Annotated in this window: 95 protein-coding genes (2 of these 95 running past the window's edge); 47 read left to right on the top strand and 48 right to left on the bottom strand. The window is 47.5% G+C overall.

Going from position 1 to position 115,343, the window contains the following annotated elements; all coding sequences use genetic code 11:
* The 4 genes in view from DXN05_RS02415 to DXN05_RS02430 are tightly spaced (at most 43 nt apart) and all read right to left on the bottom strand, a layout consistent with a single transcriptional unit that may run on beyond the window.
* A protein-coding gene (locus DXN05_RS02415; RefSeq protein WP_116845604.1) for an amidohydrolase family protein crosses the window boundary here: on the bottom strand, positions 1 to 1,111 show its 5' portion. It extends 167 nt beyond the left edge of the window; only the first 1,111 of its 1,278 coding nucleotides appear in the window; the start codon lies at positions 1,109 to 1,111; the stop codon falls past the left edge of the window.
* Positions 1,112 to 1,154: 43 nt separating this feature from the next.
* The gene (locus DXN05_RS02420; protein ID WP_116845605.1) at positions 1,155 to 1,370 is read right to left on the bottom strand and encodes a hypothetical protein; all 216 of its coding nucleotides are present in this window, start codon (positions 1,368 to 1,370) and stop codon (positions 1,155 to 1,157) included.
* A 35-nt stretch (positions 1,371 to 1,405) separates the two neighbouring features.
* Positions 1,406 to 1,714 (bottom strand): hypothetical protein, encoded by a 309-nt coding sequence (locus DXN05_RS02425; RefSeq protein ID WP_116845606.1) that lies wholly within the window; start codon positions 1,712 to 1,714, stop codon positions 1,406 to 1,408.
* Between the two features lie 11 nt (positions 1,715 to 1,725).
* Positions 1,726 to 2,307, bottom strand: coding sequence for an RNA polymerase sigma factor (locus tag DXN05_RS02430; RefSeq protein ID WP_116845607.1), 582 nt, complete (start codon positions 2,305 to 2,307; stop codon positions 1,726 to 1,728).
* Between the two features lie 290 nt (positions 2,308 to 2,597).
* Here DXN05_RS02430 and DXN05_RS02440 point away from each other — a divergent pair, with 290 nt between their 5' ends.
* Positions 2,598 to 5,030 (top strand): bifunctional YncE family protein/alkaline phosphatase family protein, encoded by a 2,433-nt coding sequence (locus tag DXN05_RS02440; protein ID WP_116845609.1) that lies wholly within the window; start codon positions 2,598 to 2,600, stop codon positions 5,028 to 5,030.
* A gap of 73 nt (positions 5,031 to 5,103) precedes the next feature.
* On the opposite strand, the gene DXN05_RS02445 is transcribed toward DXN05_RS02440, so the two are convergent.
* Together DXN05_RS02445 and DXN05_RS02450 are read right to left on the bottom strand one after the other, a co-directional pair.
* A complete protein-coding gene (locus DXN05_RS02445; protein WP_116845610.1) occupies positions 5,104 to 5,805 on the bottom strand; it encodes a hypothetical protein in 702 nt (233 codons plus the stop codon).
* Between the two features lie 108 nt (positions 5,806 to 5,913).
* Positions 5,914 to 7,227, bottom strand: a complete 1,314-nt coding sequence (locus tag DXN05_RS02450; protein WP_116845611.1) for a Y-family DNA polymerase — start codon at positions 7,225 to 7,227, stop codon at positions 5,914 to 5,916.
* Between the two features lie 114 nt (positions 7,228 to 7,341).
* Between DXN05_RS02450 and DXN05_RS02455 the strand changes: the two genes are divergently transcribed.
* Complete coding sequence (locus DXN05_RS02455; protein ID WP_116845612.1) at positions 7,342 to 8,079, top strand: DNA-formamidopyrimidine glycosylase family protein; 738 nt, start codon at positions 7,342 to 7,344, stop codon at positions 8,077 to 8,079.
* 26 nt (positions 8,080 to 8,105) lie between these two features.
* Here DXN05_RS02455 and DXN05_RS02460 read toward each other — a convergent pair whose 3' ends face one another.
* Positions 8,106 to 11,483, bottom strand: coding sequence for a methylmalonyl-CoA mutase family protein (locus DXN05_RS02460; RefSeq protein WP_116845613.1), 3,378 nt, complete (start codon positions 11,481 to 11,483; stop codon positions 8,106 to 8,108).
* 142 nt (positions 11,484 to 11,625) lie between these two features.
* On the opposite strand from DXN05_RS02460, the gene DXN05_RS02465 reads away from it, so the two are divergent.
* Entirely contained in the window at positions 11,626 to 12,564 is a 939-nt protein-coding gene (locus DXN05_RS02465; protein WP_116845614.1) for an aldose 1-epimerase, read from the top strand.
* A gap of 48 nt (positions 12,565 to 12,612) precedes the next feature.
* On the opposite strand, the gene DXN05_RS02470 is transcribed toward DXN05_RS02465, so the two are convergent.
* Positions 12,613 to 12,999, bottom strand: coding sequence for a RidA family protein (locus DXN05_RS02470; protein WP_116845615.1), 387 nt, complete (start codon positions 12,997 to 12,999; stop codon positions 12,613 to 12,615).
* Between the two features lie 77 nt (positions 13,000 to 13,076).
* On the opposite strand from DXN05_RS02470, the gene DXN05_RS02475 reads away from it, so the two are divergent.
* The 4 genes from DXN05_RS02475 to DXN05_RS02490 all read left to right on the top strand — a co-directional run bounded on the left by DXN05_RS02475 (position 13,077) and on the right by DXN05_RS02490 (position 16,368).
* Entirely contained in the window at positions 13,077 to 13,700 is a 624-nt protein-coding gene (locus tag DXN05_RS02475) for a 3-hydroxyacyl-CoA dehydrogenase family protein (RefSeq protein ID WP_116845616.1), read from the top strand.
* Between the two features lie 3 nt (positions 13,701 to 13,703).
* Entirely contained in the window at positions 13,704 to 14,399 is a 696-nt protein-coding gene (gene tsaB, locus DXN05_RS02480; RefSeq protein WP_116845617.1) for a tRNA (adenosine(37)-N6)-threonylcarbamoyltransferase complex dimerization subunit type 1 TsaB, read from the top strand.
* 111 nt (positions 14,400 to 14,510) lie between these two features.
* Positions 14,511 to 14,852, top strand: a complete 342-nt coding sequence (locus tag DXN05_RS25120; RefSeq protein WP_116845618.1) for an ArsR/SmtB family transcription factor — start codon at positions 14,511 to 14,513, stop codon at positions 14,850 to 14,852.
* A 94-nt stretch (positions 14,853 to 14,946) separates the two neighbouring features.
* Complete coding sequence (locus DXN05_RS02490) at positions 14,947 to 16,368, top strand: MBL fold metallo-hydrolase (protein WP_116846367.1); 1,422 nt, start codon at positions 14,947 to 14,949, stop codon at positions 16,366 to 16,368.
* 150 nt (positions 16,369 to 16,518) lie between these two features.
* Here DXN05_RS02490 and DXN05_RS02495 read toward each other — a convergent pair whose 3' ends face one another.
* The 6 genes from DXN05_RS02495 to DXN05_RS02520 all read right to left on the bottom strand — a co-directional run bounded on the left by DXN05_RS02495 (position 16,519) and on the right by DXN05_RS02520 (position 23,715).
* Complete coding sequence (locus DXN05_RS02495) at positions 16,519 to 17,406, bottom strand: lysophospholipid acyltransferase family protein (protein WP_116845619.1); 888 nt, start codon at positions 17,404 to 17,406, stop codon at positions 16,519 to 16,521.
* Positions 17,407 to 17,417: 11 nt separating this feature from the next.
* A complete protein-coding gene (gene nadB, locus DXN05_RS02500) occupies positions 17,418 to 19,013 on the bottom strand; it encodes an L-aspartate oxidase (RefSeq protein ID WP_116845620.1) in 1,596 nt (531 codons plus the stop codon).
* A gap of 12 nt (positions 19,014 to 19,025) precedes the next feature.
* Positions 19,026 to 21,050, bottom strand: a complete 2,025-nt coding sequence (ispG, locus tag DXN05_RS02505; protein ID WP_116845621.1) for a (E)-4-hydroxy-3-methylbut-2-enyl-diphosphate synthase — start codon at positions 21,048 to 21,050, stop codon at positions 19,026 to 19,028.
* Between the two features lie 46 nt (positions 21,051 to 21,096).
* The gene (locus DXN05_RS02510; protein ID WP_116845622.1) at positions 21,097 to 21,768 is read right to left on the bottom strand and encodes a tetratricopeptide repeat protein; all 672 of its coding nucleotides are present in this window, start codon (positions 21,766 to 21,768) and stop codon (positions 21,097 to 21,099) included.
* A complete protein-coding gene (locus tag DXN05_RS02515; RefSeq protein WP_116845623.1) occupies positions 21,765 to 22,763 on the bottom strand; it encodes a VWA domain-containing protein in 999 nt (332 codons plus the stop codon). Before DXN05_RS02515 ends, DXN05_RS02510 begins: the two co-directional genes overlap by 4 nt.
* 106 nt (positions 22,764 to 22,869) lie before the next feature.
* Positions 22,870 to 23,715, bottom strand: a complete 846-nt coding sequence (locus DXN05_RS02520; RefSeq protein WP_116845624.1) for a penicillin-binding transpeptidase domain-containing protein — start codon at positions 23,713 to 23,715, stop codon at positions 22,870 to 22,872.
* Between the two features lie 118 nt (positions 23,716 to 23,833).
* Here DXN05_RS02520 and DXN05_RS02525 point away from each other — a divergent pair, with 118 nt between their 5' ends.
* Both DXN05_RS02525 and DXN05_RS02530 read left to right on the top strand, forming a co-directional pair.
* Entirely contained in the window at positions 23,834 to 24,751 is a 918-nt protein-coding gene (locus tag DXN05_RS02525) for a helix-turn-helix domain-containing protein (RefSeq protein ID WP_116845625.1), read from the top strand.
* A gap of 79 nt (positions 24,752 to 24,830) precedes the next feature.
* Positions 24,831 to 25,814: an aldo/keto reductase gene (locus DXN05_RS02530; protein WP_116845626.1), complete on the top strand. Its 984-nt coding sequence runs from the start codon at positions 24,831 to 24,833 to the stop codon at positions 25,812 to 25,814.
* A 40-nt stretch (positions 25,815 to 25,854) separates the two neighbouring features.
* Here the strand turns inward: DXN05_RS02530 and kbl are convergent, their stop codons facing one another.
* Positions 25,855 to 27,042 carry a glycine C-acetyltransferase gene (gene kbl, locus DXN05_RS02535; protein WP_116845627.1) on the bottom strand — a complete coding sequence of 396 codons (1,188 nt, stop codon included), beginning with the start codon at positions 27,040 to 27,042 and terminating at the stop codon, positions 25,855 to 25,857.
* 203 nt (positions 27,043 to 27,245) lie between these two features.
* On the opposite strand from kbl, the gene DXN05_RS02540 reads away from it, so the two are divergent.
* The 5 genes from DXN05_RS02540 (at position 27,246) to DXN05_RS02560 (ending at position 30,846) form a co-directional block, all read left to right on the top strand.
* Positions 27,246 to 27,461, top strand: coding sequence for a hypothetical protein (locus tag DXN05_RS02540; RefSeq protein ID WP_116845628.1), 216 nt, complete (start codon positions 27,246 to 27,248; stop codon positions 27,459 to 27,461).
* A gap of 110 nt (positions 27,462 to 27,571) precedes the next feature.
* On the top strand, positions 27,572 to 28,057 hold the full coding sequence (locus DXN05_RS02545; RefSeq protein WP_116845629.1) for an RNA polymerase sigma factor: 486 nt from the start codon (positions 27,572 to 27,574) through the stop codon (positions 28,055 to 28,057).
* 1 nt (position 28,058) lies between these two features.
* Positions 28,059 to 29,165 (top strand): anti-sigma factor, encoded by a 1,107-nt coding sequence (locus tag DXN05_RS02550; protein WP_116845630.1) that lies wholly within the window; start codon positions 28,059 to 28,061, stop codon positions 29,163 to 29,165.
* 21 nt (positions 29,166 to 29,186) lie between these two features.
* On the top strand, positions 29,187 to 30,110 hold the full coding sequence (locus DXN05_RS02555; RefSeq protein ID WP_116845631.1) for an outer membrane beta-barrel protein: 924 nt from the start codon (positions 29,187 to 29,189) through the stop codon (positions 30,108 to 30,110).
* A 187-nt stretch (positions 30,111 to 30,297) separates the two neighbouring features.
* Positions 30,298 to 30,846: a L,D-transpeptidase family protein gene (locus DXN05_RS02560; RefSeq protein WP_116846368.1), complete on the top strand. Its 549-nt coding sequence runs from the start codon at positions 30,298 to 30,300 to the stop codon at positions 30,844 to 30,846.
* A 38-nt stretch (positions 30,847 to 30,884) separates the two neighbouring features.
* Here DXN05_RS02560 and DXN05_RS02565 read toward each other — a convergent pair whose 3' ends face one another.
* Positions 30,885 to 31,835, bottom strand: a complete 951-nt coding sequence (locus DXN05_RS02565) for an alpha/beta hydrolase (RefSeq protein ID WP_116845632.1) — start codon at positions 31,833 to 31,835, stop codon at positions 30,885 to 30,887.
* Positions 31,836 to 31,974: 139 nt separating this feature from the next.
* A complete protein-coding gene (serS, locus tag DXN05_RS02570; RefSeq protein WP_116845633.1) occupies positions 31,975 to 33,246 on the bottom strand; it encodes a serine--tRNA ligase in 1,272 nt (423 codons plus the stop codon).
* A 106-nt stretch (positions 33,247 to 33,352) separates the two neighbouring features.
* Here serS and DXN05_RS02575 point away from each other — a divergent pair, with 106 nt between their 5' ends.
* From DXN05_RS02575 to DXN05_RS02605, 7 genes are all read left to right on the top strand, one after another.
* Positions 33,353 to 33,700: a hypothetical protein gene (locus DXN05_RS02575; protein WP_116845634.1), complete on the top strand. Its 348-nt coding sequence runs from the start codon at positions 33,353 to 33,355 to the stop codon at positions 33,698 to 33,700.
* Positions 33,701 to 33,722: 22 nt separating this feature from the next.
* Entirely contained in the window at positions 33,723 to 34,445 is a 723-nt protein-coding gene (locus tag DXN05_RS02580; protein WP_116845635.1) for a peptidylprolyl isomerase, read from the top strand.
* Between the two features lie 130 nt (positions 34,446 to 34,575).
* A complete protein-coding gene (gene gcvH / locus DXN05_RS02585) occupies positions 34,576 to 34,956 on the top strand; it encodes a glycine cleavage system protein GcvH (protein WP_116845636.1) in 381 nt (126 codons plus the stop codon).
* Between the two features lie 56 nt (positions 34,957 to 35,012).
* The gene (locus DXN05_RS02590) at positions 35,013 to 35,555 is read left to right on the top strand and encodes an RNA polymerase sigma factor (protein ID WP_116845637.1); all 543 of its coding nucleotides are present in this window, start codon (positions 35,013 to 35,015) and stop codon (positions 35,553 to 35,555) included.
* Positions 35,556 to 36,383 carry an anti-sigma factor gene (locus DXN05_RS02595; RefSeq protein ID WP_116845638.1) on the top strand — a complete coding sequence of 276 codons (828 nt, stop codon included), beginning with the start codon at positions 35,556 to 35,558 and terminating at the stop codon, positions 36,381 to 36,383.
* Positions 36,384 to 36,566: 183 nt separating this feature from the next.
* A complete protein-coding gene (locus DXN05_RS02600) occupies positions 36,567 to 36,980 on the top strand; it encodes a VanZ family protein (protein ID WP_116845639.1) in 414 nt (137 codons plus the stop codon).
* 724 nt (positions 36,981 to 37,704) lie between these two features.
* Positions 37,705 to 38,715 (top strand): outer membrane beta-barrel protein, encoded by a 1,011-nt coding sequence (locus DXN05_RS02605; protein ID WP_116845640.1) that lies wholly within the window; start codon positions 37,705 to 37,707, stop codon positions 38,713 to 38,715.
* A gap of 69 nt (positions 38,716 to 38,784) precedes the next feature.
* Here DXN05_RS02605 and DXN05_RS02610 read toward each other — a convergent pair whose 3' ends face one another.
* Together DXN05_RS02610 and DXN05_RS02615 are read right to left on the bottom strand one after the other, a co-directional pair.
* The gene (locus DXN05_RS02610; RefSeq protein ID WP_116845641.1) at positions 38,785 to 39,333 is read right to left on the bottom strand and encodes a DUF937 domain-containing protein; all 549 of its coding nucleotides are present in this window, start codon (positions 39,331 to 39,333) and stop codon (positions 38,785 to 38,787) included.
* Positions 39,334 to 39,467: 134 nt separating this feature from the next.
* Positions 39,468 to 40,439: a M23 family metallopeptidase gene (locus DXN05_RS02615; protein ID WP_116845642.1), complete on the bottom strand. Its 972-nt coding sequence runs from the start codon at positions 40,437 to 40,439 to the stop codon at positions 39,468 to 39,470.
* Between the two features lie 119 nt (positions 40,440 to 40,558).
* Between DXN05_RS02615 and alaS the strand changes: the two genes are divergently transcribed.
* Complete coding sequence (alaS, locus tag DXN05_RS02620) at positions 40,559 to 43,192, top strand: alanine--tRNA ligase (protein ID WP_116846369.1); 2,634 nt, start codon at positions 40,559 to 40,561, stop codon at positions 43,190 to 43,192.
* A 57-nt stretch (positions 43,193 to 43,249) separates the two neighbouring features.
* Here alaS and DXN05_RS02625 read toward each other — a convergent pair whose 3' ends face one another.
* Positions 43,250 to 43,966: a LytR/AlgR family response regulator transcription factor gene (locus DXN05_RS02625; RefSeq protein ID WP_116845643.1), complete on the bottom strand. Its 717-nt coding sequence runs from the start codon at positions 43,964 to 43,966 to the stop codon at positions 43,250 to 43,252.
* Complete coding sequence (locus DXN05_RS02630) at positions 43,966 to 44,973, bottom strand: sensor histidine kinase (protein WP_116845644.1); 1,008 nt, start codon at positions 44,971 to 44,973, stop codon at positions 43,966 to 43,968. Before DXN05_RS02630 ends, DXN05_RS02625 begins: the two co-directional genes overlap by 1 nt.
* Before the next feature lie 245 nt (positions 44,974 to 45,218).
* Between DXN05_RS02630 and DXN05_RS25195 the strand changes: the two genes are divergently transcribed.
* The 3 genes from DXN05_RS25195 to DXN05_RS02645 all read left to right on the top strand — a co-directional run bounded on the left by DXN05_RS25195 (position 45,219) and on the right by DXN05_RS02645 (position 48,986).
* Complete coding sequence (locus tag DXN05_RS25195) at positions 45,219 to 46,172, top strand: PDZ domain-containing protein (protein WP_116845645.1); 954 nt, start codon at positions 45,219 to 45,221, stop codon at positions 46,170 to 46,172.
* 205 nt (positions 46,173 to 46,377) lie between these two features.
* Entirely contained in the window at positions 46,378 to 47,826 is a 1,449-nt protein-coding gene (gene gatB / locus DXN05_RS02640) for an Asp-tRNA(Asn)/Glu-tRNA(Gln) amidotransferase subunit GatB (protein ID WP_116845646.1), read from the top strand.
* A 14-nt stretch (positions 47,827 to 47,840) separates the two neighbouring features.
* A complete protein-coding gene (locus tag DXN05_RS02645; RefSeq protein WP_116845647.1) occupies positions 47,841 to 48,986 on the top strand; it encodes a TlpA disulfide reductase family protein in 1,146 nt (381 codons plus the stop codon).
* Between the two features lie 252 nt (positions 48,987 to 49,238).
* On the opposite strand, the gene DXN05_RS02650 is transcribed toward DXN05_RS02645, so the two are convergent.
* The 5 genes from DXN05_RS02650 to DXN05_RS02670 all read right to left on the bottom strand — a co-directional run bounded on the left by DXN05_RS02650 (position 49,239) and on the right by DXN05_RS02670 (position 61,585).
* Complete coding sequence (locus DXN05_RS02650) at positions 49,239 to 50,663, bottom strand: RagB/SusD family nutrient uptake outer membrane protein (RefSeq protein WP_158559105.1); 1,425 nt, start codon at positions 50,661 to 50,663, stop codon at positions 49,239 to 49,241.
* A 46-nt stretch (positions 50,664 to 50,709) separates the two neighbouring features.
* Positions 50,710 to 53,895: a SusC/RagA family TonB-linked outer membrane protein gene (locus DXN05_RS02655; RefSeq protein ID WP_116845649.1), complete on the bottom strand. Its 3,186-nt coding sequence runs from the start codon at positions 53,893 to 53,895 to the stop codon at positions 50,710 to 50,712.
* A 465-nt stretch (positions 53,896 to 54,360) separates the two neighbouring features.
* Positions 54,361 to 55,824 (bottom strand): RagB/SusD family nutrient uptake outer membrane protein, encoded by a 1,464-nt coding sequence (locus DXN05_RS02660; protein WP_116845650.1) that lies wholly within the window; start codon positions 55,822 to 55,824, stop codon positions 54,361 to 54,363.
* Between the two features lie 19 nt (positions 55,825 to 55,843).
* Positions 55,844 to 59,017, bottom strand: coding sequence for a SusC/RagA family TonB-linked outer membrane protein (locus DXN05_RS02665; RefSeq protein WP_116845651.1), 3,174 nt, complete (start codon positions 59,015 to 59,017; stop codon positions 55,844 to 55,846).
* Positions 59,018 to 59,254: 237 nt separating this feature from the next.
* The gene (locus DXN05_RS02670) at positions 59,255 to 61,585 is read right to left on the bottom strand and encodes an efflux RND transporter permease subunit (RefSeq protein WP_116845652.1); all 2,331 of its coding nucleotides are present in this window, start codon (positions 61,583 to 61,585) and stop codon (positions 59,255 to 59,257) included.
* A gap of 172 nt (positions 61,586 to 61,757) precedes the next feature.
* On the opposite strand from DXN05_RS02670, the gene DXN05_RS02675 reads away from it, so the two are divergent.
* From DXN05_RS02675 to DXN05_RS02695, 5 genes are all read left to right on the top strand, one after another.
* Positions 61,758 to 62,378 (top strand): hypothetical protein, encoded by a 621-nt coding sequence (locus DXN05_RS02675; protein ID WP_116845653.1) that lies wholly within the window; start codon positions 61,758 to 61,760, stop codon positions 62,376 to 62,378.
* Positions 62,375 to 62,674 (top strand): winged helix-turn-helix domain-containing protein, encoded by a 300-nt coding sequence (locus tag DXN05_RS02680; RefSeq protein ID WP_116845654.1) that lies wholly within the window; start codon positions 62,375 to 62,377, stop codon positions 62,672 to 62,674. The genes DXN05_RS02675 and DXN05_RS02680 overlap by 4 nt, the downstream gene beginning before the upstream one ends.
* A gap of 95 nt (positions 62,675 to 62,769) precedes the next feature.
* Positions 62,770 to 64,104 carry a cell envelope integrity protein CreD gene (gene creD, locus DXN05_RS02685; RefSeq protein WP_116845655.1) on the top strand — a complete coding sequence of 445 codons (1,335 nt, stop codon included), beginning with the start codon at positions 62,770 to 62,772 and terminating at the stop codon, positions 64,102 to 64,104.
* 141 nt (positions 64,105 to 64,245) lie between these two features.
* Positions 64,246 to 64,611 carry a diacylglycerol kinase family protein gene (locus tag DXN05_RS02690; RefSeq protein WP_245975101.1) on the top strand — a complete coding sequence of 122 codons (366 nt, stop codon included), beginning with the start codon at positions 64,246 to 64,248 and terminating at the stop codon, positions 64,609 to 64,611.
* A 2-nt stretch (positions 64,612 to 64,613) separates the two neighbouring features.
* Complete coding sequence (locus DXN05_RS02695) at positions 64,614 to 65,252, top strand: DUF1361 domain-containing protein (protein ID WP_116845656.1); 639 nt, start codon at positions 64,614 to 64,616, stop codon at positions 65,250 to 65,252.
* A 34-nt stretch (positions 65,253 to 65,286) separates the two neighbouring features.
* On the opposite strand, the gene DXN05_RS02700 is transcribed toward DXN05_RS02695, so the two are convergent.
* Positions 65,287 to 68,727, bottom strand: a complete 3,441-nt coding sequence (locus DXN05_RS02700; RefSeq protein ID WP_245975102.1) for an outer membrane protein assembly factor — start codon at positions 68,725 to 68,727, stop codon at positions 65,287 to 65,289.
* Positions 68,728 to 68,793: 66 nt separating this feature from the next.
* Between DXN05_RS02700 and DXN05_RS02705 the strand changes: the two genes are divergently transcribed.
* Positions 68,794 to 69,432 (top strand): MBL fold metallo-hydrolase, encoded by a 639-nt coding sequence (locus DXN05_RS02705; protein WP_116845658.1) that lies wholly within the window; start codon positions 68,794 to 68,796, stop codon positions 69,430 to 69,432.
* Between the two features lie 79 nt (positions 69,433 to 69,511).
* Positions 69,512 to 69,802 (top strand): hypothetical protein, encoded by a 291-nt coding sequence (locus tag DXN05_RS02710; RefSeq protein ID WP_116845659.1) that lies wholly within the window; start codon positions 69,512 to 69,514, stop codon positions 69,800 to 69,802.
* A gap of 75 nt (positions 69,803 to 69,877) precedes the next feature.
* Here the strand turns inward: DXN05_RS02710 and DXN05_RS02715 are convergent, their stop codons facing one another.
* Positions 69,878 to 72,037, bottom strand: coding sequence for a hypothetical protein (locus tag DXN05_RS02715; protein ID WP_116845660.1), 2,160 nt, complete (start codon positions 72,035 to 72,037; stop codon positions 69,878 to 69,880).
* A 159-nt stretch (positions 72,038 to 72,196) separates the two neighbouring features.
* On the opposite strand from DXN05_RS02715, the gene DXN05_RS02720 reads away from it, so the two are divergent.
* Together DXN05_RS02720 and DXN05_RS02725 are read left to right on the top strand one after the other, a co-directional pair.
* Positions 72,197 to 72,874, top strand: coding sequence for a response regulator transcription factor (locus DXN05_RS02720; RefSeq protein ID WP_116845661.1), 678 nt, complete (start codon positions 72,197 to 72,199; stop codon positions 72,872 to 72,874).
* Between the two features lie 5 nt (positions 72,875 to 72,879).
* Positions 72,880 to 73,929 carry a sensor histidine kinase gene (locus tag DXN05_RS02725; RefSeq protein WP_116845662.1) on the top strand — a complete coding sequence of 350 codons (1,050 nt, stop codon included), beginning with the start codon at positions 72,880 to 72,882 and terminating at the stop codon, positions 73,927 to 73,929.
* Positions 73,930 to 74,192: 263 nt separating this feature from the next.
* Here the strand turns inward: DXN05_RS02725 and DXN05_RS24545 are convergent, their stop codons facing one another.
* Positions 74,193 to 74,339, bottom strand: a complete 147-nt coding sequence (locus DXN05_RS24545) for a hypothetical protein (RefSeq protein WP_158559106.1) — start codon at positions 74,337 to 74,339, stop codon at positions 74,193 to 74,195.
* Between the two features lie 272 nt (positions 74,340 to 74,611).
* Entirely contained in the window at positions 74,612 to 77,896 is a 3,285-nt protein-coding gene (locus DXN05_RS02730) for a TonB-dependent receptor (RefSeq protein WP_116845663.1), read from the bottom strand.
* A 542-nt stretch (positions 77,897 to 78,438) separates the two neighbouring features.
* Between DXN05_RS02730 and DXN05_RS02735 the strand changes: the two genes are divergently transcribed.
* The 7 genes from DXN05_RS02735 to DXN05_RS02765 all read left to right on the top strand — a co-directional run bounded on the left by DXN05_RS02735 (position 78,439) and on the right by DXN05_RS02765 (position 84,348).
* Positions 78,439 to 79,056: a DUF47 domain-containing protein gene (locus tag DXN05_RS02735; protein ID WP_245975103.1), complete on the top strand. Its 618-nt coding sequence runs from the start codon at positions 78,439 to 78,441 to the stop codon at positions 79,054 to 79,056.
* A 60-nt stretch (positions 79,057 to 79,116) separates the two neighbouring features.
* Entirely contained in the window at positions 79,117 to 80,160 is a 1,044-nt protein-coding gene (locus tag DXN05_RS02740) for an inorganic phosphate transporter (protein ID WP_116845665.1), read from the top strand.
* A gap of 142 nt (positions 80,161 to 80,302) precedes the next feature.
* Entirely contained in the window at positions 80,303 to 81,358 is a 1,056-nt protein-coding gene (gene galE / locus DXN05_RS02745) for a UDP-glucose 4-epimerase GalE (RefSeq protein ID WP_116845666.1), read from the top strand.
* 105 nt (positions 81,359 to 81,463) lie between these two features.
* Positions 81,464 to 82,432 (top strand): transketolase family protein, encoded by a 969-nt coding sequence (locus DXN05_RS02750; protein ID WP_116845667.1) that lies wholly within the window; start codon positions 81,464 to 81,466, stop codon positions 82,430 to 82,432.
* Positions 82,433 to 82,656: 224 nt separating this feature from the next.
* The gene (locus DXN05_RS02755; RefSeq protein ID WP_116845668.1) at positions 82,657 to 83,205 is read left to right on the top strand and encodes an RNA polymerase sigma factor; all 549 of its coding nucleotides are present in this window, start codon (positions 82,657 to 82,659) and stop codon (positions 83,203 to 83,205) included.
* 39 nt (positions 83,206 to 83,244) lie between these two features.
* Positions 83,245 to 83,946 (top strand): hypothetical protein, encoded by a 702-nt coding sequence (locus tag DXN05_RS02760; RefSeq protein WP_116845669.1) that lies wholly within the window; start codon positions 83,245 to 83,247, stop codon positions 83,944 to 83,946.
* Between the two features lie 12 nt (positions 83,947 to 83,958).
* Positions 83,959 to 84,348, top strand: a complete 390-nt coding sequence (locus DXN05_RS02765; RefSeq protein ID WP_116845670.1) for a hypothetical protein — start codon at positions 83,959 to 83,961, stop codon at positions 84,346 to 84,348.
* A gap of 243 nt (positions 84,349 to 84,591) precedes the next feature.
* Here DXN05_RS02765 and DXN05_RS02770 read toward each other — a convergent pair whose 3' ends face one another.
* From DXN05_RS02770 to purD, 9 genes are all read right to left on the bottom strand, one after another.
* Positions 84,592 to 85,329 carry an MBL fold metallo-hydrolase gene (locus DXN05_RS02770; protein ID WP_116845671.1) on the bottom strand — a complete coding sequence of 246 codons (738 nt, stop codon included), beginning with the start codon at positions 85,327 to 85,329 and terminating at the stop codon, positions 84,592 to 84,594.
* Between the two features lie 94 nt (positions 85,330 to 85,423).
* Entirely contained in the window at positions 85,424 to 86,770 is a 1,347-nt protein-coding gene (gene rodA, locus DXN05_RS02775) for a rod shape-determining protein RodA (protein ID WP_116845672.1), read from the bottom strand.
* Positions 86,767 to 88,842 carry a penicillin-binding protein 2 gene (gene mrdA, locus DXN05_RS02780; protein ID WP_116845673.1) on the bottom strand — a complete coding sequence of 692 codons (2,076 nt, stop codon included), beginning with the start codon at positions 88,840 to 88,842 and terminating at the stop codon, positions 86,767 to 86,769. Before mrdA (DXN05_RS02780) ends, rodA begins: the two co-directional genes overlap by 4 nt.
* Before the next feature lie 136 nt (positions 88,843 to 88,978).
* Entirely contained in the window at positions 88,979 to 91,111 is a 2,133-nt protein-coding gene (gene mrdA, locus DXN05_RS02785; protein ID WP_147313815.1) for a penicillin-binding protein 2, read from the bottom strand.
* 350 nt (positions 91,112 to 91,461) lie between these two features.
* Positions 91,462 to 91,998 carry a rod shape-determining protein MreD gene (locus tag DXN05_RS02790; protein WP_116845675.1) on the bottom strand — a complete coding sequence of 179 codons (537 nt, stop codon included), beginning with the start codon at positions 91,996 to 91,998 and terminating at the stop codon, positions 91,462 to 91,464.
* Positions 91,995 to 92,846: a rod shape-determining protein MreC gene (gene mreC / locus DXN05_RS02795; RefSeq protein WP_116845676.1), complete on the bottom strand. Its 852-nt coding sequence runs from the start codon at positions 92,844 to 92,846 to the stop codon at positions 91,995 to 91,997. The genes DXN05_RS02790 and mreC overlap by 4 nt, the downstream gene beginning before the upstream one ends.
* Positions 92,847 to 92,950: 104 nt before the next feature.
* On the bottom strand, positions 92,951 to 93,976 hold the full coding sequence (locus DXN05_RS02800) for a rod shape-determining protein (RefSeq protein WP_116845677.1): 1,026 nt from the start codon (positions 93,974 to 93,976) through the stop codon (positions 92,951 to 92,953).
* A gap of 156 nt (positions 93,977 to 94,132) precedes the next feature.
* Positions 94,133 to 95,398, bottom strand: coding sequence for a hypothetical protein (locus DXN05_RS02805; protein WP_147313816.1), 1,266 nt, complete (start codon positions 95,396 to 95,398; stop codon positions 94,133 to 94,135).
* A 221-nt stretch (positions 95,399 to 95,619) separates the two neighbouring features.
* Positions 95,620 to 96,906, bottom strand: coding sequence for a phosphoribosylamine--glycine ligase (purD, locus tag DXN05_RS02810; RefSeq protein WP_116845679.1), 1,287 nt, complete (start codon positions 96,904 to 96,906; stop codon positions 95,620 to 95,622).
* A gap of 344 nt (positions 96,907 to 97,250) precedes the next feature.
* On the opposite strand from purD, the gene DXN05_RS02815 reads away from it, so the two are divergent.
* Both DXN05_RS02815 and DXN05_RS02820 read left to right on the top strand, forming a co-directional pair.
* Complete coding sequence (locus DXN05_RS02815; RefSeq protein WP_116845680.1) at positions 97,251 to 98,798, top strand: peptide MFS transporter; 1,548 nt, start codon at positions 97,251 to 97,253, stop codon at positions 98,796 to 98,798.
* 20 nt (positions 98,799 to 98,818) lie between these two features.
* Complete coding sequence (locus DXN05_RS02820) at positions 98,819 to 100,882, top strand: OPT family oligopeptide transporter (protein ID WP_116845681.1); 2,064 nt, start codon at positions 98,819 to 98,821, stop codon at positions 100,880 to 100,882.
* Positions 100,883 to 101,062: 180 nt separating this feature from the next.
* Here the strand turns inward: DXN05_RS02820 and DXN05_RS02825 are convergent, their stop codons facing one another.
* The 4 genes from DXN05_RS02825 to acs form a co-directional block, all read right to left on the bottom strand.
* Positions 101,063 to 102,265, bottom strand: a complete 1,203-nt coding sequence (locus DXN05_RS02825) for a DUF1501 domain-containing protein (protein ID WP_116845682.1) — start codon at positions 102,263 to 102,265, stop codon at positions 101,063 to 101,065.
* A gap of 27 nt (positions 102,266 to 102,292) precedes the next feature.
* Positions 102,293 to 103,786, bottom strand: a complete 1,494-nt coding sequence (locus DXN05_RS02830) for a DUF1800 domain-containing protein (protein WP_170148861.1) — start codon at positions 103,784 to 103,786, stop codon at positions 102,293 to 102,295.
* A 105-nt stretch (positions 103,787 to 103,891) separates the two neighbouring features.
* On the bottom strand, positions 103,892 to 104,545 hold the full coding sequence (locus DXN05_RS02835) for an outer membrane protein (protein ID WP_116845684.1): 654 nt from the start codon (positions 104,543 to 104,545) through the stop codon (positions 103,892 to 103,894).
* Positions 104,546 to 104,888: 343 nt separating this feature from the next.
* On the bottom strand, positions 104,889 to 106,805 hold the full coding sequence (gene acs / locus DXN05_RS02840; RefSeq protein WP_116845685.1) for an acetate--CoA ligase: 1,917 nt from the start codon (positions 106,803 to 106,805) through the stop codon (positions 104,889 to 104,891).
* A 211-nt stretch (positions 106,806 to 107,016) separates the two neighbouring features.
* Between acs and gldA the strand changes: the two genes are divergently transcribed.
* Entirely contained in the window at positions 107,017 to 107,943 is a 927-nt protein-coding gene (gldA, locus tag DXN05_RS02845; protein ID WP_116845686.1) for a gliding motility-associated ABC transporter ATP-binding subunit GldA, read from the top strand.
* Between the two features lie 5 nt (positions 107,944 to 107,948).
* Complete coding sequence (locus DXN05_RS02850) at positions 107,949 to 108,617, top strand: DUF2461 domain-containing protein (protein WP_116845687.1); 669 nt, start codon at positions 107,949 to 107,951, stop codon at positions 108,615 to 108,617.
* A gap of 14 nt (positions 108,618 to 108,631) precedes the next feature.
* Here the strand turns inward: DXN05_RS02850 and DXN05_RS02855 are convergent, their stop codons facing one another.
* The 4 genes from DXN05_RS02855 to DXN05_RS02870 form a co-directional block, all read right to left on the bottom strand.
* Positions 108,632 to 108,988 (bottom strand): MmcQ/YjbR family DNA-binding protein, encoded by a 357-nt coding sequence (locus DXN05_RS02855; RefSeq protein ID WP_116845688.1) that lies wholly within the window; start codon positions 108,986 to 108,988, stop codon positions 108,632 to 108,634.
* 98 nt (positions 108,989 to 109,086) lie between these two features.
* Entirely contained in the window at positions 109,087 to 110,076 is a 990-nt protein-coding gene (locus DXN05_RS02860; protein ID WP_116845689.1) for an aspartate-semialdehyde dehydrogenase, read from the bottom strand.
* A gap of 209 nt (positions 110,077 to 110,285) precedes the next feature.
* Positions 110,286 to 112,325, bottom strand: a complete 2,040-nt coding sequence (locus DXN05_RS02865) for a M13 family metallopeptidase (RefSeq protein WP_211329964.1) — start codon at positions 112,323 to 112,325, stop codon at positions 110,286 to 110,288.
* Between the two features lie 111 nt (positions 112,326 to 112,436).
* Positions 112,437 to 113,360 carry a PfkB family carbohydrate kinase gene (locus DXN05_RS02870; protein WP_116846371.1) on the bottom strand — a complete coding sequence of 308 codons (924 nt, stop codon included), beginning with the start codon at positions 113,358 to 113,360 and terminating at the stop codon, positions 112,437 to 112,439.
* Between the two features lie 179 nt (positions 113,361 to 113,539).
* Here DXN05_RS02870 and DXN05_RS02875 point away from each other — a divergent pair, with 179 nt between their 5' ends.
* Positions 113,540 to 114,130, top strand: a complete 591-nt coding sequence (locus DXN05_RS02875) for a TetR/AcrR family transcriptional regulator (protein ID WP_116845691.1) — start codon at positions 113,540 to 113,542, stop codon at positions 114,128 to 114,130.
* A gap of 27 nt (positions 114,131 to 114,157) precedes the next feature.
* On the top strand, positions 114,158 to 115,237 hold the full coding sequence (paaE, locus tag DXN05_RS02880; RefSeq protein ID WP_116845692.1) for a 1,2-phenylacetyl-CoA epoxidase subunit PaaE: 1,080 nt from the start codon (positions 114,158 to 114,160) through the stop codon (positions 115,235 to 115,237).
* Between the two features lie 53 nt (positions 115,238 to 115,290).
* Here the strand turns inward: paaE and DXN05_RS02885 are convergent, their stop codons facing one another.
* Positions 115,291 to 115,343: the final stretch of a hypothetical protein gene (locus DXN05_RS02885; protein WP_116845693.1), read on the bottom strand. Its footprint extends 673 nt past the window's final position; the window shows 53 of its 726 coding nt (coding positions 674-726); its start codon lies off the right edge, out of view — the gene reads right to left on this strand; the stop codon is at positions 115,291 to 115,293.

Genomic DNA, 115,343 nt, shown 5'->3' on the forward strand with positions numbered 1-115,343 from the left:
CTGTTTGAATAGCCTTTACCGGGCTCATACCCCATTGCACCATGTATTCAAAATCTTTGGCCTGCGGTGCATCCCAGCTGTAGCCGCCGATATCGGTACCATATGCAATGGTAACACCTGCTGCCATTGCTTTTTTAAACAGGGCAGGAAAGGTTTCCATAAAATATTTATTGATGGGCTGGCCTTCTTTTGCGCGGCCATCTGCCACATAATCGCAGATATAAATGGTGGGGCACCAATACACGTGTTGTTTGGCCATGAGCTGCAAACACTCATCGTCCATACCGAAGCCATGTTCAATGCTAACGGCACCTGCACGAATGGCATCGAGTACGCCATCGCGGGTTACGGCGTGGGCTGCGAGCTTTTTGTGTGAGCGGGCGGTTTCATCTCCCACGGCAGTGATTTCTTCTTTGGTGAAATTAGGCAGGCTATGGTACACGCCGTCGGGCTGGCGGTAATAACCGCGATCTGCATAAATCTTAATCCAGTCTGCCCCATGTGCTACCTGCTCACGCACGGCACGCCTGGCTTCATCGGCACCGTTTATTTCCTGGATGCCTTTGGGTAAATCAAGCTCCCAGTTATATTCCTTCGGACTTAATGCATAATGCCCCACCGTATTGATGGCGCGGGTGGCCACCTGCATACGCGGGCCTGCAATGACATGGTTGTTGATTGCCTTTTTGATGTCGACATCTGCATACATGGCGCCTTCTGTTTCAAGGTCGCGTATGGTGGTAAAACCATTGCCGAGCGCGATGGCAGCGCTGCGACTGGCGCGCAGCGTGCGGTAGGGAATGGATTCTTTGAGCAGCTGTACGGCATAATCATCACTGGTAACATCGCCCTGCAGCAGCACATGCGTATGGCAGTCAATTAAACCGGGCAATACAAAGTAACCGGATAAATCAATCAGCGTATCGGCCTGCACAGGCTTATCAGTCACCTGTTCAATTCTGCCGTTTTTTATGAGTATGGTTTGTTGGGTAAGCACCTGCCCTGTTCTGGTATCGAGCAGGCTGCCGCATTTAAGAGCAGTTGTTTTTTGGGCGAAGCTGGTTACCGGCGAAAAGAGGGAGGCCAGTACAGCGAAGCATAACATGCGCATAGTTGGTTGGTTTATTAGCGCAGTTAATTTACAACTGTTCGTGCTAATCTTCCAATTCGCGGCAATAGTAACCTGCCTGCTGCAGGTGCTGCTCAACCAAACGGGGTGAAAGGCTGGGTGTTACAATGCGCAGGATATAATCTTCATCGTGCAGGTCAACATTCCAGCGCACGATGCCTGCGAGCTGTTTTAGAAAAGATCCCGCTTGTTTAACCTGTTGCCTGTTTTCAAGGCTGGTTTTAAATACCAGGATATTCATACATTAGGTTTTACTGAGTAGAAAAACGCTGTTGGTTAGCGGCACTTGTTGCGAAAACGTGCCTGGAATTTCTCCCGATCTTCGGGTGTCATCTCCTGCCATTTTTCAAACATGCGGTAACGCCATCTTGCATTGCCGCCGCCCCAGCCTTTGAAACCGCCGAACAGTATACGGCATAGCACCAGCAGCCCAAGCGCCTGCCAGAAATTCATGGTTTGCACATGCAGTACGGGGGTAAGAATGTTGTTCCACAACTGCATTACCACTTCGCCCAATACAAACACGGCAACGACTACCATCAGCAATATTTTGGCGAACTTTATCTCGTTAAAACGCCCTCTCATAGTTATGGGTATTAATAGTTTAATAATTCGTTTCGAACCACCTCCAGCTTTTGGCGGAGGTACAGTACTGCATAGCGCTTGCGGGATATGAGCGTATTGACCAGTTCTCCTGTTTGTGCCGCGATTTCCTTAAACGACAGTCCTTCCATTTCGTGCAGCACGAACACCTGTTTCTGCTCTTCGGGCAGTTCGTCGAGGCTTTGGTAAAGAATATCCCAGAACACGCCGCGGAGATAGGAAGTTTCGGGGTTATCGGCTTCGTCGAAAAGCAATTCCGTCCAGTCCAGCTGATCGTTTTCGGCTCCTTCTGTTCCAAATACATCGTCGAGAAGGCTGGGTTTGTGCTTGCGTTTGCCGTCGGTTATTTTATTGCGGGCCACGGTAAACAACCAGTTGGCCACCTGGTCAACATCGTCTACCCGGTCGGCAAACTGGTAAAACACATCCTGCAAAATATCTTCCGCATCGGCCTGCGTGGCTACCCTGCGACGGATAAAGCCGAACAGCCGTTTGCTGTAGGCCTCGATCACCTGGGTTATATTTCGCTTGGATTGTTCAGCCACCTGGTCAGATATGGAAATAGCGTTATGCATTTTGTTACTAGAGCAGACGAATAACGGGCAAGGATATTTTAAAGATGCGAAGATTTTTTTGAGAAACCCCGGCCAGGGGCATTTTCCTGGCGGCAGGGAGACCCGGGCAGCTGGGCGGGAGCAGAGATCGGAGCAGCTTTTTCACGCAAGGCTCGCAAAGGTGCAAGGCCGCAAAGGCGCATAAGAACACCCGGTTAAACGACCTTGACGGTGGCACCTGATATTATTTCATTGTTACTCAATACCTGCAAGTGTAGCTTCTGTTATCTTAGCAGTACCAAAGTATTCGCATGAAAAAATCAGTTCTGTTGCTGGCCCTTGGCCTGAGTTGCTATGGCGGTTTCTCGCAAACGCTGGAGCAACTGGAAAGCGGGCGTGTTCATTTACCCAATGGCTGGAACCTTACGCCGGCAGGCACCAGTTTACCGTTGGGCGATTTGCCCCTGAACCTGGCCCTCTCCCCGTCTAAAAAGTATATGGCGGTTACCAATAACGGGCAAAGTGTGCAGTCGTTGCAGTTGATTGACGTTAAAAACGAAAGCATACTGGATAATGTGGTGATCCCCAAATCGTGGCTTGGACTAAAGTTCAGCAGTGATGAAAAATTCCTGTACGCATCCGGCGGGAACGACAACCGGGTGCTGAAATACGCACTGAACAACAAGAAGCTGCAACTGGTTGACAGCTTTGCACTTGGCCCCAAATGGCCGGTGAAGATTTCGCCTTCAGGGCTGGATATTGACGATAAACGTGAGCTGTTGTATATCACTACCAAGGAAAACCACTCCCTGTACATTGTTGAGCTGGCTACCAAGAAAGTACAGCAGGTACAGCTGGAAGCTGAGGCGTATACCTGTTTGCTTTCGCCCGATAAAAAAGAACTGTATATCAGCTGCTGGGGCTGCGACAAGGTGCTGGTATTTGATACTGACAAACGCCAGCTGACTGCGGAGATTGCAGTGGGTGATAACCCCAACGATTTGTGCCTGACGCGTAAAGGCCAGTACCTGTATGTGGCCAATGCCAACGACAATTCCGTATCGGTGATTACTGTACGGGACAGGAAGGTGATAGAAACGCTGAATGCGGCATTGTATCCTGCGGCGCCGAATGGCTCAACCTCCAACGCCCTGGCTTTAAGTGCGGATGAAAAAACGCTGTACATCGCGAATGCAGATAACAATTGCCTGGCCGTGTTTAATGTAAGCGACCACGGGCACAGCCAGTCCAAAGGTTTTATACCTACCGGCTGGTACCCTACTGCCATTAAAGTGGTAGATAAAAAGCTGTTTGTGGCCAATGGTAAAGGATTTTCTTCGATGGCCAACCCATACGGCCCCAACCCGGTGGGCAAAAAACAGCAGGTGAACTACCAGGGTGGCGATGCGGCGCGGCCAAAAGAAGTACAATATATAGGTGGCTTATTTAAAGGCACGCTGAGCATTTTGCCGGAGCCGGATGAGAAGCAGCTGGCTATTTTTTCCCAGGCTGTGTACCACAACACACCTTATCACAAAGAAGGCGAACTGGCAGTAACGGGCATTGAAGAAGGCAACCCGATTCCGCATAAGATAGGACAGGCATCGCCCATTAAACACGTGTTTTACATTATCAAGGAAAACAGGACGTACGACCAGGTGCTGGGCGATATGCCGCAGGGCAATGGCGATACGAGCCTTGTATTGTTTGGCAGGCATGTAACACCTAACCTGCATGCCATTGCCGGCGAGTTTGTGCTGCTGGATAATTTTTACTGCGATGGCGAGGTAAGCGCAGACGGGCATAACTGGAGCATGGGCGCCTATGCAACAGATTACCTGGAAAAGAACTGGCCCACCAGTTATGGAGGCCGCGGCGGTACTTATCCAGCAGAGGGCAATATGACTGTAGCGAATAACAAAGGCGGTTTTATATGGGATCATTGCCAGCGTGCAGGTATCAGCTACCGTTCGTATGGCGAGTTTGCAGACAATTACAAACCGAACATCCCGGTGTTGAAAAATCATATCTGCCCGTTTTATACCGGCTGGGATTTAGGTGTACAGGATACCGTTCGTTTCGGGCAATGGAGAAGAGATTTTGATTCATTACTTGCTGCAGGTGCTGTACCGCAGTTTAATACAGTTCGATTTGGCAACGACCATACGGAGGGATTGAAAAAAGGCAAGCATACACCTTACGCGCACGTGGCAGATAACGACCTGGCGGTAGGGATGTTTATTGAATACCTGAGCAAAAGCCCCTTGTGGAAAGAAAGCGCTGTGTTTATTATTGAAGACGATGCGCAGAACGGGCCCGACCATGTAGACGCGCACCGCACTACGGCTTATGTAGCCGGCGGGTTTGTGAAGCGTGGGTATGTTGATCATACCATGTACTCTACTTCGTCTATGCTGCGCACCATGGAACTGATACTCGGCATTCCGCCCATGAGCCAGTACGATGCAGCTGCAACACCCATGTGGCGCAGCTTTTCGGCTACGCCAGATCTTAGTCCGTTTGTAGCGCGCCCGCTGGAAGTAGATATTACCGAACGCAATGAGGTAGTAAATGCCTGGCAGCGGAAGAGTGAAACATTCGATTTTTCGCAGGAAGACAAGATACCTGATGAAGCATTTACAGAAGTAATATGGAAAGCCGTGAAAGGCGCCAATGCCATAGTACCTGCGCCGAAGAGAGCCGCATTTGTGAAGGTAACCAAACAGAAAGATGATGACGATTAGTTGCCTGGTAAAGCTTATTGAAAACAACTTGCTATAAAAGAAAAAGCCACCTGATGGGTGGCTTTTTCAGTATTTAAAAGATCACTTTAATAACATCGGGGGTTTCTTCGGCATTCGGCTCATCGAGCGATTTGCTGAACAACACCTTTTTCTTATCCTGCGAAAGCTGGGCATTTTCGCCGACTACAGACTTGGCAGCTCTTGGCAATATAAACTCTGATTTATACTGCAACAGGGCTTCGAGGCCGATCATTACTTTTACCAGTCCCATGGCCTGCTGTGTTTCGGCAGCGTGTTCTGCAGCACCGGGATGACTGTTGTCGAGGGTAATCACCAGTGTATCTTTCCCATGCCAGGTAAGGTTTTGTCTTTTCAAGCCGCCCACCGGTACTTTCTCATCCATATCGTTGGGCAGGTTCAGTGTGTTGGCAGCAAAGTCGTTGTATCCTTCCAGCGTAGGCATTTTAAAGTTCAGGGTGCCGGTGCGTGTTGCTTTGTTCCAGGGGGTAGATTCGGCTGTAGCGCCGGGTATCTGCAAAGCTGTTTTTTTGATATTGGCTGCGAGACTGTCCCATGCGTAAGAAATGGAATCCATGCCACCTGCGGGCTGTCCCTGTTGTTGTGCGATGGCTATAAATTTAGCGGCAGCCCCACTATCCAGGTTAAATTCCATTGTTCTGTTCACGCTATTATTGGCATTCAGCTGTACCCGTTCCTTTACCGAACAGGCAGTAATACCAAGCAGCAGACTGCTGATGATTGCAAAGTTTCTCATGGCTTAAAAGTAAGGGAAATTGTGGTGCTGCATCATCGAAACTTGGCATGTGCCATAGTTTTCCATGTTAACGCCAACTTAAAAACCGCGAACCCGGATACGGCGTTTTCAGGATATCAGGCGCAATTCATCCCAACGCGTAGTAAAGCGATCGCTTCGATGCTCCTGCCGCATTTTCCAGTCACGGCTGGTACCTGATGAGGCGAATTTCAGTGCATCATCGCGCATACTGAAATTGATATTATCCATCATATTCATCAGTACCTGGTTTTTGTTTTCGCGTTTCTCTACAAACAGGTTGCCTTGTATGGTGTCATCAGGCACCAGTCCGCTTAAGATAATACCTGCTTTTTTGTACCGGTAACCGGTTTTGTACAATTTCTCCGTAATGCGGATAGCCGGTTTGATTAATTCATGCGTGGCAGCAGTGGCATGCGGCAATATTTCGTACAGGCTATGACTTGCGCCATGACTGTAATGCCAGCTGTTTTTCCGTTCCTGTTCTTTTTGCAGCGCTTCTGCTGATTTTTCCTTGCTTACCACAAAAACACTGATGATGCTGGCAGCGCTGTGCTGGCGGCGTAATTTCTCCGCCGCCCTTGATACATAGGTTGCAACGGCTTCTTTGATGTCTAATAAATTGGTCACAGCGCTTCCAAACATCCTGGTAGTAGCGATCATCTTTTTCTCTACCAGTTCATCGTCCATTTCAAGGGAGGGAATGCCATTTAATTCACGCAGCAAACGCTGCCCTATCACACCACCCAGGTTTTTACGTACCCATTCTTCATTCATGCGGCTGAGCTGCCAGGCATCTTCAATGCCCAGTGTACGCAGTTTTTCCGCATGCCTGTAACCCACGCCCCATATATCTCCCACGCGTGTGGCAATCAATGCCTGCTCAATGGCTTCAGGTGAATCGAGTACCATTATACAGGCAGTTTCTTTTTTATGTTGTTTGGCTATTTTATTGGCCAGTTTGGCCAGCACCTTGGTAGGTGCTACGCCAATGGACACCGCGATGCCTGTCCACTGCTCTACCGTGCGCCGCACTGCTGCTGCAAAATTTTGCAGCTGCCCGGGCTCTATATGCGATAAGTCCAGGAAAGCTTCATCTACCGAATACACTTCCACGTAACCCTCCGGCAACAGGGAGCGCAGGGTTTCCATTACACGCCAGCTCATATCGCCATACAGGTTGTAATTGGATGAGAAAGTGCTTACCTGGTGTTGGGCAAACAGCTCTTTCTGCTGGAAAAACGGAACAGCCATACCCACCCCTATCTTTTTGGCTTCATCACTGCGCGATACAATACAGCCATCATTGTTACTCAGCACTACTACCGGACTGTGCCACAGATCAGGCCGGAATACCCGCTCACACGAACAGTAAAAACTATTACAATCCACAATGGCCTTCATCTGCTACCATTTTATTGCAAGCTAAATAATTCCGCCATAAAATACTAATATTATTAGCATTAAAATTTCCCACATTCCGTGGCCCGGAGTTTGTTTCCTGATTCATAAAACGTTATGCCGGAAGGACCAACCATTGTGATATTGAAAGAAGAAGTGCAGGCATTTGCCGGTAAAAAGATTATTGGCGTGGCCGGCAACACTAAAATGGACAAAGAGCGGCTGCTGAACCAAACCGTTACTGGTTTTAAAAGCTGGGGCAAACATTTCCTGATCTGCTTCCATACATTTACCGTACGCATCCATTTTATGCTGTTTGGCAGCTACCGTATCAATGAACGCAAAGCAGCTGTGCCAAGACTGCAATTGCAGTTTGCCAAAGGAATGGAACTGAATTTCTATACCTGTTCCATACAGTTTATTGAAACCCCGCTTGATGAAGTGTATGACTGGACTGCCGATGTAATGAACGAAACCTGGAGCCCGCGCAAGGCCACCAGGAAACTGCGCGACAAGCCCGATATGCTGGTTTGCGATGCCTTACTTGATCAGCATATTTTCGCGGGTGTGGGTAACATCATTAAAAACGAAGTATTGTTCCGTATACGTGTTCACCCGTTGAGTGTGGTGGGCAAACTGCCAGCTGCTAAATTGGCTGCGTTGGTAAAGCAGGCAAGGCAATACAGTTTTGAATTCCTGGAGTGGAAGAAGGCGTATGTGCTGAAGAAACACTGGCTGGCGCATACCAGGAAAATATGTCCGCGCGATGAAGTGCCCTTTCATAAGGAATACCTGGGGAAGACACACAGGCGTACGTTTTTTTGCACCGTGTGCCAGGTGTTGTATGGGGAATAACGTGGGCACAGGCATTTTAACTAAGATTACATATTTCTGCGGTACTGGCCGCCTACTTCGTAAAGGGCATGGGTAACCTGGCCTAATGAACAATACTTCACTGTCTCCATCAGTTCGGCAAACAGGTTGCCATTGTTCACTGCTGTTTCTTTCAGCTTCAGCAATGCAGTTTCGGCTTTATGGTTATTGCGTTGCTGAAATGCATGCAGGTTTTGTATCTGTTGTTCTTTTTCCTCCGTGGTGCTGCGTATTACCTCGCGCGGGATTACTGTAGGTGAGCCTTTTTTATTGAGAAATGTGTTTACACCAACAACCGGCAGTTCACCGGTATGTTTCAGCATTTCGTACTGCATGCTTTCTTCCTGTATTTTATTGCGCTGGTACATGCGCTCCATAGCGCCCAATACGCCGCCACGTTCGGTAAGGCGGTCAAACTCCTGCAGTACAGCTGCTTCTACAAGGTTGGTGAGTTCTTCTATTACAAAACTACCCTGTATAAAATTTTCGGTGCGTGTGCTGCCCAGCTCGCGGTTAATGATAAGCTGTATGGCCATGGCCCGGCGCACACTGTCTTCTGTAGGTGTAGTTATTGCCTCATCATAGGCATTGGTATGAAGCGAATTGCAATTGTCGTATATCGCATACAAAGCCTGCAGCGTGGTGCGTATATCGTTGAAATCAATTTCCTGTGCGTGCAGGCTGCGGCCGCTGGTTTGAATATGGTATTTCAGTTTCTGGCTGCGGCTGTTGCCTTTGTACAACCCGTGGATGGCCTTGGCCCATATTCTGCGCGCCACACGGCCAATGACGCTGTATTCGGGATCCATGCCATTGCTGAAAAAGAAACTGAGATTGGGTGCAAAATCATCAATGCGCATGCCGCGGCTCAGGTAATATTCTGCATAGGTAAAACCATTGGCCAGCGTAAATGCAAGCTGGGTAATGGGGTTGGCGCCGGCTTCTGCAATGTGATAGCCGCTTACTGATACGCTGTAGAAGTTGCGTACGTTGTTATCAATAAAATAAGCCTGTACATCCCCCATCAGTTTCAGCGCAAATTCGGTGCTGAAAATACAGGTGTTCTGCGCCTGGTCTTCTTTCAGGATATCGGCCTGTACCGTGCCGCGAACCGACTGCAGGGTTATTGCTTTCAGCTGTTCGTATACAGCTGCAGGCAGCACTGCATCACCGCTTACGCCGAGCAGCTGCAAACCCAGTCCGTCATTGCCTTCGGGCAGGCGTTCGGGGAAAGAAGGGTTGTAATAAACCGGTGCGGGTGCATGCGTGTATAAATCTGCAATGGTTGCGTTTACTGTATCCCAGTGGTTGTTTTCCGTAATCCATTTTTCGCATTGCTGGTCTATGGCAGCGTTCATAAAAAATGCGAGCACCACGGGAGCCGGACCGTTAATGGTCATGCTTACCGAGGTTTTAGGATCGCAGAGATCGAAGCCGCTGTACAGCTTTTTGGCATCATCCACTGTAGCAATGCTGACACCGGCGTTGCCTATTTTACCATAAATATCCGGCCGCACAGCAGGGTCTTCCCCGTAAAGCGTTACACTATCAAATGCAGTGCTCAACCGCTTGGCAGGCTGACCGAGTGATACATAATGAAAACGTTTGTTGGTGCGTTCCGGGCCACCTTCACCGGCAAACATGCGCGTGGGATCTTCTTCAGTGCGCTTTAGTTCAAACACGCCGGCAGTGAATGGAAATGCACCCGGCACATTTTCCTGCAATTGCCAGCGCAGTATATCCCCCCAGTCTTTATAAGCAGGCAATACCAGTTTGGGTATGCGGGTGCCGCTGAGTGAAGTGGTGGTAACCGCCTGTTTTATTTGTTTGCCGCGCACCTCGTAGGTAAAAAAATCTGCCTGGTAGCGTTGTTGTAACTGCGGCCATTGCTGTAGTAAATCCTTACAAGATGCGTGGAGCGCTTGCTGATATTCCTGTTGCAGTTGCAACAGCTGCGGAATAGCAGCAGCAGCCGGTTCGGCCAGTACGCCATTTAGCTGGTATAGTTTTGATGCAATGCTGCTTTGTGCTGTAACCCATGCATCATGAGCGCGGCAGGCATCAGCAATTTCGCTGAGGTAACGCACACGCCTCGGCGGGATAATCATGGTTTCGGCGTGTGCCGTACCGGGTATGTATTGCCCTGCTGTTGCATTGAGTATTACACCTGTCTTCTCCTGTGTTTTCTGCAGCACCAGGCTAAACAGGTGGTTCACGCCGGCATCGTTAAACTGCGAGGCAATGGTGCCTGTAATGGGCAGCGATTCATCTTTCGCAGTAAAAAGCGTGTGGTTGCGTTTGTATTGTTTTCTTACATCGTGCAGTGCATCGAGGGCGCCGGCCTTGTCGAATTTGTTGATGGCGATGATATCGGCATAATCCAGCATGTTGATTTTTTCCAGCTGCGAGGCTGCGCCATATTCGGGCGTCATTACATATAAGCTTACATCACAAAACTGCAGTATGGATGCATCGTTCTGCCCAACACCTGCGCTTTCGAGTATAATCCAGTGGTAGCCCGCAGCCTTGCAAATATTGATGGCATCGCCCACATAGGCACTTAGTGCAGCATCGCTATCGCGCGTGGCCAGGGAACGCATGTACACACGCGGCGAGCTGATGCTGTTCATGCGGATACGATCGCCCAGCAATGCACCGCCTGTTTTTTTACGGGAGGGATCAACCGAGATAACGGCTACAGTTTTATCCGGACAGGCTTGCAGGTAACGCCGTACAATTTCATCGGTGACAGATGATTTACCGGCTCCGCCGGTACCGGTGATGCCCAGCACAGGTATATTATCTGCAGCAACCGTTGTTGCACTGCGTATAAAGGATAAGGCTGCGCCATTCAGCCCGTTTTCGGCCAATGTAATGGCGCGTGCAATGCGGCGGATATCTTTCCATTCGCCCAGCGGCGGGGCGGGAATATTTTTAAAATCGTGCTCATTGGCCAGCACTACGGTACTGCATTGCTGAATCACATCCGCGATCATGCCTTCCAATCCCATATGGCGGCCATCGTCAGGTGAATAAATACGGGTAATGCCGTATTGCTGCAGTTCCTGTATTTCTGCCGGTAAAATGGTGCCGCCGCCGCCACCGAATATTTTGATATGCCCGCTGCCATTCTGTTGCAGCAGATCGTGCATGTATTTGAAAAACTCCATGTGCCCGCCCTGGTAGCTGGTAATGGCAATGCCGTGCGCATCTTCTTCAATGGCTGCTTCCACTATCTCGTGTACACTGCGGTTATGCCCCAGGTGAATGATCTCGGCACCACCTGCCTGCATAATGCGGCGCATGATATTGATGGCAGCATCATGCCCGTCAAATAAACTTGCAGCGGTAACAATTCTTATGGTAGACTGGCTTACTGGTAACATATGGGGCAATTTCAATCGGGGCTAATTTACTGTATTCCTGGCAGATGTTAACGATCGTTAGTTTTTATATTTGGGAATAATATGCGCCTGTACACAGCTACAAATAAGATAATCAGTACCTTAAGCACCTAATTCTTGCAATATGTCATTTAAAGTAACCACTTTAAACACCGGCGCTGACGGCGTTATCCAATTGTGCAACCCGGATAACAGCTGTACAGCAGAAATTTACCGCTTCGGGGCCTTACTCAATGCTTTTTCGCTCAGTAAAAATGGGAACAGGTACAATGTAATTGATGCCTTCACCTCTCCGCAACAGGCACAGCAGGGAATAACCAGTGGTTTTAAAAGTGCCAGGTTAAGTCCGTTCACCTGCCGCATGCAACATGGCGAGTACACTTTTAACGGACAGGCTTACAAGGTAGAAAAGCATTACATGGGCCCGCATGCCATTCACGGTATTATTTACGATGCGGTGTATGATGTGGTACGCTCTGACGCCGGCGATGACTATGCTGCAGTACTATTGCAGTACGAATACCCGGGATCTGACAAAGGCTACCCCTACCCTTACAACAGTACGGTAGAATGGAAACTGGAAGCCGGTAACCGCCTTACCGTAACTGTAACCGTAACACATAAGAATGAAGTCGCCATTCCTTTTGCAGATGGCTGGCACCCGTATTTTAAACTGGATGTGCCGGTAGACCAATGCACGCTGCAGTTTGATGCACACACGATGGTTGAGTTTGACGATACACTGGTACCTACCGGCAAACTATTGCCAGATGAGCGTTTCAGCCAAACAACCAGTCTTAACGGCGTATCGCTCGACAACTGTTTTGTACTGGACCACAGCAAACCCGGCGCAGGTTGTGTGCTTGGCAGTGATGCCCTGCAGCTGCGTATTCAGCCCTCGGCGTCTTATCCGTACTTACAGATATACACACCGCCGCACCGCAACAGCATAGCCATTGAAAACCTCAGCGGCGTGCCCGATGCCTTTAACAATGGCATGGGTTTACTGCATATAAAAAAGGAAGAACAGGCCGTATTCAGCACTGCTTACACTATTCAATAAAGGAAGGACTATATAACCCGGCCGGCGAAGACCGGCCGGGTAAACCACTTACAGGCTTAATGTGGCAATTACACTGATCTCTACATTTACATTCTTTGGCAATGTACGCACAGCAACGGTTTCACGTGCAGGATAGTCGCCCGTGAAATACGAGCCGTACACTTCATTCACCGTTGCAAAATGCCCCATATCGCTCAGGAAAATGGTGGTTTTTACAACGTGCTCAAAGGTCACTTTCGCTTCGGTTAAAATAGCTTCCAGGTTTTTCATTACCTGGTGGGCTTCGTCTTTGATAGAACCTGCAATGAGGTCGTTTGTAGCGGGATCGATAGCTACCTGACCGCTCACAAACAGCAGGTCACCGGTTTTCACCGCCTGGTTATACGGACCTATCGGCGCAGGGGCCTTGTCGGTTTTAATGATTTGCTTTGCCATAATTTTTATTGTCTTTGGCAAGTTGCTTTATTTACTTGAACCATCCAACCTATTTTTGCAGCTTAAACTGTTTGTGCATGAAAATAGCGGTACGGGCCAGTCCCGCCCAGCAACAGGAGTGGCCGGGCCGGGAAAAACAAACGCCCGGTGTATATTTTACCGATTCGGCCGAAGACTTTTTACAACATGAAGCCCAGGCCTATGTTGATCTGCTGCACAACCCCAACCACCCTTTATCCTTTCCTGAAAATGCCTGTGTGGTATTGAACAGTGTTATCGAAACCTGTGACAGGCTTGCATTTGAGCACATACGCATCAATGCATGGCCTGGCTTTTTAGGAAGATCTGTTGCAGAGATTGCGGTGAAGAGCAATAGTTCAGCAGCGCAGGCAGCACAGTTGATGCAAAGCTTATCATGGGAATACGAGCTGGTTGCCGATATACCGGGAATGATTACCGCACGTACTGTGGCAGCCCTGGTAAACGAAGCCTATTTTGCGCTGGGTGAAGGCATCAGCACCGAAGCCGGGATAGATATAGCCATGAAACTGGGAACCAATTATCCCTATGGCCCTTTTGAATGGGCGCAAATGATTGGCCTTACCGAAATATACCGCCTGCTGCAACAATTAAGTATCACCAACACGCTGTATACACCAGCCCCTGCATTACAGGAGGCAGTTATGGCGGTTAAATTATAAACAATGGCACTCATTTTAAATATAGATACAGCTACGGAGTATGCAACCATCAGTATTGCACAGGATGCAGTGGTATTGCATACCGCAGCTACAGAAGAACAAAAAAACCATGCATCGTTTGTGCAGCCTGCCATTGAACAATTGTTACAGCAATCAGGTTATTCATTGCAGCAGCTCGACGCTGTTGCAGTAATGGCAGGACCGGGAAGTTATACCGGTTTAAGGGTTGGCCTTTCTACTGCAAAGGGTTTGTGCTATGCACTGAACAAACCTTTGGTAATGGTTGGCACACTGGAAGTAATGGCATTGGCGGCAATAGAAGCATATGCCGGAAAACCGCGCAGTAACAGGGATATTATATTTTGCCCGATGATAGATGCACGCCGCATGGAAGTATTCACTGCTATATACAATGATGAGTTACAGGCGCTGATGGACCCAACGGCAATGATTTTGGTCGAAAATTCGTTCCACGATTTTGCCAGTAGCCATATTATTGTATTTTCAGGCAGTGGAAGCAGTAAGTATAAAACACTTGTTTCCAACCCTAATTCAGTCGACTTCCTGGATGTTAGACATAGTGCAAGCCATATGGCGACCCTTTCTGAAAGGGCGGTTATTAAAGGATTGTACGCAGATCTGGCCTACAGCGAACCTTTCTACCTTAAAGAATTCTTTAGCACAACACAGCGGCCTTAAATATCATTTAAAATGAAGGTGTTAAGGCCTACGGGTGCTAATCATAACAATTAATTTATAATATCTTTACATGCGAAAACTTTTTTTTCAACAATCCCTATTGTATACCCGATGAATACCCTGCACCAAACTGTCACCATCAATGACCCCAATTCAAAAAGCGGGGTGAAAATTGACTTCATTCATTTGAAGAAGGCCGCTCTCATTTTGCGGGCACTCAACCACAAACTGCGTCAGCAAATGATCAAATTGCTGGATGAGCACAAAAAAATGACCGTTACTGAAATCTACGTGAAACTGCGCCTTGAGCAGTCTGTGGCATCACAGCACCTGGCCATTTTACGCAGAGCAGGCATTGTAATGACCACACGCGACGGAAAATTCATTTACTACGCCGTTAACTACAAACGCGTGCAGGAAGTGAGTGATTTTGTGGAACAATTGGTAGGTTAAGCTCTTTCTGGTTTTAACAAACTGTAAACCACTGAAATAAACAACGAAAAGGCTCCTCACGCACCGATTGCGTATCTTTGCCAAAAGTTTGTTTATGTACGTTGAACAGTTATACACGGGTTGCCTGAGCGAAGCAGCATATTACATTGAGAGTGAAGGAAAGGCGGCAATCATTGATCCAATGCGCGACATAGAATCCTATCTGCAACTGGCCCACCAACGCAATGCTACAATCCAATATATCTTTGAAACCCATTTTCATGCGGACTTTGTAAGCGGTCATCTCGACCTCTCCCAGGCCACGGGTGCCCCTATTATTTATGGCCCCGAAACAGTTGCTAATTTTCCTGTACACGTTGCAAAAGACGGAGAAACATTCACCCTGGGAAAAATAAGCCTGAAAGTTTTACATACACCAGGTCACACGCTGGAAAGTACCTGCTATCTGCTGAAAGATGAGCAAGGGACCGATTATGCCCTGTTTACAGGAGATACCCTGTTTGTAGGTGATGTAGGGCGCCCTGATCTTGCCCAGCAGGACAGCAATAACGTTACTACCAATGACCTGGCCGGCATGTTATACAACAGCCTGCAGCAGAAAATTATGCCGCTGGCTGATCATGTAATCATATATCCTGCCCACGGACCAGGCAGCAGCTGTGGCAAAAACCTGGGCCCGCACACGTTCAGCACACTGGGCGAGGAAAAACAATCCAACTACGCATTGCAGGCCAAAACTCCCGAAGAATTTGTGCAGCTGGTAACCGATGGCCTTACCGCACCGCCGCAATATTTTCCCATTAACGCGCAGATTAACAAGGAAGGTTATGAAGCCCTCGCTGATATAATGGAAAAAGCCCTGCGCCCTATGGACGTAGCAGCCTTCAAGGCACGCATGCGCCAGCGCAGTGCCGATTTTGTAATACTCGACACCCGTAATGCCGCCACTTTTACCCTCGGGTTTGTTCCCGGCTCGGTAAGCATTGGCCTGGAAGGACGTTTTGCCGAATGGGCAGGCAGCCTGTTACCCTTTAACCTGCCTATTTTGCTGGTAACTGAGCAAGGCATGGAAAAAGAAACCATCATCCGCCTGGCAAGGGTGGGTTTTGAAAATATTGAAGGTTACCTCGAAGGCGGGTTTGAAGCCTGGCAGGCAGCCGGTGAAGAAATTGACATGATCATTGATGTAGAAGCCGATGAACTGGCCATGGATCTGCCTTTTGACGATCACCTGGTAGTAGTGGATGTGCGCAAAGAAGTGGAATATGCCGACGGCCATGTAAAAGATGCAGTAAACATCCCGCTCAACACGCTGACAGACCCTGCCAGCATGGGCAACTTTAATGATGAAGACAACCTGTACATTCATTGCGCCGGTGGCTACCGCAGCGTAATTGCCTGCTCCCTGTTTAAACGCCAGGGCATACATAACCTGCGCAACGTATCGGGCGGCTGGGGCAAGATAAAAGAAGAAACAAAGATCCCGACAGAGAAGAATGCGGCAGTGCTGAACTAGAGAACAGCTGCGAGCATTTTATTATAGCGAATTAAACAACAATGCACGGAACTACGCCGTGCATTGTTGTTATGATGTGTACAGACTTCACCCTACTTTATATTATTGCAAGTTCAGGTAGCCTGAAGCTCGATGCCCGTAGCTGGTTGCTTATTCAATTTTTAAATGGCCATGCAGCTTTTCATCGTAGGCTACCTTCCAGCGGCGATGGCTCCAGAGGTAGTTGGAAGGTTGTTTGCGGATCGAATCTTCAATAAACCGGATCATTTGCCTGGTAATTTCCCCCTCGGGCAGTGAACGGGGATCGGTGGTGAGCAGCACCAGTTCGCTTTTATAATATCCCCGCTTTACCTTGCTGATATTGCCCATTACCACGGCCGTATTGTTCAGGTGTGCGCCGCGTTCAGGACCGCGTACGAAAGGCGCCATCTTGCCAAAAAACGGCAGCCAGTAAGCATTGGTGGCGCTGCCGGCATTCTGATCACCTACCAGCACCAGGCAGTATTCTTCTTTTGAATAAGTCAGGAAATCGCGCCTGAAACTGTTGGCACTGATGAGTTTGGTGCCGAAACGCTTGCGCAGGTGCACAAACAGGCGCTCAAACACTTTGTTTTTGATGGGCATATACACTACCAGGAAGGGATAAATGGTGTTAACGCTGTGTGCAGCATTGGCCATCTCCCAGTTAAAAAAATGGCCCAGATGTACCTGCACGCTCTGGCCGGTTAAATACAGCTCATCCAGCAATTGTTTGTTCTCGCATTTGAAGTGCTTGTTCAGCGTTCGTTCCGACATCGACAGCAACTTTACGGTTTCAATAAAATTGTCGATAAAACTGCTGTAAAACTCCTTGGCTATTTTAATGCGCTCTGCTTCTGTTTTCTCCGGGAAGGCGATCTGCAGGTTGCCCAACACTACGTCGCGGCGGTACTTGAAGCCATGATACAGCAGTAGGTAAATACCATCGCTGATGATATGCAATACCCGGAAAGGCAACAGGGAAACGAGATACAATAAGGCGTAAACAATGTAATACATGCAATGTCTTTTTACAACACAATGTTCTGCAGCTGATCGCTTTTGGCAGGATGGTCTGTATTAAAATGCAACCCGCGGCTTTCGCGCCTGAATTGTGCGGCTTTCACAATAAGGTAGCCAATGGTAATGAGGTTGCGCAGTTCGCACAACTGTGGCGATACCTTGGTGGTTTCGTACAGTTCTTCTGTTTCGGTATGCAGCAGGTCAAGGCGTTTCATGGCGCGCTGCAAACGAACATCGTTGCGCACAATACCTACATAATCGCTCATCAGCTGTTGCAGCTCTTTCAGGCTTTGCGTAATAAGGATCATCTCCTTGGGATCGGTGGTGCCTTTGGCATTCCAGTCGGGTATGCCTGTTTGAAAAGGAATACCATCTATGCGTGCGGCACTGTCTGCAAAACAGCGGTGGCCGAATACCATGGCTTCGAGCAGGCTGTTGCTGGCAAGGCGGTTGGCGCCGTGCAGGCCGGTGCTGGCACATTCTCCGCAGGCATACAGGTGCTGTATGGAGGTGCGGCCCCATTCATCGGTTTTAATACCACCGCAGCTGTAGTGCGCCGCAGGTGCTACAGGTATCATCTGCTCCATCGGGTCGATGCCGATGCTGAGGCATTTCTCGTAAATATTGGGAAAATGATGAATAAACTTGTCTTTGTCCATATGCCGGCAATCCAGGTACACATGCTCGGTACCCGCCAGTTTCATTTCACTGTCGATGGCGCGGGCTACAATATCGCGCGGTGCAAGGTCTTTGCGGTGATCGTAGCGTTCCATAAAGGCTTCGCCTTTTTTGTTGCGCAGAATGCCGCCGTCGCCGCGCACTGCTTCTGTAATCAGGAAGGAAGGTGATTCGCCGGGTTTGTACAGGGCGGTTGGGTGAAACTGGATAAATTCCATGTTTTCTATCCTGCCCTTGGCGCGGTATACCATGCCTACGCCATCGCCTGTGGCAATGCGCGGGTTGGTGGTAGTACGGTATGCCTGCCCGCAGCCGCCGGTAGCAAGCAGTGTAATGCGTGCAAGTATCTTGTCAATTTTATTGGTGCGCAGGTTTAATACATACACGCCATAACAGGTAATATCATGTGTGGCCTTGGTTACCAGGAAACCAAGATGGTGCTGGGTAATCAGGTCAACCACATAACAATGGTTTACCATTTCAATATTACCGGCAGCCTGCACTTTCGCAAGCATGGCCCGCTCCATTTCGCGGCCTGTAACATCTTTATGATGCAGAATGCGGTGTTCGCTATGCCCGCCTTCACGGCCCAGTGCATATTCGCCGTTTTCTGTTTTGTCAAATTCTGCACCGTAGCCAATCAATTCGCGGATGCGCTCCGGGCCTTCTTTCACTACAATTTCAACGATTTCACGGTTACACAGTCCGTCACCTGCAATCAGCGTGTCTTCAATATGTTTTTCAAAGCTGTCGTTTGCTTCGTCCCAAACCCCTGCAACACCACCCTGGGCGTACTTGGTATTGGTTTCATCACTCGCTGCCTTGGTAATTACCATGATCTTTTTATCCGGGTGTGCCTCTGACATCTTCAATGCAAAGGTTAAACCGGCAATGCCCGAGCCAATAACCAAAAAATCTGTCTGCATCTTTGTATTATTCTAAGCGTTATTCATTACCGGCTGTGGTTCTATCCAGGCGCCGCTTTCTTTCAGCAGGTCTATCAGCTCGTCTACCGCCACATCGCTCTCTACATTTCTTTTCACCACTTCTTTACCCCTGTACAAAGTAATTTTTCCAACACCGCTGCCTACATAACCAAAATCGGCATCTGCCATTTCACCCGGACCATTTACAATACAACCCATAATGGCTATTTTAACGCCTTTGAGGTGATTGGTTACCGCGCGTATTTTCGCGGTTGTTTCCTGCAGGTCGAATAAGGTACGGCCGCAGGAAGGACAGGAAATATATTCTGTTTTGGAAATGCGCGTTCTTGTAGCCTGTAAAATGGAGAAGGCTGTTGCGTTCAGGAACTGGTGATTGTTGCGGATGGCGATGTAGTTGCGGCCGCTCACTTTCACATTGTTCAGTTTTTTGGGATCGTTCATCAGCCAGATGCCATCGCCCATACCATCGAGGAACAGGGAACCGGCTTCTGCAGAAAACTCGATGAGCTGCTCATCGGCCGTTGTGCAATGACTTTCCACGCACAGTATTACGGGCGTGTGGATGCCTTGCTCCATCAGCTTCACAATGGTGCGGCGTACATCGGGCATGCTGTGTTTATTGGTGCTGAAGAAACAAAATACAGCCGTGGCATCCTGCGCAGCAGCGGCAAATATTTTCTGCTCCACTGCTTTGTCTATCGCATGCACATCTATACCAATGAAATTCAGCACTGCTGATTTTTCCTTTGCATCCAGGTATTCAACACCCTGGAACAAAGGAAAACACTGGCTTTTATCAGCAGCATGCTGCCAGGCGGCAGCGTCGGTAATAATTTTCAGCGTACCGGGCAAAGCAAAATCAAGCTGCTTGCCGGCTGTATAAATAAAATCGGCTGCACCATCACCAATATTCCATTTATCGGTTACCTCGTTGTAGGTATAACCGATAGCAGTTAAATCGGCTGGTACAATCGCTTCTTTCTGCATAAAATCCGCCACTACCACAGGCACATGGCCTGCGCCGATGGTACCGGCTTCCGTGGTTTTGCGGCGTTTGTATTCAAACGGGTTGTAAGGCAGTTTAATAACACCGCCTGTTTCGTGCAGCGGTTCAATGGGTGCGTGGCTTTTGCGGTGTACGTAACGCTTCACCAGGTCTTTACAAACCGGTATTTCAAACTCCGGATCTTCCGTTAAGCTTACGCGGATGGTATCGCCGATACCATCTTCAAGCAGGGAGCCGATGCCGATGGCTGATTTAATACGGCCGTCTTCACCATCACCTGCTTCTGTAACACCCAGGTGCAGCGGATAACATTCATTGAACTCCTGCTGCATTTGCTGAATCAGCAGGCGGTACGCCTGCACCATTACCTGCGGGTTGCTGGCCTTCATGCTCAGCACAATATTGTGGTAGCTTTCATTGCGTGCTATACGTAAAAACTCCATTGCACTTTCTACCATGCCCATGGGCGTATCGCCGTAACGGCTCATAATGCGGTCGCTGAGGCTGCCGTGGTTGGTGCCTATGCGCATGGCAGTGCCGTACTCGCGGCATATTTTCACCAGCGGGGTAAAGCGCTCGCGGATGCGTTCAATTTCTTCGGTATATGCTGCATCGGTGTATTCGAGCAGTTCGAATTTCTTTTTGTCAACGTAATTGCCTGGGTTTACACGCACTTTCTCAACAATACGTGCGGCAATTTCTGCGGCGTTGGGCGTAAAATGGATATCGGCTATCAGGGGAACATGGTAACCGCGGCGGTGCAGTTCCTGTTTTATCAACTGAAGGTTTTCCGCTTCTTTTTTGCTGGGGGCAGTAATGCGTACCAGCTCAGCGCCTGCTTCAATACAACGGATGGTTTGCTCCACCGTACCAAGGGTATCCATGGTGTCGGTGGTGGTCATGGTTTGCAAACGTATAGGATGACCGTTGCCCAGTAACAGATCGCCTATTTTTACTTCCCTTGTAATGAACCGGTTATAGGCCGTAAGTGAATTACAATAAAATTGCATAATAATAAATCTGATGCAAATTTAGCGTATATCCGGCATCCGGCTTTTACCAATCTTTTTCGGTTTGGGTAAGGTTTCCTTTCTGCTTTTGCAGCTGGCGCTGCAGTTGTTTTTCGTTCTCGCTGAGGTTACGCAGCAGCTGTTCAGCCTGTTGTGGTGTTAGCTTGCTATTGCTTTGCGGTTGCTGCTGCTGTTTTTGCTGGTTGTTCTGCGGCTTTTGCTGCTGTTTGGGGTTCTGCTGCGGGTTCTGGTTCTGGTTCTGCTGCTGTTTCAGATCGTTGATTGCTTTTTGCAGGTTTTCCCTTGCATTGTCATCGTTGGGTGCATAACGCAGCGACTGCTTAAATGCATCTATGGCCTCCGGCAGTTTTTTATCCCTGGCCAGGGCAAGTCCTTTGTTGTAATTGCTGTTGGTTTGCAGGGAAGAATCTGCTTCTTTGCCCACACCATCGTATACTTTGGCAGCATCAGCAAATTTTTTCTGCATCATTAATGCATTGCCCAGGTTGTATTGTGCTTTTGTATTGGCCGGGTCTTTCTCCAGTGCCTTTTTATAATCTTCTTCTGCTTTGGCATAATCGCCTTTGGTGTATTGCTGGTTCCCTTTTTTTACAGCAGCATTCGATGCATTGCTCACTGCATGCTGCTGCGGTTGTTGCTGGGCCTGTACCAGGCTGCCTGCCAGTAATAAGAATGCTGTATACAACAACTGCCTCATAGGATACCGGGTTTAACTTCAGGAATAAACATTTCGGTGATCAGCAAAGCAATACACAATGCCAGGAACAAAGGAAAAAAAGAAGTGTACCGCCTGTTGTCTGTTGCGTTCACCAGTTTTTTATCGAGTTTGTTCATATCTGCAAACACGGCATCGGCCACACCGGCTGAATTATCGAGCCGGAAGTATTGACCGTTTGTTTGTGTGGCGATATCTGTGAGTTCTTTTTCGTTGAGTTTGGAAATCACGGTCTGGCCGTTTTCATCGCGTTTGTAGTCATTGGCACCCGGCTCCATAATCGGCGATCCTTCGGGTGTGCCGATGCCGACTGTATATACAACTACACCATGATCATTGAGCAGTTTAATGGCTTCTTCCGATTTGGGATCATGATCTTCCCCGTCTGAAATAAGCACTACGGCTTTGTATTTTTTTTGCTTTGTATCCAGTGAATTATCGCATAAACGCAGCGCATCACCCAGCTGCGTACCCTGTACAGGCACCGCATCCGGACTTGCATTGCTTACAAACAGTTTGGCAGCTGCCACATCGCCGGTTAAGGGCATTTGCAGGTAAGCCTGGCCGGCAAAAACCACGAAACCTACACGGTCATCTCCCAGCCGGTCAATCAGCAGGTTTACAAACTGCCTTGCCTTTTCCAGGCGCGAAGGTTTGATGTCTTCACTCAGCATGCTTTTACTTACATCCAGCGCGATCATTACATCGATACCTGCTTTTTTTTCTGAACCACCCTGCTCCGGTTTGCGCAGGTTGGCCAGTGCGGCCACTCCCAGCACAATGGCCAGCAACACAATCAGGAATTTGAGCAGGAACAGCCGTGCAGAATAGGTTTTGGTAAGCGAATTCACCAGCGCCTCATCACCCAGCGCTTTCTTTACACGGGTTTTCCAGCGCAGTACCAGCACAAACAGCAGCGCCAGCGGTAGTAATACCAGCAAACCGCTTAACATTTCAATATGTTCGAATGATAGCATATGTAGTAGCTGCAATCTACAAGCATCAAGCCAAATAAACAAGCTGGTTTCACGGTTTGATGGCTGAATTGCTGCAACCATCAAAAGCGGCCCCGGGGCCGCTTTTTTATTTCTTTCCTTCAAAGAAGCCGAGCTGCTTCAGTATCCCGTTGAGAATGGCAGTGCGGGCTTTGGGTACATCAAGATCGTGTGCGCCTTCTATGTTTAAAGAGAAAAAATAGGGATGGCGGTTTTCTTCAATCCAGCCAACTGCCCATGCCTGGGCATGACCGTTTTCGCTGAAGCCCCAGCCGGTTTTGTAGCTGATGCTGTAGTTGGCATTGCTTTCCTGCAGCATCAGGCGTTTCACAATATCCTGGTTGCTTTTTTTACGGAAAGGCAGCTGGTCGAAGTACAATTTTTTTACCAGCCCCAGTTCTTCGTCGGCGGTAACCTTTAAACTGTTGTCGAGCCAGAAAGTATCAATCGCGGTTGTAATCTTCATTTTAGTAAAACGGGAACCATAACCCAGCGTATCCAGCCAGTGCTGCATGGTGTCTTTTCCAATGCGGCGGGCTACTTCCTGGTAATAAGGTATGGCTGAAGCCTTAAACGCTTCTTCCATCGTGAGGTCTTTATCCCAGTTTTTGGCGCTGTCGCCATTGGGATAAAAATGATGCACGCCATTCCAGGGTATGATCATTTTATCGCCGGAAATTACACCGGTTTCCAGGCCAATCAGGCTGTTCACTATTTTAAAGGTTGAGGCCGGTAAAAACACCGAATCTTTAAACCGTTTCAGGTTATATACCGTAAAGTGCCCCTGGCCGTTATCGAGCAAACCAAAACTGCCGGTAGTGTGCTGCTCGTCAAAGTATTGCTGCAAACTGTCGTCCGTGGTCACATTATTGGGCGAGCAGGCATGCAGCAACAACATTGCAGCAGCCAGCGGCGCTAAAAGAAACTTTCTCATACAATGAATTGTGGCGCAAAAGTAAGCCGAAGGGGTATATGAAGAAAATCAGTCTCAACACAAACGCATGCAATTATTTTACATATGATTGATTGTTTGAAATTCATAACTTTATATCATGAAAGCAGTTACACTGGAGCAGTTTTACAGGGAACAGTTACCGAAAGACCTGTCAGATACACTGCTGCACGAAATGCAGACGCAGAAAACAACCGGCAATTTTAATGTCTATCACCGCGACAGCGTTGCCTGCGGAGCAACTGCGGTATACAGCAGGCGCGATTTTTACAAGATATCACTTTCTATAGGCCAGGGCGCCCTGCACTATGCCAGCAAAAGCATACAGCTCGATAAACCTGCACTTATTTTCTCCAATCCCAACGTGCCGTATGCATGGGAAGCCACATCCGGCGAACAGAGCGGTTATTTCTGCCTGTTTACAGAAGATTTCCTGTACAACAAGGCAGAAAGCATTATGCATTCGCCCTTGTTTGCCATTGGTGGCAACCCCGTGTTTTTCGTGGATGAAATACAACAGGCCTTTATTGCCTCCCTGTTCCGGAAAATGGAGGATGAGATGAAAACGGACTATGTACACAAGTACGACCTGGTACGCAATTACGTGCAGCTGATTATTCATGAGGCCATGAAAATGCAGCCTGCCGAAAACTATGTGCAGCACACGAATGCATCGTCGCGCATTGCTTCGCTGTTTATTGAACTGCTCGAACGCCAGTTCCCGATTGATTCGCCTACACATATTTTTTCCCTCAAATCGGCCAATGATTACGCCACGCGTTTATCCGTGCATGTAAACCATCTTAACCGTGCTATCAAGGAAACAACCGGCAAAACCACTACAGAACATATTGCCGAAAGAATTGTAAAAGAGGCCAAGGCCCTGCTGCGGCATACAGACTGGAGCATTGCCCAGGTAGCCTACAGCCTGGGGTTTGAGTACCCGGCCTATTTCAACAACTTCTTTAAGAAACAAACCCACACCACACCCCTCGCCTATAAAACGGCAGCTGTTTGATTTTTATAATATTCCGTTTGATTTGCGCAGTGATGATCAGGCGCCGCTAACCTAGTTTTGTTGCAGAAAAATCACCGATATGCAATACAGAAAACTGGGAAACACCGGGCATCAGCTGTCTGCCATAGGTTTGGGCTGCATGGGAATGAGCATGGCTTATGGCCCCACCAATGACGAAGAATCACTCGCCACACTGCACAAAGCCCTTGACCTGGGCATTAATTTCTGGGATACCGCCGATATGTACGGCCCCTTTACCAATGAAGAACTGATTTCAAAAGTACTGGTGCAAAACAGGGACAAGGTTTTCCTGGCTACCAAATTCGGCTTCCGCTACCGGGAAGACAAAACCACGTATTTCGACGGCTCGCCCGCCTACATGCGCCAGGCTGTGGAAGGCAGTTTAAAACGCCTGAAAATTGATACCATTGACCTGTACTATGCCCACCGCATAGACCCCAAAGTACCGGTTGAAGAAATGGTGGGAGCTATGGCACAACTGGTAAAAGAAGGCAAGGTGCGTTACCTCGGCTTGTCCGAAGCCTCGCCCGAAAGCCTGCGCAAAGCCGCTGCCGTGCACCCTATTACCGCACTGCAAACCGAATACTCTTTGCTGTCGCGCGAGCCGGAAGCAGCCATTATCCCCACCTGCCGCGAACTGGGTATTACCTTTGTGCCTTATAGTCCGCTGGCACGCGGCATCATTACTGCCACCCTCAGCGACAAAGATGCGCTGGCAGCAAACGATTTCCGCCGCACATTGCCGCGCCTCAGTGATCAGCACTGGAACAACAACCAGCAGCTGGTAGCAGGCTTTGCAGCGCTGGCATCCGGTAAAAACTGCACACCCGCACAGCTCGCACTGGCCTGGGTACTGGCACAGGGAGAAGATATTATCCCGATCCCAGGCACCAAAAAACGCAACTATTTGGAGGAAAATGCAGGAGCAGTAGACATCCGGTTATCCAAACAGGATCTTGATAATATTGACGCATTGCTGGAACGTTACCCCGACACAGGCAAACGTTATGGAGAAGGAGCAATGGCGTTGGTGAATCACTAGAACTAAAAAAGGCCTCCCGCCATGCGAGAGGCCTTTTTTGCTATTTCAATACGCCCAGTTCTTTACCTACTTTGGTAAAGCCGGCGATGGCTTTGTCAAGATGTGCCTGTTCGTGGGCAGCGCTGAGCTGCACGCGGATACGGGCCAGTCCTTTACCAACCACAGGGAAAAAGAAACCGATCACATAAATACCCTCTTCCAGCAGTTTGGCGGCAAACTCCTGTGCAACGGTTGCTTCGTACAGCATAATAGGCACAATAGGATGGTCGCCGGGTTTAATGTCGAAACCGGCTTCGGTCATTTTGGTTCTGAAGTATTTGGTGTTAAATTCCAGTTTATCGCGCAGTTCGGTTGTTTGGGTAAGCATATCCAGTACAGCGATAGAAGCGCCGACAATAGCGGGTGCTACGGTGTTGGAAAAAAGGTATGGGCGGCTGCGCTGGCGCAGCATTTCAATCACCTCTTTTTTGCCTGAAGTAAAACCGCCGCTTGCACCACCGAGCGCTTTACCCAGCGTGCCGGTGATAATATCAATACGCCCCATTACGTTGCGGTATTCGTGTGTACCACGGCCGGTTTTGCCAAGGAAGCCGGATGAATGTGATTCATCGATCATAACAATAGCATCGTACTTATCGGCCAGGTCACATATTTTATCCAGCTGTGCAATGGTGCCGTCCATGCTGAAAGAGCCATCGGTAACAATAATGCGGCTGCGCAGGTTCTGTGTTTCCTGCAGTTTAGCCTCCAGGTCGTCCATGCTGTTGTGCTTGTAGCGGTAGCGCTGTGCCTTGCACAAGCGCACGCCATCGATGATAGACGCGTGGTTCAGCTCATCGCTGATAATAGCATCCTGCTCGTTGAACAACGGCTCAAACACACCGCCATTCGCGTCGAAGGCGGCTACATACAAAATGGTATCTTCTGTACCCAGGAAAGCGGCAATTTTCTGCTCCAGTTCTTTATGAATGTCTTGCGTACCGCAGATAAAACGCACACTGCTCATACCATAACCATGTGAATCAATGGCCTTGTGGGCAGCTTCAATTACTTTGGGATGTGAAGACAAACCCAGGTAATTATTGGCACAAAAGTTAAGTACGGTTTTACCGTTTACCACAATCTCAGGCCCCTGTTCGCTGGTGATTACCCTTTCTTTTTTAAATAACCCTGCGGCTTCAATTTCAGAGAGCTCCTGTTTTATGCGGCTGGCAAAATTTGCATTCATACATTCAATTTTTAAAGATGAGCAAAAGTAAGCGTTGGCAGATTTATTCGTCCTGTTCATCTTAAAATTACGCATACCATTGCGTGTACCTACATATATACCAGGCATTTGCGGCGTTAATCATTTTATAAAAAATTGTGCTGCGGCCGCTGTAACATTTTAGGGACTACCTTCGTACAGCTGTTGCAAATACATTTACACTTATGAGATCAAGATACTGGGTTCAATACAGCCTGCTGTTTGCCATGTGCTCGGGCAGTGTTATGGCGATTGAATACCACAAAGCCGTTTATCACAAAAAAAGCAAGGTGCAGTGCGATCAGTGCCGCCCTGGCTGCCCCATGTACCGGGAAGCGCCCAAAACCGGTGCGCAGACTGATTACATACTCTGGCACCCGGTGAATCGCTTTATCGGCTAAATTCAGTGATCCCCTTCCGAGGGGATTTTTTATTTTTATACCTGTAACATTTTTTCTGCTGTAACGTACAACTTCTGAAAATGGGCAACTAACGAATAGAAACACTGTTTATGACCGAACAAGATTACAATGAATGTGTAAACCTGTATGCTGACAATGTGTTCCGTTTTATTGTGAAAAACCTGCGGCACGAAGAAGATGCAAGGGATATCGTTCAAAGCGCATTTGAGAAATTATGGCGCAACCGTGATTCGGTTGAAACAGGCAAGCAGAAGGCCTATTTGTTTACCGTGGCCTATAACCAGATGATTGATCACCTGAGAAAAAACAAACGGATACAGCTGAAAGACGAGTTCAGGGAAGAAGCCAAAATACAATCCCAGCCCAACACGCAGGCCAGGAAAATACTGCAGGAAGCCCTGAAACGGTTAAATGAAACGCAACGCAGCCTGGTGATGCTGAAAGATTATGAAGGATACAGTTACGAGGAAATAGGCAAAATCATGAGCCTCAGCGAAAGCCAGGTGAAAGTATATTTGCACCGCGCCAGGTTAACATTGAAGAACTATTTGGTAAGCCCAGAAAATGTAATTTGATATGAACATCAACAGACAAAATTACGAACAATGGTTCCTGTTGTATGTCGATAGCGAACTTACTTTACATCAGCGGATGGAGGTAGAGATCTTTGCGCAACAGCATCCCGACCTGGCAGCCGAGCTTGAAAGCCTGCAGCAGGCCATACTGCCCACCGGCGACGACTACACATTTGACGCCAGCTTCCTGAAAATACAGCCCGGCGGCAAACTTGACATCAGCAATTACGAGGAGCAGTTTTTATTATACGTAGACAACGAACTGAACGAAGCCGGCAAACAGGCAGTAGAACAGTTTGCCGCACAGCACCCGGTATATGCCCGCAAACTGGAACAATTGCAGCAGGCCGTTTTACCGGAAGAAGTAATCGCCTGCCCGCGCAAATCAGCGCTGTACAAGGGTTCCGGGAAAATTATCCCGCTGTATATTGGCCGTTTTGCCGCTGCGGCCGCACTGCTGGGTATTATTGCACTGACCTGGCAATTCATGGGTAAACAGCAGCATAGCAGCGACCCTGTTGTTGCCGTAACCCGCACCAATACTGCGCAACAGCAGCCTGCAGGGCAGCAACCTGCTACAAGCAGTACAACAGGCGCAACGCAACAAACACCGGCAATGGCAGCAACCCATACCGGCAGCATCCGTGAGCCTAAACAACAGGAAATGGCCCGTGTAAACCAGCCTCGTACCAGCCCGGCGCAGCAGTCTGCACAACCCGTAACCACCGGCCCACCAACTGCCGCTAACATGGGCAATGCTACTGAACCTGCACGCACGCCCTTGCTGGCAGATGCATCTATTGCAGGAACGGCGGGTAATGTGAGCACACAAACACTGAACACCACCCTGCCGGCTGTGTCTGAAAAGGCAGTAACACCTGCAGCAACCACCGCGGCAGTGACCGCCTCAAACGACGCACCTTACCAGGAGCTTAATACGAATGAAGAAGAACGTGGCATTTACATAGGATCACTCGATATCAACAAAAACAAACTCAGGGGCTTTTTCAAAAAAGCAGGACGCATTTTTTCGGCTAAGGCTAAAAACGCCGCAGATGAAGATGGCCAGTTAAACCTCGCTAATATGAAAATCAATACCCGCCAATAACCCATCTTAAATCAGCATTCCATGAACAGATCTTTACTCATGCTGGTGGCCTTACTGGCCTCCCTGGGTGCCTTTGCGCAGCAAGACACCACCCGCAGCGGCAATCACCCGGACACCGTTCACGTAGGTAATTTTATTATCATCAAGAAAAACAGGGATCACAACAAAGACCGTGACCGCGATGTTTACACAGACACTGCCACGCAGAAAGATTCCACTTCAGGCTCACATAATTTCACCATCTCCATTGGCTCGCACAGGCGCTACCACCGCTCTATTGTAAGCACCAACTGGCTGATATTTGACCTGGGCTTTGCCAACTGGAACAACAAAACAGATTACGCTGCGGCACAGCAGGCAGGTTTCTTTAAAAACATTCCCTACAACGGGCATGGCGATAACCCGGTTGACCAGCACAGCTTTGATCTCAACAACTTCAAATCATCCAACGTCAACATCTGGCTGTTTATGCAAAAGCTGAACATCACCAGTCATATGCTGAACCTGAAATACGGGCTTGGACTGGAAATGTTCAATTACCGTTTTGATTCGCGCATCAGCTTCCGCAACGAGCCGGAACCTTTTGTATACAACGATTCCATCAGCTTTAAAAAGAACAAACTGTATGTAGGCTATGTGACCATACCGCTGATGCTGAACTTTAACAGCAGCCCTTACCGCGACCGTGGTTTCAGCATCAGTGCGGGTATCAGCGCAGGTTATCGTGTGGGCAGCCGCAACAAGCAGGTAAGCCAGGAACGCGGCAAGGTAAAGTACCGCGGCAATCTTGACCTGGAAGACTGGCGTGTGGCCAGCGTAGCAGAAATTGGTTTCGGCCCTATCCGGCTGTATGGTTCATATGCACTAAGCACGCTGTTTAAGAAAGATAAAACAGGCCTGGAACAGTATCCTTACACCATGGGCATCCGCTTCAGCAACTGGTAGCATGCAAACACACCCGTTAACATTTTTATAAAAAAGAGCGCCCGCATACGGCGCTCTTTTATTTTCGTTCGGTAATAAGGCTGCCTGTTTTTACGGAATATTTTTTGCAGGGGCACATACGCAAAATTGAATCCGCTACGTTAATATGGTTAGCCGTTTATATTCCAAATCTTTTATACTGCACAAAATGCTGACAAATGCATTCAACCGCCGGGCTGTAAGGGCCAGCCTGCTTGTATTTGCGTGTGGCGCACTGTTTACAGGCAGTACCTCGTTCTGTTTCAGGCACAGCTTTAACAACTATTCGATTGTTATTGACAAAAGTGACTATGAACTGAATGTGTACGACAGCAAGGGATGGCTTATCGCTTACCCGGTTGTATTTGGCAGCAATGATCAGCACGATAAATTCTGGGAAGGCGACCGCAGAACGCCCGATGGCCATTTCAGAATTGTGAGCAAGCGGGTACATGAAAAATGGGACCGCTTTATGATGCTCGACTACCCCACCCCCGAAAACATAGCCCTGTTCAATGCGCGCAAAAGCAGGGGACTGATACCTGCAAGCGCCAGGATTGGCGGCGGTATTGGCATACACGGCACATGGCCGCATGAAGATTATGCGATAGACCGCTACCAGAACTGGACCATGGGTTGTATCAGCATGAAAAATGAAGATGTGGAAGCGCTGTACCGGTACATCCCGGTAGGCACTTCAGTTACCATACAACCTTAAACCTGCAAGCCCGTTTATAATCCGTTCCTGTTAACCAGTTATTGCTGCTGCAAAAACTCACCCACAACGGTTTGCCATTTGCCCGGCTCTTTCTTGTACAGGCTTTCGTGACCGCTGTTGGCGTATTTGATGAGTGTTTTATGAGGCGTGTCGATGTTCTGGAAAATGTGATGTGTTTCGGCTTCTGTTACACGGGGATCGTGTATGCCCCATTGCAGTAATACCGGGCAGTTGATTTTGCGCGCATACTCCCACGGTTTATGGCCAAACGCCCAGAATCCCTGCTCTGTGCCACCCCAGAAAGTGAGGAAAGTAGACAATGGCTCGGGGGGCAACTGCATAATGTGCAACCTGCCTTTCACCGCATCCAGCAAAGAGCCGAAAGGCATTTCGAGGATGAGTTTCCCGGGCTTCAAATCAAAGTCACTTACTGCCTTCATTACTGTTGCGGCCCCCATGGATATACCCCATAACACCATGCGCTTTTTATCGGCACCTTTGGCCAGCGCATAGTCGTACAGCGCTTTTACATCTTTTGATTCATCGTATCCAACCGTACACACATTACCTTCACTCACCCCGTGCGCCCTGAAATCAACCAGGTACACATCGTATCCCATGCGATGAAATGCATCGGCTTCTTTTACCACATCGCTGCGGCAGCCTGCATGGCCGTGAAACAGCAATACCGTTCCGTTTATCACGGTATCGGGCCGTATGTGCCAGCCGGCCAGCGATACATGATCGGGTGTTATTACCGTGAAGGTATCGTATGGCGTTGCAGGCACATCTTTCAGCAGGCTTTTATACGATTTCTGACCAAAGAAAATAACACCAGCAGTATGCAAACCGCCTGCATGCGGCGTGCTGTCTATCTCATTGCGGTTATAAAAATGCGTAAGCTTATAGGCATTGAAGGCTGTCATGGTGTTGAACAGCACAAAGAGTATCAGCAGGGTATACCCGGTACCTTTTAACAATTTTCGCATAAGGAAGGGTTTACTTAAAATTACAGAAAAGCCGCAAGCTTACGGTATGCACGCGCAGCTTTAATATAAAAATAAAGCCGGCAGCTGTGCATTAACAACTGCCGGCTTCAACATTATACCAGGGCCGTAAACGGCCGGCTTATTTAATTTCCGTTGCGCCGAAATACGGAACCAGTGCAGCAGGAATGTTGATGCCTTCTGCAGTCTGGTGGTTTTCGAGCAGGCTGGCTACAATACGGGGCAATGCCAAAGAGCTGCCATTGAGCGTATGCACCAGCTGTGTTTTACCGCTGCCGTCTTTATAACGGCATTTAAGCCGGTTAGCCTGGAAACCTTCAAAGTTACTAACACTGCTCACTTCCAGCCAGCGGCCCTGTGCAGTGCTGTATACTTCAAAATCGTAAGTGAGTGCGCTGGTAAAACCCATATCGCCACCACACAAACGCAGGATACGGTAAGGCAGTTCGAGCGACTGGATCAGCTTCTCTACATGCGCCACCATTTCATCGAGTATTTCGTAGCTCTTCTCCGGGTTGGCAATTTGTATGATCTCAACTTTTTCGAACTGGTGCAGGCGGTTCAGTCCGCGCACATCTTTACCATAACTGCCGGCTTCCCTTCTGAAGCAGGGTGTATAGGCCGTCATTTTCAGGGGCAGTTCCTCTTCTTTCAAAATAGTATCGCGGTACACATTGGTAACCGGTACTTCGGCGGTGGGTATCAGGTAAAAATCATCTTCGGTGGCATGGTACATCTGGCCTTCTTTATCAGGCAGCTGACCGGTAGCATAGGCAGAGGCTTCATTTACCATAAACGGCGGCAGGTATTCGGTATAACCTGCAGCAGTATTAAAGTCAAGAAAATATTGCACCAGTGCACGCTGCAAACGTGCGCCCTTGTTAATGTAAACGGGAAAGCCGCTGCCGGTAATTTTGTTACCCAGTTCAAAATCGATGAGGTTGTATTTTTTAGCGAGGTCCCAGTGCGGTTGGGCGGCCGCATCGAGCACCGGCTTTTCACCGCCTTCCTTTACCACCACATTGTCTTCGGGTGTTTTACCCACCGGTACCAGCGGGCCGGGCAGGTTGGGCAGCTGAACCAGTTTATCGTGCAGTTCTTTTTCGAGCAGCTGCATTTTTTCTTTCAGGGGTTTCAGTTCGGCATTCCAGCCGGCAACATTGCTTTTCAGGGCTTCGGCTTCTTCTTTTTTGCCCTGGCCCATCAGTTTACCGATGTCTTTGGAAGCACTGTTTACCTTCGACTGGGTGTCGTCGTACAACGCCTGCACTTTTTTGCGCTTATCATCCAGTTCAACTACGGCGTCGACCAATTCGGGTTGTTTAAACTGCTTTACAGCAAGCCTTTCTTTAACCCATTCCCTGTTCTGTCGTAATACAGCTACTTGCAACATATCGGTGTGAAATTTTGGCAAATATAAGCTGGCCCGCGGAAGTTCCGGAAAGCTTTACCAGGTATTGTACCTGCAATGATATGCCTGCATCACCTAACTTTGCAGTATGAGTACAGCAACAGACGATTTACAGCAGCGGTGGTGGAACCTGGAGGCGAAGCTGGTGGAGCGGTTTGGTAAAAAACCGGATATGGACGCTATTTTATTCCTCATTGGCATACAGGAAACCGGTATTTCCACCGAAAAAATAACGAAAGAACAGAAGCAGGACCTGATGCACGTGGCCGTATGCACCGTGCTTTTACCCAGCGGTTATTATTCACTGGAAGGGCACGACAAGGACGGCTGGCCGCATTTTAAGCAGCTGAAAAACCTGCCGGACATGATTTTGCCCGAACAGGAGAACTTCCTGCGCGATCATATTTTGTTTTATTTTGAACAGAACGGATTCTAACACATAACCCATTAACAACCGGATGAAACTGCTTTTAGTAACCCTGCTTGGCTGCAGCCTGCTCACTGCAAGTGCCCAGCGCAAGCCCACCCCTGCCGTACACAAAACAACAGCCAATGCAAAACCTGCCGTTGCACCCAAAAGCAATGAAAGGCTGGTAGAAATAATGACCACGTACGGCAACCTTACCGTAAAACTGTACGACAGCACGCCGCTGCACCGCGACAACTTTATTAAACTGGTGCAAAGCGGTTTTTACGACAGCCTGCTGTTTCACCGCATCATCAACGGGTTTATGATACAGGGCGGCGACCCCACCAGCAAATATGCCGATAGTGCACAAACCGTTGGTGAAGGTGCTGCGCCGGGCGACCGCATACCGGCAGAAATAAAACCTTACCTGTTTCATAAAAAAGGCGTGCTGGCAGCCGCGCGCGACAACAACCCGGCAAAAGCCAGCAGCAACTGCCAGTTTTACCTGGTACAGGGCAAAGTACTGAACGATGTGGAATTAAACACCATGGAATGCAGGGTGCGCGGCAACAACCCTGCGTATACATATACCGATGCACAGCGTAACGTGTATAAAACCATTGGCGGTACGCCGTTTCTTGATCAGAACTATACCGTGTTCGGAGAAGTAGTATCAGGCATAAATATAATTGACACCATTGCAGCGCAACCACGCGATGCCCGTGACCGCCCGCTGAAGCCCGTACGCATGCAGATGCACCTGCTGAATTAAGGGAGCAAACGGTTGCGTTTATTTTAGTGGTATATACTGAACAAAATGATGTCTAAACTTGTAAAGTTTGATGTTATAAAGTTCACATACTCATTTTTTTATTCAATATTTGCAGCAAAATATTTGTACCATGAATTATCCTGCAGAACTGAAATATACCAAAGATCACGAGTGGATTAAACTGGTAGGTGGCAACACAGCAATTATCGGTATTACTGAATTTGCACAGCGCGAATTGGGCGATATCGTTTATGTAGATGTGCCAACTGTTGGCAAAACGCTTGCGGCTGAAGAAGTTTTTGGTACGGTGGAAGCAGTTAAAACTGTAAGCGACCTGTTTTTACCTGTAGCCGGTACTATCAACGAAGTGAATGAAGCGCTGAACGGCTCGCCAGAACTGGTAAACACCGATCCTTATGGTGAAGGATGGATGGTAAAACTGACTTTATCAAACCCCGCAGATCTCGATGGCCTGTTAACAGCAGAAGCCTATGAGAAGCTGGTTGGGTAATACCAGCAATTGTACTTAGTCGAACTTAAATAGCCGAACACACCGTTCACGCCCGTATGCCGGAAATAAAAACGTATTCAGAAGCCGAACTGATACCGTTGTTAAAACAACGGGAGCAGTCGGCTTTTGGCTATTTATACGATCACTATTCCGGTGCGTTAAATACAGTTGTTTTATCAATCATACCCGATAAAACATTATGCGGTGATGTATTGCAGGAAGTATTCATTAAAATATGGCGGCAGATAGATAGCTACGATGAAAGCAAAGGCCGCCTGTTTACCTGGATGCTGAATATTACCCGCAATGCTGCCATTGATATGGTGCGCAGCAAGGGCTACCAAAACACCAAACAAAACCAGGAATTAACAGAATCCGTATATGATGCTGGCGGAAGTGCTTTACCCAATGTCGATAAAATCGGCCTGAGGAAGGTGGTGCATACGCTGCGCGAAGAATACCGGGTACTGGTAGACCTCTCCTATTTCCAGGGCTTTACACAGGAAGAGATAGCAAAGATGCTGGACATTCCGCTGGGCACTGTGAAAACCAGGCTGCGGGCTGCTTTAATCCAATTAAGACAATTAGTAAAACCATAAGTGGATACACAGGCATACATACAAAGTGGCATAATCGAGAGTTATGTATTGGGTTTAGCTACCGCAGAAGAGGCAGCTGAACTGCAGCAGCTTTGTGCACAGTATCCTGAAATAAAAGCGGCGGTTGAAGCTTTTGAACTGGAGCTGGAACAGCAGGCCATGAACGATGCCATTGCACCTGATGCTGCTGTTAAAACTGCATTGATGGCAACGTTGTTTAATGAAGAACAGCAACAGGCAATCGTGCAGCCCATAGGCACCGGGGCACCGGTAATTCCCATGCACCCGGTATACCCATCGCACCATAAAACCTGGCAAACCATTGCTGCAGCTGCCATATTGCTGTTTGTGGTAAGTGCCGGTTTCAACATTTATTATTACAACCATTACCAAAGCGCCCGTAACGAGTACCAGGCACTACTGCAGGAACGCAACAACCTGCAGGCCAGCAATGATACTTATAAAGCCAAGTTTAACGAGGCAGCCAGCAGCCTGCGCATGATGGGCGATACGGCCATGCATGCCGTTAAAATGAACGGCCTGCCCGGTAAGGAAGGCAGCTATGCAACCGTTTACTGGAACAAGCAAAACAATGATGTATACCTGCTGGCCAACAATCTTCCGCAAACACCTGCCGGGCACCAGTACCAGTTATGGGCAATCGTCAACGGCCAACCTGTTGATGCAGGTATGATCAGCGATTGCGCTGGCGCCCTCTGCAAAATGAAAACCATTGCCAACGCACAGGCTTTTGCCATTACCCTGGAAAAAGAAGGCGGCAGCCCAACCCCTACACTTACTGCTATGCTTGTAATGGGTAAGGTATAACCCGCTTTCAAAAACACTCACCAGATTTATTCACTCTGTTCATTCAGATAGCCTTCTAATCCAACCGAACTTTTTTTCCGTAAATAAGCCTGAGCTATTCTATAGCGGGGTTTTTCAGATGGACAAAAAGGGGCTGTTTTCGTGCAGCCCCTTTATGGTTATATTTGCGCAAACTGATATTTCTTGAAAAACAAATGGCTCGTTATTCTTGCAGCTGTTATCTGGTTCCTGGTAACGGTATATTTAATGACAATTCCCGGCAATTCCTTACCCAAATCTCCTTTCTTTGAATTGATTCATGTTGACAAATGGGTACATATTGGCATGTTTTCTATACTGGTATTTTTATTTATGCAGGGTACCCGTCTTTTTTACAAACAACAACAGCCCAAAGCCATGCTGGCTATTGCCGTGGCAGGCGTTTTATATGGCATAGCCATGGAATTTGTGCAAAAATACTGGACCGTGGGCCGCTCGTTTGACATCACAGATATTATTGCTGACGCAGTGGGTTGTATAATAGCCTATATTTATGTGCGTTACCTGATTAAAAGAAAACAATTAAGGGAACAAACAACTGCTGCAGAAGCAGCGTAAACCGGGAAACAATGGTCCATATGTGAAAGCCGGTAACCGGCGAAGGGGTGCCTGGGAACAACATCGTAGCATCGTCCGAGGATCGTCCGACCTTCGTTCGAGGATCGTTCAACGATATAAACGATGGAATAGCTATGTCAACGGGGAATTTTACCTATAACTGTATATTCTTAGGGCAGTGATCCTATTCTAAAAAAAATTGGCCCCCGTGAAAACAGGGGCCGCAACCAAAACTAACTGCTTATGAGAAAATTGACTACTTGCTTTTTATAATACTTTGCAAAGGCGATGCCAGAATAAATGGCTGTTTTGTTAATCTCTGCTCACTTCTTTTCCTCTTTTTCCGCCCTTGCCAGTGACCTGGTTTATTACCGTCGATCACAACACAAAGGTCATACTTTCATTAATAAAGAAGTGTTAACGGATAGTTTATATATTGTTACTATCACAAATGACTGTTCGTTTTCCCAAACATCCAACCTTCACAACACTTTGATTTACAAGCAAATATACTGCTATAATTTTTGCAAAACCGTTTTTCTATTGGGAAATATTTTTTTTTAAATTGATAATTTCTTAACAAACGGTTCATTCCCAATTATATTGCGCATGTACAACACTTTGCATATCCAATAATTTTACAGGTGGCAATCATTTTCATAGCATTACCCATTAGGCGTGCATATTATTTGTGGTAGCTTAATTATACAAATTGCTTTAGCTTATGAAAAAAACATTGCTCATCTGCTGCCTTGCCCTGGCAGCTGTTTCCTACGCTCATTCTCAGGAAAAAAATCCACAAACAGACCACGGCTTCTATGTAAAACTGACAGGCGGTTATTTTTTTAGCGTGTCACCCGGTCAGTTTCCCAATGTTGGCAGCTACCCGCCGCAGGAGGTATTTAAAACCATCGACCCATCTACAGGTGCAACCACCATTGTATCACAAAAGGTATTGACAGGCTCGTATGGCGCCGGCATCAGGGGCGGTTTATCCGGTGGTTTCCAGTTTAACCGTTTTATTGCCGTGGAACTTACCGCCAACTATTACCACAGCAATAAAAACCTGATGACACACGAAGAAGATATGCTTACTACCGGTCAGCTGGCCGGCAAAGTGATATCGCATGGCTACGTAAACGCCGTGGATCTTGCGCCAGGCCTGGTAATTAGTCCGGGTTTGCAGGGCAGGTTTAACCCCTATGTTCGCTTTGGTGTGGTGGTGCCTGTTTGGGGAAGATTGAAAATTGAAACCGATGCTTACAAACTCAGCAGCGTGCCTAACCAGCCGGCTATTATTGCAGCGCAGACAACTATTGCGCGCAAAGAAGAAATAAAGCCCAATCAAACCATCGGTTTCCAGGGTGCACTGGGCGTTACGTACAAGTTAGGTACAAGACTGGCTGTTTTCCTGGAAACAGAATATCGTAATGTGCCGGTGAAGAGCAAAAGCAAGGAGATTACTGCCTACAACGAAAAAACAAATGTGGTGAATACCAGTAACGGCCAAACAGTAGCCACTTCGGGCAGAACGCTGAATGATTTGTCTGTGGCGGAACGTTACACCGATTACCAGACAACACTTACGCAGCAATCCAACACGCCGGTTGCCACTGACCCCACCAAGCCTACGCAAACGCAGTATAAAAACAATAACGCCCACTCCAACGACTTGAAATCATATATCAACATCGGCGGGCTGGGATTAAACCTGGGATTGCGTTTCAGGCTGTAATGCATTAAAAAAACGTGCCCGTGTATGGCAAACACGGGCACGTTCAATTTCTTAAAAGGGCATATCTTGTCAGAAGAAGCTCTTTACTTTGTCAAGCAATCCGCCACCGCCTTGTGTTCCGCCTCCGGTGAACAAGGCTTTCAAGTCATCCATATCAACATCGCCATCTTTGTCCTTGTCCAGTGCGCTTTTGAATTTGTTCATCAGTCCGTGCACATCAAAGCCCGAGGTACTGCCGCCGGAAAAATGATTGATGATACCCTGGAGGTCGAAACTGCTGTCGTTGGGGTCATTGGTTTTATGCACCAGCTGGCCCAGGATGCCCGGAATAAGGCTGCTGGCCATACCTGCGGCCTGCGACTGATCGATACCCAGTTTCTGCACCAGGCTTTGCACCAAACCTCCCTGAATGTTTTGGGTTACCGGGTTGGCGGCAACATCGGCATTACCGCTGAATAAACGCATTACATCAGACACATTGCCGCTTTGCAGCGCCTGTTTAATGCCGCCCTCAACGGCCTGCGTAGCATCCTGTGCCACGGCAGCTTTATGTTCGTCGGGTACAGCATTGTTACTGCCGACAAATTGTTGAACCAGGTTCGTTAATTGTTCCAGCATAGTTTATTTTTTGAAAAAACAAGGTACAGTTTAACATTGTAACCTGCAATGATAAAATAACAGGAAACGGTTACCCAGCCTGAGTTACAGGGTGTCAGGCCCATACATACATGAAAAAACCTGGTATAACAGCATTAATCGAAGCTCTGGTTGCTTGCGGCAGCGAGTTTAAGCAAACGATCGTACTGTTCGGGCGATAAATCGTTGTAGAAATAGTACACCGGATCTACATGCTGGCCATTTTTATGCACTTCGTAATGGCAGTGCGGGCCGGTGCTTTTACCGGTACTGCCTACATAACCGATTACTTCGCCACGTTTAACATGATCGCCGACATGGGCCTTTATGCGATACATGTGGCCATACAGGGTTTCGTAACCATAGCCGTGATTAATAACTACGTGGTTGCCGTAACCGCTTTCGCTGTAATCGGCCTGCTTCACCGTACCATCTGCAGTTGCATAAATGGGCGTGCCCTGGGGGGCGGCAAAATCGAGGCCTGCGTGAAATTTGGCTACTTTATACACCGGGTCTACACGTGAGCCAAAACCCGAGGCAATACGGGTAAGGTCGCGGTTGCTTACCGGCTGAATGGCAGGGATGCCTGCGAGGAGTTTCTCTTTGTTTTTTACCATACCGTCGATTTCGTCGTACGACTTAAACTGGTAAGCCACCCGCATGGTAAGGTTGTTGAGCTGGGAAGTGAGACCCTGCATCAGGTCGCCCTCGCCGAGGGAACTTACGAGCTGCAGTTCCTTGTCTTTTTCCATTTCTTTCATCCTGGCACTGTCTGGTATGGGAGAGGCTTCAAAAATGGAGCGGTACACATTATTGTCTCTTTTTTCGAGCTCCGCCATTTGCTGTTCAAGATGGGCAAGCTGTTGCTGCACAATGGAGTAATTGGAACGCAGGTCATCATTTTCCTGGCGCAGGTTTTTAGCCCGCGGCGAATCGATATACTTGAAAGCGATGGCCACAATGATCACGGCCGACACAAATGCTGCGGCAATAAAGCCAAATACGCGCAGCAGTTTTACCCGCAGCGGCGTTTCCAGCTTCTCGTAACGCAGGGAATGCGTATTATAGTAATATTTTATTTTCTTCATGGCTTGTTACAGGCGCCGGTACACAACTCGTATCAATCCTTTACCTTTGAGGCCCTTCGTAAGCCAGCAAAGATAAAGGCTTGCAATTGAATTAGTATTCTAAAAAAATGATTCATTTTATGGCAACAAGTGCCGAGATAAGACAGCAATTTCTGGATTTTTTTACATCAAAAGGTCACCAGGTAGTTCCTTCGGCCCCGATTGTGGTAAAGAACGACCCTACCCTGCTTTTCACCAATGCAGGTATGAACCAGTTTAAAGATTACTTTCTCGGCAACAGCAAACCTGCGGCAAAACGCGTAGCAGATACACAAAAATGCCTGCGTGTAAGCGGCAAACACAACGACCTGGAAGAAGTGGGTGTAGACACCTATCACCATACCATGTTTGAGATGCTGGGTAACTGGAGTTTTGGCGATTATTTTAAAGCAGAAGCCATTGCCTGGAGCTGGGAACTGCTTACCGAAGTATACAAAATACCCAAAGACCGCCTGTATGTAACCATTTTTGAAGGCGATGCTGCAGAGAAACTTGATCGTGACGACGAAGCCTACAACGAATGGAAAAAATGGATTCCGGCCGGGCGTATTTTAAACGGCAACAAAAAAGACAATTTCTGGGAAATGGGCGATACCGGCCCCTGTGGCCCCTGCTCTGAAATTCATGTGGACTGCCGAAGCGATGAAGAGCGCAGCAAGGTAGACGGCAGTACCCTGATCAATAAAGACAATCCGCAGGTAATTGAAATATGGAACAACGTGTTTATGCAGTTCAACCGTTTGAAAGACAAACGTCTTGAACCATTGCCCGAAAAACATGTGGATACAGGTATGGGCTTTGAACGCCTGGTACGTGTTATTCAGCAGAAACAGAGCAATTACGATACGGATGTTTTTACCGGCACCATTGCCGCTACCGCACAAATCACCGGTAAACAATACGATTTCAGCGACAGCAAGGAAGCCGTAGCCTTTCGCGTAATTGCGGATCATATCAGGGCCATTGCCTTTACCATTGCCGATGGCCAGCTGCCATCGAACACCGGTGCAGGTTATGTAATCCGCCGCATTTTGCGCAGGGCCGTACGTTACTATTACAGCTACCTGGATTACAAACAACCGCTGTTACACCAGCTGATGCCATTGCTGGCCGGCCAGTTTGAAACCGTGTTCCCAGAACTGAAACAACAGCTGGGCTTTGTAAGCAAAGTAGTGCGTGAAGAAGAAGAAGCTTTTTTACGCACACTGGAAAAAGGACTGAAACGCATTGATGATATTGTAAAAACAGCCAGCAACGGCAATAAACAGCTCAGCGGTAAAGAAACCTTTGAACTGTACGACACTTATGGTTTTCCGTTTGACTTAACACAGCTGATTGCTGCAGAGAACAAACTCACGGTAAACGAAGAAGACTTTAAAGCCGAGATGCAGCAGCAGAAAGACCGCAGCCGCGCTGCTACAGCCATCGACACAGAAGACTGGGTGGTTGTGAATGATGAATCTGCTACTGAATTTGTAGGCTACGATTCACTCGATATCAAAACCAAAGTACTGAAATACCGTAAGGTAAAAGCAAAAGGCAAGGAAGCCTACCAGCTGGTACTTTCTGCAACACCCTTTTACGCCGAAAGCGGCGGGCAGGTAGGCGATACCGGCGCACTGGATTTTGGCGGTGAGCAAATCGAAGTAATCGACACCAAGAAAGAAAACAACCTGTACATACAATTCACGGAAAAGCTGCCTGCCAATATGGAAGCACCTGTACTGGCCAGCGTAAACCCGGCACGCCGCAAAGCCATTACTGCGCACCACAGCGCTACGCATTTGCTGCACGCGGCCTTGCGCAAAGTGCTGGGTGCACACGTAGCACAGAAAGGCAGCTTGGTAAACGACGAGCAACTGCGTTTTGACTTCTCACATTTTGCCAAGGTAACTGAAGAAGAGATTGCACAGATTGAGCAGATTGTGAATGAGAAGATCAGGGAGAACATTCCCGTAGTGATCAGGGAAATGCCCAAAGACGAAGCCATTGCATTGGGTGCCATGGCCCTGTTTGGTGAAAAATATGGCGACCGTGTGCGCGTGGTAGTCATTGATCCCAACTACTCTATCGAGTTATGTGGGGGTACCCATGCAGGCACAACAGGCGAGCTGGGTTTCTTTAAAATTAAACACGAGAGCGCTGTTGCAGCCGGTGTGCGCCGTATTGAAGCGGTGGCAGGCAATGCAGCAGAACAATATATTAACGAGCAGTTTACGCTGGTGCAGCAGATAAAAGAAGCGCTGAAAAACCCCAAAGAGGTATTGAAAGCCATTGAAAACCTGGGTACCGAAAACAGCGAGCTGAAAAAACGCCTCGAAAGCCTGGAAGCCAAACAGCTGGCAGCTTTGAAAGAAACCTTGCTGCAACAGGTAACACAGGTAAACGGCACGCAGTTTATCGGCAGCATTGTAGAAACAGGCAGTGCAGACAGCCTGAAGAAACTGTGCTTTGATTTTAAAACAGCATTGGCGGCCAATGGCGCTTATGTGGTGGTACTCGCTGCCAATATCGACGGCAAGGCACAGGTAGCACTGCTGCTCGATGAAACATTCGCTGCGGCTAAAAACCTGGAAGCGCCTAAAATAATCAAGGAACACATTGCTCCTTTGATTAAAGGCGGCGGCGGCGGCCAGAAAACACTGGCCACAGCCGGCGGGCAGGATGCGGGGAATCTTCCGCAGGTAATAGAAAAAGTAAAAGGACTGATATAAAAAAAGCGGCTTATGCCGCTTTTTTTATGGTTAAATGGCTTGATGGAACAATTGTTTTTAAAGATTCCTTTTGCTGATGACATCGAAAAATTGCTGGCGGTAGGTGTCGCCGATGGGGATTACGTGTTTGCCGGAAAAGATGCGGTTGCGTTCAATCGCGTCGATTTTATCGAGTGCCACGATGTAGGATTTATGCACGCGCATAAACCTGCCTGCGGGTAACAGTTCTTCTGCAAATTTCATGTTTTGCAAGGTGAGTATCTTTTCAGCAGCGGTAACCACAGCGATATAATCTTTTAATCCCTCTATCATCAATATATCATCAATGTTCACTTTCACATGCCGGTTCGAGGTTTTTACAAAAATATAGTCGTCATTGGCAGCAGTTGCAGGCTGGGCGGGCATTGCAGCCGGTGTACCCTCGGCCTGTAAAACCAGCTGCGCTTTTTGTGCTGCTTTTAAAAACCGGTCGAACGAAAAAGGCTTTACAAGGTAATCAATCACATCATGCTCATATCCCTGCACGGCATATTCAGAATAAGCGGTGGTAAATACCAGTTTTATACGGCCTTTGAGCAATTGCACCAGTTGCATGCCGGTGAGCTCAGGCATTTGTATGTCAGAAAAAATAAGGTCAATGCCATCCAGCCTGGCAAACGCTTCAATAGGGTTGGTATAAGTGGCAGCGAGTTGTAAAAAAGGCACTTTGCTAATGTAGGCTTCCAGCAGTTCCAGCGCCAGCGGTTCATCATCTATTACCATGCAACGTATCATCAGGCAAGTACCAGTTTAAGGGTTGAATAATAACGGTTCTCCTTTTCAGCAATTTTCAAATCGTATTTACCGGCATACAGCAAATCCAGCCTGCGTTTCACGTTTTGCTGGCCAATACCGCTCACATGATCTTTCTGCTGCAGCTTAATGGTATTTTCTCCTTTAAAAACAAGATCGTTTCCGTTTACCAGCAGTTGCACGCGTGCGGGCATTCCGGTATCGGTTACATCGCCGTGTTTAAAAATATTTTCAACAAAACTGATCAGCAGCAACGGTGCAATCTGCTGCCCGTTTACATCGCCATGCACTTCCATGGTAAAGGCCGATCCGTTTTTAAAACGCAGCTGCTGTAAAGCAATATAATCATGCATGTACTCCAGCTCTTTTTGCAGGGGCACCTGGTGGGCCTGGCTTTGCTCGAGCATGTAACGCATAATGCCGGATAGTTTTAAAATGGCTTCAGGTGCTTCGTCTGATTTTTTATAGGCCAGCGAATAAATATTGTTGAGACTGTTAAACAGGAAATGCGGGTTGATCTGCGATTTCAAAAAAGACAGTTCTGCTGTTTTAGACTGAACTGCCAGCTCATTGCGTTCCTGCCTGTTTTGCATCCACTCTTCCAGGGCAGATACCAGTACGCTGATCACCACCCAGGGAGCAATATAATGCAGGTTGTCTTTTATGTAAAACAGCGCCGTGTAATCTCCGTAATAGTTATTTACACCAATGGTGTGCGGGTAAATCACTTCTTCTATTAAATAACGCACACCCGCGCCAAACACCATGCTCAATAAAGCGGCTGCCAGCCACAACACGTAACGGCCTTTTTTCATGGTGCGGGGAAATACCAGGAAATAGTTCACATAAAAAACCACGATCCCTACAATCGTCATACTGTAGGTGAGCGGATTTGTCCAGCTGTGAAAATTCAGGTTTACTGTATTGTCGTAAAACAGATTAAAGTACCAGACCAGTAAATGCAGTACAAGTTTCTGCTTTTTGTTCATGCGTTTAATTTAAAGATTTAAAGCTACTGAGCCGGTAATTTTTTTCATTTCCCGATCTACCAACCTGCCCTCCTGCTCTGCCAACCGGGATAACCGGCAACCGGGTATCACCCATCAGGCAAGTACACATTCCAACTTTAAATTTCAAACATTACACCAGTGTTTTTAACATTTCCGAAATATTTCGTATTTGAAAAACTTTCCTTAGATTTGATCTACTAAGCATTTCGTACAAAATTCATCATATGTATTCAACACTGTTTAAATCCGCTGCTGTTGCGCTTTTTGCCACTGCCAGCATTGCCGCCCATGCGCAGGCTGATAAGAAAGACAACTCCATCAAGAACAATGAGGATATCATTATCCACAAGGGTGAATCGTCAAAGGAAAAGTATGTAATTGTTATTGACGGAGATAAGATGACCATTAATGGCAAAGCGGCCAGCGAGTACAATGGTAAGGATATACAGGTAGTACGCAGAAGAGCCCCGCGTGTAACCGTGCACCCGTTCCCGGAAAGCCCGATGGGACCGGGCGGTGTAAAATTTTTTAAAGGCCCGCGCCTTGATATGAACCATGCGGTATTGGGTGTGGTAACCAGGCCCTCAAAAGAAGGGGCACTTATCACGGATGTGAATGAAAAAAGTGCTGCTGCCAGCGCCGGTTTAAAAGAAAATGATGTGATTACCCGCATTGGCAGCACACCGGTAACAGATACCACCAGCCTGGTATCGCTGATTGGCAAACACCAGCCCGGAGACAGCATCACCATCGGTTACCTGCGCGATGGCCAGGCCGGTACCACCAGTGCAGTACTTGGCAAAAACAGTGTGAACTTCAACTACCAGTTTAATATGGATGGCGATGCCAATTTCGAATTGCCTAAGTTGAATTTTAACCAGTTTGAGTTTAACATACGCCATTTGCATGCAGGTATACAGTTACAGGAAACAGAAGAAGGCAAGGGTGTAAAAGTGCTGGATGTAGACGATGATTCGCCTGCAGCCAAAGCCGGTATAAAGGAAGATGATGTAATTACAGCCATCAACGGCAAACCGGTTAACTCCATTGACGATGCCCGCAACAGCCTGGGTGATGTAAAAGAGGGCGCCAGCTATGATATTACGTACCTCCGCAATAACCAATCGCAGCAAACCAGCCTGAAATTTCCAAAAAGGCTGAAAGTTGCGAATTTCTAACCCATCTGCAGCTTCGGAAAGCGCATTTTGCGTATTTCCGGAGCTGCTTTGTGCAGCACGCTCCATGTGCACCAGCTATTGACCGCCGTTTTTACGGTGGTTTTTCTTTTTAACAGTTCACTCATTTGCCGCAGCGGGGTTTAATATCAGCGCTTATAGGTATTTTCGCGTACTGAATACTGATACAGCAATAGTTTTTAGCACAATGAGTGATTATTCCGACAAATACGAAACCGTCATCGGCCTTGAGGTACATGCACAGCTGGCCACTGCAAGCAAATTGTTTTGCGGCGATGCCACCAGTTTCGGTGCAGCGCCCAACACACAGGTGAGCCCTATTACCCTTGGCCATCCCGGCACCCTGCCCAAAACCAATCGCCTGGCAGTTGAATATGCCATACGTATGGGTATAGCGTGTAATTGCACCATCACCCAAAACAATTATTTCGCACGTAAAAATTATTTCTATCCCGATTTACCCAAGGGATATCAAACCTCGCAGCACACCACACCTGTTTGTGATGGCGGCAGGGTATTGATAAAATCGGGTAATGACAGCCGTTTTATACGCCTGAACCGCATTCACCTGGAAGAGGATGCAGGCAAAAGCATTCACGATATGGATGAGGTGTATACCTGCATTGACTACAACCGTGCAGGCACGCCACTTATTGAAATTGTAACCGAGCCGGATTTGCATACGGCAGATGAGGCTTACCAGTATGTTACCGAAATACGCAGGCTGGTTCGCTGGCTGGGCATTTGTGATGGCAATATGGAAGAAGGCAGCCTGCGCTGTGATGCCAACGTATCGATACGGCTGAAAGGTGAACAAAAGCTGGGCACCAAGGTGGAAGTAAAAAACCTCAACTCTATCCGCAACGTAAAAAAAGCGATCGAGTTTGAAGTGGTGCGTATGATTGAACTGGTTGAAAGCGGCGGTACTGTTAAACAGGAAACACGCAGTTTTGATGCAGCTACCGATACCACTTTCGCGATTCGCGAAAAAGAAGAAGCCAATGATTACCGGTATTTTCCTGAGCCGGACCTCGCTCCTTTTATGTTGTCTGACGCGTTTGTGGAAGGTATAAAAAAATCGCTTCCCCCCCTGCCTGAACAGTTGCTGCAGCAATACCAGCAGCAATACGGCTTGTCTGAATATGACGCCGCGCAATTGTGTATGGACAAGGAAACAGCAGATTACTACAATGCAGTAACCGCCATTTCAAACAACTACAAAGCAGCTGCCAACTGGATCACCGGTCCCATCAGGCAATACATTAACGAGAACAAACTCGACTTCGGCAATTTCCCGTTAACGCCCCAACAGCTGGCAGGCCTGTTGCAGTTGGTAGATGAGGGCAGCGTAGGCTTTTCAGCTGCTGCCACCAAAATATTACCCGAACTTATTAAACACCGGGATGCAGATGCACTGCAGGTAGCAACAGCACAAAACCTGCTGCAGGTAAGCGACAGCGGTGAACTGGAACTGTGGGTAAACCAGGCGCTCAGCAATATGCCCGATAAAGTAACCGAATATAAAAAAGGCAAAAAAGGACTGATTGGCTTGTTTGTAGGTGAAGTAAAAAAATTAAGCAAAGGCAAGGCTGACCCGAAACTGGTAACCGGTCTTTTACAGGAAAAACTAAAATAACAATACATCAAGTAATGAAGCAATGGATAGCAATACTGGCAACAACAGCAGTAGTTTTTACTGCCTGCCAGCAAAAAAAGCATGGTGCATTTGCGATAGGTGGCAAAATTGATCACGCACCTGCTGCGAAAGTATTTTTACAGGAATTGCCTTTTACCAGCAATGCACCTGTAACTATCGACAGCACTACCCTGAAACCGGATGGCAGTTTTGAAATGCATGCCATCAGCAAAGAAGAGGGTTTGTACCGTATTACGTTTGATAACGGACCGCAAATGGCTTTTATCAATGACAACCCGAAAATACGTGTGCACTTCGATGCAGTTAATTTCCGTAAGCCCGAAGTGGAAGGCTCACCTGCTACAGAAAAACTCTATGCCTTTTTCGATAGCTACCGCCAGAAAGATTCTACGCTGATGTCTATCTTCCAGCAGCTGGATTCATTGCAGAAAACACCGCCACACAAAGGTGCAGACAGCATTGCCACCGCACTTGACCTGCAACGCAAAACTGCTGTTGATGCATTGAACAATGAAGTAAAAGGTTTTATCAAAACATCTGAAAGCCCTACATCAATTTACTATGCACTGGTACTGGGCAATAAATCAATGACGCCGGCCGAACTGAAACCATTGGCAGATGAAGCCAGCAGCCGTTTTAAAGACCACAGCGGTTTGGCCAAATTAAAAAGCGTACTGGCTGTACAGGCAAGTGCCCCTAAAGATGGTGAGGGTGCTTATCCGCTGTTAAACCAACAGGCGCCTGAGTTAACGCTGAACGATGTAAACGGTAAACCGGTAAGCATCAGCAGCTTTAAAGGCAAATACCTGCTGGTTGATTTCTGGGCAAGCTGGTGTGGCCCCTGCCGTGCAGAAAACCCCAATGTAGTAGCAGCTTACAACCAGTTTAAGAATAAAAACTTTGCGATACTGGGTGTATCACTTGATAAAGAAAAAGACGCATGGCAGGCTGCCATCCAGAAAGACCAGCTGAACTGGACACAGATCAGCGACCTTAAATTCTGGGAAAGCCAGGCAGTGAATACTTTCCAGTTTAATGCTATTCCTTTTAATGTGCTGATTGATCCTTCCGGGAAAATTATCGCAAGCGGATTGAGAGAACAGGCTTTACAGCAGAAGCTGGCAGAGGTGCTGAAATAAACAGCCAATACAAAACATAATAAATATAAAAAGGCCCGTTGCAAACGGGTCTTTTTTATTGCGCACGATTGATCATTCATTATTCAATGCCGTTTAGTTAAGCGTGATTGATATTTTTTACCACAAAGAACGCAAAGTGAAAACCCACAAAGTTCACAAAGGGGCTGTTAACTAAACGACATTGATTCATTATTCATCAAAAAAGCCATCCCTTTGCGGGGATGGCTTTTGTATGATAACTGTTTGGAAAAATTAATAACCGGGGTTTTGAGCCAGGTTAGGATTTTTCTGCCTGTCGTAGTCAGGAATAGGCAACACACTTCTTTGTGAAGCCCAAGGGGTCACCGGCTGGTTGTAGTGACTTGGAATATCACGTCCTGTGCGTTGGAATTCAAACACGCCATGACCTTCAAAAGCAAGCTCAATGCGCCTTTCGGTTACAATCGCATTGATCAGCTCGTCCTGTGTGGTGGCAACAATGGGCAATACTGCATTTGACCTTGCACGCACCTGGTTAACCAGTGCCAGTGCTGTTGCATCAACACCTGAGTTTAAACGTGCCAGCGCTTCGGCTTTGGTAAGCAGGATTTCTGCATAACGTACTACAGGCACGAAGTCGGTTGTAATACCAGGGTATTTTGTAGTCCAGTACAGTTTGCTCACCACCTGCATCAGTTTCCTGTAGCGTGCATCGTGCAGGGTATCCATCAGGTTAACATAATCGCTTGAAATGTTGATGTCGCCCCTGGCTTTTGCACCATAGTGCTGGCCCAGTGAGTTGTTGGTATTGGGGTTATCGGCACCGTTCATGGCAACAGAGAAAATAGATTCTTTTGTTGTGTAAGGCGCCTGGAATGTCTGCTCAGGAGAAGCATTCAAACCCAGTGTACTATTGTATTTGAACACAGAATCGGCATAAGCAGCAGCTTTAGCCCATTCGCCTTCGTACAGGTACAAACGGCTCAGCAATGCCAGGGCAGAAGTTCTGTTAGCCCTTGCTACACGGGTAAACGCATCGGCGGGCGGCTCAGGCAGCTTGGCTTTTGCATCGAGCAAATCGCTTTCAATTTGTGCATACACCTCTTTAATGGTATTACGCGGAACCTGGTTGCTGGCAGCAAAAGGGTCGGCACTTACGGTTAACACCAATGGTATACCCAGGGTAGTGGTATCACCGGCTTTCCAGCTTTTGTTATAGGGTTGCGCCCACAGGTTTTCTGTATAAAAATATACCAGCGCCCTGATGAATTTTGCTTCACCAATGTACTGGTTGGCCTTTTCAGGAGAAACCAGGGGTGTATTTGCAGGGAAGTTCTGCAGAAAATAGTTGGCCTGGTAAATAGAGTTATAAGCATCGCGCCAGGCAGCACCTACGGTACCATCACCAGCCAGCAGCTGTGGAATAAAACCGATGTTACCAAAGTAAGTGTTGGGTGATTCATCTACACCGCGCTGATCGGCATAAATCAATACCCTGCCGCCAAAGTAGTTGGCGTTCTGCAAACCATCATACATACCAATGGCAGTTTTCTCAATCCTGTCTGCTGAGCTGAACGCCAGCGAAGGGTCCAAAGCATCCAGTGGCGCTTCGAACAAAGTGCTTTTTTTACAGCTGGACGCTGCAAAGGCCAGCGCCAGGAAAGCAAATGCTATTTTAGAAGTTGTTCTTTTTGTCATGATTTTCAATTTGTGGCTTACGCCGCTGTCCATTATACAATTCACATTAGAAACCAAAGCTTAAACCCACTGTAAAGGTTTTAGCCTGTGGCGTAGCCCTGTTGTCAACACTGAGCGAAATGTTGCTCACGTTGGCATTCTGATAGTTTACATCAGGATCGAGGCCTTTGTAACCTGTGATGAGGAATGGATTAAATGCCTGTGCATATACACGTACTTTGTCGAAACCAATTTTGTCCATCCATATTTTTGGCAGGGTGTAACCCAGTGTAATGGTTCTTACACGGATATAGTCACCTTTTTCCAGGAACAGGGTGGATGCTGAGTAAGCAGTGTTATCATTGGCATACAAACGCGCGATATCGGTTTTGTCGCCGGGTTTCTGCCAGCGGTTCAGCACATCGGTAAAATTGTTGCTGAAAAAGTTAGTCAGCATACCGGCCCTGGTAGCGTTGTATACATAGTTACCACCAGAGTAAGTGATGCTTACACCCAGGTCAAAGTTTTTGTACGACACACTGTTGTCCCAACCGCCATAGAATTTAGGCAGGCCGGATTTGCCGGTGTATACATAATCATTGATACCTAAGCCGCTTACTTTACCACCTTTGCCATCTGTCCATGACTGTGAAGCGAAATCCCACATTTTGATGGAATTGTCTTTTGCATACCAGGTAGCATTACCGGTGTTGGCGTCTACGCCAGCCCACCTGGGCAGGTAAAACTCGCCGAGTGCGCTGCCTACGTGTGCAACAGTATAATTAAACGCACCGGTGATGTCTGCATTGTTGTTAGAAGGCACCAATGCATTAACACGGTTTTTCAGTGAAGTGAAGTTGAATGAAGTATTCCACACAAAGTCTTTTGTACTAACCGGTGTTGCGTTAATGGTAACTTCAATACCCTTGTTGGTCATAGCACCTATGTTAGAGAAAATGCTCGCACCGGGGATACCCACTGTGTACAGTACAGGAGCCTGCAGCAACAGGTGATCGATATTGTTGTTGAAGTATTCAACAGTTGCAGTTAACCTGCCTTTGAAGAAACCCGCATCGATGCCCACATCTGTTTTCTTTGCAGTTTCCCACTGGAGGTTGGGGTTACCGGCCTGTGTAATAGCCAGACCATTCAGGCTGGTATAAGAGCGGCCGCCAAACAGGGTTCGTGCAGCGTATGCTTTAATACCGCCAGAGTTACCCACCTGGCCATAGCTTCCTCTTAATTTCAGGAAATTGAGCCACTTGATGTTTTGCATGAAAGCTTCTTTGGTGATTTCCCAACCAGCTGAAACGCTGGGGAAGTTACCAAAGCGGTGATCGGTAGCAAATGCAGAGTATCCGTCTCTTCTGAATGACGCTTCAATCATGTACTTGCCGGCATAGCTATAGTTCAACCTGCCAAAGTATGATATCAAACCGTAGCTGTACAGGTCACCGCCGGTGTTATCCAGTACGGTAGTGCTGCCTGGCTGTGTGTTGGTGTACGCACCGTTGATGATGTGTGTAAAGAACGGATCGGTGAGGTTGGCCGCACCGGTAAACAGTTCGTTGTATTTGTTGTACTGGTTTTCGATACCTGCAACAGCGCCCACTTTGTGCACATTTGCAAAAGTCTGGTCGTATGATGCATAGTTCTGCCAAACCCACTGGTTAAAGTTGCGGTTCTGATCCTGTACAAGGCCGTTATAGGTAAGACCTAAACCGGAGATATAAGGAGCAGTATACTGGTCTTCAAAGTTTGACAGTGACTGGATACCGAATTTGGTGGTTACACGCAAACCTTTAATTGGCTGTAATTCGCCATAGATGTTTGCCCTGATATCCTGTGCAGTGTTGTCGTTTCTGCCGCTTTTGATGGCAGCCGGCACGTTCACATAATAAGAAGCACTTGGCAGGATAGAAATAGTATTGGGAACAGTGATAGAGGTTACGTTGTTACCCAGTGAAAGCAATCCCCTGTTTGAAATGTTGAAACCCAGCGGACCGTTAGGGTCGTAGGCTGAAACGTTTGGAGGTGCTGCCCAGCCTGAAATGCTGGCGCCGGCAATATAACCATCGGTTAATACACCGTTGTTCAGCGTTTTGGTATAAGAGAGCTGTAAGCCTGATTTGAACCAGGTTTTAGGAGTAATCTCCATATTCAAACGGCCCTGGCCAGTTTTAATCTGGTTGCCGATGATAATGCCTTCCTGTTTCAGGTAACGTGCAGAACCGAATACCGCAATTTTATCTGCGCCACCGGAGAATGATACAGAATTATCGTAAGTGTTGCCTGTTCTGTAAATTTCTTTCAGCCAATCGGTGCGGTCTTCTTTGTCATCACCGTTGATATCGCTGGGGCGTGCCACAGGATAACCTGTTGAAGCATCGGTACCATACCTGTTGGCTACTTTTTCGTTAGAGATGGTCGTAAACTCATCCACATTCAGCAAAGAAGGCAGTTTGCGTGCAGAAGAAAAACCAAATTTTGATTCTGCATTCACTTTTACATTACCCCTTTTGCCTTTTTTGGTTGTGATCAGGATAACACCGTTGCTTGCTCTTGAACCGTAGATAACAGCAGCGCCGGCATCTTTCAGTACTTCGATTGATTCGATATCATTGGGGTTAACCAGTGCCAGCGGATCGAAACGTGTACCGTTACCGCTGTTAAAGCTGTTAAGGTTCACGTTATCTACCTGCGCAATACCGTCGATTACGATCAATGGCTGCGAAGAAGAAGTGATAGAGTTAATACCCCTTACCCTGATGGAAGTACGGTCGCCCGGTGTACCGCTCGACATGTTTACCTGTACGCCTGCGGTTTTACCGCTTAATGCCTGGTTAAAGCTGGTAACAGGTTCGTTAGCGATTTTATCGCCTGCCACTTTTGACACAGAACCGGTTAATTCGCGGGTTGATTTTGAACCATAACCCACTACTACCACTTCATCCAGCAATTTGTTGGAAGCAGTTAACTGAACATTGCCGGTAAAATGGCTGCCCAATACTACTTCTTCGGTTTTATAACCAATAAAGTTTACTTGCAGCAGTTTTGCATTGTCGGGTACAGTAATGGAGAATGAGCCGTCTTCTTTGGTAACGGCCGAAGTTTTGGAACCTTTAACGCTAACAGTAGCACCGGCAACCGGTTTCCCGTTATCGTCCCTGATTACACCGGTTACTTGCCGGGTTTGTGCCTGGGCGAATGTGACGCACAGACACATGCACATGAGGAATAGCAGTTTTCTCATATTTACGGTTTGATTTAAAAAACGAATGTGTTAGTTACGAAAGGGAGACTGGCATCTTTTTTTGAAGCGTGGGAATACGACTATCCGTTGAAAGCTGGAAGCTGTTTTGGAGAAACAGTAAGGGTTGACCGGGCGCCATGGCGTAACCGGGATTAAATAAAATTCCCATAAGTATATTTGATGCAGAGTTCGCTACGAATATATAGAGTAAATGATAAAAAAATCTTAACACACTGGATGAACGGCATTCATATTTTTATTTTAAATATTTTAAACAGATAATAACCAGCTTATTATGCGACATTAAAATTTATGAATTTTTAAACAATTGATTAAATTGTTAAAATAGATATTTCAATCATCCATGCTGCGGGGTACGTTTTCGCATAAAAAAGGCCACCCCGGAAGGGGCAGCCCTAAATCAACACTGTAGAAATAAACGTCTTTTTCCTTTACAGCCGGAATTTAATTAGGTACACACAAGGTATTATAAGCCGTTTCACTGGTAGGTATCTGCCAGATGTAGGCACTGTTGGTTGCATCCACCGCGGCAACGCTGCCCTTTGCAGGGAACGGCAAGCCAAGGCGCTGTATGTCAATGGCGTGTATGCCCTCGCCCAGGAACTCGATGTTACGCTCGAGCAATATCGCATCCAGCAGATCCTGTGAGGTAGCAAAACTGCCTGTGGTAAAAGTGGTAGCTGCATCAGAGCGGTTGCGTATCGCATTCAGCAGGGCAACAGACTGTGCGTCTACTGTACCGCTTACACGCGCTTTCGCTTCTGCCAGGTTCAGCAATACTTCTGCATAACGTATCACGGGAATCCAGTCGGGATAAGGTGTTGGCGTTGTCCATTTAGCGAGCCATTTTTTGCCGTTGCTGCCGGAGTAGATAAATCCGCGCCGCGCATCTCCGTCGGTCCAGCTTTTTTCTGCAATAATACCTTTTGCATTCAGCGAAAACTCGCCTGCGCCTCCTGTTGGGGAACTTGCCGGCATATAATACGAAGCCAGCTGCGATTGGCCGCCCGGCACATCAGAACCGGTAACAAACGGCATGGTGAATATCACTTCCTTTGAAGTGTAGCTGGTAAACACAGTTTTTACATTCGCTTCCAGGCCTGCCGGCACACCTGCAGAGGTTTGGAATGGTGCGGTTGCCGGCACCATTTTATTGGCTTCTTCAATTACTTTAGCATAGTTGCCCATGGAAAGGTATACGCGTGTTTTTAATGCAATAGCTGTGTTGCGCTGTGCGCGTATTACATTTTTAGTAGCGTCTTTATAATCTGCCGGCAGGTTGGCTTCTGCAGAATCAAGATCACTGATTATTTGTGCATACACTTCGGCAACAGAGCTGCGCGCGAGATTGTTGCTGCCTGCACTGGTAATACCCTTCAAACGAAGCGGCACACCGGGTTTGCTGCCGTTGCCATCCCAGTAAGGACGTGCATACATTTGCACCAATGCATAATAACATACAGCCCGTATCAGTTTTGCTTCCCCGTTGTATTGTTTGGCAAGATCAGCACCAACAACTGAGTTACCCTTGGCCTGCATGCCTTCCATAAAAATGTTTGCTTTGTTGATGGCCGCGTAGGCTGCATTCCACAAACCAGTGAGGTAGGTATCTGATGATGGTACAGTGAAATCCCACACATTGCGTGCTGTTACCACGTTATTGGTTTCGTTGATAAAGTTTTCTCCGCGCACATCATTGTAAATCAGGTAGCGGCTGGCATAAAAGTTACCTGTTTTAATAGCAGCATACAAGCCAGACACCTGCAGGTTTATACGTGATGCATTATCGAACGCATTGGCATCGGAAATAGAGGTGTTTGATACCGGGTTCAATTTATCTTTCTGGCAGGAACTCAACGATGCGAGCAATAGCATTATCGTTGCAACGCCATATATTTTCAGTTTCATTGTTGCAATGTTTTAAATGTTAGAAGCCTACATTGAGGCCTACTGTAATTACCTTACCGTTGGCTACGGAGTTTCTGTCAACACCCTGTGCAAGACTGCTGTTGCCATTGGAAGACACTTCAGGGTCTGGCCCTTTGTAATGGGTAAGCACGGCAAGGTTTTGTCCGCTTACATATACCCTTATGCTGGCAATGCCCAGCTTCTGTGCAATAGAAGGTTTCACTGTATAACCGAGGCTTACGTTGCGCAGTTTCAGGAAATCGCCTTTCTGCACATTATCAGAAATAGGGTTGGCTGAGCCATTGGATACGTTATCGCCAAATACCAGTTTGGGTATATCTGTTACCTGCCCCTTGGTTGTCCAGCGGTTAAGTACATCGGTAGAGTTGTTCCAGAAACGCTGATCCCTGATAGTGGCCTGTGTACCGTTGTACAGGTAAAAACCGCCCATGTAGGTGAGCAATACATCCAGGTCGAAGCCTTTGTAACGGAAAGTATTGTCAAAGCCGCCATAGCACTTCGGCTGTGTGTTGGCAAAAGGCACCTGGTCTACGGAAGGGTTGATATCCGGCGCCGCACCTCCGCCATCTTTGTATACGTATTGTTTACCGGCAGGCAATGACCTGTCGAATTCTACGGCTTTGTGTGCTGCATTGATAAATATTCTTCTGCCATTATCAGGATCAACACCTGCTGTGGGCAGGAGGTATAAATAACCGGCGGAATAACCTGGCAGGGTAATGTTGGCAGTTTCAAGGCTACTGGTAGATGTTTTAATATTGTCAACACCCGGCGCAAGTGCTGTAACCTTATTTGTTGCAAAACTGATATTGAAGGAAGATGTCCACTGCAGCTGCGTTTTACGCAGCAGTGAAGCAGACAGGGACAATTCAACACCTTTGTTGTACATGGAACCTACGTTCTGCGGAATAACAAGTGCGGGACTGCCGTTAAGACCGGGCAATCCGGTTGAAGCAGATTGCGGTACGTTCAGTATCAGGTTATCGATATTGTTTTTGTACCAGGCCAGTTCACCGGTAATCATATCATCCAGTAACCCGAACGTGATACCCACATCTGTTTTGGTGCTGGTTTCCCAGGTAAGATCTTTATTGCCTGTTTGTGCGTAAGCCAGTGTGGCACTGCCATTGTACAGCGATGTGTTGTAAAGCGAGTAAGAAGCAAAATCATTGATACCGGAGGTGTTACCTACCTTACCATAGCTGCCCCTGAACTTTAATGAATTCACGACTTTATGGATGCCATTATTTGCCCAGAAATTCTCACGGGCAATATCCCAACCACCGGAAAAGCCATAGAATGTACCATATTTACGTCCCGGTGCAAAAGCCGAATAACCATCGCGGCGAAGATTGGCGCTGACGAAATATTTTTTACTAAAGTCATACGTTAAACGGCCAAAGCCAGATACCAGGTAGTTTTGACCAACATTGCCATTGGTATTGCTGGTTGAATTCACCTGCCATCCACCCTGTGTATTGGTAAAGAAGGGATCGCTGACCTTGGTTCTGTCTATACCAAAGCCAGATGTATTGGTTGATTGCTGTTCAGTACCTGCCAGCAATGAAAATGAATGTTTGTCTGCAAACACCGCATCATATTGCGCGGTATTGGTCCAAACCCATCTTCTGTAACGGATGGTGTTTGATACTGCTTCACCGCTGTTGTAGCTATCGCCCTGAATGGGATTCAGCAACTGATTATTGTCAGCATTGAGGTAGTCAATTCCGTATACAGTTCGCAGTGTCACACCTTTTACCGGTTTCATTTGCAGGTATGCGTTGCCCTGTATATGGTTGTTCTCCGTTTTACTGTAATCATTGTCAATCAACGGCAGCGGGTTGTAATAACTGATAGACGGTTTGTTGTTCATGCGGCCTATCTGGTTGCCTTCAATGTTATAGGAGCCATCTGCCTTGTACGGAGCAATACTTGGCGGCAGTATCAGCGCCAGGCGCGCCAAACCGCCTGAACTATAGGCCTGACCTGGTTTTGAGCCTGACCCGGTGGAAGCCAGGTTCATTTCATTGGAGTAGTTTGCGCTTACGCCTGCACTGAATAATTTACTGACCTGGTGATCGAGATTAAAGCGTACAGACTTGCGGTCGAAAGAATTTTTTACAATAACACCTTCCTGTTTGGTATACCCTGCAGACAGATAGTAAGTGGTTGATTCATTACCACCCGAAACGCTGGCGGTATGGCTGTGCGATAAACCGGTTTGATAAATATAATCGTACCACCTGGTGTTGATGGGCTTGCCTGAAGCATCGTTGGTAAAGGTGAAATAGTTGGTAGAATCGTTGTACTGGCCTGCATTTTTCAGCGCTTCGTTTTTAAGCTCCGTATACTGGGTGGCATCAAGCAGTTTCCAGAGGCGGGAAGGACTTGTCCAGCCAACCCAGCCGTCGTAGCTGACTTTTGATTTTCCTTTGCGGCCTTTTTTAGTGGTGATAATAACCACGCCATTGGCAGCACGGCTACCATAGATGGCCGTTGCAGCTGCATCTTTCAGCACATCCATGCTTTCAATATCGCTCGGGTTAATGCTCGCCAGCGGGTTGGATGAGGTGTTGGCCGTGCTTACATCGCCGGTGAAGGTGGGCACGCCATCAACTACCACCAGCGGATATGAACTAAGACTAAGTGAATTATTACCGCGTATGCGGAAGATAGGCGGGTTATTTAACTGGCCGTTGGCGGCTACTACCTGCACACCTGCAGCCCTGCCGGATAAAGCGCCGTCAAAGCTGGGTACAGGAACATCGGCAATAGCAGCACCTTTTACAGAAGCCACGCTGCCGGTAAGGTCTTTGCGTTTTTGTGTGCCATAACCCACCACAACAATTTCTGCCAGGCTGGTGGCATTGCTTGTGAGCTTTACTTCAACCGTTGATTTGCCGGAAACGCCAATGCGCTGCTCTTCATACCCAACAAAGGCAAATTGCAGTGTTTTTACTTTTTCCGTAATGCTGATGCTGAAATTTCCCCGGGCGTCTGAGATGGCAGCCTGTACTACCCTTTTTTCTGTGCCGAGTGCGGCAATTGTTACGTTGGCGAGGGGAGCGCCTTTGTCGTCAGTTACCCTCCCGGTAACTGTACGTGCAGTCTGGGACAATGCATCGCCTAGCAGCAATAATATTGCCGCAGCCATGCCCAATAGTTTTCTCATGTGTGTAACCTTTAGTTTTGGATGAATTACTAATATAACCAATCCTTAGCAAAAAAATAAAAGAAAAAGGCGACTAAATGATATTTTTAGATGTCGTAAATGACAAATTAAGAGGCTAAAGCACCAAAATGAATATATATAATCGTTTATAATATCATTTGAATATTCGGAGCAAAAAGGCATAAAAAAACGCCGCAGGTATACTGCGGCGTTTATAAAACAAGATAGGGTTGTTTATTATTTTTTTCTGCGGAAAAGCCATATCAATACAGGCAGCAGAATAAGGTTGGTAAATGTGCCTACAATCAGCGTAAGCGAGGTTAACCAGCCCAGGGCTTTGGTACTGCCAAAGCTGCTTACACAGAAAATGATAAACCCGGCAATCAGCACCAGTGAGGTATACACAATACTTACACCGGTGTGATGGATGGTTTGAACCAGTGTTTCCTTTACATCGTTTTTATAATTGGGCAACTCCTGTTTGTAATTGACGAGGAACCGTATCGTGACATCGATGGCAATACCCAATGCCACGCTGAACACCAGTACGGTACTTGGTTTCAGGGCAATGCCCGTCCAGCCCATTACACCGGCAGTGATCATCAGCGGAATAATATTCGGGATGAGTGAGCACAGCAATATCCTGAACGAGCGGAAGAGATACAGCATACACAATGCAATTAAGCCAAAGCCCCACAACACGCTATCACGAAGCCCGTTGATGATAAAGACAGAACCTTCGAGATAGGTAACGCTGCTGCCAGTAAATGTAACATTGTAATGTGCGGTATCGAATGTTTGTTTGGCCACACTGTCAAACTCATGCAGGATAACCGGCAGGCGCACGGTACCCACGTCTTTCATGTTCACGCTGATACGGGCCACCTGTTTGGCAGAATCCATAAAACTGGCCAGCAGCTTGTTCATGGCTGCAGCCTGTTTGTTATTGCTGCTGCTGTCTTTGGCGCCTGTTTTTAAATACTTTTTAAGAATGGGTGCTTCAAATTCAGAAGGAATGGCATAGTAAGCACTATCGCCATCGTTCACACCCTGCCATACAAATTTGATTCCTTCCATCAGGGATAAAGGTCGCGCCACTTCGGGGCGACCGGCCACATAACGCGAGAAAGAATCTATTTTTTCGATCGGCTTCAGTGAGCGGAAGAGACCGTTGCGTTTTTTGGTATCTACCAGTATTTCCAATGGCATTAAGCCACCGAAATTAGATTCGAACCATTTTAAATCTGTATACAGCACATCGCCTTTTGGCAGGTCATCTACAATAAAACCTTCGGCTTTCAGTTTAAACATGCCGCTCAATGCCAGCAGCACCAGCGCAATGGTTACAGTATACACCCATTTGGTGTGTTTGAACGTCCAGGTTTCAATACGCAGCAACATGCGCTCGAGCATCCTGTTGTCAAGGTATTTCATTTCCCTGGGTTTGGGCACAGGCAGGTAACTGAGTACAGGTGGTATAAAAATGAGCGATATAACAAACAGCAACATAATGTTGAGACCGGCAATTACACCAAACTCGCTCAGCAGGTTACTTTTGGTCAGGGCAAATACACCCAGTCCAATAGCAGCAGCAATATTGCAGAACAGCGTTACCACGCCCATACGGCCCACCATGGTTATGAGTGCCGCGTTTTTATCACCTGTATCTTTATAGGATGTATGGTATTTATTTAAAAAGTAAATACAGTTAGGCACGCCGATTACCACCACCAACGGCGGAATAAGGGTAGTGAGCAGGGTAATTTTATAACCCAGCAATACCATGGTGCCAATGCTCCATACTACGCCGATGCATACTACCGCCAGGCTCATCAGCATGGCACTTACCGAGCGGAAGAACAGCAGCAGTGTAATGGCCGATAATACAAGCGAACCAATCAAAAACCATTTCAGCTCTTTCTGCAGGCGGTCGGCTACCGTGGTGCGTATGTAAGGTAAACCGCTTACATGCACCTGCAGGTTGGTGGCAGTGGCGAACGATTGCACGGGTTTCATGATATCGTTGATAAGCCTTGAGCGTGATTTACTGTTGGCGGTATCCTTGTTTACGGTTACGGCAAACAGGTAGGCATGTGTGGCGGGGTTGTACAGCAGGCCTTTGTAAAAGGGCAGGCTTTCCAGTAACCGGCGGCCACTGTCGAGCTGTTGCTGGTTTAAAGCACCGGTGGCAAATATGCGCGTGGGCACCAGCTTATCGGCTACTGTGTCGCGTACCAGGTTTACTGCCTCGGGTGCATCCAGTATGGCTTCTACCCCTTTTACCTGTTTCAGCTGCTGGTGCATTTTTTCAGCTGCGGCAAATATGGCGGGGGTAAAAAAGCTGTCGCTGGCAATGCCCAGCACTACGGTATTGCCATCGCTGCCGAAGCGTTTGAGGAAAGACTGGTAGTCGCGGTATTTAATATTATCAGTAGGGATGGCCCTTGAAAACTCATAACTCATTTGAATTTTCCTGGCGAAGAATGCCATCACTGCCGTTGCCACTAACAACAGCACCAGTAAAGCCAGCCTGAACTTCAATATGAACTTTCCTAACCTGTACCACATATAAACAAATTAATATTTGAAAAGGGGGTATTTGCGAAAATCGGATGCAAAGAAAAGCATTCCTTACCGTAAACAACGGGCAAACCCGGCAAATAGCGTACGGGCATCGACAACGGAAAAAAATTTTGCCATATGAACCGGACATTGTTACTTTGAATTACAAAGCACTTTTATGACCAACCAACCTGCCGGGGCTTCCCTTGATACTATACGCGACATCAAGCAAATGATGGAACGCAGCAGCCGTTTTATCAGCCTAAGCGGGTTAAGCGGTATTTCGGCAGGCGTTTGTGCGCTGGCAGGCGCTTGGTACGTAAACGATACGATTGAACATACCAACTTCGGGCAAGCGTATGCAGCTATAAGCCTGACACTCCACCTGGTAAAAGTAGCGGTGATTGTATTCCTGGCAGCTTTAATTTCTGCATTCTTTTTTACTTACCTGCGCAGCAAAAAAACGCATGTGCCTATCTGGGGTACCCAGGCACAGCGCTTAATGATCAACATGATTATCCCGCTGGGTGTGGGGGGATTGTTTACGCTGAAACTGGTTGACCTTGGGGTATACGGACTGGTAGCGCCGTCGTGCCTTATCTTTTATGGTTTATCGCTGCTGAATGCCAGTAAATACACTTTTAAAGAAATAAGGCACCTGGCAATAGTTCAGCTGTTACTGGGATTAACCAATTGCTGGTTTGTTGGTTATGGATTGTATTTTTGGGCGGCAGGTTTTGGCATTGCACATATTGCCTATGGCGCTATCATGTGGTGGAAATACGAGAAGCAAGCATGAAAAATCCGATAGAACATCTGAATAAAATATTCGACAGCCGCATCAGGCTGGGTATTATGAGCGCACTGATGGTGAACGAATCCATCAACTTCAACGATCTCAAGGAACTGATCCAGGTTACCGACGGCAACCTGGCCAGCCACCTGAAAACGCTGGAAGAAGCCACTTACATTAAAGTGCAGAAAGCATTCATCGGGCGCAAAACCAATACTACTTACAGCGTAACCAAGGCAGGCGAAAAAGCATTCAAGTCGCATCTCGATGCCCTGGAACAAATGATCCGTTCAATGAATTAAATTTTTTTGCACAAATACTTTGAAACACAAAGCACTTTTAAATACCGTTAACGATAACAAATTTCAATCATCAACCTTACATAATCAACATTATCATGGCAACCACCTCTTCTTTCAACAACATATACGCGGGCGGAAAAATTATGCTGAAAGCCGGCTTTACCGGTTTGCTTACCTTATTGCTGCTTATCCCCGCCTGGTTTGTAATGCAGCTGGTGCAGGAGCGGCAGGCCCGGCAGCGCGCGGTAACGCAATCACTTACTTCGCGCTGGGCAACTGCGCAAACTGTTAGCGGACCATACATTGTTGTGCCTTATCAATCGAACTTCAATACGCAGCAATACCTTATGCTGCTGCCGCAAAACCTGCAGGTGCAGGCCAGCTTAAGTCCGGAAAAGAAAAGCGAATCTATTTACCAGGTATTGCTGTACCGCTCACACATCAGCATGCAGGGCAACTTTAACTTTAAACTGCCTGCTTCCGTTAACCCTGCTGTGGTGCATTGGGAGCAGGCGCGGCTTTACCTGGGCATCAGTGATCTTAAGGGCATGGAGGAAACGCCGCATATTACCTGCAAAGACAGCCTGGTTAACCTGCAGGCAGACCTGCCCGTAAAACGCTCTGACAGCACGGGTTTCTCAGGCCCTGTAACACTGGATGCTACGCAGGTTGGCCAACAGGTATCCTTTGCCGTGGAGTTTGCGCTTAAAGGCAGTGGCTCGCTGCATGTTACACCACTTGCAGCCAACAGCAAACTCATCATGCACTCTACCTGGAGCCGGCCGGGCTTTGATGGCAATACCCTGCCTGTTTCCAGCACGGTGAATAACAAAGGCTTTAACGCCACCTGGGTATTCAATGAAGCCAATATGCCCTTCGGCACGGCTTTAACCGATGTGTTGCCCGATAAAGAAAATATCTCCGTAGGGGTATCGATGATTCAGCAGGCAGATGAAGACCAGTATGCCAAAACCCTGCGCTGTATTAAATATGCGCTGCTGGTCATCGGCCTCACTTTCGCGTTGTTTTTGCTGATTGAGTTGCTGCAACACAAACCTTTTCACCCGGTACAATACCTGCTGGTGGGCTTTGCGCTGGTGGTGTTTTACACACTGCTGCTCTCTTTCAGCGAGTATATTGATTTTGACGCAGCTTACCTGGTTGCCGCTATGGCCACCATTGCCCTTATTTCCCTGTATGCCCAGGGACATTTTAAAAAATGGCGAACTGCTGCTGTATTCGCCGGTGCCCTGAGCCTGTTGTACGGATTTCTTTTTGTGATTATACGCCTGCAGGATACTGCCCTGCTGGCAGGCAGCATTGGTTTGTTTGTGATTCTGAGTGTTATCATGTATTTCAGCCGGAAAATAAGCTGGTACCCTAACCCGGTTGGCTTAAACCCTGACCAGTCTTTATCCGAAACCCTGTAAAACCTGTGAACAGCAAAACGCTCAGCCTGCCTGAACCCTGCGCCGCTGAGCTTGTGCAAGAAACACCGGGCCCGTGAAACCAGGGGGAATCACGGGCTTTTTTATTCTCTCCTTTCAACGAAACATTCAAACCAGGTATGCATGAACAATAGTATCATTCCATTTATCAAATCGTTCTTTTATGCCTTCGACGGCATCATCCAGTTTTTCAGAAGCGAGCGCAACGGGCGTATCCAGCTGTTGCTGGGTTGCGCAACCATTGTGTTGAGTGCCTGGCTGCACATCAGCGCCGGGGAATGGCTGCTGGTTATTGGCAATATTGCGGCCATTATCTCTTTAGAGATGGTGAACAGCGCAGTAGAAAAGCTGTGCAACCTACTGCATCCGGGTCAGCACCCGGCCATAAAATTTATCAAAGATGTGGCTGCCGGCGCGGTATTGTGGTCGGCTGTTTGCAGTGTTGTTATTGCCTGCATTGTATTTGTACCCAAGCTTAAATTGTTGTAATCATGGCCAGGTTAAACCTCACCGAAAAACTGGTACTGGCACATGTTGCTTTTACCCTGCTGTTGATAGTGCTGCGCCTGCATTACAATACCTCGCCCGCGTATTTTTTCTATGCCTGGAACCTGGTGCTCGCCATTGTACCCGTTGTGCTGGCCAAACTGCTGGCCCGCCAAGCACGGTGGGGTTGGAAAAGTGCGGCACTATGCGGCCTGTGGCTGTTGTTCTATCCCAATACGGCTTACCTGGTTACCGATATACTGCATTTCAGCAACCGGCCGCCTGTACCGCTTTGGTACGATTTGCTGATTGTACTTTCTGCCGCATGGAATGGCCTGTTGTTATTTATGCTGTCACTGCTGCCTGTTGAAACCTGGCTGCTGCTGCACACGCAGCTGCGCCGCTTCCCGGTACTGGGTGCCACAGGCTTGCATGTTGCCTGTGCATATGGTATTTACCTGGGCCGGTTTCTGCGTTTCAATAGCTGGGATGTGGTGAGCGACCCGCAACACCTGGCGCATACGCTGTTTCAGCATGTGTTCGATCCGCTGCACAATATGCAGGCCTGGGGGTTTACGTTTTTGTTCGGCCTTTTTCTCGCCCTCAGCTTTTACACCATAAAAAAACTGCCCGGCTTCCAGTAGCCGGGCAGTTGTATTGCACTGTTGTAAAGTATGTTTAGAAATCAAGTCCCAAAGCAAAATACCAGATCGGGCTTCCGCGGAACACGCCTTTCATAGGCCAGCCTGCATCAATTTTCAGGAAATAGCCCAGCAATGTACTGCGTGCACCAAAGCCATAACCGCCTGCAAAAGGACCAATACCGCCTGACCGGATTTTTACGGTAATGGGGTTGTTGCCATCGTTAACATTGAAGATAGAGGTAGGACGGCCGATATTGCTTAAACTGCCTGCCCAGGCTGTACCAAAATCAAAGAACTGTACCAGCTGGAAGTTGCGCACAAAGGCGTTGTTGATGGGTTTATTAAAGAAAGTGGTAAACACCGGCAAACGCAGCTCACTGTTTATTACCATGGCATTGTTGCCATTGGCCAGGTTCTGGTTGTAACCACGCATGTTTATAGCGAGCGACTGGTACCTGTAGTTCTGGTCAAACGAGGCGTAATTGGCCTGGTTAAATTTGGCGCCAATCCAGCCATCTGCACCACCCAGGTAATAGGCTATGCGGTCGCGGCCGAAAGAGAAGTCGCCGGCAGCACGGGTTGCCCATATAAAGTTGCGGTATATTTTCAGGTAATGCCTGCCGTCGAAACCGATGTTGAAAATTTTGGTGCCTTTTTCCACGTCACCACCTACCGGGATAAACATGTCGGCGTAGATTTTATAACGCAGGCCATTCCAGATGTTCTGGGCAGGGTTAATGCTGTTATCGTACACATACTCCAGCCTTGACACGATGGTTTTGTCAAGTGAATCGGTCAGCGGCAAACCGGTTGGGTCTGGATAACCGCCGGAATAATAATCAAACGGACGGAACGTAATCCTGTCTGTACGCAAACCTGCGGTTAAGCGGACACTTTTGGTTTCATCAAACGGATAAGAAATATTCGCCTGGTACAGGTTGGTCACCAGCATGTGCTCGTACCCCAGCTCACCACCGTAGAAGTTTTTGGTATTGCTGCGGTAGTAGGTTAAACCCCAGTCCAACCGCTTACGTAGGTTCTGGAAAGAGAAGAATACGTCTTTATCAGTAAGGTTGGTACCAAAACGGAAACCGCCTACAAACTTGATGTCTTCCATCAAATCGCTCACTCCCACCCTGAAGGTGAAGTTTACATCGTTGCCATTGTTCAGGTAAATGGGGCCTGACTGGGTATAACCGCCAAACGGCTGAAAACGGTTGATGAGTATATTATTGGTAATACCTGCCACCAGGTAGTCTGCACTGAATTTGTAGCCATACTTATACAGCCTGGCTTTGGCCAGTGTACCGGCTTTTTGGCCAGGCACCTGTGGTAAGCCACGCACCGGGTTGGCAGCAGCGGGCGGCGCTTTGCCGGGGGTAACAGCAGGTTTGGTACTGTCGCCCGCTTTGGGCTTCTCGTCTTCAAACTCGTTCTGGAAAATATTTTCCTTGGGCTGATTGCCCGGTTTGTCTGCCGGTTGCTCAATTTCTTTGGTATTCTGCAAACGGGTTTCCTGCATCTGCTTTTTAATGTAGTCGGTTGGCCTTGCATTCACATTGCGTTTGCCCAGGGCTACCGAATCAACACGCAGTTTGTACAGGAATTTATAATCCCCTTCCCTGCGCACTTCACTTACCTGGCCTTTGTCGCCTGCAATATGCGATTCAAGCAGGCTGCTCTGGTAGTTGGTGATGGGGAAGGTATAGGTAGAATCTTTGTAAATCTGGAAATAACTGATGCTGTCCGGCTCGCTTTTCTGCCAGGCATTCAGGGTAGAATCCATTTCCTTGTTGGTGGCATTGCGCAATACCTCGTCACCGATGTAATACAGGGTATCGAGGCCATCGCGTGCGGTGGAGAACAAACCAGCCCAGCGGTTATTGATACCGTTCTCTTCGGTTACGAAAGTGAAGTGATTGGTATTGTATTGCGTGGGTTTGCGGGCATCGCCAAATTTCATTTTGGTGAGCTGGGCAATCTGTTTAAACTCGCTTTTGTTGTTGATATCTACCAGGAAGATATTGAAGTGGTTCCTGCTGGGCAGCACAGTATCGGCATTTACAGCCAGCGGACCAGGTCTGTTGCTGGCGAACATAATACCAATGCGGTTGGGGAACGATACAAAAGTAGGGTCAAGATCGTCGTACACATCATTGGTAATCTGGGTCACCTTCTCATTATCGATGCGGTAGGTAAATACATCGGAGTGGCCGTTTTTCACGGCGCTGATCAGCAGCGTATTGGCATCGAGCATAAAGCTGGCGTCGAGCATCTGGTCAAAACCCTTGATTTCCTGCTTAAAGCGTTTGATGCGGGCCACCACATCGTACACAAACATGTTTATTTTACCATCTTTCCAGTAAATCACCAGCAGCCTGGAGCCTTTACCATCCCATGCCAGGATGGGGTATGACGGATTGATATCGCCGTTGTAGGTGCGCACGCCATAACGCAGCAGCACGTGTTCTTCGGTAAGGTTGTCAACATATTTTACGCTGTAAATACCTTTTTTAAATTCCACCACCGCGTAAGAGTTATCCCTGTTGTTGGGATTGGCGGCAAAACGAAAGAAATCTTTCTTGGTCACATCTTCCACCACGCTCAGGCGGCCTTTCACGGCGTTCTTGCGCTGACGCAGGTCTTTCGCGTATTTATCTTCCTCGTAGGTCATGAAATCGCTGAGCACTTCCTTGAACTTCTTTTTACAGATGCGTTGTGAGGCGCTGTTCAGGTTTTTGTATAAGCGGGCGAGATAGAGGAAATAGGAAACGTTTTCTTTTTTGTAGCGTTCGGCGATGTAGTACCAGAAGGCATGGCCGGCAATGAGCGGCTTGTCGAAGGCGAACTGGTAAAAGTTGGTATAGGTGCCGCTGAGCATTATGCTTTTCAGTTCATCGTCTTTTGCGGGGCTCCAGGGTTCGGCTACGTAGGCTACATAACCATCGGTAAGCCATTTGGGTAAATCGAGCAGGGCCTGGTTACTGGCTATTTCGCCGATATCGTCGCCGAAAAGAATATTGTCAACCAGGATACGGGCAATGCCTTCGCGTATCTGCCTGCGCAGGTCGTTGTGGTTGCCGTTAAAAAACAGGATCACCTTATTGTTCACCAGTTTGGTCATGCCACCGGCATTCTGCCAGTCAAGGTCAATCCCGATATTGCTGGTTTTGTAATCGTCGTAAGTATTGTACACGATCAGATTAGCCCTGCGCTGCAGTGAGTACTCAACCCCGTCTTCAATGGAAGGCAGCTCTTCTTCAGCCACCTGGGCAACAAACTTGCCCAGCTCCAGACCGTCCTGGTTAAAGTAGGAATTGAAATTTTTGGTCTGGTAAAATTTCCACTTGAACTTTTTATACTGCACCCGGTTCTTACCAAATTCAACAGTATTCACCTGTGCATGTGTAAACAGTGGAAGCAATGCAACGGCCAATAAAAAGAGCATTCCAACCCTGAAGCGTTTAACTTGCATATCCGATCTTTAAGAATTTTAAAATTAGCATAATTACTTGTAATAGAAGACGCAAAAAATACAGTTATGATTAAGGTTGAGTTTTTTACATTCAGTCCTTTCCAGGAAAATACATACGTATTATCCAACGAAAAGGGTGAAGCTATTATTATAGATCCCGGATGTTACTTTTCCGCTGAACAGGACACAATAAAAAATCATGTACTGCGCGCAGGACTTACGCCGGTTCAGCTGCTGCTCACCCATTGCCACCTGGATCATGTATTTGGCCTGCGCTGGGCCGCAGAACAATATAAGCTAATTCCCTGGCTGCACCCAGACGAACATCCGCTATTACAGCGCGCACCCGAATCGGGCCTCAAATTCGGGCTGGGCTTCAGCGGGTACACCGGCCCTGTAAACTACCTCACCCCCGGCGAAACCATCACACTGGGCACCGATACATTCACCATCATTGCCGCACCGGGCCATTCACCGGGACACGTGTGTTTTTATTGTGCAGCCCAGCATTTTGTCATCGGCGGCGATGTATTGTTCAGGGAAAGCATTGGCCGTACCGATTTACCCGGCGGAAATCTCGACCAGTTGCTGAACAACATACGCACCCAACTGTTTACATTGCCCGAAGAAACAGTGGTATACCCGGGTCATGGCCCGTCTACCACCATTGGTCATGAAAAAAAATACAACCCTTATCTGCAGTAAGGAAATAACAATAGCATCATTTATCCTTTACTTTGCGCCCCGATAAGATCTGTATTTTTCAACCATTAAATAAATCCATATGCCAACTTACGCTAACCTGCAATTGAACAGGTTTTACCTGGTGCAGGAAAATGAAAACGAAGAACTCCAATTGGTGCAGCCTGTTATGGAAACGGCCAATGCAGTGCTGGTATTTTTGCACAGTGATAACGCCCATACCAGTTTCTGGCGCAAAAAGAACGCTCCCCTGCTCGAAATAGCAGATGAACTAAGCGATGAGCAGATTACAGAATATGAAACTGTTTTTGCTACAGGCGGCGAGGTATACGAAATAACCGAAGAAGAGGAAGAAGACTGGGACGAACAGTAATCCATTTTCGCAACTACATAAAAAACGCCTGGCGGTATACCTGCCAGGCGTTTTTGTTAGCTGCTGTGCCACTGTTTATTCTGTTCCGGCTGCATCGTCTTCTCTTTCTTCCAGCTTTTTATAAGCCATAATAAATACTGCACCGAGGTTTTTGTGCGGCGGCACATAATCAGAGAACATTTCGTTGCCCTTGAATATTTTGGAGAAATTACCCCACAATGCAGGCCAGTTCAGGTCTTTGCCTTCGCGCATGTTTTCGAGCAGTACGCTTATCATGGGCTGGTTAATTAAACCACTGCCGGTTTGTTTGGAGGAAATGATCTGCGAATACGGGCAAATACCCAATACCCTGCTCAGGCTCTGGTAACCGCCGCAGCTGCCCAGCAATATAACTTTGGCAGAAGAAGCCAGCTGATCGATGGTTGAATTGAGGTAATAACTGTGCCCGCGGTGAATTACTACCGTAGGCAGCAGGTTATGCTCCTGCAGGTAATTGCTCAGTGTGCTTTGTGCCTTGGCATCCAGGCCCTGTTTTTCATCCAGCGGGCGGTTGGCGTAAATGGTAACCGGCACACCACGGGTTGAGCTGAATGCAACCCACTCAGGGTTGGAAGTCATTTTCCAGTTGCCGTTGCTCATGCTGTTTACAAAAGCATTGAATACGGTGTTGCCATCTTTGTCCCCATAAAAAAACTGCTGCACCACAATGCGGCCCGATGTATCGCGCAGGGCCTTGTTGGGCATAAAGTATACGGGCGGTATACCCAGCGTAGCTGCAACGTCGATGTTGTTGGCGGGATCCATCGATAAAAACAAGGTGTTGAGCATGCCGTAAATATTGGTACCGCGTTTATTGCCGGTGCGTTTTGCTTCCTGCAGGTTGTACTGCACTTCGTTTAACACCAGTTGCTGCAGTTCTTTGTCTTCAATGCTGGCGTAGCTGTTGGCCACATCTACCGCATCTTCCAGGCTATTGGTTTTATCCAGTCCACGCACAAAGGCTTTCATCAGCAACTCCGCGTTCGACTTCTCCATTGTTTTCAGGAAATTATCGAGCGTGTTGTAGTTGGCAGCCATTTTAATCCATTTCTTGAAATGATCAAACTGCACCCGCATCAGCAGGGAATCGCCGCGGGCCGGTTTCATTTTCTGGAAAATGAAAGGATATACACCATGGGTATAACTGGAGGTATAAATTTCTTCTTCACCCAGTACAGCCAGGTAGTATAACTCTTCGGGCGTTAAAGGTTCTATCTTCCTGAAACGGACACCATCGGGTGCTTCGTGCAATCCATTGATTTCATTGATGAATACCTCAACACCTTTCTGGCGCAGCTTTTCGGTAAGCGTATGTTTTACCAGCGGTGTATCGCGCTGGCGCATGCGGGTGGCGTATTCAATCTCGGTTTTTACCAGCAGTTTGTAATAACGCACACTGTCCTCCATTACCGAATCAATGGCTTCAAAGCTTATTTTGTTGCGGTACAGGTTGTCGAGGAAGGGGAAATACTGTCGGCCTGCCTTGGTACGCGCCATTTTACCAATGATCTTAGCGAGCGGATTTTCACTGGCACAAATGCGGTTACCCAGTTTATTGGGTGCTGCTGCATAGTTGTACAGCTCTTCCTGGTTGCGGCGGGCTGCTACAGCAATAAGCGTATCGGTGTAAGGAAAGTCGGGATTGCGGTTGAGTATGGGCAAAATGCGTTCGGGATGCAGCTGGCATTCTTTTAAAATCAGCTGGTCTTTCGAATCTTTCTGCCCTGCGTTATTTAAAAAGGGGAAGCTGCGCAGCAGTATGCCACCTGTTTCCAGGCTGTTTTGTTTTACCACAGGGGTAATAGCCTGGCCTTCGCGCTCCAGCTGCATGGCATCTTTATACGCCTGCAGCATAGCGGGGAAGTCGCCTATTTTTACTGAATGCGTTTGCATGGCGCCTGCAAAACCGTTCAGTACATCGTTCAGGCCACGGAGGTATTTTATCTTATTGTTGGTATCAAGTGTTGAATCGAGCTCTACCGCGTTCTGAAACGAATCTACCCCGCCGGTTACCTCGTCTGAACTGTGTGTATTGTCTGTTCCGCTTTGCAGCTGCACAATCCTTTGCTGCCCCCTGTCAATATCATCATGAAACTTTTTACGCATCAATGGTATCTCGGGCATCTGAACGGCCTGCTGTGCAAAGGCTGCGGCCGATACGGACAGCACTGCCAGCAGGAAGTATAATTTCTTCATTCTCATTATATAATGTACCTTACTATGCAAATGTATAGCCAAAGCTATACCAATGTTACCGGGTGTAATTTATGCAAAGGTATACCCTTAACAATTACATAATCCTGTATTCTAATGCATTAGGCTTCGTAAAATTATTTTTGTGTAAACATATTGTTAATGGAAACAAAGGGTAAGAAAGTTTTAATAGCTGATGATGAGCCGGATATACTCGAAATAATCGGGTACAATCTTACCAGGGAAGGGTACGAAATATATACTGCCAAAGATGGTGATGAGGCTTTGCAGAAAGCCAAACAGCTTAGTCCAGATCTCATTGTTCTCGATATAATGATGCCCCGCAAAACAGGGGTGGAAGTTTGCCAAACGCTGCGCGCGCAGCCGGCCTTCCAGGATACACTGATCATTTTTTTAACCGCACTCAGCGACGAGGCTTCACATATCAAGGGACTGGAAACAGGCGCCGATGATTATGTAAACAAGCCCATTAGCCCCAAAGTGCTGGTAAGCCGTGTTAATGCACTGTTCCGCCGCCACAACAAGGAAGATGAGAAAACGCTGAAAGTAGGCAATATCAGCATCGATCCTATTAAATTTGTGGTGATGGTTGACAATGAAGAAGTAACCCTTGCCAAAAAAGAATTTGAATTGCTGTACCTGCTGGCATCACGCCCCGGCCGTGTATTTCTGCGCAATGAAATTCTGAGCCAGGTATGGGGTACAGATGTGATTGTGGGCGACCGCACCATTGATGTACACATCCGGAAAATAAGGCAAAAGCTGGGTATTGACTGCATTACAACCGTTAAAGGCGTAGGTTACAAGTTCGAGATTTAGGAGGCATGCTTACAACCAAGAATTTTTCCCCGAACCAGCTGTCTGCGTTAACAGCTTTGATATTGTCTATTCCCATAGGCCTGGTATTCGTATTTATTATACCCGCGCTGTGGCTGTCGCTGGTAGCGTTTGTGGTATTGTATATCGGCAGTTACCTGCTTATCCGTTTTGTGCTGGAATGGTTTATTTACCGGAAGATAAAACTCATTTACAAATTCATTTACCAAACCAAGGCTTCGAAAAAGGAGGAGATGTACTACAAATACATCCTGCCCCAGAAAAGCATTGACGAGGTAAGGGAAGATGTGGAAAAATGGGCAGAGCAGCGCAAGGAAGAAATTGAAACCCTCAAATTCAACGAAGCCTACCGCAAGGAGTTTCTGCAAAACCTTGCACACGAGTTTAAAACCCCCATTTTCGCCATCCAGGGTTATGTGGATACCCTGCTGGGCGGCGCCATGGAAAACCCTGCCATTAACCAGAAATTCCTCGAAAATACTTCCCGCAATGTTGACCGCATGGTGAACCTGGTAAACGACCTCGACGAAATATCCAAACTGGAAAGCGGTGAACAGCCGCTGTACAAGCAGAATTTCGTGATACAGGAGGTGATCAGGGAAGTGTATGAATCGCTGTCTATTAAAAGCAATGCGCGCCAGATAAAATGCACCATCAAAAAAGGCTGCGAACAACCGGTAACGGTTTTTGCTGATAAAGAAAAAATACGCCAGGTATTGCTGAACCTTGTTGAAAATGCCATCAAATACGGCAAACAGGGTGGCCATATTGTAGCCAGCGTATACAATACGGACGAGAAGCACGTTTTAATTGAAATAAGCGACGATGGCACCGGCATCGGCGAAGAACACCTTCCCCGCATTTTCGAACGCTTTTACCGCACCGACAGGGGCCGCAGTCGCGATGTAGGCGGCACAGGACTTGGCCTCGCCATTTGCAAACACATTATTGAAGCCCATAACCAGGTAATGCACGTACGCAGCAAGCTGGATATTGGCACCACGCTTGGGTTTACGTTGGATACGAGGAAGGACTAAGGGAGTGGTGAGTGGGCGGTGGTGAGTTGGATCACTGGTGAATAGTGACTAGGCAATAGTGAATAATTCAGGGCGCCCACGGCTGTGTCCTCACAGCCGTTCTTATTGGGATGAAGAAGCTGGCTTTGCATGAAACTTTCGCCTGAATGTGGCCATTGACTTGCGGTTCGGGAAGCTGCGATGGCCTTTTTTCCTCAAACGTTTTTTGTGGTGCAGTTTGCGATGTGGACATTTGCGAGATGCCCGGGAAGCCTGCGGAACTGCTATGAAAACAGGTAATTCATCATCGGCGGCAATAATAGTTCAGGCTCGGGTGTTGGCACTTCTTCTTCACCTTTTTCAATAATCTCATTACTGATGGTTTCAATGGTGGTTGGTGCAACTACGGTTACTTCGTGTTTTGGCAGCATTTTCTAATGCCCCAAAACAAAAAAGCCCCGATGAAAATCGAGGCCGACTGGCATGAGAAAATCTACTGTACTGTGTTATTTGTTCTTGCTATGAACCAAACTGCGCTACAAAATTGGGGTTGCAACATGAACTTAATGTGAACGCAATGCAACCAAAACATTAAGAAAAACAGCCGGCCGCTTTTGATATATGGCTGGTTATCAAATAAAAAAGCCCGCTGCATAATGCAACGGGCCTTAAATTATACCTATAGCTCTCGAATGCTGATTAATTAAAAGCTGTAACGCAAACCTAACTGCATCTGGAACCTTGAGCTGAAGAAATCAACTGAGTAAGGTTTTCCTGGATCAGCCCATGTATAAGTTGGGTAAGTTGTAGCGTTGCCACCTGTTCCTGAAGGGCCTTTTTTCAAACCTACACTTGACATAGAGTTGAAAGTGTTGGGTGAGAAGTACTGAACACCCCAGTCTTTGTTCAACAGGTTGGTGAGGTTAATGATATCGTAAGTAAACGTAATCGTGTGTTTAACCTTGCCACCCTGTTTGATGTTGAAATCCTGCGCAAAGCGGAAGTCAAGCTGTGTGTTCCAGGGAGTGCGGCCGCCATTGCGTTCTGTGAAATCACCCCTTCTGCTGTTCAGGTATTTGTTGTTGTTGATATAGTTGTCGAAAGCAGCAGCCTGCTGTACGGCAGTCTGGCCACCGTCGATATCTTTAAAGAAGTTAACGGTTTCGCCAACTTTAGGAATATACACCAGGCTCACCTGCTGACCTGTACCATCGATGGTCGCATTTACGAAACCATAAGAGTAAGGCGCACCTGATGCACCGGTGAAGAACATGGTGAAGTTAGAAACCCATTTGTTGTCTTTCGCCCAATCCAAACGGTAGTTTACGTTGGCTACGATGCGGTGACGCACGTCGAAGTTAGAGTAAGCCAGTGTAGGACTGTTGGGGTTTAACGCCTGGTTCAGCTGCCAGTTACTTTCCATTGAGTTACGGATACCATTGGTGATATCTTTAGCCTGTCCGTAAGTATAGGCAACATTTGCATTCAAACCAAAGGGGAATGCCTTGCTGATCTGGCCGGTAATGCTGTAACGGTGACCCTGGTTCGTGTTGCTTAACAGGTACGCGTTTGTAAACAGCGGGTTGATTTTAGTACCAGAAAAAATAGGCTGCTGGTGCTTGGTATCGTATACCAGGTATGTAGGATTGTCTACATAGTTGATCTGCTGGAATTTCAGGTCATGGATAACTTTGGTATAAACACCTTCAATGGTGAATTTCCAGTTGTCGTTAGTTGTGTAATCCAATGCCAGATCGCTTTTCCATGCCTGTGGCATTTTAAAGTTGTTGTCGATCAGGTCAACCTGGGTTGCGCCTGTAGCGTCTTTTACGTTTACGTTGTTAGCAGTAGCAAAATTCGCTGCGCCGTTGTTGCCTTCCAGTGAATTTCTGATAGGATCAGAACCGGCAGCAGGTTTAGACGGAGTAGCACCAGTGTAGGTATATGATTTATCAAATGAACCATAAGTTACACCGTTGTTGTAGTAGGAGTAACCCAGCCATGCAAAAGGAATACGGCCGGTGAAAACACCTGTACCACCACGCAGCACCAGGTGCTGGTTGCCAAGGATATCAAAGTTGAAACCTAAGCGGGGAGATACCTGCAGCTGACCAAGGAAATCATTTTTGATGTCTTTGGGTTTGGTATAAGAATAAGTAGTGCCAAAGTTAGGATCTACAGGAGCGCCGGTTGTTTTAACACTCAGCGGCTGTTTGTTAGGCATGTCTGCCAGGTCAACACGGATGCCAGGTGTTAATTTAAAGCGGTCACCGATAGCGATTTCATCCTGCAGGTACAAGCTGTACAGGTTGATTTTGAATTTAGCAGGAGGATTGGCCATGATATAATCCCTGCTGTTGTCGCTGTAGTTGTAGTTGGTACGTACACGTGAAGGCTGGTTCAGCAAAAAGTCATTGATGCTGCCGTAGTCAACACGACCGTTCCATGAGTTTACGAAACCGTAGTTGATGTTGTAAAACTCGTTGTGTGTACCTAAAGTAAAGGTGTGGTTGCCTTTAAAGTAAGTAAGGTTATCAGTAAACTCGAAAGTTTTCTGTTTCATGTTAAAGATACTGCCTTCGCGGTCTGTACCCAGGAAAATGGTACCACCCCTTGAAGCGATCTGTATCTGCGGAGTAGCGGGGTTGCTCAGCGGGTCACGGTAATCGTGAATGCTTGAGTAACCAACTACCAGGCTGTTTGATACTGAATTGTTGAAACGTGATTTCAACTCAGCAACAGTAGAAGTCTGGTTGTTGTGCTGTTCAAAATCGATGCTGCTGAAACGGAAGTTCTGCTGATCGCGTTCCAGGTTGGTCGCTCTTGAAGTAATGGTATTGTTGCGGATAGACAGCTGGTTTTTCGCGTTGATGTGCCAGTCTAAACGGTTGAAGTACTTGGTAGATTTAGAATAGATATTGTAGTTATCAGAAGTACCCGGATGGAAGCCCAGTTTACCATAATTATTTTCAACATACTGAGAAATCTGATCAGCCTCAGCTTTTGTAATGATAGGCATATCTTTAGAACCAGCGGCAAGAATCACAGGATCCTGGCGGTCGGTGATTTCTTCGTTGGTAAAGAAGAACAGCTTGTCTTTAATAATAGGGAAACCTATGCGGAAACCAGTTTGGTATTCATGGAAACCGGAAGGTTCTTTAGAACCGTCACCAGCTTTGTTTTTACCGGTGATAGCAGCGTTTCTGCCAAAACCGTATACAGAGCCGTGTACTTCATTGGTACCGCTGCGTGTTACAGCGTTAATAGAACCACCGAGGAAGTTACCGATTTTAACGTCGAAGGGAGCCAGGTACACCTGTATGTCCTGAACGGCATCAATAGATACCGGGTTGGTACGGGTGCTGCTGCCGGGCTGACCAGAAGCGTTGGTTTGACCACCCAGTGAAGGGCTGAAACCGATGGCGTCATTATTAATAGCACCATCGATGGTTACGTTGTTATAACGGAAGTTGGTACCACCAAAAGAGTTGTTGTTGCTCTGTGGTGTGGCGCGGGTAATGTCCTGCAGGCTGCGGCTTGCAGTAGGCATGTTGCGGATCTGGCTTTGACCGAAGGCGATACCTGAACCGGTTTTAAGACCGCCTTTGCGGCCACCGCCCCTTACTACTACTGTTTCCAGTGTAGCAGATTCTTCCAGCAGCTGGAAGCTGATTGTATTGGCACCTAATGAAAGGTTAACGTCGTTTCTTTCTTCTGTTTTGCGGCCTACAAAAGTAACAGTTACTGTGTAAGGGCCACCTGGATTAAGGTTGGGTAAAAAATAACGGCCTTCAGCATTTGTTTGGGTTGAGTAGTTGCTGGCCGTTGCCGGATTGGAAAGTTTGATAGAAACACCCTGGAGTGCTTCCCCTTTTGAACCGGTTACTTTACCGGACATCTGTGCCGTGGTGATCTGTGCAAGCAGGCTTGCAGGCAGCACCAGCGCAGAAAGGGTGATCAAACTAAGCAAGAGAACAATTCGTCGCATCTGTTAAAATTTTGGCAAAGAAACCCCTCTAATGTTACGGAATTGTTACCCTAATGTTACCAACCCATTAACAACAAAGCCTTACTGGTGAAGGTTTTCACATATGGGTTTGCACTGAAGCAACAACAAATAAGCTTATTTTATCAGCCGAACGGCAGGGAAGGGAAAAGAGGAACAGGGCCGGTTTTATACAAAAACGGTCAGCTTATTCATTTATATAAATAATGAACCCGGATATTCATGCAGTCCAAACACAACCCGGTAACAGACACTGTCACCCCAGCACAACAGCTTCACTACCGCAACTCCTTAACTGGCACGCATTTGCACTGGTGTATGCCTCACAAATTACCTGTTCTGTATGAACACATGATTAAGCCGGGGTTACGGAATGGTTAATAGTTTAGCGATTCCGACACCAGAATCCTGTATTAACTTATCGTTAATTATCCCCCTTGCTAGGCAATCCACAGGGTTAAGTCTATTTTTGCCCCAAATAAGCTGAATACCTTATGGGCATTAACACGATAGGCAGAATATTCATGCCGAAGAACAAAGTGTTTTACGAGTTATTTGAAGACGTAGCAATAACTGTAAACCAGATGGCGCAGATACTGAAGCAGGTTGTATATGAAGCCGACATCAACAAAAGAGCCGGCCTCATTGCACAGATCGAAGATCTTGAGCATAAAAACGACGATCATACCCATAAAATTTTCACGGAATTAGGGCGCAACTTTATTACGCCTTTCGACAGGGAAGACATTCACTACCTCGCGACCTCGCTCGATGATATCGCGGATTATATCTTCTCCTCAGCCAAAAAAATCAATTTCTATCACGTGAACCCCAACGATAGCGGCATCCAGAAAATGGCTGAGCTGATTGAACAGGGCGCTGCTGAAATTAAAAAAGTAGTGTACGGTTTGCGCGATATGAAAAACCTGCGCCAGATGACCGAAGCCATGGTGCGTGTTAACAGCATCGAAAACCAGGCAGACGATGTGTTTGATATGAGCATCGAAAAATTATTTGAGAACGAACAGGACGTAAAAGAGCTCATCAAGAAAAGGGAGATTTACCAGTCTATGGAAACCGTTACAGATAAATGTGAAGACGCGGCAAATGTGATTGAATCTATTATTGTGAAATATGCATAACGGCAGTTTGTTCCTGCTGTAACTGCACTGCACTATTATTCATTCATATTGCCCTGTAACATGACCTTACTTGTTCTTATCATCATTCTTGCATTCATTTTTGACTATATCAATGGCTTTCACGACGCGGCCAACTCTATCGCCACCATCGTGTCTACCAAAGTACTGACGCCTTTCCAGGCTGTGGTTTGGGCTGCATTTTTCAACTTCCTTGCCTTCTTTATTTCAAAATATATTGTAGGGGAGTTTAAAATAGGCAACACCATTGCCAACACAGTGCATGTGCAGTTTATTACGCTTGAAGTAATACTTGCCGGCCTGCTGGCAGCCATTACCTGGAACCTGATCACCTGGTGGTTTGGTATCCCTTCCAGCTCGTCGCATACACTTATCGGCGGCTTCCTGGGTGCGGCCATTGCACACGCACACGGTTTTTCACAGGCAGGTGTAGATGTAATCAACTACGCCAAAGTAGTGCCTATTTTCCTGTTCATTTTCTGTGCCCCGTTAATAGGTATGGTAATGGCCTTTATTATTACCATTCTTATAGTGCACCTGTTTAAGCGGTCGAACCCCTTTAAGGCCGAAACCTGGTTTAAACGCCTGCAGCTGGTATCATCAGCATTGCTGAGCCTTGGCCACGGCAGTAACGATGCGCAGAAAGTAATGGGCGTTGTAGGCGCCGCCATTATTTATTACGAAAACTCAAAAGGCCATACTCTTACCTTTAACGAGTTTGTAAACGAATACGCATGGGTTCCGTTTACCAGCTTTTTGTGCATTGGCTTAGGTACCATGAGCGGTGGCTGGAAGATTGTAAAAACCATGGGTACCCGCATTACCAAGGTAACAGCACTGGAAGGTGTGAGTGCAGAAACAGCCGGTGCCATTACCCTGTTTCTTACGGAGAAAATCGGTATCCCCGTAAGTACCACCCACACACTCAGCGGCTCTATTATTGGTGTAGGCGCCACCAAACGCCTTAGCGCCGTACGCTGGGGGGTTACCGTAAACCTGCTTTGGGCATGGATTTTGACCATACCCGTCTCTGCATTGATGGCTATGCTTTTTTACTATATCGTAAGCTTAATTACCGGAAGGTAAAAGCAGCTAAAATAACGATACAAACCCCGGCCATACAGCAATGCTTAAAAGCCGGGGTTTTGTTATTAAATAGCGCTTTATTCCGCTTTGCAGCCAAATCAATTAACCCAGATTAATTATCTTGCAAATAAACAAGCAGCTCATGTCTAAAATATTGGTAACAGGTGGTTGCGGATATATTGGTTCGCACACGGTTGTAGATTTAATTGAAAACGGCTTTGATGTTATTTCCATCGACGACAACTCGCGTTCTACTACGTATCTGCTGAATGGCATTGAAAAAATCACTGGTAAGAAATTAAAAAACTATAAAGTTGACCTGAAAAACTTCGACGAAACACTCGCCGTTTTCCAGGAAAACCCCGATATCGCAGGCGTTATTCACTTTGCTGCTTACAAGGCAGTAGGCGAATCAGTAGAAATGCCGCTGGACTATTTTGAAAACAACCTGTTTTCGCTCATCAACCTGCTGAAATGCGTAAAGGAGTTTAAAGTGAACAATTTTGTGTTCTCTTCTTCCTGCACCGTGTATGGCAGTCCCGATGTAATTCCCGTAACCGAGCAAACGCCTACCAAAAAAGCTGAATCACCCTACGGTGCCACCAAGCAAATGGGTGAAGAAATTATCTCCGAGTTTGCACGTGCCTATGGCTTTAATACCGTTCTGCTGCGTTATTTTAACCCGGTTGGCGCACACCCCACCGCGTTTATAGGTGAACTGCCCCTGGGTAAACCACAAAACCTGGTGCCTGCCATTACACAAACAGCTATCGGCAAAATACCACAGATGATGGTGTACGGTGATGATTACGATACCCGCGACGGCAGCTGCCTGCGCGATTACATTCATGTTTGCGATATTGCCCATGCCCACACACTGGCTGTGCAATATATGATTGACAAGAAAAATACCACCAACCGCGAAGTATTTAACCTGGGCAGCGGCAATGGCGTAACCGTGCTCGAAGCCATTAAGGCCTTTGAAGCAGTAAGTGGTGAAAAACTTAATTATAAAATAGGCCCCCGCCGCCCCGGTGACGTAGTGGCTATTTATGCCAACAACAGCTACGCCGTGCAAACCCTGAACTGGGAACTGAAATACGACATCAATGAAATGATGCGTACTGCCTGGGCCTGGGAGCAAAAAGTAAAACAAGACGAGGAACTGATGAAAAAACAGAACCCCGTGCTCAATTAATATTCTTCAGAAAAACTGGCCATAGCAGCCAGTTTTTCTTTTTTTAGTATTTTGCATGATAAAGCGTAATTTATTCGTTAAGAGAGCCGAAAAAAATTAGACAGCATGTTAAAAGATATTCAAGTTCAGAATGAAAAGGAAACAAGAGGTGGTTTTGGAGAAGGAATTTACGAGATAGGAAAAGCCAACCCCAATGTAGTAGTATTAACAGCCGACCTGGCAGGTTCCATGAAACTGGGACCCTTTATTAAAGAATTCCCCGAGCGTTTTGTACAGGTAGGTATTGCCGAAGCCAACATGATTGGCATTGCAGCCGGTTTAACCATCGGTGGCAAAATTCCCTACACCACTACTTTCGCCAACTTCAGCACCGGCCGCGTGTACGACCAGATTCGCCAGAGCGTAGCCTACAGCAACAAAAACGTGAAAATATGCGCCAGCCACGCAGGTTTAACCCTGGGTGAAGACGGTGCCACTCACCAGATACTGGAAGACATTGGCTTAATGAAAATGTTACCCGGCATGACGGTGATTGTTCCCTGCGACTTTAACCAGACCAAGGCTGCTACCAAGGCTGTGGCTGACTATAACGGACCGGTTTACCTGCGTTTCGGTCGCCCGAAATGGCCCAACTTTACCAAAGAAGACGGCAGCGACTTCGTAATTGGCAAGGCACAGGTATTGAGCGAAGGCACAGATATCACCATTTTTGCCTGCGGTCACCTGGTATGGAAAGCCATTGAAGCCGGCCGCATACTGGAAGAAAAAGGCTACAGCGTTGAGCTCATCAACATACACACCATTAAACCGCTCGACGAAGAGGCGGTGATTAAATCACTGGCTAAAACCCGTTGTGCAGTAACCTGCGAAGAGCACAATGTACTGGGTGGCCTGGGCGACAGCATTGCGCACGTAGCTGCACGTAACCTGCCTGTACCTATTGAATACGTAGGCACACAGGATACATTCGGCGAAAGCGGCAACCCCAAAGAACTGCTCACCAAATACGGTTTGGATACTCCAAACATTGTTGCTGCAGCAGAAAAAGCACTGAACAGGAAGAAAAACGGCTAGGAGAAACCGGGCTTTATCGCCTGCAACTACCCGTTGCCGTAATAAATAATAAAAGAGGGCCCGTTGCACGGCCCTCTTTTTATGGAATGGTGGCTATGTTTGCAAAACCTTAGCATCCCTGCAACATTGCCGGGTTAAACTACGGAGCGCTAAATCCGTCTCAATAAACAGATGGGTTGAAAATTTTAATTGATCATTGTTTATTTTTACCTAAACATCCCTGCATGCAGCATCCAGACGACAGAGAACTGCTGTACTTATTCAAACAATCTGACCACCGGGAAAAAGCATTTACGGGTATCATCAAAAAATACCAGGAAAAATTATACTGGCATGTGAGGCGATTGGTGGTTGATCACGACGATGCCAACGATGTGCTGCAAAACGTGTTTATCAAGGTGTGGAATGCACTGGATAATTTCAGGGAAGACAGCCAGCTGTACACCTGGTTGTACCGCATCGCCACCAACGAATCACTCACTTTCCTGGAACAACAGAAGAAAAGAAGTGCCGTGAGCCTGAGTGATGTGGAATCAGGTTTGTCGAACAAGGTGATTGCCGACAAACATTTCGATGCCAATAAACTGGAGTGGAAACTGCAGTTGGGCATTCAACAATTGCCTGAAAAACAGCGTGTTGTTTTTACCCTCCGCTACTATGATGAAATGCCGTACGAAGAAATGAGCCGGGTTTTGGATACCAGCGAGGGGGCATTAAAAGCCAGCTACCACCATGCTGTTAAAAAAATAGAGGAGTTTATCAAAAACCATTAAACCCGGCGTGTTAACAGGCAGTCAAAAAAAATCGAGGACATGGACCGCAATATTGATATACAAAATGAATTGGAGGAGATCAGCGCATTTGTCGCCGGCCTTCCTTCACAACACCCTTACCAGGTGGATGCCAGTTACTGGGATACACTTGCAGCGGGCGTTGCTGCACAAATTCATTTGCAAACCGCCGGCAACGTTACTTACTCCGCCCCTCCCGGCTATTTCAGCAACCTGGCAGAAACCATACTGTCCAGGGTTACACACGCAGATCCCGCATCAGCAAACGAACCGGAGCACCTTGTATTGCCCGGCAGTAGCATAATGCCTTACGAAGTGCCTGCGCAGTATTTTGAGCAGCTCAGCAACAGCATTACCAGTCGCATTACCCGGCAGGCACAACAGGCACCTGTGGTGCAAATGAAGCCTAAAATCCGCCAGATGGCAGCCTATGCAGCCGCTGCGGCAGTAGCCGCGATAATGGTGGCCGGTGCCTTCCTGTTTACTGATAACAGCGAATCGTACAGCAGCCTCAAAGACCTCGATGTTTCGGGCAGTGTGGCCCGCCTGAGCGAAGCCGAAATAGAAAGCTACCTCAACTCCCAGCCTGCTTCTCTAAGCCCTGTTAAGGAAGAAGAGAGTAGCGATATGCAGGCGCCGCTTCGCAACATGAGTGAAGATGAAATACAGCAGTATCTCCAGGAAAACAACGACCCCGCCGAACAACCCGTGAAAGGGATTTAAATTCCATTAAAGATGAAAAAAATCGTCTTTCTGATAACGTTTTTATTGTTGCATGGCTACTTTTGTATGGCTCAACCCGGTGCCGGCACTACGCGCGCAGAAGTGATAAAAATGGGATTCATTACCAAGGAACTGAAATTAAGTCCTGCAGAAGCCCAAACTTTCTGGCCCTTATATGACAGCTATATTGCCGAATTAAGAAACGCAAGGCTGGCCAATCCCAACGATGTACTGGCAGCAGAAGAAGCAGCCCTGATCATCAAGAAAAAATACAGGCCTGAGTTCAAAAAAATACTCGGTACCGACGACCGCGTTAACCAAACCTTTATGGCCGAACAGCAGTTCAGGCAAATGCTGAGAGGGGAATTGCAGAAAAGGCAAAAACGCAGATTCGGCAACTAAATACAGATTTTACCACCTTATTTTAAACTAGGTGTTTTTCATAGGTTAGCAACGGCCAGCTCTTTCCAGGGCGGGCCTTTTTTTTAAATCAGTGAGTGGTGAGTAGTGAGTGGTGAGATGAAAGCCGGTGAATAGTCAATCGTGAATAAAAAAGCCGCAAGGCATATCCAATGAATATTCCTTGCGGCTTTGTAAATCATGGACTTGCTCAGATCACTCACGACTGACCACTCACTACTCACGCTATGCCTTCACAAACGGCGTTTTTACATCATGGTAAAACAGAAACGTCCAGTGCGCGGCCTGCCCTTCTTCCCACCATTGCTTGCGCAGTTCCATACATTTCTTCCCGTCATAATCATATTTGGCTACAAACCGGTTTTTCATTTGCCCGAACTGCGGGGCATCATCGCCTCCAAAGAAAACGGTTTCATCCTTCTCCGTAATCCAGAACACCTGGTGGTACTTGCTGTGTGCACCGGTTACCTGGTAACGGATATAACCATCGATCTCCCCATCCCCATGCAGCAGCACTACATTTTTCGCGTCCTGCAGCTCACGCACTTCATCGGCTATGTACGACGAAGTACCAATTTCCAAAGCATACTCCAGCTCCTGCTGCTGCACATAGTAAGTAGCCGCAGGAAACGACAGGCGGTAATCGCCAAAACGGTCACGCACACTTACGCCGCCAGCATGATCTTTATGCAGGTGTGACATTAGTACTTTCGTTATTTCCCCGGGATTAATGCCATTGGCTTTTAAGTTGGCATGCAGCTGCAATTCACCATCTTTCATAAAACCAAGACCAGTATCAATCAGCAGTATATCTTTCTCAGTAATTACTACAAAAGGCTGTACCTCTACCAGCAAACTGCCTGTGGCACGGGCCTGCAGGTCATCATTTTCCTTGTTAAACGGCACAAATACCTTGCTCTTGTCTATCGTAAACTCTCCTTCTGACAGCGGAATTATTTTCATCGTAGCATATTTCTGGGCTGCAAGTTAAGACCATTTCAACAATCCGGTTACCCGGCCCTGCTGCAATAAAAAAAGGGGCCGGCGGCCCCTTTTTCTATCTCAATACCATTTGCCTGTCGGCATCCAGCCTGATTAATATAAAAATCAGGATGGTAAACGTTAGCAGTGATGAACCCCCGTAGCTGATCAGCGGCAGCGGAATACCGATAATCGGGAACAGGCCGATGGTCATGCACACATTCACAGTAATATGGAAAAACATAATGCTTGCCACACTATACGCATACACGCGGCTGAACGTACTTCGCTGCCGTTCGGCAATGGTGATAATCCTGAACAGCATCAGCAGGTAAATGCCGAGAAATACAAAACAGCCGATAAAGCCAAAGGCCTCTCCCAGCGAAGTGAAAATAAAGTCGGTATGCTGCTCCGGTACATATTTACCCCTTGTCTGCGTGCCTTTCAAAAAGCCGCGGCCCACAATACCGCCCGATCCGATGGCGATTTTACTTTGACGTACGTTGTAATCGTCCGGTTTTTTAACAGCCTTGTCAGCAGCACGTTCATTCTTGGCACTGCGGTTTTTACTGCAGTCATAGTCTTTACCCACCATGCTGTAAATACGCTGTGACTGGTAACACTGAAATACGTTGTTGAAAATATAGGGTACTGCAAACCGCTGTACACCCACGCATACGGCCCATATGAGCAGTATAAATACCAGCAGGTTTTTGTTGCGCTTAATCATCCTGCGCATTACATAAATGGTAAGCCCTGCTATAGCGGTGAGAATAATGGCTAGTAAATTCGGCTCTACTACCAGCGTGGCAACTACCAGCGCGCCGAACGAAAAGCCTACTATCAAAATCCATGGTGGCAACCCTTCCCTGAACATTACAATGAAAAAGGAAGCATATACCAGGGCAAGACCGGTTTCGTTTTGCAGGATAGAAAGAGCGGCAGGCGACAGTGCAATTACTGCAGCAATGATCTGTGATTTGGGTTTGCTGAAATCAATATCCTGCCGGGATATAAACTTGGCCAGCGCCAGGGCGGCAAATATTTTACACAGCTCTGCCGGTTGCAGGTTAAACCCGCCTGCCAATGGAATCCAGCTCCTGGAGCCATTGATGTTTTTACCAATCACAAACGTCAGCAACATCAATAGTATACCAAAGGCATACAGCAGGTTGGCGAAGGCCGTGTACAGCTTACTGTCGCTAAGCAGTATAAAAATGGCGATAAGGCCGCAGATGCCTGCAAACAGCAGTTGCTTGCTGTAGTTGGTTTTGCCTGTGAGAAAAGAGGTAACCCAGCTGGTGCCCGACCGGTATTCTACCATAAAAATGCACAGGATGCCGATTGACACGAGGATTGCGTAGAGCAATACCATCGTCCAGTCAATCCCTTTGGAAATGTTCACGCCATTGCTGGTACTCATTGTCTGTTATTCCCTTTTTTATTTTTTTGATCGTTGTTTGGTAATAACGCTATTGTGTTCTTAGCTATTGTTACCGGTTCTTTGCGGTTGGGCTCTGTTTCCGGGTCGAAGGTAATGCGTTTGTCTTCTGTTGCCGCATCCTCTGTTACGCCGGTTTCTTCACGCGGCGCAGCTTTTGCCTGTGCAGCTGCGTCCCTGTCTGCATACCATTTTTTAATAGCTGCAGGTATCAGGTTGGTATGCGCTATTTCCTCCACATCTGCAAGCCGGTCTTTTGCGATGGTATCGTTGAGGTATTTCTCCATCATAAAACCACCGATAGGACCCGCCCATGTTGATCCCATGCCTGCATTCTCTACCACCACAGCCACCACAATACGCGGGTTTTCTTTGGGTGCAAAGCAAACAAAGATAGAATGGTTTTGGCCATGCGGGTTTTGCGCGGTACCGGTTTTTGCGCAATAATTTACGCCCGGCACTTTAATCGCCGAGGCTGTGCCCGAAATAGCCACTTCGGCCATTGCTTCGTGAATGGCATCGTAGGCATCGTTGCCGATATTGGTTACCAGGTGTTTTTTACGGTACCTGGCTGTGTACACACTATCAGCGCCCGATTCGTTTTCAATACTGTCTACCAGGTGCGGTGTGTAGTACGATCCCTTATTGGCAACAATACACATCACATTGGCCAGCTGCAGGGGCGTTAACAGCATCCTGTCTTGCCCGATGCCCAAAGTAAGGATATTGCAACTGTTCCAGCGCGCAAAACCGCCAAAATCTTTGTTGTAGCGGGCTGTGTCGGGGATATTGCCTGCATCTTCACCAGGCAGGTCTACACCCAGTTTTACCCCCAGCCCGAAATGATTCATGTATTCTTTCCATTTCAGGTAACCCGCAGCGGCGTTGGGATATGCGGGGTTATCGATAGCCATGCGAAACAGTTGGGAGAAATAGGCATTACACGAGTGCGCCAGTGCAGTACGCAGGTTATCGGCATGCCCTCCGCCTGAGTGCAGGCATTTTACGTTATTGCCGCAGGCTGCATAGTAGCCCATACAGGGATAGCCAAATGCAGGTGTAATAACACCTTCATCCAGCGCTACCAGGGCACCCAGTGGTTTAAAAGTAGAGCCCGGCGGGTATTGCCCTTTAATGGCCCTGTTCAGCAACGGGCGCGCTGTATCCAGCATCAGGCGACCGATGTTCTTTTTGCGTTCAAAACCTGCCAGCATGTTGGGATCGTAAGAGGGGCCTGATGCCATGGCCAGTATACCGCCGGTTTTTGGGTTAATGGCTACCACGCTGCCTATTTTGTTCTGCAGCAGTTTTTCGGCCAGTTGCTGCAATTCTATATCCATGCTGGAGTACAGGTTGCGGCCTGCGGTGGCAATGGTATCGAACAAGCCGTTTTCATAACTGCCCTGCAAACGGCTTTTGTTGTCGCGTATGAAGTACTGCACACCGCGCTGCCCCATCAGTATTTTTTCGTAACTGTTTTCCAGTCCTGACATACCTGCGTAATCGCCCATTTCGTAGCCATCGTTTCTATGGCGTTTGAGAAAAAGGGTATCCACTTCTCCCAGGTAGCCCAGCACACCTGCCGCTGCATGAAAGGGGTAAGAACGCACGGGGCGCTCCTGCAATGAAAAGCCGGGATAACGGTACATGTTTTCGTTAAGCCGCGCAAACAGGTCGGGCGGCAGCAACGGCTCAAATACGCTGGCTTTGTACGATGTGTTTTTGATAATGGCGCCGGCAATGCGGCGTTTAAATTCGGCAATATCAATACTCAATACCTTGCAGAATGAAGCGGTATCGATATTGCGCAGTTCACTGGGGGTAATCCACAAATCGTAGATGGTGGTGTTCTCCAGCACCGCCCTTTTTTTACGGTCGTAGATAATGCCCCTGTCAGGATAAACAACTTTACGGTAACGTGCATTGGATTCCGCCTGCACGCGGTATTTGGCGGAGAGAATTTGGAGGTGCAGCAGCTGGCCTATGATGACCAGGAATACAACAATGAAAATCGTTTGTACAACTCTGCCGCGCGATTGGTTATACGCTCGCATTGGTTTAGGATATTGGTATTGCAAAGTAGCAGATTACGGCGTGTAAACAACGGTTATCCATCAAAAAAATATTCCATGTATTTGCATTGACTATTTTGCAGATACATGGAATAGTGTAATACGCAGTAAACGCTATTTAAGGCTTTGTTTTACGGCTGTTTTTGCGCTGCTGCTCATCGGGCGGCAGGGTTGCGGGTGATTGCAGTACTGCCTTTTTACCGGCAGGCTGCGGCTGTTTTTTTACAGGCGCTTGCTGCTGCCGTGCCGGTTTGGCTGCACTGTCTGTGGGTGTACGCTGTTCCTGTTCTGCACGGTCTTCCACTTCTACGGTATCACTCATTTCTTTCTGCGCATCCTTAATCAGTTTCAGGCTGTCACGGCGCCTGTTCAGGTTGCTGATGCTGTCCATTGCGCGGCGCATGCGTTCGGGTATCAGGTTCATTTTGGCAACTGCCTCTGCCTTATCCTGGCGCTCTTTGCCTGCAATGGAATCTTTCAGGTATTTCTCAATCATGAGGCTGGCGATAGGCGCAGCAGAGCTGGCACCAAAACCGGCGTTTTCACACATTACCGCGATGGCAATGCGCGGGTTGTCGCGCGGGGCGAAAGCGCCAAAGAACGCATGGTCTTTTTGTTTTACCCCATTCAGCGCATTTTGCACTGTACCTGTTTTGCCGCAAACCACCACACCGGGTACTTTAGCTGCCGCACCGGTACCAAATTCCATTACCGCCTGCATACCGTTTTGCACCTCATCGAAAGTTTTCTCGGTAATATGACTGGCTGTATAATGTTTTACCCTGAATGAATCCAGCAAATGAAATTCATCACCACCTTCAATAGAATCAACCAGGTGCGGCGTGTAGTACCAGCCTTTGTTGGCGATAATAGCCATTACGTTGGCCAGCTGCGCCAGCGTGGTTTGCACTTCACCCTGGCCAATGGAGTTGGAAATGATATTACAGGAAACCCAGCGTGAGCCGAATATTTTAGCGTAGTAGGAGGAGATGGGGATATTGCCTTTTTTCTCTGAAGGCAGATCGATACCCAGCTTATGGCCCAGCCCAAAAGTATACGCATAGTTATTAAACACTTTCAGCGAGCTGTCTGCCGAGCCGTAGCGCTGCTGGTCAATAATGCGTTTGTATACGGTGGCAAAATAGGTGTTATCGCTCACGGCGATGGCATTGGTAAAATCGAATGTACCGCGGTCAAGACATTTGGGCTTGCCATTACCGCAGCCGTAAAACGCACCTGAACAGGAGATCATTTCACGTTCGTTGATCACCCCTTCTGTTAAACCAACAATACCTACCACGGTTTTAAAAGTAGAGCCCGGTGAGTATTGCGTACCTACCGTGCGGTTCAGCAGGGGCAGCCTGGGATCGGTAAACAATTCGGAAAAGTGTTTGCGGCGCTGGTTACCGGTAAGATAGTTAGGATTGTACGTAGGCGCGCTTACCATACACAATACCCCGCCTGTGCGCGGGTCGATGGCTACAATGCTGCCTACTTTATTGTTCATGAGTTTTTCACCCAGCTGTTGCAGTTCCACATCTATACTGGTGTACAGGTTTTTGCCTGCCATCGCAGATGTATCATACGCGCCATTTTCGTAAGGGCCCTGTATACGGCTGCGGTTATCGCGGATATAGCGTTTTACACCGCGCACCCCCATCAACGCTTTTTCATAACTGCGTTCCATGCCCGTCATGCCTGCATAGTCGCCCATTTCGTATCCTTCTTCCCGGTGTCTTCTTAAAAAGCCGGTATCTACTTCACCGGTATAGCCCAGCACATCTGCAGCCACATTAAACGGATAGGTACGCACCGGGCGTTCATTTAAGCTAAAGCCGGGGAACTTGTACATGTTTTCGTTTAAACGCGCCAGCAGTTCAGGGCTCAGCAGGGGTTCAAACACGCTGGGTTTTACGTAGCTGTTTTTGAAAATGATATCTCTTACCCTTTTCCTGAATTCAGCCGTATCGATATTGAGAATCTGGCACAGCGAGGTGGTATCTGTACCTTTTATTTCACTGGGTGTGATAATAAGATCATACATGATGGTGTTTTCGAGGATAGCTTTGTGCTTCCTGTCGTAAATGATACCCCTGTCCGGGTAAACAATTTTGCGGTATACCGCATTGTTTTCAGCCTGCAGCCGGTATTTGCCAGAAAAGATCTGCAAATGCAGCAACTGCCCCAGAATAACCATAAATACCAACACGAAAATAATCTGCACGATCCTGCTACGGGATTGATTGTACACCGGCGTTTGTTTTTTTTAATAATACACAAATACAGGAATTGTTTACAGCAGAATGCCCGAGGCGTTAAGTGGGGGTAATAGGGTACGCTTTCGTGATTCCGTTAAACAGGTAAACCTGCTATAATTTAATACAAAATTGCCGATTGTAAACGCATAAACCAAATATACTAAGGTGAATAGTCAATAGTGAATAGTGAATGAACCGAGCGGACATTTTAACCCCTAAGGACACAAAGGGAAAACACACAAAGAACACAAAAGAGCCCTGGCATAAAAAACAAGCGCATAACTCCTTTGGCGTTATGCGCTAAAAGTTTTATTCACTATTGCCTATTCATTATTCACCAGTATTACGCGGCGTTGGTTCTGTATTTGGCTTTGCGATAGAACAGCATTTCGGTTACGAAAATGAGTAGCAGGCTAACGGCAGTGGTAGCGGTTACCTTGCCCAGGAAGAACAGGAAATTATTGCCAGCGCTAAGCCACTCAATCAGCACCAGGTAAGTGTGGTGCACAAAAGTGAGCAGCAATACATAAATACTGTAAGGTGCAAAGCCGATGCTTTTGATGCTTGGTTCAGAATAGGCTGTTTCGGTTTTTTCCTGCGGCAGCAGCACGTTCAGCAAAAAGGGGCGCAGGTAGGCAATGAGCACGCAAGGCAGCACATGCAAACCGGGCCAGCCGCTGAAATAATCCATACACAAACCAAAGGCGAAGGCAATCAACATCAAACCCACACGGTTAATACTGAAAGGCAGCCACAGTATAAAGAGGAAATAAAGGATCGGTTTTACAAACTGGTGTAATGACGGAACCTTATCCAGCACAAAAGCCTGCACCAGTATGAACAGTATAAAACGGAAGATATTTTTTACCAGGTTGCTCATTGATTTTTCGGCGTTTGGGCTTCCAATGCTTTTTGTTCGCCCCATGCTTCGTTCTGAACCAGGTAGGCGTACTGTAAATTGAAAAAGTTGGTAGCTGATTTTATTTTCAGCGTATAAAAGTTACTTGCCTGGTCGGCCTGCACGGCAGCGACTGTACCCACCATTAAACCGGGAGGAAAGTTACCGGAAAGGTTACTGGTTAACACCGTATCACCTTTTTGTGCCTGCGCACTTTTACTGATGCCGCGCAGCGTTAAATAGCTGGGGTCTGCACCGTCCCATTCCAGTATACCGGTATAAAAGCCTTTTTTAAGCATGGCGCTCACCTTGCTGTTGCGGTTAAGCAGGCTCATTACGCGGCAGAAATTGGCGCTGCTCATAATTACACGGCCAACAATACCATCCGGACCAACAACGGCCATATCCTTTGTTACACCCTGGTTGGTACCGCGGTGCAGGGTAATGTAGTTGTTTTCTTCGTTTACAGCATTGTTCACCACTTTGGCAGGCAGCCAGGTAAACAGGCGCACGCGGCCCACGGTATCGCGGTACAGGGTGTCGAGATGTTTTACAGTGCTGCTGTCTTTATCGCCAAAATTGGAAGCGAGCTGGTTGCGGAGGCGGGAATTTTCTTCTGCGAGCTGGCGGTTGGTTTCTTTCAGGTGAAAGAAATAATCCACATCGTTGTACTGCTTGTCTATACGCCCGGTTAGCTCGTTGGCCGAGCTGGCGAACACAGCCTGGTACGTTTTATTATAATTCACCAGTATGGCCAAGCCAAAACCCTGCAGTATAAGAAATACCACGAGCGTAAAAAAGCGCCTGATGAATAGAACAATATTCCGCACGGTGAAAGGGGTTTATGTGATTGCAGCTGTATTATTCAGCATTGCAGGATGCGGGTTGCGGAGTAATATCCGGCACCTGCATCCTGCACACTGCAACCAATATTTTATCTCATGATGAAAGGAAAGCGCTGGTAGTTTTTGAGGGCGATGCCTGTACCGCGCACCACGCTTTTCAGCGGATCGTCGGCAATATGCACAGGCAGTTTGATTTTCTGGCTCAAACGCTTATCTAAGCCGCGCAGCAATGCACCACCACCGGTTAAGTACAAACCGCGGCGGTAAATATCCGCAGCCAGCTCAGGAGGCGTCGTTTCCAGTGCCTTCAAAATGGCTTCCTCTATTTTAAAGATGCTTTTATCCAGTGCTTCAGCTACTTCCTGGTAGCTTACCATAATTTGTTTGGGGATACCGGTAACCAGGTCACGGCCGTTAACGGGTAAATCGTCGGGCGCGTTTTCGAGGTCTTTCATGGCAGCGCCAATCTGGATTTTGATTTGTTCGGCTGTTCTTTCACCAATCAGCAGGCTATGGTAGCGGCGAAGGGCTTCCATAATATCTGAGGTAAATTCGTCACCCGCAATACGTATGCTCTGGTCGCACACGATACCTGCAAGGGCAATTACGGTAATACCGGTGGTACCACCCCCGATATCGATAATCATGTTACCAACAGGTTCTTCCACATCAATACCAATACCCAGCGCAGCCGCCATAGGCTCGTGAATAAGGTACACTTCCTTGGCGCCGGCCTGTTCAGCACTGTCGCGCACCGCACGTTTTTCTACCTCGGTAATGCTGGAGGGGATGCAGATCATCATTCTCCAGCTTGGGGGAAACAAAGGTTTTTTGGGATAGATCATCTTGATCATTTCCCGTATCATCAGCTCCGCGGCATTAAAGTCGGCAATTACACCATCTTTCAGCGGGCGAACGGTTCGGATACTTTCATGGGTCTTTTCGTGCATCATCAACGCGCGCTTCCCAACAGCCAGCACCTCTTTCGGATTGTTTCGGTTTAAAGCAACGATCGAGGGTTCGTTTACTACAATCTCTTCGTTATGTATGATGAGGGTATTGGCGGTACCCAGGTCCATTGCAATCTCTTGCGTGAATAAATTAAAAAGTCCCATTACATCAAAAGTTCCTTGTTGTGATTAATGCCTGCAAAATTCACTGAAATAAACCATATTAACAAAGCCCAAAATGCAGATTTTTCAAGCTTATTTTCTTTCCAAACGCTGTTTTTCCCTAAAACGCATTTTTAAGGGCAACTAGTATAGAAAATATTATTCCAAACTTGTTTCCCCGGCTACTTTTTTCTTCAGCTGCTGAAACCAGTCGCGCGTAGCCGTTGCAAAAAACGGTAAAACATGTTCAGGATATTTACGCTCAACCGCGCCCAGCAACTGTTTTGCGGTAGCTTTATCACCATTCCGCAATGCAATTAAAGCAGCTGAAGCAAATGCAAACCGGTAGTTGTTCAGCACCTGCACATTGTCGTGGTTGTTTAAATAAGTTCTCGGGGTTTCGGGTAAATCATCCAGTTTTCGCAGCTGCTCCATCACAAACGGCATGTCTGTTTGCTTTGTTTTACTCACCAGCCGGTTGGTTAAACCGCGGAACTGGAAAAAAGAATCGAGGTATAGCGACATGCCCTGCGGCACATCGGCTGCAAAATAGACTTCTTTTCTGAAAGCGTTCTGCTGCAGTAAATCCAGCAGCAAACGCGCACTGCGTGAAAGGTACTTTTTATCGTCTGTTGGCTGTAACGCCCAGCTGATAAGCGTATCATGGCCGCGCACAATGGCAGTCTGCGTGGTAGTCCATTTTATACGCTCTACCGCTGCAAGATCAACCGGGCTGTGCGAGGTTTGCAGCAGCCCTTTTGAGGCCATCCAGCCGGGGTACCATTTTGTGTTGAGCAGGTTTAAATCAATGCAATCCACATCTGGCCTGTATTTCTCGGCCAGTTGCAGGCTGTTGAGATAATAGAGGTACATATCGCCGTTAAAGAAGAGCCAGCTGTTGTGGGGGCATTCATCGAGCACCTGGCGAAAATAATTCATCACCGTACGGTTTAACCCGCCTTTGTGTGCCGCCTGCTGGTAGCACCATACAGCAGAATCTTTTTGCCCGTTGTACAGGTAATACATGGCCTGTGTGCCCCATACGGCAAGGATTTTCGTGTGCGGATCCTGGATGTAGATTTCACCGGTGTAGACATCTTTACCGGGCAGCAATGATTTTTCGAACGCCTCGCTGGCCTTCACTGTCAGCGCCAGCTTAACATGCGGCATATGCTCGCCGTCTGGCGCATTGGTTTTATCGATGGCATAACCCAGCCAGTACCAGGCTTCTGCATTACCGGGTTCGCGGGCTACAATTTTTTCGAGTAAAAGCCCTGCCGTATTGTAATCCGGAGCTTCACCATCGCTGCCTTTTACAGCAGCTTTTGCTTTCTCCAGCTCTTTGGCGGTATTCGCTTCCTGTGCATTTACCCGATGAAACTGTAAAAGGGTTGATAGTAGTGTAATAGCGATAACAGTTCTCATCCCTTCAAACCTACAGAAAATAACCGGTAAAAAATCATTGCGGCTACCGGCCTGCACATAAAAAAACCGGTACCTGCAAAACGGTACCGGTTTATGCTAAATCGTTGGTTTTACAATAATTGTAACGGTGCTGCAACAGTGCCTGCTATCGCAGGTTACGGCACAGGGACTGCTGTTATAGTAAGCGAACAGCGTATTGCAATATGCCCCGATCAGACGGCTTATGCAAATTCGTAACCAATATCCTTGCGGAAATTCATGCCTTCAAAGCTGATGCCTGCCAGCGCTGCCGCTGATTTAGCTACTGCTTCGGGAATGCTGCTGCCGAACGATGTAACGGCCAGCACGCGCCCGCCATTGGTTTCCACTGCAGCGCCGCTGGCTTTGGTGCCTGCATGAAACACGATGGTTTCACCTGCCTCACCATCTTTTACAGGCAACCCGCTGATCGCCATACCTTTTTTGTAATCGCCGGGATAACCGCCGCTCACCGCTACCACGGTGCAGCAGCTGCTGTCGCCTGCCATAATATCAATAGTATCCAGCGTACCGTCGAAAGCGGCGTTCAGCAGCTCGATCAAATCGTTCTGCAAACGCGGTATCACCACTTCCGTTTCAGGATCGCCCATGCGGCAATTGTATTCAATAACAAAGGGCTCGCCCTGTACGTTCATCAAACCGAAGAACACAAAGCCTTTGTAATCAATATTTTCCAGCTTCAACCCTGCAATGGTGGGTGCAATAATGCGGCTTTCTACTTTTTGCATAAAAGCGAAATCCATAAAAGGCACAGGACTTACACAGCCCATGCCACCGGTATTTAAACCGGTATCACCTTCGCCAATGCGTTTATAATCTTTTGCGTGGCCGATGATTTTGTATTTATCACCATCAGTTACCACGAACACGCTTACTTCAATACCCTGTAAAAATGCTTCTACCACTACTTTGGAGGATGCATCGCCAAACTGTTTGTGCACGATCATTTCTTCAAAAGCAGCGATCGCTTCTTCGTGCGTTTGGCTGATCACGACGCCTTTACCGGCTGCAAGCCCGTCGGCTTTCAGCACAATGGGCAGACTTTGCTGCGCCAGGTAAGCCTTGCCTTCTTCGAGGTTGGCGGCTGTAAACTCCGCGTAAGCTGCCGTGGGAATGGCGTGGCGCTCCATGAATTTTTTGGAAAAAGCCTTGCTGCCTTCCAGCTGTGCGCCGTTGGCAGAAGGGCCAAACACTTTGATATGTGACAGTGCAGGATCGTTTTTGAAGAAATCGTATACGCCTTTCACCAGCGGTTCTTCAGGCCCAACCAGCACCAGGTTTACCTGGTTATCGAGGCAGAACTGCTTTTGTGCGGCAAAATCGTTTACCCCGATGTTTACATTGGTGCCGCAGTGCGCTGTACCGGCATTACCGGGTGCAATGAATAACTGTGTGCAATGCTTACTGCGGGCTATTTTCCAGGCAAAAGCATGCTCGCGGCCGCCTGAACCCAATATCAGGATGTTCATACAAAAACGATTACAGGTAATTAAAAACTGCGCGAAAGTATTACTTTCTTCCGAAACGGCCGGGGCGGCCGTTTCGGAAGAAAGCTGCGAGCGGCAAGCTTCGAGCTGCGAGCTTGTTGAACAGACGCGCCTTCGGCATGTAGCACTGTCTTTTCTTGCTTTCAACAGGCACGCATTTACTTACGGGCAGGGCTTGCAGCTTGCAGCTTTCTTCTATGCTAACAACTCACCTCCAAAAACCTACCATTCATTAGCATTTTGCCTGTTTTTCTGATTTTATCAGTATTTTGGGCCGCCCTAAACCGGCAAATCCCCAATCTGTAACGGTAAAAAGAAAAAAACCAATGAGTGAATCCATCGCCCGCAAGGCGCATCCCAAGGGTCTGTACGTATTGTTTGCAACGGAAATGTGGGAGCGTTTCAATTACTACGGCATGCGGGCCATCCTTGTATTGTTTATGACCAAAGCACTGTTGTTCGATAAAGTGTTTGCGTCTAACCTGTACGGCAGCTATATCAGCCTCCTTTACCTTTCCGCGTTGTTTGGCGGCTTTGTAGCCGACCGGCTCTGGGGCAACCAGCGCTCTATTATTGCGGGCGGACTGGTAATGGCCATCGGGGAGTTTATTCTTTTCTTCTGCGGTAATATTTATCATAGTGCGCCAGGCTTGTCAGCACTGCTGTTTTACTCGGGCCTTGGTTTAATGATTGCAGGCAACGGCTTTTTTAAACCCAATATTTCTTCACTGGTTGGGCAGCTGTATCCCGATACCGATACCCGCAAGGATGCCGCATATACCATATTCTATATGGGTATTAATACCGGCGGGGCGCTGGGGCCCTTTGTTTGCGGGCTTTTCGGCGATACCGGCGATCCGGCTGATTTTAAATGGGGCTTCCTGGTAGCAGGCATCGGCATGTTACTGAGTGTATTGGTACAGGTTATTTTTCATAAAAAATACGTGGTATCACCTGAGAAAAAAGCATTGGGCCAGGTACCCGCCAATGCACCCAAATGGGCGCTCAACCCGGTGATTACCGTGGTAGGACTGGTTATACTAAGCTTTATTGCCATTGGGCTTATTTATGTGGATGCCGCTGTTTTCAGCTACCTGTTTTACCTGCTGATTGGTTGCATTATACTGATACCTGCTGTTATTTATGCCGATAAAACACTCAACAAACCCGAAAAAGACAAAGTACTCGTTATCTGTATCGTGTGTTTCTTTGTGATTTTTTTCTGGGCAGCATTTGAGCAGGCAGGCGCTTCACTTACCTTTTTTGCCGAAGAACAAACCGACAGGCATATATTCAATAAAACGGTTCCCACCAGCTGGTTCCAGTCACTCAACTCAGTATTCGTAGTGACTTTCGCCGCTTTCTTTGCCTGGATGTGGACCAAGCTGGGTAAAAGACAACCATCCTCCCCCACCAAAATGGCCATTGGTTTACTGGGCCTTGGGCTGGGTTACTGGTGGATTGCCTATGGCGCAAGTAAGGCAGTGCCTGGCGTTAAGGTAAGCATGATATGGCTAACCGGCATGTACGCCCTGCATACCTGTGGTGAGTTGTGTTTGTCGCCTATCGGCTTGTCGCTGGTAAACCAGCTGTCGCCCGTAAAATACTCTTCGCTGCTCATGGCCATCTGGTTTACTGCCAATGCCTTTGGCAATAAAATGGCCGGCGTACTCAGCGCCCTGTACCCTGATGGAAAAGAGAAAGTATTACTCGGCTTCCATATCATCAACCTGTACGATTTCTTTATGGTGTTTGTGGTGATGTCGCTGGTAGCCTCGGGCATATTGTTCCTGCTTAGCAAAAAGCTGCAGAAAATGATGCGGGAAAACGTGACGCCGGCTGTTGCGCAACCAGAACCTGATCACGTGCTTTAACCTATATAATCAATTCAGTTATGTCTGAAATTAATTCGTTTAAACCCTATGTGCCTGACGAGGCCAATGTAAAAGAATTTACCTTAAAAGCCATTATAGTCGGTTGCATCTGCGGTATTGCCTTTGGTGCGGCCACGGTGTACCTCGCGCTCAAAGCAGGCCTTACCGTAAGCGCGTCTATTCCCATTGCGGTTATCGCTATTACGCTTGGCAGGAAGTTTCTGAAAACAACGATTCTCGAAAACAACATCATTCAAACAACAGGCTCGGCAAGTGAAAGTATCGCGGCCGGCGTAGTGTTTACCCTGCCCGGTTTCCTGTTCCTGTCTGAACCCAGCAGTGCGAATTTCTTTAACTACATGACCATTCTTACCCTCGCTATATTCGGCGGTATATTGGGTACGCTGATGATGATCCCGCTACGCCGTTCACTTATTGTAAAAGAACATGGCACACTGCCTTATCCTGAAGGAACGGCTTGTGCCAGTGTATTGAAGGCAGGTGAAAAAGGGGGCGACTTTGCCAAAACGGCCTTCCTCGGTCTAAGCTTTGCCATTGTGTATGCCTTTATGCAAAAGGTGTTTCATGTAATTGCGGAAGTGCCTTATTTTATTACCAAACAAACCAACCGTTATTTCCCTTCGGCACGTGTTGCAGGTGAAATAACACCCGAATACCTGGGTGTGGGTTATATTATCGGCCCGCGCATTTCAGGCGTGCTGGTTGCAGGTAGCGTGCTGAGCTGGTTTGTACTGATACCTTTGCTGGCGTCGGTAATACCCGGTGATGTAGTGGCAGCGCAGCTGGCAAAACTGGGTTATCTCGCCGATATCAATCATACCGGCGGGCCAGGCGGCTGGAACCCTGCCACGCACCAGTTTAACGATTGGGCTACGGCATTATACCGCGCCTACGTTCGCCAGATAGGTGCAGGCGCCGTGGCTGCAGGCGGCTTTATTACTTTATTTAAAACCATCCCCACCATTATCTCATCGTTCAAAGGCAGCCTGGGCTCGCTGAAAAAAGACGGCACCGAAAAAACTGTCGTAGCGCGCACACAGCGCGACCTGGATGTGCGCATTGTAGGTATCGGAAGTGTGGCTTTGATTTTACTTACTACTGTTCTTCCGCAGATACCCGGCGATTCCATCATCAGCAAACTGGTGATTGGTGTGCTGGTAGTAATATTCGGCGCATTCTTCGTTACTGTATCCTCACGCATTGTGGGCTTGATTGGCAACTCCAATAACCCCATCAGCGGTATGACAATTGCCACTTTGATGGGCACCTGCCTGGTGTTTATTGCTGTAGGCTGGACAGGTAAAGTATATGAACCCATGGCATTGGTAGTAGGTGGTATGATTTGTATTGCCGCCGCCAATGCCGGGGCTACCTCACAGGATTTAAAAACCGGTTATATTGTTGGTGCTACGCCACGTTACCAACAGCTGGCGCTGTTTATCGGCGTCATTGTATCTGCCATCGCTATTGGCGCTACCATTAAAATACTCGATACCCCTACACAGGAAATGCTGCAGCAGGGCATTCAACATGCTATTGGTACAGATAAATATCCTGCACCGCAAGGCACACTGATGGCCACGTTGGTGAAAGGCATTTTGTCGTTCAACCTCGACTGGCAATTTGTACTGGTGGGCGTTGCCATTGCCATTGTGATGGAACTTTGCGGTATTAAATCACTCAGCTTTGCAGTGGGTGTTTACTTACCGCTGAGCACTACCCTGCCCATTTTTGCAGGCGGAGCCATCCGCGGTATTGTTGACTGGAAAAAGAAACGCAAGGGTGAAGCACTACATCCCGAAGAAGAAGAGCTGGGCAAAGGCAACCTGTTTGCAACCGGCCTGGTTGCAGGCGGCGCGCTGGCAGGTGTAATTGTTGCTTTCCTGTTTACCAACGAAGCAGTATCCAACTTCTTCAGCCACTTGTCTGCAGAAGCTGGTTTAACAACAAGCCTGGGCGATTTCGGCTACAAAATGCTTGGCGTTATATTCTTTGTAATTATGGGCCTGGTATTATACCGCGTAGCCATTAAAAAAGATAAATCACTGGAAGAAAGCGTGTAATCAACAGCACGCTTTTCCAAAAACAGCATAAAAAACTCCCGGTCGCAGATTGCGCCGGGAGTTTTTGTTTTTTGATAGGTCAACTTGGAAATCTGATGCACATGAGAAAACCAGTTCAATTGTTTAAAGTTTCATGATTCAATGGTTCCCGGCTGTCGATGTTTAAAAAGCACTTGCCCGCTAAATAAAGTTCATATGCTGGTATTGCCTGCCCAGTATGGCTGCATCATCTGCCTGCAGCCATTTGTGAAGGATGGTGGCGTATACGTTTTTGAAATCTATTTCATACTGCAGATCGCCGTCTTTCAGGTTTTGCAGATCAGGAAGTGCATTGATCAGCCCTTTCTGCTGCAAACCGCCGCCTACCAAGAACATATTGTTGGCAGTGCCATGGTCTGTTCCGCCACTGGCATTCTGTGCCACACGGCGACCAAACTCGCTGAAGGTAACGAGCAGCACGTCATCAAACCGGTTATTGGCTTTAAGGTCTTTTACAAATTCCGTTACTGCATCATCCATTTCTTTGAACAACCTTTGCTGCTGGCCCTGCTGACCAACATGCGTATCAAAACTGCCGAGGCTTACATAATATACTTTGGTGTTGATTTCTGAGAAGATCAGGGAAGCAATAGTTTTCAAATTATTGCCCAGTTCTGTGCGTGGGTAATCACCGCCCGCAGGACGCAGTTTGCTTTGTTCAAAAATATAATCGGCGCTGTTAACCGTAGCGCTCATGGTTTTGTAGAGGTAATCTACCGGGCGTTCGTGCTGTGCTTCATGGTGTGCCTGGGCCAGGTCTTTAAAATACCTGGCATGGCTTTCAGAATACAACCTGCGCGGGTCTTTCAGGGCTATACCTTTTTGATCTGCTCCTTTTAAAGCCAGGCTTAACACATCGTCAATTTCCAGCGCCTGTGTGGGCTGCGTGCAATGATTACATTGCGCATCGAGGTAGCGGCCCAGCCAGCCGGTTTGCACAATTTCATTGCTGTTGCTGGCGCTTTGCCAGATATCCATGCTGCGAAAATGACTGCGGTCAGGATCAGGATACCCTACGCTGTTTAAAATAGCCATGCCGCCGTCGGCGTACAAACTATGCAACCCAGACAAGGCCGGATGCAGTGCAGCATCATCGTTTAACAACAGTGCCTTGTCTTTTGTAAACCCCAGCTGCGGGCGCAGCTTATGGTAAATATCATTGCCAACAGGTATTACAGTGTTCAACCCATCGTTGCCGCCGCTTAACTGCAATACCACCACCACTTTATTACCCTGCGGCACAAAAGCGCCTTTGCGGTTAAAAGCCTGCAGCAACTGCGGCACCATCATAGATGCAGTTGCCAGTGAACCAAGCTGTAAAAATTTTCTGCGTTGAATAAGCATACGGGCAATTTTAAAGATAAACAGGCATTAGCACAGCTGGTACTCAGGTGTACTCATCAGCGCTATGGTAATGGTTTGTATATACGATTCACGGGTAGCCGAACTTACCATGGTGATTAAAGAAGTTTCACTTACTGAACCTGCAGGCGTAAGCAGCAGTATGCTTTGCAGCACATCGAATAATTGCGCGCGGCCAACGCTGTCGAACTGCTTCATGTACACCGGCCAGTTTACCGATGCATTGATGCGGAATCCACCCTTCGGTGCATAAGCCACTGACTTGCCTGTTTGTGGCGCAACTGCTGCACCTGCCTGCTGTTCCATCATGCCCATTTGCTGATCATCATCGGCTTTGGGTGTTACATACACGGTTTCCTGGTTTTTAATGAGCTGTGGTATGCGCAGGCGCAACATTAGTGAAGAGCTGTCTATCCAGTTTTTACCGCCCGGCCATCCGGCTACATTGGGCGGGTAAAACAACAGCTGACCCAATGCGCGCTGTAATACCAGCTGCACGGCTTCATTTTCCATTTCCATGGGCAAGGTGCGCCTGATGCCTACCATCAGCTCAACCGGTGATTTGATGTGACAGCCCATGTTCTTCGGTTCATAAAACCATTCGCTGGTAAAAATATCACGCATCAACGAGCCGATATGGTAATTGCTGTTGTAGAAGCGGTTGGCCAGCCATTGTATGTTGGATGAATCTTCTATGTCGTTTACAAAAAAGCGGTAAATCTTCTGCGTGATAAACAGTGCTGTTTCTCTTTTCTGCAGCAGCAGCTTCAGCACATCATCACCATCGAAATTACCGGTTTGACCAAAGATGGTTTTGTCCTCCTCATCATGCTGAAAGCGGCGGAAGACAAAGCTGCCATCTATATTGAAACCCCAGCCGGTAAAAGCCCTGGCTGCTTCTTTAATATCTTTTTCTGTATAATGACCGCGGCCCAGTGTAAAGAGTTCCATTACCTCGCGGGCAAAGTTTTCGTTGGGATGTTTTTTGCGGTTCTGCTGGTTATTGAGAAAGCCTAGCATGGAAGCAGATTTGCTTACCGCAGTTAACAGGTCGCCAAAATAACCTGTGGCATTATCGCGTATGGCATTGAGTAATTGTTGCTGGTAATAAATATTAATGTCGCGGCAGGCAAAATGGCCATGCCAGAAGAGAGACATTTTTTCACGCAGCTGTGCGGGGGAATCCACCATTTCATCAAGCCAGGTCATGTTCAGGTTCTTGAGGTCTTCCCTGCTGCGCTGGCGTATTTGCTTGCGTTGTTCCGGGGTAAGCAGGTTGCGTTGCATCTTCTGCATGTTTGCCTCCTCGCCCACGCCCATCAGCAAGCCTTTTACGGCATTGCTCACCACATCGAAATGTACTGCCCTGGTATTGCTTTTTTTCTCCATATCGGCATATAAATCTGCCGTGGCAACCGTATTAATCTGCGCGAGGTCTTCGGCCATAACTCCAAAGCCGGCACGCCATAATAAATGCAGGTTTTTCTGTTGAATGGTCACCATCACCGCGTTTTTTGTAAAGACGGGTGAAATACCTGCAGGTTTAACAGTACATTAAAAAATAACACACCCGTGGTTAGCGGGTGTGCAGTGTTTCACGGTAGCGTTTTACTTTCCCCCAAGTAAAAATTTTACGCCGAACGATAAAGAGCCAAGGTTTGAATCGTTCAGGCCGGTATTAATCTGGTACCGGTTTGATTTTACGGTATATGCAGTACTGCCGTCAGTGTTTAAAACGGCATCCTTATCTGAGGCAAAATACAGTCTGAGCAGGTTATTCAACAGCAGTTCCAGTTGCCACCGGGGTGTTAACGCGTAGGTTATACCCAAAGCCGCAGCCACATTAAATACCGTTGTTTTATTGATGCCGGTTTTTATGTTGTCGCTCCTGTTGGATATATCCAGCTTTGTATACGATATGCCAGCCGATTCATGAAACAGCAGGTTGAAGCCATGCCCCAATGGCTTATATTGTCTTAGAAAAAGGCCAGCACCATAGGTATTGCTTTTCCCGCCATCATAACGGCTATCAGTGTACGCATATTGCAACGATATTCCCCACACACGGTTATCGCTATAGGCAAAGCCAATGGCTGGTGTAATGCCAATTTGTTTATAGCTAAACGAATCAAGCGCGGGACTGTAGTTACTCTTTGTGAGATCAAGATTTCCGCCCACTAATAAAGTTCCCTTGGAAATTTGTGCAAGCGATGCAGTGGTGCATAAGTATAATACCAACAGTACAGAAAGCAGTTGTTTCATTTGTGTTTGTTTAAGTTAAATATCAAAGTGATACATGCAAAATTCCTGGCCAGGAATAAAGAAGGAGTACGGATAGTGTTTCATCACTTAGTTTCGGCAATACGAAATAATAAATAATCATACATAAAAACTATAGCCTGCATTTGGTTTAACAACAACTTATGTTAAGCACTTGCAAATTGCAAAACAGCATGCAGCGTATGCAACAACAAGTATACAATCAATCAATGTACCTGCATTAAAAGCGGCATTTTTAGCGCTTGCTGCCAAACACAACGGGAACAAAAAAGCCGCCTCAAAACATTTGAGACGGCCGGTTTCTTTTTGTGTTTTCTGCAGTTATTTACAGGTGCCCGTTTTTAATTTCTTCTACAACACCGGGATCAAGCAGTGTACTGGTATCACCCAGGTTTTCCATTTCACCTTCGGCTATTTTACGCAGTATGCGGCGCATGATTTTACCACTGCGTGTTTTCGGCAATCCGCTTACGAACTGGATTTTATCTGGCTTGGCAATAGGCCCGATGATTCGGGTAACAGTAACCAGTATATCCTTACGTGTTAACGACTGATCATCGCCATGGCGGCCGTTGAAAATTACATACGCATAAATGCCCTGCCCCTTAATATCGTGCGGGTAACCCACCACTGCACTTTCTACCACGCCTGCGTGCATGTTAATGGCATTTTCCACTTCGGCAGTACCAATGCGGTGGCCGCTTACGTTCAGCACATCATCTACACGGCCGGTAATGCGGTAATTGCCTTCCGCATCGCGCAGCGCACCATCGCCGGTGAAATATTTATTCTCGTACGTAGCAAAATAGTTGGTGCGGCAACGTTCATGGTCGCCATAGGTAGTACGCAGAATTGAGGGCCATGGGAACTTGATGCACAGGTTGCCGGAAGCTTCACCTGCAGGCAGTTCATTGCCATTTTCATCTACCAGCACCGGTTGCACACCAGGTAATGGCAGGGTAGCCCAGCTGGGTTTTGCAGGCGTAATGCCTGCCAGGTTCGAGATCAGGATGCTGCCTGTTTCGGTTTGCCACCAGGTATCTACAATGGGGCATTTGCCTTTGCCTACATGCTCATCAAACCAATGCCATGCTTCTTCATTAATAGGCTCGCCCACGCTCCCCAACACTTTCAGTGAAGAAAGGTCTTTGTTCTGCAATGGCCCTAAACCAAAGCCCATAAGCGAGCGGATGGCGGTTGGCGCCGTGTATAAAATATTAACGCGGTATTTGTCTACAATATCCCACAACCGGCCGGCATCCGGGTAAGTGGGCACGCCCTCAAACAACACGGTGGTTGCACCTGCACTTAACGGACCGTATACAATGTAGCTATGGCCGGTAATCCAGCCAATATCTGCCGTACAGAAATGAATATCGCCGGGTTGGTACTGGAACACGTTTACAAAACTGTAGTTGGTATTAATCATGTACCCTGCACTGGAATGTACCACCCCCTTGGGTTTACCGGTTGAGCCGGAGGTGTACAGGATAAACAGCGGGTCTTCGGCCTCCATTTCTTCGGCCGGGCAATCCGTCATACCCAGTGTTTCAATTTTTTTGATTTCATCTTCCCACCACACATCGCGACCCTTGATCATACTTACCGGGGTGCGGGTGCGCGTGGCAACAATTACTCTTTTTACAAAGGGGCAGGCCACCAGTGCATCATCAATGACACTTTTCAACGGAATGTCTTTCTGGCCGCGGAATGCACCATCGCAGGTAATTACAAATTCAGCCTTCGCATCCTGCAGGCGGTCGGCAATGCTTTGTGCAGAAAACCCGCCGAATATAACAGAATGGATGGCGCCAATGCGTGCACATGCCAACACGGCGATGGCCAGTTCGGGAATCATACCCATGTAAATACAGATACGGTCACCTTTTTTAACGCCATTGTTTTTTAACACATTGGCTACCTGGCAAACTTTGTTATGCAATTCTTTATACGTAAGGATACGGTGGTACTCTTCAGGATCGTTGGGCTCCCAGATAATGGCCGGGCGGTTGCCCAGTTTCTCAAGGTGCCTGTCGAGGCAGTTTTCGGTGATGTTGAGTTTGGCCCCTTTAAACCATTCCACCTTGGGTTCTTTGAAATTCCAATCCAGCACCTTATCCCAGCGGCGGCGCCAGTGAAAATGGCTGGCTACATCGGCCCAGAAATTCTCCGGCTGCTGAATACTTCTTTTATACGCTTCGTCGTACGCTTCCCGTGACCTGATCTGATAAGGATATGACATAACAATCTTTTTCTGTGGGCTTAAATTTACGTTTTCGGGAGATTATAGAAAACTCTTCTTTTTTAACATGAAGTATGCACAGCCCCATTTTTTGTAACGATAGCACCGCAAAAATTCATGAAACGCACGCTGTTGCCCGCTTCCGCGATGTGGATAAGAGACAGCGCCTGCCGTACGCGCTTAACGTTGCACGATTCTGTATCTTTGAAGCATGTCGATAGAAGTAGCGCATCTGAGCAAATTGTATGGCGGGCAGAAAGCCGTTAACGATATTACCTTTTCCATTGGCGAAGGCGAAATAGTCGGGTTTCTGGGCCCCAACGGTGCAGGCAAAAGCACCACCATGAAAATGATTACCGGTTACCTGCAGCCAGACGGCGGCACGGTGAAAATATGTGGCAAAGATGTGCAGCAGCACCCGCTGCAGATAAAACGCGATATTGGCTACCTCCCCGAAGCCAACCCGCTGTATTTTGACATGTATGTAAAAGAATACCTTGAATATGTTGCAGGTATTCACCAGGTGGAAAACAAAACCGCCCGCATTGCACACATGATCGAACTCACCGGCCTTACATTGGAGCAAAAGAAAAAAATAGGCCAGCTCTCCAAAGGATACAAACAACGCGTAGGACTTGCTGCCTCGCTTATTCATGCGCCGCGTGTGCTGATACTCGACGAGCCTACCAGCGGACTTGACCCCAACCAGATTGTCGAAATCCGCAATGTGATTAAGGCCCAGGGGGCAGACAAAACGGTGTTATTCTCTTCACACATATTACAGGAAGTGCAGGCCATCTGCAGCCGCGTGATCATTATTAACCGGGGCAATGTGGTGGCCGACGATTCGCTGCAGCAGCTGCAAAGCAACAGCGGCAAAGGCGTAGTAGTGGTGTTTGAAGAAATACTCGAAAGAGAATGGCTGATGCGCCTGCCGGCCATACAACAGATACACACGCACGACAACCAGCGCTTCCAGCTCGATACCACCAATGTAAACGAAGCACGCAAACAATTACTGGAGCTGGCCATACGTGAAAACCTCAATATTGTTACCCTGCAAACAGAAGGCAGCAATCTCGAAGAGATATTCCGCAGCCTTACACAAAACCCTGAACCGGCACCTCAAATAAAATAGGAATTATGGTACAAGCCGCAACACTCCAATTTTTAAAAAACCTTGCGGGCAATAATCACAAAGACTGGTTTGAAGCCAACCGCAGCGCTTATGAAACAGCCAGACAGGATTTTGCCACCCTGGTACAGGAAGTGATAGACAGACATGGAAAGAAAGATGCAGACATTGCATCGTTAACAGCGAAAGAATGCATTTTCCGCATTAACCGCGATGTGCGCTTCAGCAAAAACAAAGCGCCCTATAAAAACAACTTCGGCGCCAGTATTGACCGTGGCGGGAAAAAAAGCATTTATGCCGGTTACTACATTCAGCTGCAACCCGGCGACCAAAGTTTTCTAGGCGGCGGGCTGTGGATGCCTGAACCGGAGAACCTGAAAAAAATACGCCAGGAGATTGATTATTGTGCAGATGAGTTCAAGGGAATTTTACACAAAAAAAGCTTTGCCGGTTACTACCACGACCTGGAAAAAAGTGCAGACACCAGCCTCTCGCGCCCGCCCAAGGGATATGATGAGGAGAACCCTGCGATAGATTACATCAAACTCAAAAGTTTTATCGCTATCCGCAGCATTACCGATGCCGAAGTGCTCGACAAAAACTTTATCAGCCATGTGCTGAAGGGGTTTGAAGCATTGCATCCCCTGCTGCAGTTTCTTAACCGCGCATTGGAGTGATGGTATAGCAGCGGTTATTGCGCGCCCAGTTCTTCGCGCTGCTTTTTAGGCAGCGATTGAACTACCAGCGCATACGAATCGTCAATCATTTCTTTCAATAAAGCACTGGATAACCGGCCATCCACCTGTACGGTGTTCCAGTGTTTTTTATTCATGTGATACCCCGGCCGTACTGCATCATACCGCTCACGCAGCTCCTCGGCCTTCACAGGGTCGCACTTTACATTAAACGTAAACTCCCCGCTGCTCAACCCTGTAAGCAGGAATATCTTGCCCAATACCTTAAACACCAGTGTTTCTTCCCCAAACGGAAATTCTTCCGTAGCTCCCTTTTTCGATAAACAATAAGCGCGCAGTGATTCGATGTCCATAGGCAAAATTGTTAAATGGTTGGATTGTTAGATGGCTCAATTGCTCTATTGTTTGAAATTAACCATAAAACAATCAAACCACCTAACCATCTATCACATTACAGCATTCCTTTTCCGGCAAGATACTCCGCGATCTGTACTGCGTTGGTAGCAGCGCCTTTGCGCAGGTTATCGCTTACAATCCACATATTCAGCGTATTGGGCTGGGTATCGTCGCGGCGCAGGCGGCCTACAAATACTTCGTCTTTTTCGTGTGCCCACAGCGGCATGGGGTATACCTGGCCGGCAGTATCATCCTGTACTACAACACCGGGTGCATTGCGCAGGATGTTTTTCACTTCCTCTATATCAAAGTCATTCGCGAATTCAATGTTCACGCTTTCGCTGTGGCCGCCAACAACCGGAATACGTACGGTGGTAGCAGTAACACGGATATTATCGTCGCGCATGATTTTCCTGGTTTCGTTCACCATTTTCATTTCCTCTTTGGTATAACCATTGTCGAGGAACACGTCGATCTGCGGAATAACATTCAGGTCAATCGGGTATTTGTAAGCCATCTCGCCTTCCACACCTTTGCGTTCGTTTAACAGCTGGTCAACACCTTTTTTACCGGTGCCGGTAACACTCTGGTAAGTGCTTACCACAATACGTTTGATGGTGTATTTGTGGTGCAGCGGGTTTAAAGCCACTACCATCTGGATAGTAGAACAATTGGGGTTGGCAATAATTTTATCCGCAGCAGTAAGCGCATCAGCATTTACTTCGGGTACTACCAGTTTTTTAGTAGCATCCATACGCCATGCAGAAGAGTTGTCGATAACAGTGATACCAGCTTCGGCATATTTGGGTGCCCACTCCAGTGAGGTGCCGCCGCCTGCTGAAAAGATAGCCACAGCAGGTTTTGCTGCAATACCGTCGGCCATGCTTACTACCTTGTAAGTGGCGCCTTTAAAGGTTACTTCCTTGCCTACACTGCGTTCAGAGGCTACAGGAACCAGTTCGGTAACAGGGAAATTACGCTCTGCCAATACTTGCAACATTTTAGTGCCTACCAGTCCGGTTGCACCTACTACAGCTACTTTCATTTTGTTGTATCATTTTTGGTTTTGGATAAAATTAAAAAGGCCTCCCCGGTTTGGGAAGGCCTATTGTTATGTTTGTCATACACACACGCTAAGCTGCTTCCCTGGAGAAGAACATCTTTATGCGCTTTGTAATATGAATCATTTTTGTCATTGCTGTGCGAATGTAATGGATCGGCTTAAAAAAGCCAAAATTATTTCCTGCTGATATATTACCATATCTTAATGCGTTCTGCTTCCGGTTTGTACATCTTCTGACCAGGCTGTACATTGAATGCCTGGTAAAAAGGATCAAAGTTCATGAGCGGACCATTTACACGGTACATGGCAGGTGAATGCGGATCGGTGTTGATACGCAGGCGTTCTGACTGCTCTTTCTGTTTGGTGCGCCAGATTTGTGCAAGCGACAAAAAGAAACGCTGGTCAGGTGTAAAGCCATCAATCTTCGTTGTGTCTTTACCCTGTTTGGTCATTTTAAATGCATCATAAGCAATAGCCACACCACCAATATCGGCCATGTTTTCACCAGTTGTTAAAGCACCGTTTACATGCACGGAATCAAGAATGGTGAAGCTGTTGTACAGGTTAATTACCTGTTGTGATTTAGCCTTGAATTTATCGAAGTCAGCCTTGCTCCACCAGTTTTTCAGGTTGCCGTCTTTATCGTACTGCGCACCCTGGTCGTCAAAGCCATGTGTCATTTCGTGGCCTATTACCATACCTATACCACCGTAATTAATAGCGTCATCTGCATTCTCATCAAAGAAAGGGAACTGCAGGATGCCTGCCGGGAATACGATTTCATTGAAGGTAGGATTGTAGTATGCGTTGATCGTTGGTGGCGTCATGCCCCATTCGGTTTTATCAACAGGCTTGCCCACTTTACTCAGCTGGTACTGGTATTCGTTTTTGCTGGCAGACACCAGGTTTTCGTAATACTGGTTGCGGTTAATGGTTACCTTGCTGTAATCGCGCCATTTATCAGGATAAGCAATTTTTTTCAGGAAGGCATGCAGCTTGTCTTTTGCTTTTGCCTTGGTGCTGTCAGTCATCCAGTCCAGCTTGCCCATGCGTGCTTCAAAAGATGCTTCCAGATTGTTTACCAGCTCAAGCATGCGTTTTTTGGCTGCATCGGTAAAGAAACGTTTTACATACAGCTGGCCCAGGGCTTCACCCAGGAAGGCGTCTGTGTTATCAGACATGCGCTGCCAGCGGGGTTTCAGCTGTTGCTGGCCACGCAGCGCTTTGCCGGAATATTCGAAATTGGCATTCACAAAATCGCTGCTTAATGAAGCGGCGGCACTATGCAGCACATGAAAACGGAAATAGGTTTTCCAGGTATCTACAGGCGCAGTTTTCAGCAGTTCGTTTATTTTGGCGTAATAACCGGGCTGGCCCACATTCACTGAATCAGCTTTTACCCCAACAGCTGCAAGTATGCTGCTCCAGCCGAATACCGGCATGGATTTGTCGAGGTCTTTCACCGCCATTTTATGGTAGTTGCTTTCAGGGTCGCGCAGTTCAACATTGGTTTTATGGGCAGCAGCAATCTGTTTTTCGAAAGCAAAAACAGTAGCCGCTTTTTTGGCAGCAGTTACGGTATCATCGCCGGTAAGGTTGAACAGCCTGGCCACGTATTTCATGTACGCCTGTACAATGGCCTGGTTGGCAGCATCTGTTTTAAAATAGTAGTCCCTGTCAGGCAGGCCCAGTCCGTATTGTACATACACGGGGATATTCATGCTGCTGTTTTTTTCATCAGCACCGATATACTGGCCCAGTATAATGCCATCGCCTTCCTGCTGCTGTGCGGCAACAAAGTCCATAATGCCTTTGGCATCTTTAATGGCATCAATCTGCTGCAGATCAGGTTTTACAGGATCATAACCGCGTTTGTCAATGGCGGCAGAATCCATGCCCGATGCATAAAAGTCACCCACTTTCTGTTCAATACTGCCGGCTGCCATACCACCTTTGGCAACACTGTCGAGAATGCTGCGCAGGTTAGCCCTGGTGCGGTTGCGGAGGTCGAGGAAAGAACCGATGCTCGATTCTGTGGGTGGGATTTCTGATTTCCTGAGCCAGCTGCCGTTGGCAAACAGGAAGAAGTTATCGCCGGGTTTAACGGCAGAATCCATGTTTACGGTAACCAGGAAACTTTGGGCTGCTGTTTCCTTTGCACTGTTACCGCCGCACGATGTAAGTGCCAGTGCCATACAGGCCGCGGGTAGTGCATAGATGATTTTTTTCATATTGTTATCTCAGTTTGTGTGGTCGTTATCCTTGAAAAATAAAAAAAACTTCCATCTCTGGAAGTTTTTTTTGATGGACAGTGTCCTATAAAGATAGCCGGTAAACCGGGATTAAGCGAGTTCTATGTCAAAATTAACCAGCTCTACAAATTCGTTGAGACGGGTTTCGATCTCTTCTTTGGTCACTTCTTTCAAGCGTTGACAGCCGAATTTCTCCACGCAGAAGCTGGCCATGGCCGAACCTACAATGATCGCTGTTTTCATGTTTTCGAAAGAAACATCCTTTGTTTTGGCGAGGTGGCCAATAAACCCGCCTGCGAAAGTATCGCCTGCACCGGTTGGGTCAAACACTTCTTCGAGCGGCAGGGCCGGTGCAAAGAACACGTTGTTCTCGTTAAACAGCAGGGCACCGTGCTCGCCTTTTTTGATAATCAGGAAGCGGGGCCCCATGCCCATGATTTTTTTGGCGGCTTTCACCAGCGAAAACTCACCAGACAGCTGGCGGGCTTCACTGTCGTTCACCATCAGCACATCCACCATGGTCAACACCTCTTTCAGGTCGTCCATAGCGCTTTCCATCCAGAAGTTCATGGTATCGAGCACAATCAGCTTGGGACGTGTTTTCAGCTGCTCTATCACGCTTTTCTGCAGCCTGGGCATCAGGTTGCCCAGCATCAAAAATTCAGCGCCCTGGTAGCTGTCGGGCACCTGGGGATTGAAATCAGCCAGTACATTCAGGTCGGTTACCAGCGTGTCGCGGGTATTCATGTCCATATGGTAGCGGCCGCTCCAGAAGAATGATTTCTTATCAGGCACTATTTCCACACCCTCTGTTGCAACACCCAGCTGTTGCAGATGTTCCAGCTCTTCGGCAGGAAAATCATTACCTACTATAGAGATCTGCTGTATGGGCTGCACAAAATTGCTGGCCGCATAAGCTACATAAGTGGCTGAACCACCGATAATTTTATCAGACTTTCCGAAAGGCGTTTCTATGGCATCAAAGGCCATTGTTCCTACTACGATTACAGACATGTGCAGTTTTTTTCCGGCGGCAAACGTAGCACTAATTTGAGAATAAGGCAATTTGAAAGTTTGAAAATGCGCTTAAAAACACATATTATAATAAATGCACATCCATTTACTGCTTTTTCTCATTTGCACATTTTCAAATTTGCACATTCGCACATTCTCTCTTTGTTTACTTTTGTTTTATGGCACGTATCAAAACAAATAAAGACGTTACCCGGAGGGAAGTAATTACCAAAGCTGCTGCTGCATTGTTCCGTGAAAAAGGATACAAGGCTGCAAGCATGCGCGACCTGGCAGTAAAAGTAGGTGTGGAAGCAGCCAGCCTGTACAACCACATCCGTTCCAAAACCGAGCTGCTGCACGATATCTGCTTTAATGTGGCCAATCACTACATGGAGCATATGTATGCAGTGGAAAACGAGCCTGTTTCGGCCATTGCCAAAATTGAACGCCTTATCCGTTTTCATATCAGGCAAATGGTAGAAAACTATGAAGAAGTATATGTAAGCGACCGCGAATGGCGTCATCTCAGCGATCCTTATCTCAGCAACTACCATAACCAGCGCCGCAACTACCGCAAGCGTTTCACCGCCATTGTGGAGCAGGGCATCCAGAACAACGATATCAAAAGCATTGATGCAGCAACTGCCGTTCTGGTAATACTGCACGCCATCAGCGGTATTGAATCATGGCACCGTTCCAAACAGAAAATCGATGCCGCAGAGCTGGAAAAAAACATGGTAACCATCCTGGTAGACGGGTTACGCAACTAGCCGTACCAATTCAAACAAAACGATTGCATGTCTGTACATTTTGAAAAAGCCAGCGTAAAGGATATACGCCGGGAAACTGCCGATTGCGTATCGGTATCGTTCACTATTCCCGCATCACTGCAACCCGCTTTTGCCTACCGGGAAGGCCAGTACCTCACCCTGCGTGCCAGCATTAACGGTGAAGAAGTGCGCCGCTCATACTCCCTGTGCAGTTCCCCGCTGGAGCAGGAATGGCGTATTGCAGTCAAAGAAGTACCCGGCGGTTTGTTTTCTACCTACATCAACCAATCCTTGCAACCTGGCGATGCCATAGAGCTGATGCCCCCCATGGGCAAGTTTCACACCACGCTCGATGCAGGACACCGGAAAAAATATGTAGGCATTGCCGCAGGCAGCGGCATTACACCTATTATCAGCATTATCAAAACCATACTGCAAACCGAACCGGCCAGCAGTTTTACCCTTGTATACGGCAACCGCACCAGGCATTCCATTATTTTTAAGGAAGAGCTGGAAGCGCTGAAAAATAAATACATGCACCGCTTCAGCATTATTCATGTGCTGAGCCGCGAAATAACCGATGCCACATTGAACACCGGCCGCATTGATGCTGCCAAATGCGACCAGCTGTTTAACCTGAACCGCATGGTGGACAGCAACAGCGATGAATTTTTTATCTGTGGCCCTGAAGACATGATTTTCTGCGTAAAAAGCTTCCTGCTCGGCAAAAACATTGACGGTAAAAAAATTCATATAGAGCTCTTCACTACCGAAAGCGGTAAACGCGCTGCTGCACCGCAACACAGCGCAGCAGATAACGAACCCGCCAGCATGGTTACGGTTAAACTCGATGGCAACAGCCTCGATTTTAAACTGGATTACAACGGCGAAAACATATTGGATGCGGCCATGCACCACGGACTGGATGTGCCCTACAGTTGTAAGGCCGGTGTATGCTGCACCTGCAGGGCCAAACTGGTATCAGGCACGGTTGAAATGGATGTAAACTACGGCCTGGAACCCGAAGAAATAGCTGCCGGGTTTATACTCACCTGCCAATCGCACCCCACCAGTGAAAATGTGGTGGTGGATTTTGATGCGCGATAAAAAGAGCCATCCTGTTTGGGATGGCTCTTTCATTTTCATGATTGCAACAACACTTACCAGCTCAGGTTACGTGTATAATTCCCCCCAAGCACCAGCACACCTTTTT

Origin of the sequence: Deminuibacter soli, from assembly GCF_003412455.1 — a bacterium.
GTDB lineage: Bacteria > Bacteroidota > Bacteroidia > Chitinophagales > Chitinophagaceae > Deminuibacter > Deminuibacter soli.

Bases quoted from the DNA above. Each gene is read 5' to 3' on its own strand.
- serS (WP_116845633.1), bottom strand. From the start codon at position 33,246: ATGTTGCAAGTAGCTGTATTACGACAGAACAGGGAATGGGTTAAAGAA.
- DXN05_RS25120 (WP_116845618.1), top strand. From the start codon at position 14,511: ATGAATACCCTGCACCAAACTGTCACCATCAATGACCCCAATTCAAAA.
- DXN05_RS02540 (WP_116845628.1), top strand. From the start codon at position 27,246: ATGAGATCAAGATACTGGGTTCAATACAGCCTGCTGTTTGCCATGTGC.
- DXN05_RS02545 (WP_116845629.1), top strand. From the start codon at position 27,572: ATGACCGAACAAGATTACAATGAATGTGTAAACCTGTATGCTGACAAT.
- DXN05_RS02575 (WP_116845634.1), top strand. From the start codon at position 33,353: ATGAGTACAGCAACAGACGATTTACAGCAGCGGTGGTGGAACCTGGAG.
- DXN05_RS02470 (WP_116845615.1), bottom strand. From the start codon at position 12,999: ATGGCAAAGCAAATCATTAAAACCGACAAGGCCCCTGCGCCGATAGGT.
- DXN05_RS02645 (WP_116845647.1), top strand. From the start codon at position 47,841: ATGAAGCAATGGATAGCAATACTGGCAACAACAGCAGTAGTTTTTACT.
- DXN05_RS02800 (WP_116845677.1), bottom strand. From the start codon at position 93,976: ATGGGACTTTTTAATTTATTCACGCAAGAGATTGCAATGGACCTGGGT.
- ispG (WP_116845621.1), bottom strand. From the start codon at position 21,050: ATGCAATTTTATTGTAATTCACTTACGGCCTATAACCGGTTCATTACA.
- DXN05_RS02525 (WP_116845625.1), top strand. From the start codon at position 23,834: ATGAAAGCAGTTACACTGGAGCAGTTTTACAGGGAACAGTTACCGAAA.
- DXN05_RS02670 (WP_116845652.1), bottom strand. From the start codon at position 61,585: ATGTGGTACAGGTTAGGAAAGTTCATATTGAAGTTCAGGCTGGCTTTA.
- DXN05_RS02610 (WP_116845641.1), bottom strand. From the start codon at position 39,333: ATGCTGGAACAATTAACGAACCTGGTTCAACAATTTGTCGGCAGTAAC.
- alaS (WP_116846369.1), top strand. From the start codon at position 40,559: ATGGCAACAAGTGCCGAGATAAGACAGCAATTTCTGGATTTTTTTACA.
- DXN05_RS02425 (WP_116845606.1), bottom strand. From the start codon at position 1,714: ATGAGAGGGCGTTTTAACGAGATAAAGTTCGCCAAAATATTGCTGATG.
- DXN05_RS02420 (WP_116845605.1), bottom strand. From the start codon at position 1,370: ATGAATATCCTGGTATTTAAAACCAGCCTTGAAAACAGGCAACAGGTT.
- tsaB (WP_116845617.1), top strand. From the start codon at position 13,704: ATGGCACTCATTTTAAATATAGATACAGCTACGGAGTATGCAACCATC.
- DXN05_RS02755 (WP_116845668.1), top strand. From the start codon at position 82,657: ATGCAGCATCCAGACGACAGAGAACTGCTGTACTTATTCAAACAATCT.
- DXN05_RS02630 (WP_116845644.1), bottom strand. From the start codon at position 44,973: ATGAACAAAAAGCAGAAACTTGTACTGCATTTACTGGTCTGGTACTTT.
- kbl (WP_116845627.1), bottom strand. From the start codon at position 27,042: ATGAATGCAAATTTTGCCAGCCGCATAAAACAGGAGCTCTCTGAAATT.
- DXN05_RS02720 (WP_116845661.1), top strand. From the start codon at position 72,197: ATGGAAACAAAGGGTAAGAAAGTTTTAATAGCTGATGATGAGCCGGAT.
- DXN05_RS02710 (WP_116845659.1), top strand. From the start codon at position 69,512: ATGCCAACTTACGCTAACCTGCAATTGAACAGGTTTTACCTGGTGCAG.
- DXN05_RS02660 (WP_116845650.1), bottom strand. From the start codon at position 55,824: ATGAAACTGAAAATATATGGCGTTGCAACGATAATGCTATTGCTCGCA.
- DXN05_RS02695 (WP_116845656.1), top strand. From the start codon at position 64,614: ATGGCCAGGTTAAACCTCACCGAAAAACTGGTACTGGCACATGTTGCT.
- DXN05_RS02705 (WP_116845658.1), top strand. From the start codon at position 68,794: ATGATTAAGGTTGAGTTTTTTACATTCAGTCCTTTCCAGGAAAATACA.
- DXN05_RS02475 (WP_116845616.1), top strand. From the start codon at position 13,077: ATGAAAATAGCGGTACGGGCCAGTCCCGCCCAGCAACAGGAGTGGCCG.
- DXN05_RS02835 (WP_116845684.1), bottom strand. From the start codon at position 104,545: ATGAAACAACTGCTTTCTGTACTGTTGGTATTATACTTATGCACCACT.
- DXN05_RS02830 (WP_170148861.1), bottom strand. From the start codon at position 103,786: ATGGTGACCATTCAACAGAAAAACCTGCATTTATTATGGCGTGCCGGC.
- DXN05_RS02725 (WP_116845662.1), top strand. From the start codon at position 72,880: ATGCTTACAACCAAGAATTTTTCCCCGAACCAGCTGTCTGCGTTAACA.
- DXN05_RS02665 (WP_116845651.1), bottom strand. From the start codon at position 59,017: ATGAGAAAACTATTGGGCATGGCTGCGGCAATATTATTGCTGCTAGGC.
- nadB (WP_116845620.1), bottom strand. From the start codon at position 19,013: ATGCAGACAGATTTTTTGGTTATTGGCTCGGGCATTGCCGGTTTAACC.
- DXN05_RS02520 (WP_116845624.1), bottom strand. From the start codon at position 23,715: ATGAGAAAGTTTCTTTTAGCGCCGCTGGCTGCTGCAATGTTGTTGCTG.
- DXN05_RS02615 (WP_116845642.1), bottom strand. From the start codon at position 40,439: ATGAAGAAAATAAAATATTACTATAATACGCATTCCCTGCGTTACGAG.
- DXN05_RS02770 (WP_116845671.1), bottom strand. From the start codon at position 85,329: ATGAAAATAATTCCGCTGTCAGAAGGAGAGTTTACGATAGACAAGAGC.
- DXN05_RS02555 (WP_116845631.1), top strand. From the start codon at position 29,187: ATGAACAGATCTTTACTCATGCTGGTGGCCTTACTGGCCTCCCTGGGT.
- DXN05_RS02850 (WP_116845687.1), top strand. From the start codon at position 107,949: ATGGTACAAGCCGCAACACTCCAATTTTTAAAAAACCTTGCGGGCAAT.
- gcvH (WP_116845636.1), top strand. From the start codon at position 34,576: ATGAATTATCCTGCAGAACTGAAATATACCAAAGATCACGAGTGGATT.
- DXN05_RS02805 (WP_147313816.1), bottom strand. From the start codon at position 95,398: ATGAGAACTGTTATCGCTATTACACTACTATCAACCCTTTTACAGTTT.
- DXN05_RS02440 (WP_116845609.1), top strand. From the start codon at position 2,598: ATGAAAAAATCAGTTCTGTTGCTGGCCCTTGGCCTGAGTTGCTATGGC.
- DXN05_RS02605 (WP_116845640.1), top strand. From the start codon at position 37,705: ATGAAAAAAACATTGCTCATCTGCTGCCTTGCCCTGGCAGCTGTTTCC.
- DXN05_RS02565 (WP_116845632.1), bottom strand. From the start codon at position 31,835: ATGCGAAAATTGTTAAAAGGTACCGGGTATACCCTGCTGATACTCTTT.
- paaE (WP_116845692.1), top strand. From the start codon at position 114,158: ATGTCTGTACATTTTGAAAAAGCCAGCGTAAAGGATATACGCCGGGAA.
- gatB (WP_116845646.1), top strand. From the start codon at position 46,378: ATGAGTGATTATTCCGACAAATACGAAACCGTCATCGGCCTTGAGGTA.
- DXN05_RS02650 (WP_158559105.1), bottom strand. From the start codon at position 50,663: ATGACAAAAAGAACAACTTCTAAAATAGCATTTGCTTTCCTGGCGCTG.
- DXN05_RS02825 (WP_116845682.1), bottom strand. From the start codon at position 102,265: ATGCTTATTCAACGCAGAAAATTTTTACAGCTTGGTTCACTGGCAACT.
- DXN05_RS02455 (WP_116845612.1), top strand. From the start codon at position 7,342: ATGCCGGAAGGACCAACCATTGTGATATTGAAAGAAGAAGTGCAGGCA.
- DXN05_RS02750 (WP_116845667.1), top strand. From the start codon at position 81,464: ATGTTAAAAGATATTCAAGTTCAGAATGAAAAGGAAACAAGAGGTGGT.
- DXN05_RS02495 (WP_116845619.1), bottom strand. From the start codon at position 17,406: ATGTATTACATTGTTTACGCCTTATTGTATCTCGTTTCCCTGTTGCCT.
- DXN05_RS02490 (WP_116846367.1), top strand. From the start codon at position 14,947: ATGTACGTTGAACAGTTATACACGGGTTGCCTGAGCGAAGCAGCATAT.
- DXN05_RS02625 (WP_116845643.1), bottom strand. From the start codon at position 43,966: ATGATACGTTGCATGGTAATAGATGATGAACCGCTGGCGCTGGAACTG.
- creD (WP_116845655.1), top strand. From the start codon at position 62,770: ATGGCAACCACCTCTTCTTTCAACAACATATACGCGGGCGGAAAAATT.
- DXN05_RS02855 (WP_116845688.1), bottom strand. From the start codon at position 108,988: ATGGACATCGAATCACTGCGCGCTTATTGTTTATCGAAAAAGGGAGCT.
- DXN05_RS02860 (WP_116845689.1), bottom strand. From the start codon at position 110,076: ATGAAAGTAGCTGTAGTAGGTGCAACCGGACTGGTAGGCACTAAAATG.
- DXN05_RS02870 (WP_116846371.1), bottom strand. From the start codon at position 113,360: ATGTCTGTAATCGTAGTAGGAACAATGGCCTTTGATGCCATAGAAACG.
- DXN05_RS02760 (WP_116845669.1), top strand. From the start codon at position 83,245: ATGGACCGCAATATTGATATACAAAATGAATTGGAGGAGATCAGCGCA.
- DXN05_RS02580 (WP_116845635.1), top strand. From the start codon at position 33,723: ATGAAACTGCTTTTAGTAACCCTGCTTGGCTGCAGCCTGCTCACTGCA.
- DXN05_RS02450 (WP_116845611.1), bottom strand. From the start codon at position 7,227: ATGAAGGCCATTGTGGATTGTAATAGTTTTTACTGTTCGTGTGAGCGG.
- DXN05_RS02510 (WP_116845622.1), bottom strand. From the start codon at position 21,768: ATGAGGCAGTTGTTGTATACAGCATTCTTATTACTGGCAGGCAGCCTG.
- DXN05_RS02560 (WP_116846368.1), top strand. From the start codon at position 30,298: ATGCTGACAAATGCATTCAACCGCCGGGCTGTAAGGGCCAGCCTGCTT.
- DXN05_RS02460 (WP_116845613.1), bottom strand. From the start codon at position 11,483: ATGTTACCAGTAAGCCAGTCTACCATAAGAATTGTTACCGCTGCAAGT.
- DXN05_RS02815 (WP_116845680.1), top strand. From the start codon at position 97,251: ATGAGTGAATCCATCGCCCGCAAGGCGCATCCCAAGGGTCTGTACGTA.
- mrdA (WP_116845673.1), bottom strand. From the start codon at position 88,842: ATGCGAGCGTATAACCAATCGCGCGGCAGAGTTGTACAAACGATTTTC.
- DXN05_RS02875 (WP_116845691.1), top strand. From the start codon at position 113,540: ATGGCACGTATCAAAACAAATAAAGACGTTACCCGGAGGGAAGTAATT.
- DXN05_RS02735 (WP_245975103.1), top strand. From the start codon at position 78,439: ATGCCGAAGAACAAAGTGTTTTACGAGTTATTTGAAGACGTAGCAATA.
- DXN05_RS02700 (WP_245975102.1), bottom strand. From the start codon at position 68,727: ATGCAAGTTAAACGCTTCAGGGTTGGAATGCTCTTTTTATTGGCCGTT.
- DXN05_RS02865 (WP_211329964.1), bottom strand. From the start codon at position 112,325: ATGAAAAAAATCATCTATGCACTACCCGCGGCCTGTATGGCACTGGCA.
- DXN05_RS02790 (WP_116845675.1), bottom strand. From the start codon at position 91,998: ATGAGCAACCTGGTAAAAAATATCTTCCGTTTTATACTGTTCATACTG.
- DXN05_RS02465 (WP_116845614.1), top strand. From the start codon at position 11,626: ATGTCATTTAAAGTAACCACTTTAAACACCGGCGCTGACGGCGTTATC.
- DXN05_RS24545 (WP_158559106.1), bottom strand. From the start codon at position 74,339: ATGCTGCCAAAACACGAAGTAACCGTAGTTGCACCAACCACCATTGAA.
- DXN05_RS02715 (WP_116845660.1), bottom strand. From the start codon at position 72,037: ATGAAGAAATTATACTTCCTGCTGGCAGTGCTGTCCGTATCGGCCGCA.
- DXN05_RS02430 (WP_116845607.1), bottom strand. From the start codon at position 2,307: ATGCATAACGCTATTTCCATATCTGACCAGGTGGCTGAACAATCCAAG.
- DXN05_RS02820 (WP_116845681.1), top strand. From the start codon at position 98,819: ATGTCTGAAATTAATTCGTTTAAACCCTATGTGCCTGACGAGGCCAAT.
- DXN05_RS02675 (WP_116845653.1), top strand. From the start codon at position 61,758: ATGACCAACCAACCTGCCGGGGCTTCCCTTGATACTATACGCGACATC.
- DXN05_RS02740 (WP_116845665.1), top strand. From the start codon at position 79,117: ATGACCTTACTTGTTCTTATCATCATTCTTGCATTCATTTTTGACTAT.
- DXN05_RS02655 (WP_116845649.1), bottom strand. From the start codon at position 53,895: ATGAGAAAACTGCTATTCCTCATGTGCATGTGTCTGTGCGTCACATTC.
- DXN05_RS25195 (WP_116845645.1), top strand. From the start codon at position 45,219: ATGTATTCAACACTGTTTAAATCCGCTGCTGTTGCGCTTTTTGCCACT.
- DXN05_RS02515 (WP_116845623.1), bottom strand. From the start codon at position 22,763: ATGCTATCATTCGAACATATTGAAATGTTAAGCGGTTTGCTGGTATTA.
- DXN05_RS02590 (WP_116845637.1), top strand. From the start codon at position 35,013: ATGCCGGAAATAAAAACGTATTCAGAAGCCGAACTGATACCGTTGTTA.
- DXN05_RS02680 (WP_116845654.1), top strand. From the start codon at position 62,375: ATGAAAAATCCGATAGAACATCTGAATAAAATATTCGACAGCCGCATC.
- DXN05_RS02730 (WP_116845663.1), bottom strand. From the start codon at position 77,896: ATGCGACGAATTGTTCTCTTGCTTAGTTTGATCACCCTTTCTGCGCTG.
- DXN05_RS02445 (WP_116845610.1), bottom strand. From the start codon at position 5,805: ATGAGAAACTTTGCAATCATCAGCAGTCTGCTGCTTGGTATTACTGCC.
- acs (WP_116845685.1), bottom strand. From the start codon at position 106,805: ATGTCATATCCTTATCAGATCAGGTCACGGGAAGCGTACGACGAAGCG.
- DXN05_RS02550 (WP_116845630.1), top strand. From the start codon at position 28,059: ATGAACATCAACAGACAAAATTACGAACAATGGTTCCTGTTGTATGTC.
- gldA (WP_116845686.1), top strand. From the start codon at position 107,017: ATGTCGATAGAAGTAGCGCATCTGAGCAAATTGTATGGCGGGCAGAAA.
- DXN05_RS02530 (WP_116845626.1), top strand. From the start codon at position 24,831: ATGCAATACAGAAAACTGGGAAACACCGGGCATCAGCTGTCTGCCATA.
- DXN05_RS02765 (WP_116845670.1), top strand. From the start codon at position 83,959: ATGAAAAAAATCGTCTTTCTGATAACGTTTTTATTGTTGCATGGCTAC.
- rodA (WP_116845672.1), bottom strand. From the start codon at position 86,770: ATGAGTACCAGCAATGGCGTGAACATTTCCAAAGGGATTGACTGGACG.
- purD (WP_116845679.1), bottom strand. From the start codon at position 96,906: ATGAACATCCTGATATTGGGTTCAGGCGGCCGCGAGCATGCTTTTGCC.
- DXN05_RS02690 (WP_245975101.1), top strand. From the start codon at position 64,246: ATGAACAATAGTATCATTCCATTTATCAAATCGTTCTTTTATGCCTTC.
- galE (WP_116845666.1), top strand. From the start codon at position 80,303: ATGTCTAAAATATTGGTAACAGGTGGTTGCGGATATATTGGTTCGCAC.